The organism is Streptomyces vastus (assembly GCF_039532825.1).
GTDB classification, from domain to species: Bacteria; Actinomycetota; Actinomycetes; order Streptomycetales; family Streptomycetaceae; genus Streptomyces; species Streptomyces vastus.
Genome location: NZ_BAAASJ010000079.1, coordinates 1 through 92,227 on the forward strand (window position 1 = coordinate 1; position 92,227 = coordinate 92,227).

Genomic DNA, 92,227 nt, shown 5'->3' on the forward strand with positions numbered 1-92,227 from the left:
CCCCGTCGAACTCATCGGCGGCGTCCGCTTCCCCGCCATCGGCGACCTGCCCTACCTCCTCACCCTCGCAGGCCACGGCTTCTACTGGTTCCGCCTGCGCCGGGCGGTCCCCACCAGTGCCAGCTGGCGATCTTGATCGTGTGCCTCACCTCGTGTGCCTCGAAAGGACGCGCCTCCATGCCCAGGACCGCACCGCTCTCACCGGACAGCCTCGGCTCGGCCGCACTGCTGACCTCGGTCGCGGGGTTGCTGCAGGCCTGGCTGCCACGGCAGCGGTGGTTCGCGGGCAAAGGGCGGCCCGTCACCGATCTGACACTGCTGTCGGTGACTGAACTGCATCCGGGGTTCCTGCATCTTCTGGTGCACGCGCAGCACGGCGCCGGAGCGCCCCCGTCGGGAGACTGCTACCAACTGCTGCTCGGCATACGGGAGGCCCTGCCGCCCCGGCTGGTCCATGCCTTCATCGGCCGGGCGAGTCAGGGCCCGCTGGCGGGCCTGATGGTGTACGACGCCTTCCGGGACCCCCGGTCCACCGGACTGTTGCTGGAGCGGCTGCGTCATCCGGGCACGGTGGGACCGCTGCGTTTCGAGCGCGACGCCCAGGTGACGGTGCCCGCCGGGCTCGCTCCCCGGCTCCTCGACGCCGAGCAGTCCAACTCATCGGTCGTATACGGGGATTCGTACATTCTGAAGGTCTTCCGGCGAGTCCAGGCCGGCATCAATCCGGATCTGGAGGTGCCGTGGGCGCTGGTCCGCCAGGGCTGCACTCGCGTCCCTCCCCCCGTGGCATGGTTTCGGACCTCGAGGCCGCAGGAGGCGACGCTCGGCGTGCTCCAGCCGTTCCTGCCCGAGGCCACGGACGGCTGGACTCTGGCGCTAAAATCCCTGACCTCGGGAAGGGATTTCACCGAGGAGGCGTACCAACTGGGGTGCGCCACGGCCGAGGTGCATCTGGCGCTGGCCGCCGCCTTCCCCTCCGAGACCCCAAGTCCGCTCCAGAACAAGCAACTTGCGGCCGCGATGACCGAACGTCTGGCCGCCACGAGCCAGTCCGTGCCCGAACTCCTGCCGTACGCACCCGGGTTGCGGGCCGCCTTCGACGCGCTCGCCGAGCTCGACTCGACCCGTCCCGCGCAGCGGATTCACGGTGACTTCCACCTCGGCCAGGTGCTGCGGGCCGGGCGGCGGTGGTTCGTGATCGACTTCGAAGGCGAGCCGGCCCGCCCGCTGGCGGAACGCCGTCGCCGCCAGTCCCCCGTACGCGATGTGGCGGGCATGCTGCGCTCCTTCGACTACGCCGCCCGCAGCCGCCGTCCGTGGCGGCCTGCGTGGGCGCGGCGCTGCCGGGAGGCTTACTGCGCCGGGTACGCCGCGGAGGCGGGGTGGGATCCGCGGGAGGAACCCGGGTTGCTGCGCGGCTACGAGACGGACCGGGCCGTGTACGAGGTGCTGTACGAGGCCCGGCACCGCCCCGACTGGCTGCCCGTGCCGCTGGCGGCGATCGCCCGTCTCGCCGAACCCGGCCGAACGCCCTCCGGCAGTGGTCCGCCGGCCCCTTCGTTCTCCCACAACGCCTGAGGAGGCTCACACCGTGGCAGCTCGCAAGGTCCCCATAGATGTGGCTATGGACCCGGCCGATCGGGAGCGGCTGCTGGCGGGCGCCCATCATGATCCTCATGCGTTGCTCGGGGCGCATCCAGTGCCGGGGGGTGTGGTCTTCCGGGCGCTGCGTCCGTACGCCGATGCCGTGGCCGTCTCGGCGAACGGGCGGCGTGTGGAGCTGGAGGCCATGGGCGACGGTCTGTTCTCGAGTGTGCTGCCGCTCGACTCGATCCCCGAGTACACGCTGCTGGTGACGTACGGGGACCACGTGTTCGAGCTCGAGGATCCCTACCGATTCCTGCCCTCCCTCGGCGAGTTCGATCTGTATCTCTTCAGCGAGGGACGGCACGAGCAGTTGTGGAAGGCGCTCGGTGCGGAGCCGATGGAGCACCAGGGGGTGACCGGCACCCGCTTCACGGTCTGGGCGCCGAACGCACGCGGGGTGCGGCTGGCGGGCTCGTTCAATTTCTGGGACGGCACCGCTTTTCCGATGCGGTCGCTGGGCTCCTCCGGGGTGTGGGAGCTGTTCGTGCCGGGGCTCGGCGAGGAGGAACTCTACAAGTTCGAGATCACGCGGCCCGACGGCTCCAAGACGATGCGTGCCGATCCGATGGCCCGTAGCGCGGAACTGCCGCCCGCGACGGCCTCGGTGGTCCATGTGTCGCGGCACGAGTGGCGGGATGCCGAGTGGACGGCCCGGCGGGGACAGCGACCTGTGCACCTTTCGCCGTTCTCGGTGTACGAGGTCCATCTCTCGTCCTGGCGCCCTGGGCTGACGTACCGCCAGCTCGCCGAGCAACTCCCCGCCTACGTCTCTGACCTGGGCTTCACCCACGTCGAGCTGATGCCGGTCGCCGAGCACCCCTTCGGCGGCTCCTGGGGCTACCAGGTCACCGGCTTCTACGCACCCACCGCCCGCCTCGGCACCCCCGACGACTTCAAGTACCTCGTCGACACCCTCCACCAGGCCGGCATCGGCGTGATCATGGACTGGGTACCCGCCCACTTCCCCCGCGACGACTGGGCACTGGCCGAATTCGACGGCCGCCCGCTGTACGAACACGAGGACCCACTCCGCGCCGCGCACCCCGACTGGGGCACCCTGGAATTCGACTACGGCCGCCGCGAGGTACGCAACTTCCTGGTCGCCAACGCCGTGTACTGGTGCGAGGAGTTCCACATCGACGGCCTGCGGGTCGACGCCGTCGCCTCGATGCTCTACCTCGACTACTCACGCGAACAAGGCCAGTGGACCCCGAACGTGCACGGCGGACGCGAGAACCTCGACGCCGTCGCCTTCCTCCAGGAGATGAACGCGACCGTGTACCGGCGCGTGCCGGGCGTCGTCACGATCGCCGAGGAGTCCACCGCCTGGGACGGAGTCACGAGGCCCACGTGTGACGGCGGCCTCGGCTTCGGACTGAAGTGGAACATGGGCTGGATGCACGACTCGTTGGTCTATGTGTCGAAGGACCCTGTGCACCGGAATTACCACCACAACGAGATGACGTTCTCGATGGTGTACGCGTACAGCGAGAACTACGTGCTGCCCATCTCGCACGACGAAGTCGTCCACGGCAAGCAGGCGTTGGTGTCGAAGATGCCGGGTGACTGGTGGCAGCGACGCGCCAATCACCGCGCGTATCTGGGCTTCATGTGGGCGCATCCCGGTAAGCAACTCCTCTTCATGGGGCAGGAGTTCGCGCAGGGTGGGGAATGGTCGGAGGGTCACGGACCGGACTGGTGGCTGCTGGACCCTGCATACGAGGCGGAGCCGGACCATCGCGGCGTACGGGACCTCGTCCGCGATCTCAACCGCCTGTACGCCGCGACTCCCGCGCTCTGGGAGCAGGACACCGTCCCGGCGGGGTTCTCCTGGGTCGTGGGGGACGCGGCGGACGACAACGTCTTCGCGTTCCTGCGCTTCGACGCCGCGGGTGCTCCGCTCCTGGCGGTGTCCAACTTCTCGCCGGTGGTCCGGCACGAATACCGGCTCTGTGTCCCCGAGGACATCCCCGCCTGGGGCGAGATCCTGAACACGGACTCCGCCCACTACGGCGGCAGCGACGTCACGAACCCCGACCCCGTCAAGACGGAGTCCCCCGCGAGCGGCGGCGGGGCAGGGACCATCCAGCTGACGCTGCCGCCGCTTTCTACGGTGTGGCTGCGGCCGGTGTAGGGGTGGTTTCGCCCCCGGGCGCGTCCGAGCCGGGGGCTCGGCGTCACGCCGACGCGTCGGCGGTTCCGGACAGCAGCGCGCGTGCCTCCTGGCGGGCATGGTCCAGCGCCCCGGGAAAGATACGCAGGCCGTGTGCCACAAGGGCACCCTCGTGAAGCAGCATCAGCGTGCGCGCCAGCGCGTCGGGCACGGCCGGGGCAACGGGGCGTACGAGGTCCGTGAACAGGGTGAGCATCCACGCCTTCTGGCCGGTGATCACCGCGTACGCGGGATGCGCCGGATCGTCGATCTCCGCATGCGCGTTGACCATGCTGCACCCTCGGGAACCATTGGACTCCATCCAGTCACGTGAGGCATCGAAGACGGCCAGGACCCGGCCCTCCGCCGTGGGGGCCGAGTCCAGGCGGGGGGCGAGGAACGCTCGCCAGCGCTCGTCGCGGTCGGCCAGGTATTCAACCACGATCTGCTCCTTGGAGCCGAAACGGTCGTAGAGCGTCTTCTTCGTGACGCCGGCCTCGGCCGCGATGAGGTCGACGCCCACGGCATGGATGCCGCGCTCGTAGAACAGCCGCCCGGCCGCTGCAAGCGCGCGGCGGGCGCCGGGGGTCAGTGGTACGCGTCGGGGGGTGTTCGCAGTCGCCATTCCTCAAGAGTATACCGGTCTGTATACTCGGCACCAGATATACAGATCGGTATAGCTGCGCCGCCGGCATCCACTCACCACCCCTGGAGGTGTTCGCGCCGTGAACGTCCTGCTCTCGAATCGCCGTCAATCGCGTTCAGAGTCAGGACGGACCGCTTCATACACTGCTTGGGGGGGAGCAACTCCCCAAGCAGTGATAGGAGTACAACACCCAGATCGCGTTCGTCGTCGCCTGGAGTTCTGGCTTCATCGGGGCCAAGCTCGGGGCGGGGAGCGCGTCGGCAGTCACGCTCCTGATGTGGCGCTTTCTTCCGCTGGCTCTCGTCCTGGGCATCGTGGCCTTGACGGTGGCGCGGACATCCTTGCGGGAGCTGACGCCACGCGATCTCAGGCGACAGGTCGCCGTCGGGGCGCTGTCGCAGAGCGGCTACCTCCTCACCGTCTACTACGCGATCGAACTGGGCGTCTCCAGCGGCACGACGGCCTTGATCGACGGCACACAGCCGCTGGTGGCCGGAGTGCTGGCCGGGCCGCTGCTGGGGCTGCCGGTTTCCCGTACGCAATGGCTCGGGCTGGGACTTGGCGTTACCGGCGTCGTCATCGTCACGATGGCCGACGCCGGGGCCGGGACGGGTGCTGCCTGGTGGGCGTATCTCGTGCCGTTCGCCGGCATGCTCTGTCTGGTGGCCGCGACATTTCTGGACCGCCGGTCGCGCACGGAGGTCCGCCCGGTGGCGGCGATGACGGTCCACGCCGTCACAAGTGCCGTCGTCTTCACGGCACTTGCCGCGGCGACGGGAGGCGCGGTGCCGACCTCGAGCGCCTCCTTCTGGAGCGCCGTGGTCTGGCTCGTGGCCCTTTCCACGTTCGGCGGGTACGGGCTGTACTGGCTGATCCTGCGGCGGTCCGGGGTGACCCAGGTGAATACCCTCATGTTCCTGATGGCCCCGGTGACGGCCGTGTGGGGTGCGCTGATGTTCGGGGAGCCGTTCGGGGTACCGACGGCGGTGGGGCTGGCGCTCGGTCTGCTGGCGGTGGCCGTCGTGCATCGCGGCGACCAGAAAGGACCGGGACAGGGCCCGGGTACGCGCAGGTTCACACCCCGGCGATCAGCGTGGCCCCGAGGGCGATCATCGTCGCGGCAATCAGACCGTCCAGTACCCGCCATGCCGACGACCGGGCCAGGAAGCCGCTGAGCAGCCGGGCGCCGAAGCCCAGCGCAACGAACCAGCACAGGCTGGCGAGTGCCGCGCCCAGGCCGAAGGTCCAGCGGAGCGGGCCGCGGTCGGCCGCGACGGAGCCGAGGAGGAACACGGTGTCGAGGTAGACGTGCGGGTTGAGCCAGGTCATCGCCAGGCAGGTGAGTACGGCCCGCCGCCGCGAGCCCGCCGAACCGGCTTCCACCCGCAGGGCCGAGGCCGAGGGGCGGAAGACCCGCCGGGCGGCGAGGCAGCCGTAGCCGAGCAGGAAGACGCCGCCGGTCAGCGCGATCACGGTGAGCGCCGACGGCCAGGCCACCACCACGGCGCCGACCCCGGCGACACCCAGCGTGATGAGGGTCGCGTCGGACAGGGCGCAGATGGCCACCACCGCGAGCAAGGCCTCCCGGCGGATGCCCTGGCGCAGCACGAAGGCGTTCTGCGCGCCGATGGCGACGATGAGTGAGAGGCCGGTGCCGAATCCGGCGGCCGCGGCGGTCAGGGCGTTGGTCACGGCGTCGACGCTAGGAAGCCGGGCAGCAGGAGTACAGCTAAAGATTCTTACGTATCATTAGCGTTCGTGATGACGGAGCTTCCCCTGGACCAGGTCCGCACGTTGCTCGCCGTGGTGGACGAGGGCACGTTCGACGCCGCGGCCACCGCTCTGCATGTGACGCCGTCGGCGGTCAGCCAGCGAGTCAAGGCGCTCGAACAGCGCACGGGACGCGTCCTGTTGATCCGTACGAAACCGGTGCGGCCCACCGAGTCCGGCGAGGTCGTCGTCCGCTTCGCACGCCAACTGGCCCGGCTGGAACGGGACGCCCACACCGAACTCGGCATGACCGGCTCCGAGGAACCGACGCGTCTGTCGATCGCCGTGAACTCCGACTCGCTGGCGACCTGGTTCCTGCCGGCGCTCACGCGCGTGTCGGAGGAGCTGCGGCTGTGCTACGAGCTGCACCGCGAGGACCAGGACCACACGGCCGCGCTGCTGCGCGAGGGGCTGGTGATGGCGGCGGTGACCTCGTCTCCGGACCCGGTGGCCGGGTGTTCCGTCCGCAGCCTGGGCCGTATGAGCTATGTCCCGGCGGCGAGCCCCGGCTTCGCGGCGCGCCGGCTCGGCGACCGGCTGGACCAGCCGTTGCGGGACGTCCTCGGCGATGCGCCAGTGGTGTGCTTCGACCGGCGCGACGACCTCCAGGACGGGTTCGTACGAAGGCTCCGGCGTGGCCGGGACGGCGCGAGCCCCATGCGCCACTTCGTGCCGACCTCGGAGGGCTTCGTCGAGGCCGTCGCCGCCGGCATGGGCTGGGGCATGGTGCCCGTGATTCAGGCCGCGCCCCTTCTGGACGCGGGTCGACTTGTGAATCTGGCGCCAGACCGGAAGATCGACATTCCCTTGTTCTGGCAGCAGTGGAAACTCGACTTTCCGGCACTCGCGACCGTCGCGGAGATCGTCGCTGCGGCAGCCGCCGAGGTTCTCGATACGACATGACGCAACTGTCCGGACAAATCGCCCCTCACGAGGAATCCGCTGGAAATCCGCGAAAGGAACGACACCTTCAGCGAAGACGTGCGTGAATCGTCAAGGCCGAGGTAATTCTCTTTTCTGGATCCTCACAAGTGCGGGATAATCCAGCCTCGCAATTCAGCCATGCCCGCGATGATCCAGGCCGGCAGCCGTCAGCCGGTCGACCCCGGCCCTGTTTCCGTTTCCTCCCTGAGGAAGCTGGCCACCTGGGCGGCAAGGCTGTCGCCGGAACTGTCGGGGCGGGCTCCGGCGCCGACGGACGGCTGGTGCAGGTCGATGCCTCCGGACCAGAGATACCGGTGGGTCCACTCGTCGTCGACCTTCAGCTGAACCTGGACGTCCACCCGCCCCAGGCCGGCCTCGTCGGCCGCGGCGTACAGAACGGCCGTGACCCGGCGCAGCGGGTAGACGTCGAACCCCTCGATGAACTGCGAGTTCCGCCAGTCGAGGAAGGCGCTCTCGCCGTCGGCGCCGACCCGGACGTCGAGCTGGCCGTCTTCGAGGTGGATGCCGAAGTACGCGGTCGTACGGTTCTCGACGGTCACCCGGAACCTGACGTAGGTCAGACCCTCGGCCGCGTCGTCACGTCCCCGCGGTGGCTCCGCCTTCTCCAGGCCGTGGACGCGGACACGCAGGCCGGCATGCTCCTCGTCGTACTCCTGCCAGTCGCCCACCACGTTCGGCTCGTACACAGTCCACCTCTCCACCTTCAGAGAGCTGCTTCCTATCTGGGCGTGCGATGACGTGTCAAATGCACGGAATGGGCTGTGGCCAGGGATTTTGCCCTGCTTGATCAGCGATCAAGCCGTGGCGAGGCACGATCCGCGCTCACGGCTCCGACGGCGGCAGTACGTGCGTGCTGCACATCACGTCCCACACGCGTCTCGTGTCCGCAGCGGAGGGGCCGGTGAACGAGGTCCGGCGAACAAGCCGGGCGGAGAAAGTGACGCGCGTTGAATTTAAGTCACCCACGGTCAATAGCAATGATCCGGTTGATAGTTGAAACGATGGAATGCCACAATCCGATACGCCGCGCCGGCCACCCCACCAGCGAGGCCAACCAGTACAGCCGGAACACGGTTTCAGTGGCATTTCGGGCGAATTCCCGACCTGTGCGACCGAAAACGTGAGCCGCGTTCAACAGCCGTCCCCCTGCATATTCAGTGAGCAATTTCCGCGTGCAGACCGCGAACACAAGGCCCCAGACAAGGCACGGTATGCCAAGACACTCCAACTCGCCCTTCAGCTCCCAACCAGGACAGATGCCGCCCGCCCCCTCGGCGGAGAACAGAGTCGCCTCGCATCCCGACTTCCGCTCCATACGCGGATCCCACCGCTCGTTCGGGATCGCGGCGATACTCATCTCGGTCGGCGGCTTCCTGCTGTTCGTGCTGCTGTCGAACTTCGCAACCGGAGTGCTGAACCAGAAGCTGTTCGGCCATGTGACGGTGGGACTGGTGGGTGGCATCGGCCAGTTCGTCGTGATGGCCGTGACCGCGTGGCGGTACACGGTGCACATGGAGCGGCGGATCGACCCGGCCGTCGACCGTCTGCGGGCTGAGATCGCCCGCGACGAGGCCGAGCAGGCTCGGTTGCAGCAAGCTCGTGTTCCCCAGGAGAGGCGGTTCGGTTCGTGGTGACTCTCTCCGACGGTCGCATGGTGACTCTCTCCGAGGGCGTCGTCGGCGGCACCAGTCTGAAGCTGACCTTCGTCCTGTTCGTGTCGGTCGTCGTCGTCAGCATGTTCTCGGCCCTCATCACCGCTCCGCAGGGCGACGAGATCAGCGACTTCTACCTGGGCAACCGGACCATGTCGCCCCTGCGCAACGGGCTGGCGATGTGCGGCGACTATCTGTCCGCCGTCACCCTCCTGGGCAGTACCGGACTGGTCGCACTGACCGGATACGACGGCCTGCTCTATCTCGTCGGCACCGTCGTCGCCTGGATGATGGTGATGCTGCTGATCGCCGAACCCCTGCGCAACTCGGGCAAGTTCACCCTCGGTGACACCCTGGCCCTGCGGCTGCCCCGGAGCCAGCGCTCGGTACGCATCGCCCTGGCCGCCTGCACACTGGCCATCTGCGTCCTCTACATCGTCGCCCAACTCGTCGGCAGCATCGCCTTGTTGACCCAGTTCATCGGCGAGCCGAGTGCCACCGTCCGCACCATGTGCGTCGCGCTCATCGGCACCCTGATCGTGCTGTACGTGGCGCTCGGCGGGATGCCCGGCGCGACCTTCCTCCAGATCGTCAAGGCGGTCATGCTGATCGCGGGCGTCGCGGTGACCGCCATCATCGTGCTGCACCGCTTCAGCTGGAACATCGACGGCCTCCTCGGCGCCGCAGCCGACGGCAGCGGCATGGGGCAGCGGTACCTGGAGCCGGGGCTGCGCTACGGAGGCAGCACGACCAGCAAGCTCGACTTCTTCAGCCTGCAGATCGCCATCGCGCTGGGCCTGGCGGCACTCCCCCACATGACGATGCGTCTGCTCGCTCCCCGCGCCACCCGTGTGCTGCGCCGATCGGTGCTGTGGGCCACGGGCCTGGTCGGCTTCGTGTGTCTGGCGGCGGGCGTGCTCGGCCTGGGTGCGACGGCGATCGTCGGCCGCGACTCCATCGCGGAAGTCGACGCCAAGGGTGACGCGGCGGTACTGCTGCTCGCCAACTCCATCGGCGGCGCCGTACTCACCGCACTCATCTCCTGTCTGGCGTTCATCACCCTGATGGCCGTCGCGGCCGGGCTCATGCTCGCCGCGGCGTCCTCGCTCGCACACGACCTGTACGGGCAGGTGATCCGCAAGGGCAAGGCGAGCCAGACCGAGGAGCTGACCGCGGCCCGGCTGTCCGCAGTCGTCATCGGGGTCCTCGGCATGCTCCTCGCGCTTCTGGCGTGGGGCACGAACACCGCCAGCCTGGGGTTCCTGGCCTTCGCCATCGCCGCGTCCGCCATCCTGCCGACCATGGTCTACAGCCTGTTCTGGCGTCGCTTCAACGCACGCGGCGCGCTCCTGAGCCTGTACGGGGGTCTCGCCACCTCCGTACTGCTGATGATCTGCTCCCCCGTCGTCTCCTCTACGCGCACCTCGTTCTATCCCGACGCGGACTTCGCCTTCTTCCCCCTCCAGAACCCGGGCATCGTCTCCGTACCGGCCGGGTTCCTGCTGGGCTGGCTCGGCACCGTGATGAGCCGTGGCGAAGAAGACGCCGCCGACGTGTACGAGAAGTTCGAGGTCCGCTCGATGCTCGGTACCGGCGAGCAAGAGGAGGCGCAGCAGGAGGAGCCCGTGGGCGCGCGACAGTGACGCCGACCGGGCTAGCCCTCAGCCTTCCGTGACGACGAGTGGGGCCGGTGCCGCACGGCACCGGCCCCACTCGTCGCCCGCGGTACACCTCGCGCCGGTTGACGAACCGGGCGTCCAAGTGCGGAGATGCTCTTGCTACGTGACGGACGACCGCGAGGCGAGGGCCCAAGAGCAATGGCATTGCACATCAGCGCCACCAACCCGGAGCATCCCGCGCTGCTGCTCGAACTGCCCTGGGATCTGCCCCTGGAGGACTGGCCGGAGCGCCACCTGGTGCCGCTGCCGCGCGGTATCTCACGGCACGTGGTGCGGTACGCGCGCGCCGGCGACGAGGTGGTGGCCGTCAAGGAGCTGGCCGAGCGGCCCGCCGTGCGTGAGTACGAGCTGCTGCGCTCTCTTCACCGGCTCAACATCCCCGCGGTGGACCCGCTCGCCGTCGTCACCGGCCGCACCCGGGACGACGAGGCCCCCCTGGAGCCGGTGCTGATCACCCGGCACCTGAACGGCTCGATGCCCTACCGGTCGATGTTCGAGACGACGATGCGGCCCGCGACCATGCACCGGCTCATGGACGCGCTCGCCGTGCTGCTGGTCCGGCTCCATCTGGCGGGGTTCGCCTGGGGCGACTGCTCCTTGTCCAACACACTGTTCCGGCGCGACGCCGGGGCGTTCGCCGCGTATCTCGTCGACGCGGAGACCGGCGAGCTGCACCAGAAGCTCAGCGACGGGCAGCGCAGTTACGATCTCGATCTCGCGCGCGTGAACATCAGCGGCGAGCTGCTCGATCTGGAGGCGTCCGGGGCGCTGCACCCGTCCGTCGACCCGATCGACTTCGGTACGGAGATCTGCGGCCGTTACGAGAGCCTCTGGCAGGAGCTGACCCGTACGTCCGTGTATCCGGCGGGCAAGCACCACTACATCGACCGCCGGGTCCGGCGGCTCAACGAACTCGGCTTCGACGTCGCCGAGATGCAGATCGCGCACTCCTCGAACGGTGACACCGTGACCTTCGTCCCCAAGGTCGTCGACGCTGGCCACCATCAGCGCCAGCTCCTGCGGCTGACCGGGCTCGACACCGAGGAGAACCAGGCGCGCCGGCTCCTCAACGACCTCGAGAGCTGGATGGCCACCCAGGACGACTACGCCCCCGGCGATCCCCTCGCCGCACGCCCCGAGGTGCTGGCGCACCGCTGGGTGCGGGAGGTGTTCCGGCCCACCGTGCGCGCCATACCGAAGGAGCTGCGCGGCTCCATGGACGCGGCGGAGCTGTACCACGGGCTGCTCGAGCACCGCTGGTATCTGTCCGAGCGGGCGCAGCACGACATCGGCCTGGACATGGCCGTCGAGGACTACGTCACGAACATCCTGCCGAAGATCCGGGAGAAGCTGCCGGCGCCCGACGCCGCCGCGTCGCAGACGCCGTCAGCTTGAGCCGGGCGCTCAGGTCGGCGGGACGACCGCCACCGGGCAGGGTGCGTGATGCATGACCGCATGTGCCACCGAACCGATCCGTGACCCCACGGCGGAGCGCTGGGCACGCCGCCCGACCACCATCAGCTGCGCCCGGGACGCCACCGACAGGAGCACCTCCCCAGCGCTGCCGATCTCGACGTGTTCGGTCACGGGCACGTCGGGATACCGCTCCCGCCAGGGCAGCAGCGCCTCCTCGAGCGCCTTCTTCTCGTACGGTTCCAGACCGCCGGCCTCGTCGAGGAGTTTCAGCGAGCCGGGGCTGAACTGGTAGAGCGCCGGGAGGCTCCAGGCCCGTACGACCCGTACGGTCGCGCCGCGTGCCGCCGCGGCCTCGAAGGCGTACCCCAGGGCCGCGCCGCTGTCGTCCGGGCCGCCCTGCTGTCCCACGACGATCTCGCGGCCCGCCGCCTCGTGTTCGGCGCGGTCGTCGGCGCGTACGAGGACGACGGGGCGCCCGGATTCGGCGGTCACCTGCTGGCCGACGGAGCCGAGCAGGAAACCGACGATCGCTCCGTGCCCGCGCGAGCCGAGCACCAGCATCTCGGCAGCCGACGCCTCGGCGACCAGCGAGGGGACCGGGGCCGCGTCCAGGAGGTCGGTGGACACCGGCAGTTGGGGATGCCGCTCAGTAAGGCCGCTCGCGGCCTCCCGCAGCACGTCCCGCGCCTTCGCGTCGTGCTCCCCCACGTCGTCGCTCTCCCAGGCCTGCACCAGACGCAACGGCAGCTCGCGGCGGACGGCTTCCCGGCCGGCCCAGGCCACGGCGGCCAGGCTCTCGGGTGATCCGTCCACTCCCACGGTGATCGGGCGGGTCATACGGGGGTCCCTCCTGCGGTTCTTCTGCGTCGGCTGCGGGCACCGGTCGTCGGCCGGACTGCCGACAGTACACAGGGCGAACGCCGGTTTCCGGACAGTTGCGCAGGGCCGATCGGCGACCCCGGCTGGGAGTTGAGGTGAGGGTTGAGCGCCGGGCCGGAAAAGGACCTGCGTGACCGGGCCGTACTCGGGTAAATGATCACTCGGTGCACAACACGGCGGGCAGGCGACGGCCCGCCCGACTACCCAACGGGGAGACATCCGAGCCCATGGGCCACCCGCCGACCGGTCCCTCATCCTCGCCGTCACCTCCACCGACCCGCTTCGACGAGACCTTCTGCGAGCTCCTGCCCCGGCTCTACCGAAGAGCCGTCATGCTGGCCGGGACGAGATCCTGGGCCGAGGACGCCGTGCACGAGGCCTATCTGAAGCTGGCCGCACGGCCGCAGCGATTCCTCGACCATCCGGAGCCGTACGCCTATGCCTTCACTGCGCTGCTCAGCGTCGTACGCGACACCCATCGCCGCGAGCGCCGTCAGGTCCTGGTGGATGATGTGGAGGTGTCGGGTGCCGCCGATGCCGCCGGGCAGGCGGGACGCCTCGGCTCGATCGGGCCGGTGGTCGCGGCGGGCTGGGACGGCGGAGTGGAGCGGCGTGCCGCCGAGATGGAGGCGGTACGGCTGCTGGGGAGGCTCTCTTCCAAGCAGGCAGGCGTGGTGATACTCGTCGATCTGGACGGTTACACCATCGACCAGGCCGCCCGGATCATAGGAGTGCACCGCGGAACGGCCGCCCGGCATCGCACGCGTGCGCTGCAGAAGCTGCGCTCGCTGCTGGACAGAAGTGAGCGGGAACGCGGGGACCGTTCGGGAAAGGAGCCGGGGCATGGGGCCTGACGCAGAGCCAGACGACCGCGTTGCCGCGCTGCTGCGCGACCGGCTCAGGGCCGCCGACGAGGAGATCGAGACGCCGCCCGGGCTGTGGGAGCGTGTCCGGTCCGCCGAAGCTCCGCCACGCAGGGCGGCCTTCGGGTCGCGGCCGCGGATAGGCTGGGCGGTCGCTGCCGCCGCCGTCCTGGTGTGTGCCGTCGCGCTGGGCGCCTGGTGGCTGGTCCGTCCGACCGCCGACACTCCTCCTGCCGATCGGGAGCGGTTCGATGCCTCGGTGACGGTGTTCAACGCCGAAGGGCCGTGCCGTCCGCTGCGGACGATGGAGTGCGCGCTGCGGCTGGCGTTGGATCCGTACGGCGAGTACGCGGCGCCGGGGAACACGGCCGGCCGCGTATGGCATGGCGACCGGCTGGCCGCGGCGTGTGTCGTCACTCGCGGCACCATGGTGACGGACGAGAGCGGGATCTCCTCGACGCGCTGGTACCTGGTCAGGACCCGTGACGGGGCGGAGGGCTGGCTGCCGGGTGTCCGAACCCGCAACACGGCTGAGGTACGCGTGTGTTCGGCGGACGAGGCTCGCAACTCGCCCTGACCGCCACTCCCTTGGTGCGTGACGAGCGTCACTCGCCACGGTGTCATACAGAGCGGCCCGTGTGTTCGTGTGCCGTGCGTAAGGAAGGCACGACCAAGCCAAGCACGACAACACGGGGAGATCTCATGCGACTTCGTACTGCTCTCGGTGCCACCCTCGCCGCCACGGCCCTGACCGCGGGCCTGGTCGGCCCGGCCGCCGCCTCGGCCGGTGACGCCTCGGACGGCGCATCCGCCCGGGCGAGCTTCACGGTGTGGGCGACCGACGTCAATGTCCGCGACAATCCGGGCGACCCGGGCGCGTGCGACGCATTCCCGTCGCCGGGCAACTGCCCTGTGGTGGCCGGGCAGTTGCAGCCGAACCAGTCCTTCGAGGCGGTCTGCCAGAAGCAGGGCCAGAACGTCGGCGGCAACCCGTGGTGGGTCTACATCACGCGCGGTGACTCCCGCGGCTACATCGCGAGTTACTACGTCGACCACCCGGACAACCAGCTGCCCGGCGTCCCGGTCTGCGGCTCCTGAGCGACTGAGGGCCGCGAAAGCAAGGGAAAGGGCCAGGCGCGTCCCAGCGCCTGGCCCTTTCCTGTCTGCGCGGCCAAGTTCAGGGCGTGTCCTCCGACTTGGCCAGGACCGTGGTGACCCCGCGGTTGTGCAGTTCGTCGAGGACGCGGGGGTCGGCCGCGTCGTCCGTGACCAGGGTCCAGCCCGCGGGCAGGGTGGCCCAGGCGTGGAAGGGGCGACGACCCACTTTCGCGGCGTGGGCGAGGACGTAGACGTGGTCGGCGCGGCGTGCCATGAGCTCCTTCAGGCGGGTCTGGCGCAGGTCGGCCTCGCAGATCCCGTGCTCCGGGGAGACGCCGTCCGTGCCGAGGAAGACGCGGTCGAAGGTGAGACGTTCGAGGGCTGCTTCGGTCAGCGGGCCGACGAAGCCCTGACTGAGGGGGCGGAGGGTGCCACCGAGGCATTCCACGTGGACAGTCTGGACGTCGGCGAGTTCCTGGAGCGCGGTCAGGCCGGTGGTCGCGACGGTGACGTTCTTGGCCGTACGCAGTTCATGCGCGAGCGCGCCGACGGTCGAGCCCGCGTCGAGCAGGAGCGTCTCGCCGGGCTGGATCTGGGCGGCCGCCCAGCGGGCGATGGCGCGTTTGGCCTCGAAGGCCTCGCCCGTGCGCTGCCGCAGTGAGGCCTCGGGGTGCGCGGACAGCGCCATCGCGCCGCCGTACGTCCGGGCGAGGCGTCCGTCGGTGGTGAGCTTCGCCAGGTCGCGGCGGATGGTGGAAGCCGTGACGCCGAACAGCTGCGAGAGTTCGTCCACGCTGGTCAGGCCGGTGGTGGTGGCGAGCTGGACGATCCGGTCGCGCCGGGACCTGGATCCGATCGCAGACATCAGTCCTGTGTCCTCCGGGTGTGCGGTGGTGTCCTCCGGGACCCACGAGAGCGGGGTCATCGGGCGGCCGAGGCGGATGACATCTCGGCGGCCTGCCGCAGCGCCTCGACCATGCTACCGGCCTCGGCTCGGCCGGTTCCCGCGATGTCGAACGCGGTGCCGTGGTCCACGGAGGTGCGGATGACGGGCAGTCCCACGGTGAGGTTGACGCCCGTTTCGATGCCGAGGACCTTCACCGGGCCGTGGCCCTGGTCGTGGTACATGGCGACGATGAGGTCGTAGTCGCCGCGGCCGGCGAGGAAGAAGGCGGTGTCGGCGGGGATCGGCCCGCGGGCGTCGATGCCGTCGTTGCGTACGGTCTCCACGGCGGGGACGATCTTCGACTCCTCCTCGCCGTAGCCGAACATGCCGTTCTCGCCCGCGTGCGGGTTGATGCCGCAGACGCCGATCGCGGGGGCGTCGACGCCCGCGCGGACCATGGCTTCGTGGCCGCGGCGCACGGTGCGTTCGACGAGGCCGGGCTCGATGCGGTTGACGGCGTCGATCAGGCCGAGGTGCGTGGTGACGTGGATGACCTTCACCTTGGGCGTGGACAGCATCATCGACACCTCGTCCACGCCGGTGAGGTGGGCGAGGAGTTCGGTGTGGCCGGGGTAGAGGTGCCCGGCGGCGTGCAGGGCCTCCTTGTTGAGGGGGGCGGTGCAGATGGCGTGGACTTCGCCGTTCAGGGCGAGCCGGGCGGCGACGCGGATGTAGTGGTACGCGGCGTCGCCCGCCGCCGCGGAGAGGGCGCCCCAGTGCAGTTCGGCCGGGAGCAGTCCGAGGTCGACGACGTTGATGCGGCGGGGTGTGAACTCGGCCTGCGCGGGGCCGTCGACGGCAACGATGTCACAGCTGGTGCCGAGGATGTCCGCCGCCTGGCGCAGGCGGTGGGCGTCGCCGATGACGACGGGGCGGCAGCCGCGCAGGATGTCGGGGTGCAGCAGCGCCGGGACGATGACCTCCGGTCCGATGCCGGCGCCGTCGCCCATGGTCACCGCGATGACCGGGAGCCGATGTCCGGCGGTGCCGGACTGCTCGGCGGACGCGGCGGTGGGGGCTGCGTTCACGTGGGTTCTCCTTGCGGGGCGAACGACGGGGTCAATGCGGCGGCGTGGTCGGGGCGCAGCGCGCGGGCGATGCGCAGCAGGGAGTCGGTGTCGCCGAAGCTGCCGGGGCGGGTGACGACGGAGCGGCCGTCGGCGGTGCGGGAGTGCACGGCGCCGTGGTGGATCTGCCCGACGGGCAGCAGCTCACGGATGCCCAGGGCGTCCAGCACACGGCGTGCGGTCTCGCCTCCTGTCAGGACCAGGTCGCTGTCCAAGGCGGTTTGGGCGACTGTGCGGGCGAGGCCGGCCACCAGAGCGCGGGCGGAGCCGGGCTCGACGGGGCCGCTGCCGTCGATGCTGACGATGGTGATGCCGTCCGGCGCGGTGGCGAGCGGGTGCGGGCGGCCGCCGTGGTCGGTGAGCAGGTGCGCCGGTACGGGTATGTGGTGCGCGCCGGAGGCCAGCAGTTGCGCGATCTGCGCAACGGCACTGGGCTCGGTGGTTCCTACCACGACGACCAGCGGTCTGCCCTGAGTGCGGCCCGGGGTCCCCCGGAGCCCGGCCCCGTCCGCTCCCGCCAGCCTCCGGCCGAGGGCGGCGGCCAGCCCGCCCGCTCCCAAAAGCCGTACGCCGGGGCCGAGTTGAAGAACCGCCTCGGCTATCGCGTCGAGGTCGGCGTCCGTCTCGGCGTCGCACACCGGGTGATGGCCCTTCGCGATGAGGGTGCGCAGCCAGCCGGACAGAACCAGGACGGGCGAGCGCACCGCCGACAACGGCACCACCCGCGTCGGTAGGTCGCCCAGCGCCGCCGGCACCGATTCCGGCGCCGGACCCCGCTCGGCGCGCCAGGCGTCGGTCGCGTGCAGCGCGGTGCCGTGCAGATGGACGACTCCGTCATGCACGGTGCGGCCCGCGACCGGTACGGCGGGGGCGATCACGACACCTGTGGCGCCCTCGGCGTAAGCGGCCGTCTCCGAGGCGAAGTTGCCCCGCAGCAGCGAGTCGGCCTTCTTCAGGACGAGGCCGCCGTCGGCGTACGGCATGACGTCCCGTACGGCGCGTGCGGCCTCGTCCGCGGTGAGCTGCCGGGTGTCGAGGTCGAGTACGACGGCCTTGCCTTCCGGCGTCGGCGCGGTGGGCGGGCCCAGCAGGATCCGGCCGGGCAGGCCGAGGGCGGCAGCGGTCTCGGCGGCGCCGGACAGGTCGTCCGCGAGCGCCAGCACGCGGGACGGGCGGCCGGCGGGGGTTGTGCGGGACACGGGTGCCTCCTCGGGCCTGTGGGTGATCGGCCTCGCACGCCGATGATGGCACGGCTGCGCGAAGTGCGCGAGACTCCTTGCGCGATTCGCGCAACCGTGCCACCTTTTTGGCGCGATACTTCTTCGTCGTCCGGTGCCCGGGCGGCGTCAGCGACAGCCGGTCGCCCCCAGAACCGAGAAGGTCGACATGACCCCAACGCCGCCGCATCGTGTCCCCCCGTCCGGTCGCCCCCGCCGCCGCACTGTGCTGCGCTGGGGCGCCCTCGGCGGTGCGGGCGTCGCCCTCGGTCCGTTGCCCGCCTGCGCCGGACCCACCGGCGCGCCCGGCCCCGGCACCCTCGGTCTGAACCGCTCCCTGGTGAGCCTCGACAACAAGCTGAACCAGTTCGAGGCGGCGGTGACCGTGCAGCGCGCCGTGCGGCAGGCGCTCACCCGTATCGGCCCGGACCTGGAGCCCCAACTCGTCCTGGCCGACCGGTTCGAGATGACCGAGCCCACCGCGTGGACGGTGCGGCTGCCCGAGGGCGTGTGCTACTCGGACGGCAGCCCGGTCACCGTCGAGGACGTGGCCACGGCATTACGCATGTACGGCGAGGTCCCCGGCTCGTTCCTGCTCGGCCTCTTCCCGGAGCTGCCCACCGTCGAGGCCACCGGTGAGCGGACCTTCCTGCTGCGCACGGAGCGTCCGCTGCCGGTGCTCGACCGGCTGATGGCCAACATCCACATCACACCGGCCAAGGCCAACCGGCCCGAGGAACTGCGCTCCGGACTCGGCTCGGGCCCGTACCGCGTCGTCCGCGCGAACAGCGGAGCCGGCGAGTACACCCTCGCCCGCAACACCCGGTACTGGGGCAGGCAGCCGTCGGTCGAGAAGGTCCAAGTCCGGTTCGTACCGGAGGAGTCCAGCCGTGTCGTCGCCCTGCGCAGCGGTGAACTCGACGTCGTCGACACTCTGACGCCGGACTCCGCGGAACAGCTCATCGGGCTGCCGGGCGTCACCGTCCAGGAGAACGTCGGCGTCCGCATGTGCCAGCTCTTCTACAACTTCCGCAAGCCCGAGGGGCATCCGCTCGCCGACCCCCGGGTGCGGCAGGCGCTGACGTACGCGATCGACGGCACCGCCCTCGTCGACGATGTGCTGACCGGGACGGCCGAGGAGGCCCGCGGCGTGGTCCCGCTCGCCCTCCAGGGTGCGGTGCCGACAGGAACGTACGCCTTCGATCCGGGGCGGGCCCGGCAGCTGCTGCGGTCGCTCGGCGCAGACGACCTGCGGATCAAAGTCATCTGGGAGTCAGGGGAGTTCGCCGGCGACACCTCCGTCATGGAGGCCCTGCTCGACATGCTCCAGGACGTCGGTGTGCGCGCCTCGCTGCAGCAGTTCCAGCCCGGCTGCGACATCCTCAAGTGGCGTCAGGGACGCGCCGGCGACTGGGACGTCATCGGCAACGGCTACAGCAGCCCGACAGGGCAGGCCCTCACCATGCTGCAGGGGATGTACGGCGGTACGGCCGAGAAGGAGCGTACCGGCGACGCGTTCATGGGCTATGTGATCCCTCGGATCGAGCGGCAGCTCTCGGCCGCCGCCACCGAGGTCGACGACGCGGAGCGGGACCGGCGGCTTGCCGCGGTGCAGCGCGCCGTCTGGGACACCTGGCCCAGCCTGTGGGCCTTCGCGCCCAAGACGCTCCTTGCCCGCCGCGACCGCGTCCAGGGGCTGGCGCTCCAGGCGATCAACTCCTACGACCTGACCGCGATACGTCTGGAGGGCTGAGCCGTGCCGAAGTACCTCGCCCGCCGCATCGGCCAGAGCCTGCTGACCGTCTTCCTCACGCTGACCACAGTCTTCCTGCTGGTGCGCCTCGCGCCCGGCGATCCAGCCTCCGCGTACGCGGCCCCCAACGCGACCTCCGCCGAACTCGCCCGCATCCGCGAACAGTTCGGGCTCGACGATCCGCTCCTCGTCCAGTACGGACTCTTCCTGCGCGACCTGTTCACGGGGGACCTCGGCACGAGCTACTCCTTCAGCTCCCCCGCCTTCGACGTGGTCCTGGACCGGATGCCGTACACCATCACGCTCGCCGTCTCCGCCATCGCGGTCACGACCGTGGTGGCCGTGCCGCTGGGCGTGTGGATGGCCCGCCGCGCCGGCACCCGCAGGGAGCTGGGCGCCAATGTGCTGACGATCGCCGGGCAGTCGATGCCGGACTTCTGGACCGGTGTGATGCTGCTGACGGTGTTCGCGGTGGTCCTTCCGGTACTGCCCGCCTCCGGCTTCACGACCTGGAGCGGCCTGGTCCTGCCGACCGCGACCGTGGCCGTCCTCCAACTCGCCCTGGTCTCACGGCTGGTACGGCGGGAGATGACCACCGCGCTGGCCTCGTCGTACATCACCGTGGCCCGTTCCCGCGGGGTGTCCGAGTCCGCGCTGACGTGGCGCTACGCGCTCGCGAACTCGGCCGTGCCGCTGGTGACGGCACTCGGTACGCGCTTCGCGGCACTGCTCAACGGTGTCGTCGTGGTGGAGGTCGTCTTCGGCTGGCCGGGGGTCGGCTCGCTGGTCGTACGCGCCCTGGAGACCCGCGACTATCCGCTGATCCAGGCCACCGTCCTGGTCACCGCGACCCTTGCGATCCTCGTCCAACTCCTCGTCGACCTGGCCTATCCGCTGCTCGATCCGCGGGTTCGCCTCGGAAAGGCGGCCTGAGCCATGACCACCCACGTGACCTCCGGCATCGACCTGCCGAACATCCCCGTCCCGCTCTCCCGCCTGGTACTGGGCACCATGACCTTCGGCGACACCGTCGACGCCTCCTCAGCAGCCAACATGCTCGACGCCGCGCTCGACGCAGGCATCACCGGCGTAGACACGGCCAACGGCTACGCGGGAGGCGAGAGCGAACGCATCCTCGCCGGCCTCCTGCCAGGCCGCCGCGACCGAATCGTCCTGGCGACCAAGGCCGGCATCCCCCACCCCGACCAGGGCGACAACGCCCCCCTTTCCGCAGCCGGCCTGCGGACCGCACTCGAGGGCAGCCTCAAGCGCCTGGGCACCGACTCGGTAGACCTGTTCTACCTCCACCAGCCAGACCGCGCGACACCACTGGCCGAAACCCTCACCACCGTCGCCGAGTTCGTAGCCGAGGGAAAGATCCGCGCCCTCGGCGTCTCCAACTACGCAGCCTGGCAGATATCCCAACTCATCCGCACCGCCGACGAGTTGGGAGCTCCGCACCCCGTCATCGCCCAGCAGATGCACAACCTCCTCGCCCGCCGCATAGAGGAGGAGTACGTCGAATACGCCGCAGTCACCGGCCTGCGCACCATGGTCTACAACCCCCTGGGCGGCGGCCTCCTCACCGGCCGCCACCGATTCGAACAGCCCCCGGAATCAGGCCGCTTCGGCGACTCCAAAGTCGCCGAGATGTACCGCCAACGCTATTGGGACGAACGCCTCTTCACCGCAGTGGACCAACTCTCCACCATCGCCGAAGCCGCAGGCATCCCCCTCACCGACCTGGCCCTCCGCTGGCTCCTGGACCGCGACTCGACCGACGCCCTACTCCTGGGCGGCTCCAGCACCACCCACCTACTGGCCAACATCACGGCCTCCAACAATGGCCCACTGGCCCCCGACGTCACGGCGGCCTGCGACGAGATCGGCAAGGCACTACGCGGCCCAATGCCCGCATACAACCGCTGAAGAGGAGCCCACATGACCCCCACCGCCTTCGCGGCAGCGCTACGCGCACGCGACCCCCTAGTCGGCTACTGGTCCGTCCTGGACTCCCCCGTCTCCACCGAACGAATAGCCCGCCTCGGCTACGACTACGTAGCCCTGGACGCCCAACACGGCCTGATCGACTACGCCGGAGTACTCGCCTCCCTGACCGCCATAGACACCAAGGGCTCAACCGCAGTAGGCCTGGTACGAGTAGAGGCCAACGACCCCATGCCCATCGGCAAGGCCCTGGACGCAGGCGCGGCCGGCGTCATCGTCCCGCTCATCGACACCGCACAGGACGCCGCCGCAGCGGTGGCCGCCGTACGCTACCCCCCACTCGGCAGGCGCTCGTACGGCCCGATGCGCTCAGCCCTGCGCATCGGCCCCGACCCCGCCGACGCGCACGAGCAAACCGTGGTGCTCGCGATGATCGAAACCGCAGAGGGCCTCAAGAACGTAGAAGAGATCTGCGCCACCGACGGCGTCGACGGCGTCTACATCGGCCCCTCCGACCTACGCATCGCGCTGGGCGGAGCCAGCTCCACCGACCCAACGGTCGCGGACGAGTTCGAGGCCGCACTGGTCACCGTGCGCGAAGCGGCAGCCGCCGCCGGGATAGCCGCCGGCATCCACAACGCGGACGGCGCGAGTGCCGCCAAGCGCCTCACCGAGGGCTTCACCTACGTCACGGTCGCGAGCGACCTCGTACACCTGGAGCAGGTGGCGTACCGCCACCTCACCGCCGTACGCGCGACAGGCCAGGTCCGGTGATGCCGGGCCCGGCCGTCGCCGACGGCGTCGTACGCCCGCACCCCACCGAGACGGGTCGCTTCGAGTCGTGGCTGTCCGCACCGGCCGTCCAGAACCATGCCGCCAACCTCACCGTGTTACCCGACGGTGAGCTGGGATGCGTCTGGTTCGGAGGGACGCAGGAAGGTGTCGCGGACATCTCGGTGTGGTTCTCCCGGCTGCCCGCGGACGGTGACACCTGGTCCCGTCCGGAACGGCTCTCCCACGACGACACCCGGTCCGAGCAGAACCCACTGCTGTTCACCGACCCGTCCGGAGACTGGTGGCTGCTGCACACCGCGCAGCGGGCCGGACGCCAGGACACCGCCGAGGTACGGCTGCGCGTCAGCCACGACGAGGGAAAGACGTGGGGCCCCTCCCGCGTGCTCTTCGACGGCGGGATCTTTGTGCGCCAGCCGGTGACCATGCTGCCCTCGGGCCGCCGGCTGCTGCCCGTGTTCCGCTGCATCGCCGCGCCGCGCGAGCGATGGTCGGGCGATCGGGACACCAGCTCGGTGATGGTCAGCGACGACGAGGGGGTGAGCTGGCGCGAGGTTCCGGTGCCGGGTTCGACCGGTCTGGTTCACATGAACGTGCGCCCGCTGCCTGACGGTTCGCTCCTCGCCCTGTTCCGCAGCCGCCGCGCCGACGCCGTGTACCGGAGCGTGTCGTACGACGACGGGGAGAGCTGGACCGAGCCGCGCCCCCTGGACCTGCCGAACAACAACTCCTCGATCCAGTACGCCCCGTTGGCCGACGGCCGTCTCGCGCTGGTCCACAACCACAGCAGCGCGGCGGACGCCGTCGCCCGCCGCGTCTCGCTGTACGACGAGATCGACGACGACGGGCTGAACACGGACAACGGGCCGAACGCGGACGCGCCCGCCGCCCCCACGACCGGAGCCGCCTTCTGGGGCGCCCCACGCGCGCCGCTCACCCTCTCCGTCTCCTCGGACGGCGGCCTGACCTGGCCGGTGCGCCGGGACCTGGAGACCGGTGACGGCCACTGTCTGACCAACAACTCCCGTGACGGCCTCAACCGCGAGCTGTCCTACCCGTCCGTCGTCCAGACCCCGGACGGCGCACTGCACATCGCCTTCACCCACCATCGCCGCACGATCAAGTACCTCCGCCTGAGCCCCACTTGGGCGGACCGGGAGATCGCATGACCACGACCCCCATGAACACGACCACCATGGCCACGACCCTCATCACCACGCCCACCTTCTCCCGCTACTCCGCCGAGCCCTGGCAGATCCTGGAGCGAGCGGGCGCCGGCCCCCTGCGTCCGTACGAGGACAAGGCGCTGCCCGCCGACGAACTCCTCAAGCGGATCCCGGAGACCGACGCCCTGATCGTCGGCATGGACCTGATCACCTCGGACGTCATCGACGCGGCGGACCGCCTCAAAATCATCGCCAAGCACGGCGTCGGCGTCGACACCATCGACGTCGGCGCCGCACAGGCCCGCGGCATCCCCGTGGTGTGCGCGCCCGGCAGCAACTCCCGGGCGGTCGCCGAGTTCACCTTCGGCCTGATCCTGGACGCCACCCGCCGGATCACCGATGCGAGCCGACGGGTGGCGGACGGGGAGTGGCCCAAGCTGTTCGGACCCGAACTCGCGGGCAGAACCCTGGCCGTGATCGGCTTCGGGCGGATCGGTCAGCTCGTGGCCAGGTACGCCCGCGCCTTCGGCATGACGGTGCTCGCGCACGACCCGTACGTCGACCCCCGGGACATGTGCGCCCTCGGCGCCCGCTCGGCCACCCTGGACGACTGCCTGGCCCGCGCCGATGTCGTCAGCCTGCATCTGCCCGCGACCCCCGGCGCCGGCCCGCTACTGGACCACGCCCGGCTCTCCGCGATGAAGCGGGGCGCGCTGCTGGTGAACACCGCCCGCGGCGGTCTCGTCGACGAGACCGCCCTCGCGACGCTCCTCGAGGACGGTCACCTGGGCGGCGCCGCGCTCGACGCCTTCGCATACGAACCGCTCGGTGACAGCCCGCTGCGCAGTGCCCCGAACGTCCTGCTCACCCCGCACATGGCGGCCTGCGGCCAGGACGCCAACCGCATGATGGGCGCCATGGTCGCCGAGGAGGTCGTACGCGTCCTCGCGGGCGAGCCCCCTCAGCACCCCGCACCCTGACGACCTCCCTCCTCGCATCCCGTCCCCGCTCCCCTCCCCAATACGGCTCCCCAACTCCGCTCCCCCGCCCCCGAGTCCGGCGACGAAGCCGGACGCCCGAAGGACCCGCCATGCCGAAAACCACCACGCCGACGGCACCCGCGGCCCCACCGACCGAACCCGACCCGTACGCCCTGCGCGCCGAGGACGTCCGCGAGGCGCCCGGTACCTTCACCGGGCGGCTGCGCCATCTCGGCCCCGGTTTCGTCCTGTCGGCCGCCGTGGTCGGCTCGGGCGAGCTCATCGTGACCACCTCGCTCGGTGCCGAAGCCGGGTTCGTACTGCTGTGGCTGGTCGTCATCAGCACCGCGGTGAAGGTGTGGGTGCAGATGGAGCTGGCCCGCTGGACGATCCTCAACGGCCGTACGGCGTTGGAGGGTTACCGCGATGTCGGTCCCCGTATCGGCCGCGTGGGCTGGATCAACTGGCTCTGGATCGGCATGGACTTCGCCAAGATGTTCCAGCGGGGCGGCATCATCGGCGGTACCGCGGCGGCCTGTTCGGTGATGTGGCCGGTCACCGGGGAGGCACTGAGCTACCGTTCGCTGGCCGTGTGGACGGTGGTCGTCACCGCGCTCGCCGTGCTCCTGCTGCGTACGGGCCGGTACAGCGTGGTGGAGCGGGTGTGCTTCGCCTCCGTCGTCCTCTTCACCCTCGCCACCGTGGCGCTGGCGCTCGGCTTGCCGATGACCGAATTCGGTTACGGAGCACGCGATTTGAGCGAAGGGTTCAGCTTCCTCATCCCGGCGGGCACGGCCGGGATCGCGCTGGCCATGTTCGGGATCACCGGTGTCGGCGCCGACGAGATGACGACGTACACCTACTGGTGCATCGAGAAGGGCTACGCCCGCTGGACGGGCCCGGACGACGGCAGCGAGGAACGGGCGCGGCGGGCCGAGGGGTGGCTGAAGGTGATGCGCCTGGACGTCGCCGCCGGCTGGCTGGTCTGCACCCTGTGCACGCTGTCCTTCTACGTCATCGGCGCCGCTGTGCTGCACCCGCGGGGCCTGGTCCCCGAGGGCAACTCGATGATCACCACGCTGTCCCGGATCTACACGGACACGATGGGCCCCTGGGCCGAGTACCTGTTCCTGATCGGCGCGTTCGCCGTCCTGTTCTCGACGCTGGTGGGGTCGACCGCCAGCGTGCCGCGGCTGTGGACCAACACTCTCGGACTGCTCGGTGTCATCGACTGGCGCGACGTCCGCGTACGGCGGCGCACGATCCAGATCCTGACGTGCTGCCTGCCGCCGGTCTGGGCGTCGTTCTTCCTGTGGGTGCAGTCGCCGGTGCTGATGGTGCAGATCGGTGGCATCGGCGGCGGGGTCTTCCTGCTCGCCGTGGTGATCGCGGTCTGGCGGCTGCGGTCCACCGGCGTCGACAAGCGCTTCCGCGGCAACCCGTGGCTGACGGCGGCGCTCGCCGTCAGCAGCGCGGCGATCGTGTTCCTCGGCGTCTACGGCGTACTGGACGTCTTCGGCATCAGCCTCGCGGGGTCCTGAGTCGGCCGGGTGCGGGCGGGGTACCCGGGGGCTGCGAGACGGTGCCGGCCCGCTGGAGCCACGGGTCGGGGGAAGGAGCCGGACGTGGCTGAGAAGGACCGGCTGCGGACCTACCGCGGCAAGCGCCACTTCGACCGGACCAAGGAGCCTCCGGGTGCCGAGGAGCCTCGGGGCCAGGACGTGTCCGAAGCGTCCTCGGACGAAGGACGGCATTTCGTGGTGCAGATCCATGACGCGAGCACCATGCACTTCGACTTCCGGCTGCAGGTGGACGACGTACTGAAGTCCTGGTCCGTCCCGAAAGGTCCGTCGGCCGATCCGCAGGACAAGCGGCTCGCGATGCCCACGGAGGATCATCCGCTGGAGTACGAGGAATTCGAGGGTGTCATCGCCGAGGGTGAGTACGGCGGCGGGACGGTCATCGTCTGGGACCGCGGTACGTACCGGCCCATGAGCCATGACCGGCGGGGACGGCCCGTGCCCTTCGACGAGGCCCTGGAAAGCGGTCATGCCAGGTTCTGGCTCGACGGCTCGAAGCTGCACGGCGGATACGCCCTCACCCGTTTCCGTGGCGGTGAGCGCGAGGCGTGGCTGCTGGTGAAGACGGACGACGAGCGGGCCCGGCCCGGTGACCCCGGTACGCCCGATCCGCGCCGGGCCCGCTCGGTGCGCAGCGGGCGCACCCTGCGGCAGGTCGCCCGGGAGGAGTGAGCGGCGATGACCGACACCGACCTCCTGGGCACGCTGTCCGCCGACGAGAGCCGGCGGCTGCGCGCGGCACGCCCCGGCGTGGAACTGGCCGACCGGCCGATGCTTGCCACGCTGAGCGACCGTCGCGACTTCCCCGGCGGGTGGATCTTCGAGCGGAAGCTGGACGGCGTCCGGGTGCTGGCGGTCCGCGAGAACGGGCGGGTGCTGCTGCTCTCCCGCACGGGCAGGCGGCTCAACGACACATACCCGGAGATCGTCGAGGCGCTCGAGGAGCAGTCGTGCACGGACTTCACGGTGGACGGCGAGATCGTCGCGTTCGCGCACGGCCGGACGGACTTCGCCCGGCTGCAGCAGCGGATGGGGCTCACCCGGCGGCGGGAGATCGAGGCGAGCGGTGTCGCCGTGACGTATTACCTCTTCGATCTGCTGCGGCTGGACGGCGCCGACACCACACAACTGCCGTTGCGCACCCGCAAGTCGCTGCTGCGTCGCGCCCTGGCGTTCCGCACCCCGCTGCGGATGAGCACGCATCGCAACGCGGGCGGCTCAGAATTGCTGGCCGAGGCGTGCGCCCATGGCTGGGAGGGGCTGATCGCGAAGCGGGCCGACAGCCGCTACCAGCCGCGCCGTTCGCCGGACTGGCTCAAGCTGAAGTGCTCCCAGGGTCAGGAGTTCGTCGTCGCCGGATTCACCGAACCGGCCGGCAGCCGTGTCGGGCTCGGTGCGCTGCTGCTCGGCTACTACGACGGGGACAGGCTGCGGTACGCGGGCAAGGTGGGCACGGGCTTCGACCATCGCACCCTGGCCGCCCTCCGCGAGCGCCTGGACGAACTCCGCGCGTCGGCCTCGCCTTTCGCCGACCGGGTGCGGGAGCCGCGTACCCACTGGGCGCAGCCGGAACTGGTCGCGCAGATCGAGTTCACCGAGTGGACGCGGGACGGCATGCTGCGGCATCCGCGGTTCCTCGGGCTGCGCAACGACAAATCCGCACGTGACGTCGTCCGCGAGCGGCCCGCGGCGCTACGCCGCTGAGGCTCATGCCACGACGCGGATCTTGGCCAGTTCTCGGTCCGAGGCGTCCGGGAGATTCATGCCTCCCCGCAGGCCCGTTCGCAGGTAGCGCAGGACGGGCTCGGTGAGCCGTTCTCCGGGCAGGACGGCCGGGATGCCGGGCGGGTACGGCGTGATCGTCTCCGCCGCGACACGACCGGCCGCCCGCTCCAGGGGCACGGCTTCCGAAGGTCGGAAGTACGCGTCGCGGGGCCGGCAGGCCTGTTCGAGCCGCATGTCCTCACCGCTCGGTACGTCGATGTCCGGCTGCCCGGCCGCCAGTTCCCCGGCGTGCCCGGCGAGGTCGCGCAGGGCACCGATCAGCGGCTGGGTCGTGGCGGCCGAGTCGGCGTGGGTGAGCTGGGCGTTGATGCGCCTGTGGTCCGCGAGGTGTACGTCGATGTGGTGCCGGGTGCGCAGCCAGTCGGCCGCGCGGTAGCCGCTGGTACCGAGTCCGCTGACGTCGATGACCATGGGCAGCGGATCGAAGTCCACGGAGAGGCCGGGTCCGACGAGGTCGTCGTGGCCGAGGACGTGCAGGCCGGGGATCTCGTCGATGGCGCGGCGGACGTCCGCGGCGAGTCGCAGCGCCTCGTCCAGGAGGTCCTTGCCATGGAGGACCATCTGGCGGCGCCAGGCGTCGAGTCCCGCGTAGATGAGGACCGAGGGGCTGGTGGTGCCGAACAGGTCGGCGCGCGACTGGAGGGTGTTCGTGTCGATCAGGGAGCCCTGAAGGTGGTAGACGGAACCCTGTTCCAGTCCGCTGCCCATCTTGTGGATGCTCGTCACGCAGACGTCCGCTCCGGCGTCCATCGCCCAGGACGGCAGTTCCGGGTGGAAGGGCAGATGAGCGCCCCAGGCCTCGTCGACGACGAGGGGCAGGCCGCGTGCGTGGAAAATGTCCGCGATGTCCCCCACGGCGGCGCATCCGCCGTACGGGGTGGGGCTGGTGACGAGGGCGCCGCGCGCGTCCGGGTGGCGGCTGAGCGCCTCCTCGAAGTCCTCCGGGCCGGGTGCGTGCGCGAAGCGTTGCTTCTCGTCCCATCGGGGATCGACCCAGACCGGATCGATGCCGGAGAGGATCAGCCCGGAGATCACCGACTTGTGGGCGTCGCGTCCCACGATGAGCTTTTCGCTCGGGCCCGCCAAGGCGAGCATGGCCGCCTTGACGGACAGGGAGCTGCCGCAGGTGGTGAAGTACGTGCGCTCGGCGTGCACCGCGTCCGCCATCAGCCGCTCGGCACGCAGCAGCACATCACCTCTCGTACGCCGGTCGTCGAGGCCCCGGAAGCCAGGAGGTCGGTGTGGTAGACGGCGTCACCGAGGATCGCCCGGGCCTGAGGGTCGGCGCCTCGTGCCTGCTTGTGGCCGGGCGGGGTGAAGGCGAGTTCGCCGCGTTCGTGATGGCGCCGCAGGGCCTCGAGTACGGGGGCTTGCGTGTGGTCCACGGTGACCGGCTTCCCTTCGGAAGTGACTGCGGGTGGAGGCGTACCGCTCAGTCGGAGCCGTCCACCTCGGTGGCTTCGCGGTTCGCTCGGGGGCTCGGCGTGATGGGGTCACCGGGCCCGCGGTCCCGTCCCTCGCTGGTGTCCGTGTCGTCCTCGTGCCCCTGCTCCTTGACTTCCTCCAGGGCCTCTTCGGCCGCGGTACGGGGCTCCTTCTTGCGCCCGGACGGGCGCCGCATGATCTTGCGCATACGCGACGGGTACCCGGTGCACCGGTGGGCAGTCAGGTGGAGAACCGTCGCACAAAGCGCCTCCGGCGGCCGTACGGGCGAGCCCGATACGGCCGCCGGAGGTTCATCGCGCCGGCGAGCCGGGCCTACCGGCCGGTCCTCTTCGCGCGGTCGGCGGCCTTCTGCTCGGCTTCCTGCGCCTGGCCCGACATCTGTTCGCCCCGGCCCTCTGCCTCCTGGGTCCGGTCGCCGGTGGCCTTGCCGGTGGCCTCCTTCATCTTGCCCTTCATCTGCTTGGCCTTGCCCTTTGCCTTAGCCATGGTGATCCGTCCTTTGCGGGGAGTTGGACTGGCGTATCCACCCTGCGCCCCGGCTTTCACCTTCGCAATTTGTGCACCTTTCGCCACAGTGAGTGAGCCGCATGCGATCGCGGCCGCCCGCACTGGCACACGGTCGGGCAAGTGGCGACGATGGAGTAACACGTCAGCGCTCCGACCCGGAGGGGACGATGACCTCACACACCCGTTCGGGAGCTGTCGAGCCGGCCGGTGGCCCGCAGGAGGCGACCGCGCCTGACGAAACGGCCCAGATCGTCGCGTTGCAGGAAGAGGTCGGCCAGCTTAAGGAAGCCGTGACCTCGCATGCCGTCGTGGACCAGGCGATCGGCATGATGGTCGCGCTGGGGCGGGTAACCCCCGAGCAGGGCTGGGCCGTTCTGCGGGAAGTTTCCCAGCACACGAACATCAAACTGCGGAATGTGGCGGAGCTGATCATCATCTGGGGGCAGAAAGGCGATCTCCCACACGATATTCGAGCCACGCTGGAAGACACACTCGATCGTTACGGGCCGACACAGATTCCCGGTGGACCACCACTTGGGGAATCGCCGTAATCGCCTCGGCTCATCAACTCCGGCCATGGACCGTCGGACCCGTCGGACCCGTCAGTATTCTTCGAAATTCCCCAATCCGGTTCCTCAACAGATTCCCCAACAGGGGAGAGCTACCGTTTCGTTCGGACGGACCCGAGAGCGTTTCGGATCCGTCCATGTGGTTATTTCGGAAAGCGGCGGTCCACTGGCAAACCGCTCCCGGGAGGGTTCGGCAGTGAGCTCGCCGCTCGGTCGCCCGGCCCGGGGACCACCGGCGCCGGGCGTCCGGGTTTGTCCGCTCCGGGACACCGGCGCGGACACGACCGCGGGCCGGACAACACCCGGCCCTGTCGGCCATCAGGCGGCCTTCTCGGCGAGGGCCTTCTCCCTCAGTTCGGCGCAGCAGGCGCTGAGCAGCCGGGACACGTGCATCTGCGATATGCCCAGCTGGTTCGCGATGCGGCTTTGGGTCATGCCTCCGAAGAAGCGCAGGTAGAGGATGGTTCGTTCGCGTTCGGGGAGTTCCTGCAGACAGGGCTTCACGGCCTCGCGGTCGACGACCAGATCGAACCCGGAGTCGGGCTCACCGAGGACGTCGCCCAGAGCGTAACCGTCGTCGCTGCCCGGCAGTTCGGCGTCCAGCGAGAGGGCGGTGAAGCTGTCGAGGGCTTCAAGACCGATTCGTACGTCGTCCTCGCTCATCCGCGCGTACTCGGCGATCTCGGCGACGGTGGGCCGACGGCCGGACGACGTCTGCGAGAGGTCCTTCGCGGCCGTACGGACCCGGTTGCGCAGGTCCTGGACCCGGCGCGGTACGTGAAGGACCCACATGTGGTCCCGGAAATGACGCTTGATCTCGCCGGTGATCGTCGGGATCGCGTAACTCTCGAAGGCGCAGCCACGGTCCGGGTCGTAACGGGCGACCGCCTTGACGAGGCCGAGTGCCGCGACCTGGCAAAGGTCCTCGACCGCCTCACCGCGCCCCCGGTACTGAGCGGCGATGCGGTCGGCCATGGGCAGCCATGCGCGGACGATCTCGTCACGCAGGGCGCCGCGCTCGGGCCCCTCGGGCAGAGCGGCAAGCCTTTCGAAGGCCGCGGCCGTGTCGGGGGCGTCATCGTGCGGGTGTTGCTTCGATCTGACGGTGACTCGCATGGTGCGTCGCATCTCCCTCAGAAGGTGCCGAGACAGTCACCATGGGAGAAGGCGCACACGAACCGCTCGGAACACACCCGCGATCTGGCGGACCAGCTCCCACGGACGTGCCTCCTGTCCGAAGCACTTATCACGCCTTTTGCCCCATATTCAGTCACCCAAACGCTGTCGTTCAAACCCAGTGGGCAGAACCCGGCCGGCAGAACCCGGTCGATCCACCGGCACGGGGAATGGCGTGACGCCGAGCCATCGACCGGTTCCGGAATGTGACGAGCCCAGCGAAATACCCGGAATTAGCGACCCGGGATATGCAGAACGAGGGCCGCAGGCCGCTGTTTCGGTCGCCCGCGCCGGGTACTCGCGGGTGATGGACATCGTCACGACACGACTGGCCGTCGACTCCGCGGTGGTGGGCGGAGTGGTGCCGTTCCTGGTGGGGCTCGTCATCGTCGGCGCCCTGATCTGGGCCGTGTGGCGTGGCCGCCGGATCCGCGCCCGCGAGCCCGCACCGCCGCGCCCCGAGGCGCAGCCCAGGCCGCCCGACTCTGGCCCTGTGCACGAGGTGCGCGAGCGGCGGGAGCCCGCCGAGGTACCGCACGGCCGTCACCGGACCACCCCGCATCGGCTGCGGGCACACGGCAACCTCCGTACTCGCCGCGCGGCGGACCAGAAGGCCCCGAAGTGGGACGAGAACTCCAGCGGAGGCTTCGGCAGCGGTGGCGCGGGGCGGACCTGAACCCTCAGCGCACGGGCTGCCTCGACGCATGGATCCCTTCGACGCAGGGGGCGCGCCGTCTGCCAGGAAGGAACGGGAAGGAACACGCACATGAGTCACACCGACCGCGACACCCTGCCCCTGCCCGACTACGACCACCTGCCGCTGGGCGGTCTGCGGACCCGCATCAGGGCGCTGTCCACAGACCAGGTCGAGCAGATACTGGCGTACGAGCGCGCTCACGCGAACCGCACGCCGGTGGTGGAGATGATCAAGGCGCGGCTGGCCGAGCTCGCCTCCGGGGCGGAACCCACGGGCGGCGACCCCACGGCCGTACGCCCCGAACAGTCCCCGCAGCGCGCGGGCCGGACGGTGTCGCCCGCCACCGCCGCGGAGGCGACCCACCCGCCACCCCACGGAACGCCGGACCAGCGCGGCAGGCCGAAGGGCAACCAGACCTGAGACCCAGAACGGGTTCGAGACTTGAGGCCCGACTCCGTGTGGGGGGAACGGACTCCGGTGGATACCCGTCGTCGCCATGAAGGCACCGATCATCAACTGCACCCTCAAAGCCTCACCCGAACCGTCCAACACGGAAAGCCTCGCCACTGTCGTCGCCGAGCAGCTCGTGAAGGGCGGCGTGGACGTCGATTTCGTACGGGCCGTCGACCTGGACATCAAGCCGGGAGCTCAACCCCTGGTTGAGGAAATGCATGGCCGAGCCGCTGCCGCCCCCGGACAGCGCTCCCCACGCCGGCGACCGTGGACGGTCTGGTTGCCAGTCTGGGCGTGGCTGTGCAGTACATCGGCCTGGCGCCGGCGGGCGCCGGTACTGGAGTGTGGCCGGTCGCCGCGGGGCCGGCCTGGTGAGCGCGGGCACCGCGATCGTCCTGCTGACCTTGGGCCGACAGGGCCCAGCCCGGTACCGTACAGATATTCGAATACGAGCGTAACCTGGACCCATGTCCACCCATCTCCAGGGCTCGCTCTTCGACCAGACCGACGACATCGGCCTCGGCCCGCTGCACGAGCTGCGCAGGACCCGGCTCGGTGATGGCGCCTGGATCGATCTGCTGCCGGGCTGGCTGAGCGGCGCCGACGCGCTGTTCGCACAGCTCGCCGCCGAGGTGCCGTGGCGGGCCGAGCGGCGGCAGATGTACGAGCACACGGTGGACGTCCCGCGCCTGCTCGCCTTCTACGGCGCCGGCGACGTACTGCCGCACCCCGTCCTGTACGAGGCACGGGACGCCCTTTCCTCGTACTACGCCGAGGAGTTGGGGGAGCCGTTCACCACCGCCGGGCTCTGCTACTACCGGGACGGCAGGGACAGCGTGGCCTGGCACGGGGACCGTACGGGCCGGGGCGCGCGCGAGGACACGCTGGTCGCCGTCCTCTCCGTGGGCGCGCCGCGCGATCTGCTCCTGCGGCACCGGCGCGGCGGCAGCACCGTACGCCGCCCGCTCGGCCACGGGGACCTGCTCGTGATGGGCGGCTCCTGCCAGCGCACCTGGGAGCACGCGATCCCCAAGACCACGCGGGCGGCCGGGCCCCGGATCAGCATCCAGTTCCGGCCGCACGGCGTGCACTGACCGGGGCCTCAGGTCGGGGGCCTCAGCGGAGGTCGCTCTCCTTGAGGTAGTCCCCGCCGATGAGCACCCTCTTGTAATTCTCCTTGTCGATACTCACGGGTTCCAGCAGGTAGGCGGGCACGATCTTCTCGCCGTTGTCGTAGGTGCTCTTGTCGTTGACCGCCGGACTCTTGCCGTGGACTACCGCGTTGACCATGTACGAGGTGATGAGCGCGAGTTCGCGGGTGTCCTTGTAGACGGTCTGCGTCTGCTCACCGGCGATGATCGACTTCACCGAGGGAATCTCGGCGTCCTGTCCCGTGATGATGGGCAGGCGTCTGTCTCCATCGCCATAGCCGTGCGCCTTCAGGGCTTTGATGATTCCGATGGACATGCCGTCGTACGGGGAGAGGACCGCGTCGACGCGCTCGTTCGCGTAGTGGGAGTCGAGCAGTTCGTTCATGCGCTTCTCGGCCCTGACGCCGTCCCAGCGCAGGGTCGTGACATCGTCCATCTTCGTCTGCCTGGATTTCACGACGAGTTCGCCGCTGTCGATGTAGGGCTTCAGAACCTTCATCGCGCCGTTGAAGAAGAAGCGGGTGTTGTTGTCGTCGGCCGAGCCGGCGAACAGCTCGACGTTGAACGGGCCCTTGGCGCTGCCGTTGACCAGCCCCAGCTGCTCGACGAGGAAGTCGCCCTGGAGTTCGCCGACCTGCTCGTTGTCGAAGGTGGCGTAGTAGTCGACGTCGGGGCTGCCCAGGATCAGGCGGTCGTACGAGATCACGGGAATCTTCGCGGACTTCGCCTTGCGCAGCACATCCGTGAGCGCGCGTCCGTCGACCGCCGCGATGACCAGGGCGTCCACACCGTCGTCGATCATGGCCTGCACCTGCTCGACCTGAGCCTTCGGGTCGTTCTCGGCGTACTTCAGCGTGGCGCCGTAGCCGAAGCCCTTGACCTGGTCGACCATGCTGCGGCCGTCGCTGATCCACCGCGGGGAGTCCGTTGTGGGCATCGCTATGCCGACGGTTTCGTCTCCTGAACTGCCCACGTCGCCGCTCTCACCGCAGGCGGCGAGGGACAGGGACAGGGCTGCGGACAGGGCCGCGGCTACGGTGATGCGGACGCGCATGGTCTTCTTCCTCGTAAGTGACAAGTCACCGCACCGGACTGGTTTCGTACGGCTCGTTCGTCCGGTGGGTGCGCCAGGTGAACCGGCACCCGGGAGCGGGGAGCTGTCCGGGGCCGGCTGGGACTCACCGGGTCCCGGTGAGGCGGTACGACAGCAGACTGTTCGGTATGTGTCTCGGAGCGGCTTTCCGTTGAACCCGCACACGAGCAGGCCGGGGTGACCGGCCCCCACGCGCACGGACTCGAACGTGGGGTGCCGGGAGCGTATACCGCCGAAGACGCTCTGTGGCCGACTTTCGTCACTTTCGTTGCGGCAGCGCACGACCAATGACCAAGCATGCAACAGGACGTGTCGCGTTCCGAACGCGAACCGGCCTACAACTCGCGCTACTGTGCGTTCAGTTGAGCAACAAGGTGATCGGTGAGCGCGCGGACCTGCGGCATCAGTCCGTCCCAAGACTCCTTCTCGTCCCCGAGATAGATCGATCTGGCACGGGCCAGTACAAACCGGTACTGGTCAGGCAAACGGTCGAGGGCCCAGTCAGCCGCCGCGTCCTTGGACGTGATCGCCCCGGTCTCCAGCGTCGTCCAGATACGGGTGAGGGTCAGCAGGACGTTGCGGGTGTCCGACTCGAGCTCGGCGAGCAACTCCGGCACACCGGCGACGATCGCCCGCCGCAGGTCCTCGGGCGGGACGGGATCGAGAACGTCCGCCGGCGGCGGGCCGAACAGCGGGGCGTTCCCGAGCAGCACCATCGTGATGAGCGGCGCGAGATCGGGCGCGGGCGCGGGAGCGGGCACCATCCCGCGCTCGAACTCGTCGCGCAGCCACTCGCCGTACAGGAACTCGCAGTGGGGCGGACAGCGCCAGGGGCGGACGTCGTCCTGGGCGATGAGGGTGAGTTCGACGGGGCGGCGGCCGGGTCCACTCCGGGCCTGGCACTCGGAGACCTCGAGCAGGCCGTGGACCAGGGCCCGCCGCTCCTGCTCCGTGGTTCGTCGTCGCACGACGACGAACAGATCGAGATCGCTGCCCGGTCGCAGACCGCCGAGTACGGCGGAGCCGTGCAGGTAGACACCGACGACGTCCGCGCCGAGTACGCCGTGCAACAGGCGCAGGACGTCATGGGTCTGGGAGTCGGACGGGGAGCCGGACTGGGACGTGCGGTCGATCACGGTGGGGATCGTAGGCTCACTGCCCCGCGTCGCAGCAACCCTCCCGCCGCATCAGTCGGCCCACTTCGAGCCAGTCCGCCTTCTCCATCGAGTTCTCCGTGGAGTCCTTCTTCGCGTTCTCCTTCGAGCGCCGGGTCTCGGGTTCGTACGAGGCCACCAGGTCCTTGGTCGTGTACGGCACCCCACCGCGGAGTACGGAGACCGTGCGGACGAGGGTGTCGAAGTCCGTGAACGGATCGCCGTCCACCACCGTCAGGTCGGCGAGCCTGCCCGGCTGCACGGTGCCGAGGTCCCCGTCGACGCCGAAAAGCCGGGCGGGCAGCACGGTCGCGGTGCGCAGGGCCGCCGCCGGGGACAGCCCGCCCCGGTGCAGGGCGCGCAGTCCGAGGTGGAGGGAGAGACCGACGGGAACGAGGGGCTGGTCGGTTCCGAGGGCCACGAGGCCGCCCGCGGCGAGAATCCGCCGGTAGATGTCGGTCTCGGTACGCAGCGTCGCCAGCTGGGCGGGGGTCGGTGGCACGCCCGTGGACTGCTGGACCAGGGCCACGTCCCACGGCGGCATCACGGCGGTGACCCGGGGGTCGTCGGCGAGCCCCAGGTCAGCGCCGAGGAGCGGCGCGGAGGTGAACGGCGTGGCGATGAGACCGAAGTTGACGCCGCGCGCGCTGTAGATCTCCACCAGGTCCTGGTACGCGCGCCCGGACGCGGTCACCGCGTGCCCGAACTCCCCTCGCTGCGTGGCCTGCAGATGGGTCGTCAGGTCCTGGCCGAGCTGGACGCCCGGCGACAGGAGATGGCCGCCCGTCCGTACGCCGAGGCGCTCGTGCGCGAACCGCGCCGCCTCCTCCATCACCCAACTCGGCGCACGGACATAGGTCTTGACGAAGTCCCAGTCGAGCGCGGCACCCCGCTCCAACGAGCGTCGCAGCCCGTCCCTGGTGCCATGGGCGCGTCCCATGCTGTAGGCGACGCGGGCCCCGTCGAGCAGCTCCCCCGTGGTCAGCAGCCGGGGTCCGGCCAACTGTCCCGTCGCCACGGCCTCGCGGATCCGGGCCTGCTCATGGGCGAATCCGCCGAGCGACACCGCCGTGGTGATGCCGTAGGTGAGCTGGCCGACGGTCTGACGTCCGCCGTAGGTGATCTGCCAGGGGTGGGTGTGCGTGTCCCACAGCCCGGGGACGACGGTGTGGCGCGAGGCGTCGATGCGCCTGAGCGCGCCGCGCCGGCGGTGCGGTTCGACGGCGGCGACGCGTCCGCCGCGTACCACGATGTCGACGTCGTCCCATACGGATTCGCCTGCCCCGTCCCACAGTTGACCGGCGTGCACCACCGCGTCGGCGGGTGCGGGCCTGCGCTGATCGAGTGGTGCGCGGACCGTCCGCGCCGGGCCGCCGTCGATGTCGGTCAGCCGCAGCCGGGCGCCCGACAGGTACAGCAGCGTCCTGGAGTCACCGGACCAGGACGGATGATCGGCCGGTTCGGTGGTGAGGGTGCGCAGGGCGCCGCGCGGGGTGCCGTCGGGTGCGACCGGCAGCAGACAGAGCGCGGATTCGACGATCACCGCCATCCAGCGCCCGTCGGGCGACCATGCGGGCCCGGAGTCGTACCGGTCGGCGAGGGAGACATGGGGTGCGACGGAGTGCAGGCGGTCGGTGCCGGTGGTGGTGTCGACGACCCGGATGAGGTTGTAGCCCTCGCGGAAGCGGAGGTTGAGGCGGCCCCGGTCGCAGAGCGCGACGTATCGCCCGTCGGGCGACCAACTGGGCCGGCCGGGCAGCCCGCCCGCGCCCAGCGGGGTCACGAGCACGCGTTCCGTACCGGACTCCAGGTCGCGGACGACGAGCTGCCCGGTCATGTCGAGGCAGGCGAGCCGTGTGCCGTCGGGCGAGAGCGCCGGATGGACCCGCCCGCCGGTCGCGAGCGCGGTCTCCTCTCCGGTGGCCAGATCTCGCCGGTACACGCCGAGCAGTCCGTCGCGGTCGTCGGCGTACAGCAGGGAGCGCCCGTCGCGCGCCCACACGGGTCCGAGGAGATAGCGGGTGGGTTCCGACCGGCGCAGCCGCTGCGGCGCCCGGCCCCCCGAACTGTCCGCCAGCCAGAGCGAATTGAGGGCGGCGAACGCGATCCGCCGCCCGTCGGGCGAGAGAGCCGGCAGATGAATGCCGCGCACCGGTCTCGCCCGCCCCTCCCCCAGGTCGTACTCCTTGACGCGGTAACGCGGCCGGTCCACGGGCAGCGCGCCCTCGAAGGGGATGGTTTCCGGCTCGGCCGGTTTCTCCGGTCGTACGAGGGTGAAGTGGCCGTCCACGGTGAGCAGCAGCTCTCCCGCCGGCGTCCAGCGCGGGGGCACCGGCGCGATGTCTCCGGCGACGGTGACGGGTTCGCCGTCGACGACGAGTGTGCACGAGCCGTTGGGTGATGCCGTGACCCGCAGATACGCCAGGCGTCGGCCGTCCGGTGCGAGGGCCGGAGTCATGACCTGCGCGGCCTGCGTCTCGGTGTGCTCCACGACGACCGGACCCGTGCCCTCGGCCGGGACGGCGGCGACGGTCCGGGCCTCGAGTGCGGGACCGGAGGCGGTGGTGACGCCCTTCGCGCGTACGAACAGGATCCGCTTCCCGTCCGGCGACCAGGTGGGGTCGAAGTCCTCCCAGGCCCCGTCCTGCAGAGGACCGTCCTGCCCGGGGAGGCCGGTGACGCGGGTCAGTTCGCCGGTGGACAGGTCCAGCACATGGATGCGGTACGGGCTCCCGGTCACCGGATCGCCGCCGCGCTCGGAGGCGAAGGCGAGGCGCGTACCGTCGGGCGACCAGGCCGGACCGCGGTCGTCCCAGGGCCCGTCGGTGCGCTGCCGTACGCCGGAGCCGTCGGGGCGCATGGTCCATACGTGGAAGCCGCCGCCCTCGTACGCGCAGAACGCGATGAGCTTGCCGTCGGGGGCGTACACGGGCCGGTTCGGTTCGAGCCCGGCCGGGGTGAGGGGGACGGCCTTGCCTCCGGAGCGCGGCAGCGACCACAGGACGTTCTGGATCTCGGCGATCAGCCGGTCGCCGCCGGGCGCGAGGGTCGCGGAGCCGTTGGTGGCCGCGGAGAAGGACAAGGACAGCGAGAGCCCGGTGCGCGGCTGTGCCACGGTGGGCGCGGAGCCGACGGCGGTGACGGCTCCGGCGGCGCCCGCGGCTGCGAGGAGTTGTCGACGGGAGAGTGAGGGTGAAGGGGACGGCGAGGGGGTGGCGTTGCTCCTGTCACGGTCCATGACTGAGCACGCTCGCGTATCGCGGAGCACGTGAGCAACAGCGCCATTCAGCCAAACGGGTTGCCCGTTCGGAGGTCAGCCGCGCCTCGCGTGCAGGGTCCGCGCGAGCCTGGGACCGAGCCAGCGCTTCAGCCTGCGCAGCGCCTGGAGTTGTTCCGCCGCCCGGTCGATCCGGTAGTAGAGCTGCGGCGGGACGTACGGGAGCAGCGGGGAGTGCCGCTGGCCGAGGAGCGCGAACATCCGGTGCGGAGGGAGGTGGATGTAGCGCGGCAGGTTCTCGTACCACTGCGCGCTGAGGCGGGCCGCGCTCTGCACGGAGAGCAGGGCTGCCTTGCGTTCCTTCTCGTACGCGGCGAGGGCGGGGGCGAGTTGGGACTCTCCCGATTCGGCTCCGCGCAGGGCACCGGCCAGGGAGATGGCGTCTTGAAGGGCGAGCGTGGTGCCCGCGCCGATGGAGTAGTGCGTGGTGTGGGCGGCGTCGCCGAGCAGGACGAGGTTGCCCCGGGACCAGGTGCGATTGGTGAGGGTGGGGAAGTTGAGCCACCGCGTGCTGGTGCCACCGGGGTCTGTGCTGCCGGGGTCTGTACGGCCGATCAGCCGGTGCCCGTCGAGCAGTTGGCCGAAGAGTTCTTCGAGGAGCGCCGGCCCCTCGGTCTCCCCCGCCCGGTCGAGGCCCAGCCCGGTCCAGGTCGTCGGCGAGCACTCGACGACACAGGTGCTCGCGTCCTGGCTGAAGCCGTACGCGTAGCACCAGATCCAGCCGTGCGGCGTCTCCACGAAGGCGAACGTGAACGAATCGAAGACCTTGGTGGTGCCGAGCCACAGGTACTTGTTCCGGCCATAGGCGACCTCGGTGCCGAAGTGGCCGGCGTGCCGCTCGCGCACCGCGCTGCGGACGCCGTCGGCGGCGACCACCAGGTCGGCTTCCGGCAGTTCCGCCCCGCCCGCGATCTCGTGCCCGAACTCGAGGCGTACACCGAGGGATTCGGCCCGCTCGGCGAGGATTTCCAGCAGTCGGTGGCGGCCGATGCCGTAGCCCTCGTCGCCGTGATGCGTGGTCGTACGGTCGCCGATGTGCGCGACCCCGTCGCTCCAGCGGACCGAGCTGTCGCGGATGGCGCGTGTCGACCGCGGGTCGCCGGCGTGCAGTTCGTGGAGCAGATCTCCCCAGTACGTCACGCCCCAGCCGTACGTGGAGCCTGCCGGGTTCCGTTCGTAGACGGTGATGTCGTGCGACGGGTCCTGCCGCCGCATGAGGATCGAGAAGTACAGGCCGGCCGGGCCGCCGCCGACGCAGGCGATCTTCATGGGCACACCCCAACTGTTCGCTGGTTCTCTCCAGGTGATCACTCGACAGCACAGGGTAGGAACGAGGCGGTCGCCGCTCCGGGCTCACCACGCCGCGTGGCGAGCCACCGGACCGGGAAAGGTGAACGGGAAGCAGGACAAGCCGGGACGAGCCGAGGCAGGACGCATGGACAGCAGTACGTGGATTGTGGTCCTCGTGGTCGCCGCCCTGCTGGCCGCTGTTCTCGCGGTGGCGGTCGCGTTTCTCGTACGGCTGGTCCGGACCCGGCGCGCGCTCCGTCGCGCGGGGCTCCCGACGGGCTCGCCCTGGGTCTTCTGGGGTGCCGTCGCCTACGTGGTCCTGCCCACCGACCTCGTGCCCGACCCGGTGTACCTCGACGACATCGGCGTACTGCTTCTGGCCCTGAGGTCACTGCGCACTTCCGCGGACCCGCAGCGCTGACCCCGCCGCCCATCTGCTTGGCTGGGTCCGGCAGTCAGGGACCTTGAGGTCAGAGATGATGATGCGGGCACGCACGAGCCAAGTCGCCGACGGCGTCCATCTGGTGCACGGCAGCAACACCAACTGGGTGATCCTCACCGAGGACGACGCCGTCACCCTGGTCGACACCGGCTGTCCCGGAGACCGCGAGAAGGTCCTCGAATCACTGTCGGCCGTGGGCAGTGCACCCGAGGCGGTCGCGGCCGTGCTCATCACGCACGCACACAACGACCATCTCGGCTCGGCCGAATACCTCAGCCGTACGTACGACACGCCGGTCTACGCCCACGAGGCCGAAGTCCCGCACGCGCGCCGGGACTTCCTCCACCAGGTGACCATCGGCGAGATCCTCAAGAACGGCTGGCGCCCGGGCGTCCTGCCCTGGGCGGTGCAGGCGCTGCGCTCCGGCGGCACGAAGCCCGTACCGGTGACGAGCCCTCAGCGCTTTCCTCCCACCGCCGGCCCCCTGGATCTCCCCGGCCGCCCCGTCCCTGTCCACACCCCCGGACACACGGAGGGCCACAGCGCCTTTCACCTGCCGGAAGCGGGGATCGTGATCTCCGGCGACGCGCTGGTCAGCGGACATCCCACCTCGCGCGTGCAGGGCCGGCAGTTGCTGCCCGTCATGTTCGACCACGACCGGCGCGGGGCGCTCGCCACGCTGGGCACGTTCGAGGCGCTCTCCGGTGACGTACTGCTGCCCGGGCACGGGCCGGTTCACCGGGGTTCTGTGCGGGAGGCGGCGCAGCGCGCCCGGGAGCTGGCCTGCTGACGTCACAATCCGGGGAACCCCCGCTCACCGGTGAGACGTTGTCCGGGCAACGCCCCTCGGGGCGCGTACAGCGGATTCAGCACCCCGACGGGCGGCGGCACGATGAGCGAGTTGGTTCCTGGAGGCAATCTGGCCCTGCCGGATGGCGCCCTGACGCTTCAGGTGCCGGGGCCGTTCGACGTGTCCGCGCTCATCACCGATGACAGCGGCAAGGTGCGCGGAGATGGCGACTTCGTGTTCTACAACCAGCCGAGCGCACCCGGTGCACGCCTCACCGGCGAGACGCTCAGCGTCGACCCGCCCGCGCTGCGGCCGGGGGCGAGCCGTGTCACCGTGGTCGTCTCTCCCGCCGATCCCGGCACTCCGCTGGGCCGGCTGCCCGCACCGAGCCTGCGCGTGACCGGGCCGGGCGGCCGTGTCCTCGCCCGGTTCACCCCGCCGCGGCCCCAGCAGGAGACCGTGCTGCTGCTCGCTGAGATCTACCGCCGGGGCACGGCGTGGAAGATCCGTGCACTGGGGCAGGGGTACGCCGACGGACTGGCAGGCATCGCACGGGACTTCGGCGTGGAGGTCAGCGAGGACGCCGACGCCCACGCCGGCGGGGGCGCGGTTCCAGGCGGCTCGCCGGTTCCCGGCAGCTCTCCTGCCTCGGGCTCCAGGGGCACGGGTGTCGCGACGGCCCTGAGCGTTGCGCGTGCCGGGCTCGACCGGCTGCGCGGCGGCGGGCGCACGGCAACCGGACGCCCGGGCCCCGCACCGGCACCCGCACCGGCACCGGCACCGGCACCGGCACCGAGCGCTCGTATCCCATCTCCTGCACCGGCCGGAGGCCCTCGTGCCGCAGACCCCGACGGCTTTCTCGGCCTGGTCAACTCCGAGCGCGCCGCAGCCGGTTCACCGTCCGTCTCCCGCGACGCCCGGCTCGAAGCCGCGGCCCGGGCCCACGCCGCCGGTATGGCCGCGCAGGGACGTCTCGGCTCCGAGGGCGCGGACGGGCTCTCCGTGTACCAGCGCGTCACCGCGGGCGGATACGCGTATCTCACCATCGGCGAACACCTGGTCTCCGGCCCGCGCACCCCGGCCGAGTTCGTGGAGTACTGCCTGTCGGGCGAGCAGTCCCGCAGCACGCTCCACGATCCGGCGTTCACCGAGACCGGCGTGGCGTACGTCCCGGACAGCCGCTCCGGCACGCTCTACTGGACGGCGCTGTGGGCCCGGCCCCTCACCCCCGGCGGGCTTGCGCAGACGGCCGCCGACGTCATCGCGCTCACCAACGCCGAGCGTGCCTCGGCCGGACTGCCGCCCCTAGCCCCCGACCCCCTGCTCACCGCGGCGGCACAGGCGCACAGCGCGGACATGGTGGCCCGCGCCTTCTACTCCCACACCTCCCCCGACGGGAGCGAACCCTGGCACCGCGCCGCCGCCGCGGGCAGCACCCGTCGCACCATCGGCGAGAACATCGCCTGCGGCCAGCGCTCCCCCGCCGAGGTCGTACGAGGCTGGATGAACAGCCCCGGCCACCGCGCCAACATCCTCAAGCCTGCCTTCACCCACATAGGCATCGGCTTCGCGGGCGGCGGCGCGGCAGGCACGTACTGGACGCAGCTCTTCGGCGCCTGACCGCGGGCCCCCGGCGGCCTTCGCAGGCCCGGGGCCGCTTCCGACCGCCAGATGCATCGCGGCAGGTCAGAGGCCTGTTAACGATGATGACAACGGTCACCGATGCAGCCTTTGCCGATCTCCGCAAGGTGCGCTTCACTGCGGGAGTCGGCCATTGAATCGAGGGGGCAACACATGACCAGCGCGCACCACGCACACGAGCCGGGCGGGCATGCCGGGCACGGGGGGCACGCGCACGGTGTGGCCGCGGACGCGGACCGCCGCTGGCTCGCGATCGCGCTGACACTGATCGCCTCGTTCATGGCCATCGAGGTCGTCATCGGCATCATCGCCCAGTCGCTCGCCCTGATCTCGGACGCGGCGCACATGCTCACGGACGCCGTGTCGATCGTGCTGGCGCTGATCGCGATGCGGCTGGCCGCGCGCCCGGCCCGCGGCGGTTTCACCTACGGCCTCAAGCGGGCCGAGATCCTCTCCGCGCAGGCCAACGGGCTCACGCTGCTGCTGCTCGGCGCCTGGCTGGCGTACGAGGCCGTGCTGCGCCTGATCGATCCGCCCGAGGTGGAGGGCGGGCTGGTGCTCGGCACAGCCCTCGCCGGGATCATGGTGAACATTGCGGCCGCCTGGTGCATCTCCAAGGCCAACCGCACCTCGCTCAATGTCGAGGGCGCCTACCAGCACATCCTCAACGACCTGTTCGCGTTCATCGGCACCGCGGTCGCCGGTCTGGTCGTGCTGCTCACCGGGTTTGCGCGGGCCGACGCCATCGCGACCCTGGTCGTGGTGGTCCTCATGGTCAGGGCGGGCTACGGACTGGTCCGCGAGTCCGGGCGGATCTTCCTGGAAGCGGCTCCCGCGCACCTCGATCCGGACACCATCGGGGACCGGCTCGTCGCACACGGCACGGTGACCGAGGTGCACGACCTCCATGTGTGGACCATCACCTCGGGGCAGCCCGCCCTGTCCGCGCACGTCCTGGTCGACCCCGGCGCGGACTGCCACACGGTGCGCCGGGACCTGGAGAGGACGCTCCACAGCGACTACGGGATCAGCCACACCACGCTACAAGTCGACCACGCGGCCGAGTACCTCCTCGAAGTCCGCGCCGGCGCATTCGACGACGCCCACTGCGAGACGCCGCACGGCCCGGTCCACCGCGAGGAGCCGCACCCCCACTGACCGGGTGCGCCGCGTGCCCATGCCGCCCAGCGGCACAGCACCGAGCGAGCAGGCCAGAATCTCCCTCCGTCAGGAGGAAGAGCAAGTCAATTGTGAGTAGCCGCAATGACAGAGGCCACTCACCTGGCCTTCACAGCGAGGCCCGTATGATTCACGCTATGTCCACCACTCCACACCGTGTTCCGAACGCCTCCGGGCGCTCGGCCGCCGAGGTCAACGAGGAGATCCGCGCCCTGTGGCTGCGGACAGGTGGCACGCTCAGCGGCGAGCAGCGGCAGGAGTACCAGCGGCTGGTATTGGAGTGGGCGGCTGCCTACGAGCGCGCCTCGCACACCACGCCGTCCCAGCGATCCCACCCGTCCGCGGACTCCCGCAGGGCGGCGTGACCGGGAGACCCACCCGTTCTCCAAGTGCTCGTTCATCCCTTCATCGCCCCTTGGAGCAGTCCCGCGATGAAGCTGCGCTGGAAGATCACGAAGAGGATCAGGATCGGCAGCATCACGATGATCGTGCCCGCGGCCAGCGTCGGGATGTCCGTGGTGTTCTGACCGACGAAGAAGCCGAGGCCGGCGGGGGCGGTGTGCCTGGTCGTGTCCTGGATGAGGACCAGCACCAGCAGGAACTGCTTCCACGACCACATGAAGACGAGCAGGCCGAGGGTCGTCAGGGAGGGCCGGGCCAGAGGCAGCAGGATCCGCAGCAGGATCGTGGCCGGTGAGGCGCCGTCGATCCGGGCCGCCTCCACCAGCGACTGAGGGGTGGACTGGAAGTGGGTGCGCATCCAGAACACGCTGAACGGCATGAACAGCGCGATCTCCACCAGGATCACGCCGAGGAACGAGTTGGTCAGGCCGAGGCCCCGCAGGTCGAAGTAGAGCGGGACCACGATCAGTTCGACCGGGATGGTGAGGCCGGCGATGAAGAAGGCCGCGACCGCGTTGCCGCCCGGGAGCCGCATGGTCCCGAGCGCGTAGCCCGCCAGCGCGGCGAGAACCAGGGTGGCGGGCACCACACCGACGGCGATGATGAGGCTGTGCCGGATGAGGTCGGAGAACGCGGCCACCGACCACGCCTGCTCGTAGTTGCCCCAGCTCCACTCCTCCGGCCAGGTCAGGCCCACCACCGGTGTGCCCGCGGGCTGCACGGAGGCGAGGAAGACACTGAGGAACGGGAGCACGACGGCGATCGCCATGACCGTGAGGAGCCCGTAGCCGGACCAGCGTTCCGAGCGCTTGGCGGTGGTCATGTCTGCGGTCATGTCTCCGTCCTCGACAGACGGTTGACGAGGTAGACGATCGCGAGGATCAGACAGCCGAGGACGACGGCCAGAGCCGCGGCCAGTCCGACCTTGCCCTCGGAGAACGCCAGCCGGTACACGAGGAGACCGGGAACGGTCGTCTGCTCGCCGGGGCCGCCGTTCGTCGTCACGTACACGATGTCGAAGCTGGCCAACGCGGCCACCGTCGTCACGGTCATGGCCACGGCCAGCTCGCCGCGCAGATGCGGCAGGGTGACGGACACGAACTCCCGGACCGGGCCCGCCCCGTCGATCCGGGCCGCCTCGTACAGGCTGGGGTCCACCTTCTGCACCCCGCTGAGGAAGAGCATCATGCACAGGCCGCTCAGCACCCAGGTGCCGACCAGGCCCACGGCGATCAGCGCGGCGTCGAAGTCACCGAGCCACGCCCGCGTCACACCGTCCAGGCCGACCGCGCCGAACGCCTGGTTCACCAGCCCGTCGTCCCCGTACAGCCAGCGCCAGGTGACGCCCACCGCGACGAGGGGGATCACCTGCGGCAGCATGAACAGGAAGCGGTACGCCCCCATGCCGGGCCGCCGGTAGCGGGCCAGCAGCCCGGTCATCGCCAGGCCGAGCACGATGGGCACGAAGGAGAAGAACACCACCAGCACCAGGGCGTTGAACACGGACCGGCGCAGTACGGAGTCCTGGAGAATCTCCTGGTAGTTGCCGAGGCCGACCCACTCGCCCAGCGTGACGCCGTCCCACTCGAACAGCGACAGGTACGCCGTGTGCAGGGCGGGCAGCACCGCGAAGGCGACGTAGACGAGGAATGCGGGCAGCACGTACACATAGCCGCGCCACGGACCGCGCCCACGGGCGCCCGGAGGCCGGACCGGCGGCCTACTCGGCATGGTGTTCCTCCCACTCGTCCTGAAGAGAGTCGAGGTAGTCCGCGGGCTCGACACGATCCGCGATGAGCTTCTGCACCCCGGAACGCAGCCGGTCGAGCATCGCGGGCGCGGCGAAGTCGGGGAACGTCGTGATCCCGTCGTCGCCGACGGCCCGCCGATGACCCTCCGCGACGTCGGCGAGCACGCCTTCCGGCTTCGCGACGGCCTCGGGGTTGGGCGGCAGGAAACCGTTGTCGCTGATGATCTGGCCGGCCTCCGGCGAGGTCAGGAAGTCGAGGAACGCGCCTGCCGCCTCGGGGTGTTCGGTGCGGGACGAGACGGCGTAGGCGACGCTGAAGCCGGAGGCCACCGTGGGATCGCCGGCCTGCTCGCCCGGCATCGGGAAGAAGCCGACGTTGTCTCCCATGGTGGTCGCCAGCTGTCCGGCCGCCCAGTTGCCGTTGATCAGGAAGACGCTGTCGCCCTTGGCGAACTGGGCGGTGGAGTCGAGCTGAGCTGTGCCGTTGGCGGACTCGTTGTAGTACCCCTTGCGGCCCCACTCGACGACGAGCCGGCTGGCGGTGATCCCGGCCCTGTTCTCGATGGTGGCGTCCTTGGTGCCGTTGACCCAGTCCCAGTAATCGTCCATGGGCATGGTCTGGTTGAGGAGAGCGGCCCACAGGTGCAGGCCGCCGGTGTCCAGGCCGCCGACCCCGAGGGGCGTCAGGTCCGCGTCCTTCGCTGCGGCGAGCTGGTCCTCGAACTCCGCCAGCGTTCTGGGCGGACCGTCGATCCCGGCCTTCTCGGCGAGCTCCTTGTTGTAATAGATGCCGGTCATCGACAGACCGGCCGGGACCCCGAACAGGGCGCGCCCGCCGGTGGCTTCGCTTCTGAGCCCTGCGGTGAGCTGGTCGAGGCTGACCGGAGGAATGGACTCGTCCCAGCCGTACGCCTCCCGGTACGGCGCCAGGTCGAGGATGTGCCCGTCCTGAGCGAGGTCGGTCATCCCGACCGCGTACTGCGCGATGTCGGGGGCGGAGTCGGAGGTCATGGTGAGCTTGAGGTTCTGCACGTAGTCGGAGAACGTCTTGTACTGCGGCTCCACGCTGATCCCGGGGTGGCCCTTCTCGAACGCGGCGATCAGCGCGTCCACCATCAGCGGGGCGTCGGCGAACTGGACGCGCAGGGTGACGTCCCCCTCCGGCACGGCGGTTGAGGACGGGACGCTGCGGGGCCCCGTAACGGCGGCCGTGCTCCCGGGTGTCAGGGCGTCGCAGGCGGTCAGGGGTAGCACGAGGGCGAGGGCGCAGGCCGCCCGGGCGAGGCGGCGGCGTAAGCGCCGCGTGCTCTTCATCATCGGCCTCCTTGCGTGGTCTCGTCGGGGCGGACCGGTGCGTCAGCCCCCTTCGGAGGCGCTGGCTGGGGAGTCGCTGACGTGGCTGTGGACCGTACCAAAGGGGCATGCGGCTGCCCAGACCCCCGGATGGGATTGCCGCCCAGATTGCCGTCAGTACACGTCAGTTCGTTGACCGAGGGGAACGGTCGACTTAGCCTGGGCACCCTGTGGTACGTACCACTGGCTGTACGTACGCACCACTGGCGCCGGAGTACCAGCAGCCCAGCACCCTGGACGTGGAGATGGACTCCTACAAGCACGAGGCGCTGCGACGGCGGCTTGAGGCCGACATCTCCCGGATGCGGCCCGACACGGCGCTGCCCACCGAACGGCAGCTCGCCCAGCGGTACAACGTCAGCAGGGCGACCGCCCGGCGTGCGCTCCAGGCGCTGCGCGAAGACGGCCTCGTCCGCAGTGTGCGGGGCGTGGGCACCTTCGTCGCACACCCCAGGATCACCAAGACCTCGACGCTCACCTCGTTCTCCGAGGATCTCCGTTCGCGCGGCTACCGGCCCAGTGCCGAACTGCTCGCCGCTCAGCGGCTGGAGGCCGACCTGCACCACGCCACCGCCCTGGGCGTCGACCCCGGCACGACCCTCCTCCGCATCGAACGGCTGCGCCTCGGCGACGACTTCCCCATCTGCCTGGAGACGGTTTACCTCTCCGCCGAGCGCTTCCCGGACCTCGACGAGTCACTGCTCACGGGCTCGCTGTCGGAAGCCCTGCAGATCACCCATGGCGTTCGTGTGGTGCGGGCGACCCAGCAGATCCGTGCGGTGAACGTGACGGGCCGTCAAGCGGGGCTGCTCGGCGTCAAGGAGGGCTCCGCCGCCCTCCTTGTACGGCGCACGGCGTTCGACGACACGGGTCATGTCGTGGAGTACGGCGAGTCGCTGTGCCGCGCTGATCTCTACGAGTTCTCGCTCGTGGTCACCAAGTAGCCGGAGCCATCGGGCAGTTGACCGGCACCGCGCGCTCTGCTGTCGGCGAATCTGCTGCGGGCCGAGATCCCTTACGCCACGCCTCACCTCGGGCCGAGGGTGGAAGCACCGCGGCGATGCGGCAGTCAGCACAAGGAGGAGCGATGGCACCACTCACCACCGGCCGGTCCCGGACGACCGGCTGGGCCCCGGCCCTGACACCCCGAGCCGAGGAGGGCGACACGCCTCCGTCACGGTTCGACGACCACCTGGCCACCCAACTCCTGGGCCAGCGCATCGTGTTCCTGGGCACGCAGGTCGACGAGGTCTCCGCGAACCGCGTCTGCGCCCAACTGCTCGTACTGTCCGCCGAGGACCCGCGAACCGACATCAGCCTCTACATCAACAGCCCGGGCGGCTCCGTGAGCGCGGGTCTGGCGATCTACGACACGATGCGGCTGATCCCGAACGACGTCGCCACCCTCGCCATGGGCTTCGCCGCGAGCATGGGCCAGTTCCTGCTCACCGTCGGGACGCCCGGCAAGCGCTACGCGCTGCCGAACGCGCGGATCATGATGCACCAGCCCTCGGGCGGCATCGGCGGCAGCACCGCCGACATCCAGATCCAGGCGGAGAACCTCGAGTTCACCAAGAAGACCGTCGAACGGATCACCGCCGAGCACACCGGCCAGAGCGAGGAGACGATCGCCCGCGACGGCGACCGGGACCGCTGGTTCACGGCCGAGCAGGCACAGGCGTACGGAATGGTCGACCGCGTCGTCGAGTCGCTCGACGACGTCCGCCCGGCCGCCTCGAAGCGACGGATGGGACTCTGACATGAGCCAGTACGCGATCCCCAACGTCGTCGAACGCACCCCGCAGGGGGAGCGCGCGTACGACATCTACAGCAAACTGCTCGCCGAGCGGATCATCTTCCTCGGCACCGAGATCGACGACGGCGTCGCCAACGTCGTCATCGCCCAGCTGCTCCACCTGGAGTCGTCGGCTCCCGAGCAGGAGATCTCCGTCTACATCAACTCGCCCGGCGGCTCGTTCACTTCGCTGATGGCGATCTACGACACGATGAGCTACGTCAACGCGCCCATCTCGACGTGCTGCGTCGGCCAGGCCGCCTCGACGGCGGCGGTGCTCCTGGCCGGTGGAGACGCCGGACGGCGGTTCGTCCTGGAGCACGCCCGGGTGCTGCTTGGCCAGCCCGCGAGCGGCGGCGCCCGGGGAACGGCCGCCGACCTCAGCATTCAGGCCAAGGAGATGATGCGCATCCGATCCCAGGTCGAGGAGGTGCTGTCCCTGCACACCCATCACTCCGTGGAGACCCTGCGCGCCGACATGGACCGCGACAAGGTGTTCACCGCGCAGGAGGCAGTGGCGTACGGCCTGGCCGACCAGGTGCTCAGCCGACGGGTGCTGGCAGCGGCGTGACGGGGCCGGTCCGCTCGGGCTCAGGCCGCGAGACGTACACCGCCGAACCGCGACTGCACCTCGGTGGAGCGGTGCGCGGTGCGGGACCCGAGCGGCCGGGCGGGCCGGACGAGTTGGCGGTGGGCGCGGGCCAGCAGGTCGGCGAGGCTGAGTCCGAGGGCGTGGGCGGCGGCCGCGAGGACCTCGGACGAGGCCTCCTTGCGGCCGCGCTCCAGCTCGGAGAGATACGGCATCGAGATCCGGGCCGCGTCGGCGACGTCCTTGAGCGTACGTTCCTGAGCGAGCCGTTCGCGTCGCAGGACGTCACCCACGACGTCCCGCCACAGCGGCTCCTTGGGCGCCGGCTCGGGGGGACTGGCAGGATCGGTCGGCTCCGCCGGTACCGGTCGCGGTCGCAGGGGAATGACGCGGGCTTCGTTGGGCGCGTGGCTGCTCACCGCTCCAGCCTAGAAGCGTGACGCGTGACGGGAAGGGGATCGCGTTCCGCCCTCGGCGAATCTTGAACGTGCCGTCACCACTTCCCGTACCTCCTGGCACAACCGGTCCATGTCCAGGTCCACACCCCTGTCGAGGAAGGAAACCACGGTGACCAGATCCCGCCTCCGCCCCTTGTGCACCGTCGCGGCGGCCTTGTTGAGCACCCTGCTGGTGGGGTGCTCGGCCGAGTCGGCGCAGCCGGCGAGCAAGGCGAGCCCGAGTACGGTCTCCCAGCCGCCGGCGCCGGCCAAGGTCGAGGTGATCGCGTCACTCACCGGCTGCAAGCCGAAGATCCGCATCGAGGCGGATCAGCTGCGCGAAGGGGTGTGCCGGACCTCGCGCGGCGACTGGACGGTCACCACGTTCCCGCAGGAGAAGTACAAGGAGACCTGGCTGGATGCCGCCGCCGTCTACGGCGGTACGTACCTCGTGGGCCCGAGATGGGCGATCGGCGCGCAGCCCGCACTCCTGAAGAAGCTGCGCACCGATGTCGGCGGGGAACTGCGGAAGTTGAGCGGCACCAGCGGGCAGTCGTCCGCGCCGTAGCGGCTCTGGTGCGCTGACCTCACGCTTCGACGCCTCCCAGCACCAGCACCTGGATCGCTAGTACGGCCGCTCCTCGCGCCCAGTCGTGGAAGTCGGACACCTTGGTCTCCAGGTTGACCGGTTCCGCCCGCGGGTGGCGGTTGGCCTGGATGGCCGCCTCGACCGCCGGTCCGGCGACGTCGACCAGGCCCACGCCTTCGCCGGCGAGGAGGATCTTCTGGGGCATGGCGAAGTTGGCGATCTGGGCGACCAGTGTGCCGAGGGCGCGGGCCGCCTCGTCGATGACACGGGAGGGCATGGGATCACCGGCGGCGGCGAGGGTGAGGATCTCGCCGTACGACAGGTCCTGGCCGGTGGCGGCATGGATCTGGTAGCGGATGTTGGGGATGGTCAACAGGGAGACGGCGCTGCCGCGTTGGCCGTCGGGGGTGAGCGGGCCGTTGGGGTTCACGATCCAGAAACGGCCGTAACCCACTCCGTCCTCCGCTGTCGCGACCCGTTTGCCGCCGATCACGAGGGCGTAACCGATGCCGGCGCCGATGGTGAGGACCGCGAAGCGGTCGAGGCCTCGGCCGGCGCCGAACCAGCTCTCGGCCTCGACGAGTGCGGCCACGTCGTTCTCGACGACGACGGGCAGCCCGGTGCGCTCCTCGACGAGCCGGCCCAGGGGCACGTCGCGCCAGTCGAGGAAGGCCGATTCGTCGACGACGGACCGGTCGTGGGCACGGCCGCCCACGCCGATGCCGATGCCTGCGAGGCCGGGGAAGTCGCGAGCGAAGTCGTCCGTCAACTCCCTTAGCACGTCGACGATTTCGTCCGGGTCATGGCCGGTGAGCGGACGGTCGCGGCGGGCCACGATGTCGCTCCTGAGTGTGGTGACGACGCCGTACACCATGTCCTGTGTGATCTTGAAGCCCACGAACCTGCGGGATTCGGCGACGATGTCCAGAGGCTGGGAGGGACGGCCCTGGCGCACCTCGGCGAGTGTGGCGCCCTCGGTCACCTCGACCAGCAGGCCCGACTCGATGAGCGGCTTCGTCAGCCGGGTGACGCTGCCCGCGGAGAGGTCGAGTCGCCGGGCGAGTTCGCTGCGCGACAGCGGGCCGTGGGTGAGCACCTCGATCGCCACGGCACGCTCGCCGGGACTGAGCGGCAGCCAGCTGGCGGTAAGTGTGGTCATGGCGTGAATCCTCGCACGTTCGCATGTTTTATTTTGCCGTGGAAGCAACACGGAAACGATACGGCCATCGCCAGGCCAGAAGAACCACTTCGAGAAGGTACATGCACGACTCTTGACGCGCAGATTATTCCGCATCAAAAGTAAGTGGGGCACGAGGCCGAGCCGCAGAGCAGGGAGTCCCCCGATGACCGTCGCCTCCAGCAGCCCACCATCCCGCCTACCACTCAGCGGTGGCGAAGCCGTGGCCCCCGTGAAGAAGGCCAAGGCCCGGCCGCACGGTGACGGAGCCCTCGCGGCCGTCTTCATCGCACCGGCCATGCTGGGCTTTCTGGTCTTCCTGCTGTGGCCCACCCTGCGCGGCATCTACCTGAGCTTCACCAACTTCAACCTGCTGACGCCGGCGGAGTGGGTGGGCCTGGACAACTACGTCCGGATGGTCAACGACCCGATCTTCTGGGAATCGCTCTGGGTCACCGTCGAGTACGTGGTCCTCAACATCGGTGTGCAGACGGTGGCGGCGCTGGTGATCGCGGTTCTCCTCCAGCGGCTCACGCAGTCGTCCTTGCTGCGGGGCATCGTGCTCACCCCGTATCTGATGTCGAACGTCGTCGCCGGCCTCGTGTGGCTGTGGATGCTCGACACCCAGCTCGGCATCGGCAACGAGATCATCAGCGGTCTCGGCGCCGACCGCGTCCCCTTCCTCGCCGACGAGACCTGGGCCATCCCCACCATCGCCCTGATCAACGTCTGGCGGCACGTCGGCTACACCGCGCTTCTCCTGTTCGCCGGGCTCCAGGCGATCCCGAACGACATGTACGAGGCGGCCAGGGTCGACGGCGCGAGTGAGTGGCGGATGTTCTGGCGGATCACGATGCCGCTGCTGCGGCCGGTGCTGGCCGTGGTGCTGATCATGACGGTGATCGGTTCGTTCCAGGTCTTCGACACCGTCGCGGTGACCACCGCGGGCGGCCCGGCGAACGCGACCAACGTCCTGCAGTTCTACATCTACGGTTCCGCCTTCGGCCGCTTCCAGTTCGGCTACGCCTCGGCGATGTCGGTGGCCCTGCTGGTCGTGCTGAGCGCGATCACCGTCCTGCAGTACCGGCTCACCCGGGCCGGCCAGAGCGACCTCGGCTGACGGAAGGGAGATACCGACATGGCTGCCGTAACAGCGACCAATACCGGGATACGACCGGAGCGGCGCAGGTTCTCCTTCGGGCGGGCCGCGGCCTGGACCGGGATGGGCCTGATCGTCCTCATCACCATGCTGCCCTTCTACTGGATCCTGCGCACCGCGCTCTCCACCAACGCGGGCCTGGGCGCCGACCCCACCAACCCGCTGCCGGTCGACCTCACCACCAGCGGCTTCGAGCGGGCCCTCGGTCTGCAGTCGGCCGAGGAGGCGGTCGCGCAGGGCGGCGCGGGCGGCGGTCTCGACTTCTGGCGCTATCTGCTGAACTCGGTGGGTGTCTCGACGGTGATCACCGGCTGTCAGATCTTTTTCTCCGCTATGGCCGCGTACGCCTTCGCACGGCTGCGCTGGCGTGGCCGGGACAAAGTGTTCGCCCTGTTCCTGGCCGGGCTGATGGTGCCGACCATCTTCACGCTGCTGCCGAACTTCGTGCTCATCAAGGAACTCCAGCTCGTGGACACGCTGTTGGGGATCGCGCTGCCGACGATGTTCATGACGCCCTTCGCGGTGTTCTTCCTGAGGCAGTTCTTCATGAACATCCCCCGGGAGGTCGAGGAGGCGGCGCTGCTCGACGGCGCCGGAAAGATCAAGATCTTCTTCCGGGTCGTCCTGCCGATGGCGTCGACACCGATCATCACGCTGTCGGTGCTGACCTACATCACGTCCTGGAACGACTACTTCTGGCCGCTGATGGTGTCGTACAGCGACAGCTCGCGCGTGCTGACCGTGGCGCTGGCGGTCTTCCGGGCGCAGACCCCGGCGACTGGCGTCGACTGGTCCGGGCTCATGGCGGCGACGTTGATCGCCGCGCTGCCGATGCTGGTGCTGTTCGCCTGCTTCGCCCGCCGCATCGTCAGCTCCATCGGCTTCACCGGGATCAAGTGAGGGAATGACCATGCGACTTCGTACGCTGACCGCGCTGGTCGGAGCGCTGGGGCTGACCCTGGTGACCGGCTGCGCGCAGGGCGACTCCACTGGGGCCTCCGCGAACACGGTGACGTACTGGCTGTGGGACTCCAACCAGCTGCCCGCCTACCAGGCCTGCGCCAAGGGGTTCGAGAAGGAGAACCCCGGCCTGAAGGTCAAGATCACGCAGCTGGGCTGGAGCGATTACTGGACCAAGCTCACCGCCGGCTTCATCGCGGGTACCCAGCCGGACGTGTTCACCGACCACATCCAGAAGTTCGGCCAGTTCGCCGACCTTCAGGTGCTGGAGCCGCTCGACGACGTGGGCATCAAGAACGACGACTACCAGCCGGGGCTCGCCGCCAGCTGGATCGGCCAGGACGGCCACCGCTACGGCGCTCCCAAGGACTGGGACACCGTCGCGCTCTTCTACAACCAGAAGATGGTGAAGGACGCCGGTCTCACCGCCGAGCAGTTGGGCGGCCTCTCCTGGAACCCGAAGGACGGCGGCACCTTCGAGAAGGCGATCGCCCACCTGACCGTCGACAAGAACGGCAAGCGGGGCGACGAGCCGGGCTTCGACAAGAACAACGTCAAGGTGTACGGGCTCGCCACCCAGGGCGGCGGCATGGGCGACGGCCAGACCCAGTGGAGCCCCTTCACCGGCTCCACCGGCTGGAGTTACACCGAGAAGGCCCGGTGGGGCACGGAATACCAGTACGACAGCAAGACCTTCCAGTCCACCATCGACTGGTACTTCGGCCTGGCGAAGAAGGGCTACATGGCCCCCTTCTCCGACTACAACATCCAGTCCAACCAGGGCATCACGCAGTTCGCCGCGGGCAAGGCCGCCGCCGTCTTCGACGGCGCCTGGATGATCTCCACGTACTACGGCACCAAGGGCATCGACGTCGGCACCGCCCTCACTCCGGCCGGTCCGACCGGCAAGCGCGCCACGATGATGAACGGCCTCGCCGACTCCATCAGCAAGGCCTCCGACAACAAGGAGAACGCCCGCAAGTGGGTGGCGTACCTGGCCTCCGACGCGTGCCAGACCGTGGTCGGCAAGGCCGGGGTCGTCTTCCCCGCCACACCGGCCGGCACCGAGGCCGCCACTGCCGCCTACAAGAAGAAGGGCATCGACGTCACGGCCTTCACCGAGCCCGTGGCCGACAAGAAGAACTTCCGGACGTTCTCCTACCCCATCACCAACTACGCGGCCGACGTCACCGCGCTCATGCATCCCGCCATGGAGGACATCTACGGCAACGGCAAGCCGGTGAGCAGCCTCGACGAGACCAACGACCAGATCAATCTCATCCTCGACCAGTGACTCGACCAGTGAAGGGCACCCCCTACATGACGTTCTCCCTCGGCATCGTCGGTGCCGGACAGTTCTCGGGCCAGTTCGCCAAGCTGTTCCTGGCCCATCCCGGTGTGAGCGAGGTCTTCGTCACCGACCTCCTGCCCGAGCGGGCCGAGCAACTGGCGTCCGCGGAAGGGTTGTCGGGCACCTTCCCCTCGTACGAGGCGATGCTGGAGTCCGAGACGGTCGACGCCGTCGCGGTCTTCACGCAGCGCTGGACCCATGGACCGCTGGTGGTCCAGGGGCTGAACGCCGGCAAGCACGTCTACTCGGCGGTGCCGATGGCGATCACTGCGGAGGAGATCGCGGCGATCATCGATGCCGTACGCGCCACCGGTCTGACGTACATGATGGGTGAGACCAGCCAGTACAACCCGGCGACCGTGCACGCCCGCAACCAGATCGCCGAGGGCGCGTTCGGGCGGCTCTTCTACGCCGAGGGCGACTATGTGCACGACATGGACCTCGGGTTCTACGAGGCCTATCAGTACAGCGGCGGCGAGGACTGGAAGTCCACCGCCAGTTATCCGCCGCTGCTTTACCCGACGCACTCGGTGGGCGGGGTGCTGGGTGCCTGGCAGACGCATGCGGTGAGTGTGTCCGCGATCGGCGTCAAGGACGACCGCGGTGACGGGGTCTTCGACCAGGAGGTCAGTCGGTTCGGCAACGACTTCTCCAATGCGAGCGCGCTGTTCGAGGTCGCGGGCGGCGGTTCGTTCCGTACGAACGAGTTCCGGCGGGTCGGATACCCCTCGCACATCAGGGAGTCGCGGTTCCGGTTCTTCGGTACGGACGCCAGCATGGAGCAGCTCGCCACGGTGGCCCTGTGGCAGGACAAGAAGGGCGTCAAGGACATCAGCGAGCTGCTGGAGCCCAAGCCCACCATGTCCCCCGACGACCCGTCGCTCCAGCACATCGCGCCGGACCTGAGGGCGGCCTTCACGTCCGGGTCGGCGCCGGTGCACGACCGCTCGCGGCTGCCGCGGGAGTTCGACCATCTGCACAACGGCCATGAGGGCAGCCACCACTTCCTGGTGGACGACTTCGTCACCGCGGTGAACACGCGCACCCTGCCGTCGGTGAACGCGTGGGTGGCCGCCCGCTACACCCTGCCGGGCATCGTCGCGCACGACTCCGCGCGGCAGGGCGGGGCAAGGCTGGAGATACCGGACTTCGGGGACGCGCCCGAGGCGTGACCGGCCCTGCATCGACTCCGGCCCGGCTGCCCTTCGGGGCAGCCGGGCCGACCGGTCAGGTGCCCGGCTTGCGGCCGTACACGAAGACGTCGTCGTTCTTCTTGAGGAGCGACCAGTACTTCTTGGCGTGGGTCTTCGTCATGTTGACGCAGCCGTGCGAGCCGGGCGGGTTCCACATGCTCACGCCCACGGAGTGGAAGGCCTGGCCGCCGTCGAAGAACTGGCTGTAGGGCATCGGCACGTTGTAGATGGTCGAGACGTGGTCGATGTTCCGCCAGTAGATCTTCTTCAGGCCGGTACGGGTCTCGTATCCGTTGCGTCCGGTGCGGACCGGGACCGGGCCGTAGACGAGCCTGCTGCCGTCCTGGATCCAGCTGAGCTGCAGCGTCAGGTTCACGCAGGCGATGCGGCCCTTGTTGACCGGGCACCTGCCGTCCCTGTTGGGATTGTTCCCGACGGCCTTCTGCTTCTGCATCAGGTCCATCACGCCCCAGGTGACCGACCCCGCGTACCCGATGTTCGGCTTGATCCCGTGCTTGGTCTGGAAGGCCTTGATCGCCTGGCAGTCGGCGGCGGACTGCCTGCCGTCGACGGTCCGGCCGAGGAACCTCTCCACCTGCTTCTGATACGGACCGGTCTGCGTGGTGCAGGTCGCCGCCTGCGCGGGCGCCGCGCCCAGCGCGACGGTCAGCGGCGCCACCAGTCCGGTGATTCCGAGTACGACGGCTCCCCGTCTGCGTATGTCCCCCATGTCGGCCTTTCCCTTTCCTCCGTGGTGCGATCTGTGCCAGCTAGACCGACTCCGGGGAGGGTCAGTTGTAGGGCAGGCCCGACCTGCGACGAAACGGTGACATTGCCCACTGCCTCGCGGGAGACGTCCGCCGGACGGCCGGACCCCATTCCCTTCGGGGCGACGCCGGCGGCGATGCCTTCTCGACTCGAGTCGATACGACTCGTGCGCTGATCTGTTGGCATGAAGGTTGCTCACGACAGTTGGTGACGACGGGTGAGGGGCTGGACAGCGCGCCATGGGCCCATGGGCGCTTACCCCCTCCAGCGCAGCGGCTTCGTCAGGTGTCACACCAGCCACAGAAGCCGAAAAGGTTGCCGTTGGTTTCAGACATGCTCACGAGATTCACCATGGCTACACTCGCCCCCCATGTGTGAGGGCAGCCGAACCACAGAAGCCCACAAGACATGCACTGATGCGTCATGTCACGACCCCTCTGATCGGAGCAGAAAGGCCTTGGGCCACGCAGTCACCACCGTCAGACGCACCCCCTGCCGTGGCCGGAAATGCATCAAGTGGCATGTGATTAATGACACGCTGGGCGCGGGCGTATGAGCCGTCACGTGAGAGCGCGGCACAAGCGCTCCCGCGAGCCGCGTGGGCACTGGCTACTGCTGAGTCTTGTACTCCCCGTGATGTTCGCCTCCCTGCTCTTCGAAGGCTGGACCAACAACGAGGTCGACGCCGCGCCGACCCGGCACGACTGCACCGAACCGGTGCCGAAGACCGTGAGCCGGGGTGGTCCGGTGCTGCGCATCGACGGTGATGAGGTGAAATCCGCCTCGATGCCCGCCCGTACCGTCGCGCTCACCTTCGACGGCGGACCCGACCCGGTGTGGACACCGCGCTTGCTCACCCTGCTGCACAAGCATCACGTGCACGCCACCTTCTTCCTCTTCGGCGTCCAGGCGGCCCGGCATCCGGAGCTGGTGCGGCGGATCCGCGCCGAGGGCCACGAGATCGGATCGAACACCTACACCGGCGCCGACCTGGGCGCGTCGTCGGCCATCCGCTCCCGGATGGAGCTGTCGCTCACGCAGACGGCGCTGGCCGGCTCGGCGGGCGTCCGGACCACGTTGCTGCGCATGCCGCAGACGACCTCGCCGGACACGCTGTGCGGCGCCGAGTGGGAGGCGGCTCGACGCGCTGCTGCGGACGGTTACCTGTTGGTCGCGGCCGACCCGTGGTACCGAAAGCCGTCACAGGGCGTGATCCGGCAGTTCAGTCAGACGGAACTTGCCTATAAAGAGACAGAAAAACTGCTCAACAACCGAAATATTGAGAAATTCACCACGGTGACGGCCGGTCTCCGGCTGGCCCCTCCCGACACATCGGCGACCACAGTCGAACGAGGGCAGGGCAAGGGCCTGATCCTGGTCACGACCATGGGGCACGCGTTCGCGAACGGCATGACCTGGGTGCTCGCCGTGGCTGGTGCGCTGGGGGTGCTGCGGCTCATCAGCCTCGTCTTCTTCGCCCGCGCCCATGTCCGGCGTCTCACGCGCCTCCGTCCCGGAGCGCCCTGGCTGCGGGAGATCAACGACCCGGTGACGATCCTCATACCCGCCTACAACGAAGAGGCGGGTATCGAATCCACCGTCCATTCCCTGCTCGCCTCCACACATCCGTACCTGCAGATCATCGTGATCGACGACGGGTCGACGGATCAGACGGCGGACCTCGCCACCTGGATCAACGATCCCCGGGTGAGGGTGATCCGCCAGCCCAACGCGGGCAAGGCCGCCGCCCTCAACACCGGACTGGCCCACGCGATGTACGACATCGTGGTCATGGTCGACGCCGATACCGTCTTCGAACCGGACGCCATCTACGAGCTCATCCAGCCGCTGGCGCACCCCGCCGTCGGCGCCGTCAGCGGCAACACCAAGGTCGGCAACCGACGCGGGCTGCTCGGCAAATGGCAGCACCTGGAATACGTCTTCGGGTTCAATCTCGACCGCCGGATGTTCGAGGTCCTGGAGTGCATGCCGACGGTCCCCGGTGCCATCGGCGCCTTCCGCCGGGACGCGCTGATGGGCGTCGGCGGGGTCAGCGAGGACACCCTCGCCGAGGACACCGACCTCACGATGGCCCTGTGGCGGGCCGGCTGGCGGGTGGTCTACCAGGAGTCCGCCGTCGCCTGGACCGAGGTGCCCACCTCGCTGCGCCAGTTGTGGCGGCAGCGCTACCGCTGGTGCTTCGGCACGATGCAGGCCATGTGGAAACACCGCGGCGCCGTTTTCGAGGTGGGCCCTGCTGGCCGCTTCGGGCGCCGCGGCCTGAGCTATCTCGCTCTCTTCCAGGTCGCGCTGCCGCTGATGGCGCCGATCGTCGACCTCTTCGCCCTGTACGGGGCGCTCTTCCTCAACCCCGTGCAGTCGACCGGTGTATGGCTCGCCTTCCTCCTCGTCCAGCTGGCCTCCGCCGGATACGCGCTGCGGCTGGACGGTGAGCGCAGGAGGGCGCTGTGGTCGATGCCCTTCCAGCTCTTCGTCTACCGACAGTTGATGTATCTCGTGGTCATCCAGTCCCTGGTCGCCATTGTCCTCGGCACTCGGCTGAAGTGGCATCGCATGCAGCGCTCCGGCACCGCCGCCGACTACATAGGTCAACCCGCCCAGGCAACAGAGCTGACATCGAGATGACCAAGGACCGCTCATGAATGATCGGCAGTACGGGTGGCCCCACACCGACGGGCTCGACGAACAGTGGGATGCGCACCATGTCATCCAGGGAGAGGTGTGGCACCGGACCGACCACGCGCCCCGGCCGCACACGGCGCAGACACCGAACGCATCGCTGAACCCAGGCGCACCGAGCGTGTTCATCCCTCATCAGCGGGAAACGAGTGCCGGAGCACCCAACAGGCCTCCCGGATTCGGCGGTCGGGGCGGCGTTCGGCGATCCGGCCGGCCGCTCAGAACTCCCCGCAGCCGGGCCCGCAGGATCATACGAGCCGTGATCCTGCTGCTCTGCCTGCTCCTTGTCGCATCCGTCGGCACGTACCTCTGGGCCGACGTCGAACTGAACCGCGATGTGGACCTCGGCAAGATCACGGACCGTGTCCCGCACGGCAAAGGGACCAACTACCTCATCGTGGGCTCGGACAGCCGTGCGGGCCTTTCCGCCGAGGCCATCAAGGATCTGCACACCGGCGGCTCGGCCGCCGACGGCCGCCGGACCGACTCGATGATCCTGCTGCACACCGGCGCGAACGGCACCACGATGATGAGCCTGCCGCGCGACTCATGGGTGACCATCCCTGCGCACATCCGCCCCCAAACGGGAGTGCACTACCGCCCGGCGAAGAACAAACTGAACGCGGCGTTCTCGTTCGGCGGTCCGGAACTGCTGATCCGGACCATCGAGCTCAACACGGGTCTGCACATCGACCACTACGCGGAGATAGGTTTCGCGGGCTTCGTGAACATCGTGAACGCGGTGGGCGGCGTGGACATCTGCGTGGACAGGAACATCAAGGACGAGAAGTCGGGACTGAACCTGACGAAGGGCTGCCACAACCTCGACGGCCGCAACGCGCTCGCTTTCGTCCGCCAGCGCCACCAGGAGGCACACGGCGATCTGGGCCGTTCCCGCAACCAGCAGAAATTCCTGGCCGCCCTCGCCCGCAAGGCCGTCACACCGGGTGTCGCGCTCGACCCGTCCAAGCTCTATCCGGCCACCAGCGCAGGGCTGGACACGCTCATTGTGGACAAGGGCATGAGCCTGTCCACCCTGGCGTCGCTGTTCCAGGCGATGAGGAGCGTCACGGCCGGCCGCGGCAAACAGATCAATGTGCCCGTGTCGTCCCTCGGCTTCCGGACCTCCAAGGGCGACGCCGTGAAGTGGGACGATGCGCAGGCGAAGAAGCTCTTCGCCGAGCTGAGGGACGACCGGCCGGTGACGTTCGAGGAGAAGAAGTGAGGTCGTCGGCGAAGAAGCGGTGACTCGGCAGGCTTCGGCAGCAGAGCCGTATTCGTGGCGAGTGGTCGCGCCCGAAGCCGTATCCGGCTGGACCGGCTCCGGGCGGCATGAGCCGTAGCCTGTCCCGACCTGCAACGACAGGGTTACGCAGCCCGCCGTCCTGCGGGAGACTTCCGCCGGACGGCGGGCCCCGTTGCCTCTCCGGGCCGGTGAGGATCGGCGTAAGGCAACGACGCCGCATCGAGGAGGACCCGATGACCATCACTCCCCCGCCCTTCGACCCCGAGCTGGCCGCGGCGCTCGCCGTGATGGGCGAGCAGGCGCCCACCACCCTCCTGCCGGAGTGGATCTCGATGGCGCGCGAGGCGGGCGACGACGGCCCCTTCGATCTGCCGACGAACGAGGACCTGAGTCGCGACGGCGCCTTCGAGGTCGAGGAGCGTACGGTGCCCGGTCCCGAGGGCGCACCCGACATCTCCCTGCTGATCTGCCGCCCCACGACCGCGCCCGGTCCGCGGCCGGTGCTCTACCACGCGCACGGCGGCGGCATGGTGCTGGGCAACAACCGGCTCGGTCTGGACGTGACGATGGAGTGGGCCGAGGAGCTGGGCCTGGTCGTGGTGTCGGTGGAGTACCGGCTCGCTCCGGAGCATCCGCACCCGGCTCCGGTGGAGGACTGCTACGCGGGCCTGCTGTGGACGGCGGAGAACGCCAAGGACATCGGCGGCGACCCGGACCGGATCATCCTGGCGGGCGGCAGCGCGGGCGGCGGGCTCTCCGCGGCGGTGGCGCTGCTGGCCCGCGACCGGAAGGGGCCGCGTCCGATCGGCCAGATGCTGCTCTGCCCGATGCTCGACGACCGCAACGACACCCCGTCCGCCCACCAGATGGCCGGTCTCGGCATCTGGGACCGCACGGCGAACGAGACCGGCTGGACCGCGCTGCTCGGTGAGGCGCGCGGCACCGCGGACGTCTCCCCGTACGCGGCTCCGGCACGTGCCGAGGACCTGTCCGGGCTGCCCCCGGCCTTCATCGACGTCGGCTCGGCCGAGACCTTCCGCGACGAGGATGTCGCCTACGCGTCCCGGATCTGGCAGGCGGGCGGCCAGGCCGAGCTGCACGTATGGCCGGGCGGCTTCCACGCCTTCGACGGACTCGCCCCGCAGGCCGCCCTGTCCCAGGACGCCCGGGCGGCCCGGATGCGGTGGCTGCACCGACTGCTCGGTGAGTGACACGACACTCATCGGCGCACAGCACATGGTGACTGCCGACTCATGGCACCAAATGGTGATTCCTGACCGAGAATGAGCAGATGGAAGAGCTGGCTGGCCGCCTGGCCGCGCTCGACCCGGACGCCGGAGCCGCCGTCCAGGTCATCGCCTACTTCGACCGGCTGGTCGAGGGGCGCGCCGGGCTCGAGGCCCTTGTGCGGGGTGCGGCGGTGCTGTCCGGCTGCCCCGCGCGGCTCGTCGACAAGGCGAGGCAGGTACGGGTCCGGGTCGAGCCCGACGGGCGACGGCGCGACGAGAACGGGCCCGTGCGCCCCGAGTGGCCTTCGGCGCCGCTGACTCCCGGTGGGGCGCCCGCGGTGTGGCTGGAGCGCACGGGACCGCGGACGGTGGTCGACGCCATGGTCCTTGAGCGGACCGCGAGTGCCGCCCGGCATGTCCTGGACCGCACCCGGGGGCGGGCGCCGGTGCACGGCCCGGCCGACGATCCGGCCCTGCTGGAGACGGTGCTCGATCCGACGGCCGCGGAGGCAGCCCGGCTGCACGCGGCGCGCGGGCTCGGTCTCGGCCCGGACAGCCGGGCTCGCGCGATTGCCCTTCGCGGCGACCCGGTGAGGCAACCCTCCCTGAGCCTTGCCTCCGGCGAGCGGGCCCTCGTCCAGCCGGCCCCCGGCCCGGAGCTGCCCGACGAGAGCCGGGTGGGCGTGGGCCCGGCGGTCCCCGTCCTGGAACTTCCGCGCTCCTGGTCCGCCGCCCGCACGGCCTTGCGCTTTACGGCCGAGGGCACCGACCAGGACCCGGGCCCCCGCATCGTCCACGCCGATGAACTCGGCACGCTCGCCCTCCTGGCGGCCGTGGTCACCCCGGCCACGGAGCCACCGCCCGACGTACGCGCCCTCGACCAGGCCGCCGCGGCGAGCCCGTGGCTCCTGCCCACGCTGTACGCCGTCATCACCTCCCCGAGCCGGCGCACAGCGGCCACCGAACTGAACGTCCACCACTCCACGCTCCAGGACCGTCTGGCCCACGCGGAGTCCCTGCTCGGCTGGCCGGTACGCACACCGCAGGGCCATCTGCGGCTCCAACTCGCTCTGGCAGCACGGCGGCTGACACGGAACGAGCTCTGAAGTCACCGACCGCGTTGGCTGCCCGAGCACTTCCCCCGCGCGCCCCGTTGTGCTTGTCTGGGGGCCGTTTTCGGTGGCTGGGGCGGGAGTTGCCGCATGGGCAGGACGTGGGCCGGCGGGGTGCTGGCGGGTTTGCTGCTGCTCGCAGCCTGCGGCGACCCCTCGTCCGGGCCCGGGACCGCGCAGCCCGAGCGGCCGGTTCCCGGCACAGCGGCGGCGAAGGCTCCGGGTCCCTCGCCGTCCTCGACCACACAACAGCAGCGGCCGCCCGCCTCCGCCGCGCCCGAGGCGCCCGCGAAGCGGCCCACGGTGCTGTACCTCGGTGACTCGCTCGCGATGGAGAACCAGAAGGTGCTCGGCGGGCTCCTCCAGGACGAGTTGAAGGCGCGCTACACCAGCGCCCCGTACTCGGGAACGACGCTCTGCGACTACATCGAGGGCACCGGCGAGAAGTCGCTCGTACCGGCCAGGGACAAGGCGGCTGCCCTGGTGCGTTCGCTGCGGCCGGACTTCGTGGTGCTGCAGTTCTGGGGCAACGCCTGGGACTACACGTGGTGCATGGACGGGATCACGCACGGCAAGGATCCGGCCAGGTACTTCGCGCGTTACACCTCCGACGCCCGCAAACTGACCGACCAGATCGCGAACGTGTCGGGCGCGAAGCGGCCGAAGGTCGTGTGGGTGCTCCAGGGCCCGGACCCGATCACCCCCGACCGGGTCCGCCGCGTCAACGCGATCTACGAGCAGCAGGCCGACGCGTCCGGTGACCTGGTCGCGGACGCCGGCAAGGAGGTCGGCCCGGCCGACGCCCGCTACACCTGGTCCCAGCACCTGCCGTGCACGGCATACGAGCGCGACCACCCCGCGTACTGCACCCAGCCGGGCAGCAACCGCACCGCCCTGCACCGCGACGACGACTACCTGCACTTCTGCCTGGCGCCCACCACCGAGAAGTCCAGGCCCTGCCCGGTCCGCTCCCCCGGCATCCTGCGCATGACCCGGGCGATCACCAAGGCGCTGACCGCCGCGACGAACTGACACAGCCGCCAACAGCAGGTGCCCGGGTCCGCTGACCTCTCGACGGACCCGGGCACCTGCGTGGGTACCGGCGGCGCGGCGCCCTCATCGCCGCGCCGCCGGTGGTCATCACTTCATCGGGTCTCCCTTGCGTACGGGGCGACGGTGATCCGGTCGATCAGCGGCGCGTAGCGGGAGCGGAGCAGTACGCCGGGGAAGGTGTCCGAGGCGTACGAGGTGCCGTCGAAGTTCGGCAGCTCCTCGGAGCGGAAGGCGATCGTGTTCTGCCCCTTCTTCAGCTGCACGGGGATGGTCAGCTCCCAGAAGTTGTTCTGGTGGAAGCTGTGCGGGAAGCTCACTCGCTGCACCTTGCCGTTGATGCTGATGTCGGCGTGGCGGGCGAGCGGGTCCGGGTTGTAGTGGGTGGCCTCGGACTGCTCCGGGTTGGAGTAGCGGACCCGCAGTGCGTGCAGTCCGGACCGGTCGGCCTTGACCGTGAACGTCGCGGTGTTGCCGTTGCCGGGATCACCGCCGATGTCGGTGATCGCCGTGCCGTCGGTGGCCAGGGAGAGGTCTGCGAGCTTGGCCGAACCGGTGAGCTTGGCGTCGCCCGCCTCGTACGTACGCGCCGGCAGCACGCCCTCGGTGGGAGTGACCCGGAGGCGGTCGACGAGGGTGGCGGACGAACCTCCGGTCACCGTCACCTTGTTGACACCTCCCGTCAGGGAGACCGCCGCGCTGCTGCTGCCCTTGGACAGGCGCAGGACGTCGTGCCCGTTGACGGACAGCCGGGCGCCGGTGCCGCCGAGGGTGTCGACCTTGAGAGTGGCCTCGCGGTCGGCGGGTGAGTAGACCCAGAACGTGGCGGTCCCGTCCTTCGGGAGCCGGACCGCGCCCGAGCCGGTGGCGGGCTGCTTCGGCAGTGTGTAGACGGGCTGGGCGCCGCCGCCCAGCCAGGCCAACTCGCCCTCGTACACCTGGGTACCCGCCGAAGCCTCGGGGAGCGAGAGGGTGAGGCGGTCGACGATGGCGTCGCCCTTCGTGGCGCCCTTGCCGTCGGCGCTCTTCGCGGCCAGCGTGATGGTGTGCTTGCCCTTGGTCAGCTTGACCTTGGTGTCGGTGTGGTCCCACACCACCCACTTGTAGCCGAGCGGCAGATGCAACTCCTGCTCGCTGTCCGCCTTGCCGTCCACGCGCAGGAAGACGTTGGTCGGGCCCTGCTCCTTCACTCTGTCGAAGGTGTTGAGGGAGTTGGCGAAGACGCTCAGGTCGTACGTGCCGTCCTCGGGCACGTCCACCGCGAAGTCGAGCGTGACGTCCGAGCCGGTGCGCAGGCCGCCCACGTCGTAGCCGCCGGAGGTGTAGAACTTCGACACGTCGCGCGGCGAGCCCTCCGGGCCGTTCTTGGAGTAGCCGGACCCGGTGTGGGCGGCGTCCTCCGCCTCGTACGAGTCCTTCCAGCGCACGGGCGGGGACTGCGTGTCCTTCGCCTTCCCGGCCGGGCTGAGGACGATCTCGTACGCCGAGGACTCCTTCAGCGTCGGCAGGTCTCCGTCGCCGAAGTCGACGACGACCTTGCCGTCGTCACCGACCTTCAGGTTCTGCTCGGAGAGCAGCTTCGGGCCGGAGTTGTCGCCGACCTGACCGCTCCAGTCGATCTCCTTCACCCAGGCGTGCACCCGGTCCCCGAAGAGCTCCTTCGGGACGTTGTCGAAGGTGATGTGCCCCTTGCCGGTGGAACCCCCGAAGACCAGCCGGGACTGCTTCTTCTTCTCGTCCAGCGTGGCGACGCCCTGCATGGTGTAGTTCTCGCCGGGGAACGGCGGGGTCACCTTCACCGTGTGCCCGCTCATCGAGGCGTACGAGTTCAGCAGCCACCACTGGCCGTTGCCGCGGTTGGACTGCACCGCGGAGTCGGAGAGGTTGCCGTCGATGTTCCAGTACGCGATGTCGGCGTCCACCTTGGACTCCTCGATCGCGGAGACCCACTGGATCATCTGGCCGGGGACCGAGGTGTGGTAGTTGAAGGCGTACTCGTTGATGTTGATGGGGAGTTGAGTGCCTTCGCGGTCGGTGCCCTTGAAGAGGTCCTTCTCCCATTCGCGGTACTTGGCGACGCTGTCGCGCACCGCCTCCGGGTGGCTCAGCTCGTGCCAGGTGATGACCTCGGGGAGGGTGCCGGCCTCCAGGGTGTGGGTCAGGAAGCCCTTCACCTGGTCATACAGGACGCTGGTGTTGGGGCCGGCGATACGGGCGTCGGGCAGCTTGCCCTTGATGAGCTTGTAGAAGTCGTCCCAGGTGGCGAAGAAGTCGTCGGGGTCGCTGAGCCAGCTGGTCTTGTTGTAGCTCCACTCGCCGGTGCCGAACATGTTGCCCTCGGGCTCGTTGAACGGCACGAAGACGATGTTGTCCTGGTACTCCTTCGGCAGTTTGAGCACCTGGTCGACCTGCTTTTCGACCTTCTCCCGGTAGAGCTTGACCTTCTCCTGCGGGGTGTCGCCCGGCCACTGGTACGGGAAGCCGCGGTGGATGTCCGTCATGTAGATGTACACGTCACCGTCGGTGGAGTCGGCCAGCGGCTTGACCACCTCCAGTGCGTCGGCACCGGGGTGCTGCGGACCATCCTGCGCCTTGGTGGAGACCGTGCGCAGGCCCATGCCCTCGATGAGGTTGTTGGTGGGGACATCCGGCCCGTACACGCCGTAGAGGGTGCCGGATGCGCCGCCGTGGAACTCACCGGTGTCCGAGCCGAGGTCGACGGTGAGCCGGCCCTCGCGGACCACGGTGACGGTCGCCTCCACCTCGCGCCCTGCCGCCTTTCCGGCCACGGTGAACGTCCCGGGCTGGGCGTACTTGTCGGCCGGTATTTCGTCCCAGGTGATCGGGGTGTCGCGGTCGTAGCCGTCGGAGTACGTGGAGCGGACGGCGGCTGGCAGGGTCGGGGCGGTGCCGTTCGTCGTACGGGCCTCGAAGGACGTCTTCGAGAGCTCCTGGAGGGTGGGCACGGCGGGGACGGTGCCGGCCACCTGCTCGGCACTGAGCGCCGCGTGCCACACGGTGAAGTCGTCGACCGCGCCCTTGAGCAGCGGATCCGGCCAGAGGGACTTGCCGATGTAACCGGCGGCCGTGGCCGAACTCTCCAGCACGTCCTTGGCCTTGATGCTGGTCTCGGTGGAGGAGACCGCCACTCCGTCGAGGTACGTGGTGAGCCGGCCGGCGGAGGTGTCGAGGGTGACGGTGACGGTCTTCCACTCGTTCGCGGGGAGCGGCGCGTAGCCCTTCACCTGGTTCTCCGCGCCCCCTCCGCCGGTGGTCACGGAGGTCTGCAGCACCCCGCTGCCGTTGTACGGGGTGGCGAAGAGGTACTTCGTGGTGTTGGTGCCCAGATCGAAGATCCGCTGCCAGGACGACTTCTCGCCGCTCCACTTCACGCGGGCGGAGACCGTCAAGTCGCTTGCGTCGCCGATGATTTCGCGGGGCAGGCGGACGTACGCCCCGTTGGACGTGTCCGGCCCGCCGGGCAGGGCGAGCGCCTTGCCTCCGCCCGTGCCCTCGACGGACTGGGCGGTGGAGCCGTTCACCAGGTCCGCCGTCAGTCCGTTGCCGGAGCTGTCGGTGATCTTGCCAGAGGCGAGGTCGTCCTGGTCGAAGGTGTAGTGGGCGGTCGGCTTGGGCGGTTCGGCCGCCAGCGCGGGGCCGGCCGGCGCGGCCAGCAGACCCGCGCCGAGGGCCAGCGCCAGGGCGGCCGGGGCTCTGCGCCGCGCGGCTCTGTCAGCGGATGGCATGGATGACGTCCTTTCAGGAGGGCCGTCGAACCGGTTCGACGACGTGGCCGCGCTTGTGCTGGTTGGCACGGCTCGGCCGGTGGTCAGGTGTTACCGGTGTTCAGATGTCGGGGAACGCCGGGCGGCCGACGAGCACGGGTGGGAGCATCCGTCGGTGTCGGCGCGTCGGCGACGTCGCATGTGGCGCGATTCGGGCATGTGCGGCTCGGACTTTCGGCTCCGGGAGTCGGGCTCCCTCAACTCGACCTGACTGTGCGGCATTTCGAACACGGTTCGTAGCGTCGGCGGCACCGTAGGGGCGTGATCGAGTCACGGTCAAGACTTTGCGCAACACCGGTAACAGTCGAATCACGCCAGTCGAGTTCGGGGCGGGATCACATCCCAACCGGTCGGATTGCGCCACCTCAGGGCAGTAATTGCGCCAGGCCGCGCCCGCACGGCCGAGTACCGACGGTAAGGGCTTGCTACGCCAGCTCTTGAAAAGCGAACCTTCCCCTTCCAAGTAGCCATGCTCTCGGGGGAATCGGCATATGCAAGGCACAGTGAACGGATTCAGCTACGGCGCTGTCACTCCGGTGGCCGCCTACCTCATGGCCTGCCTGGGCGGGGCGTTGGGGCTGCGCTGCATCGTCCGGACCCTGTTCAACAACAAGCAGTCGTCGAAGCCCGGTTGGCTGGCGCTCGGGGCCGTGTCGATCGGATGCGGCATCTGGACGATGCACTTCATCGCGATGATCGGTTTCCAGGTCGAGGAGACCCGTCTCAGCTACGACGTCGGCCTGACCGTGCTGAGTCTCCTGGTGGCGATCGCCGTGGTCGGCATCGGCGTCTTCATCGTGGGATACGGCGGCGCCTCCGGCGGCAAGCTGTCCGTCGCCGGCATCGTCACCGGTCTCGGCGTCGCCGCCATGCACTATCTGGGCATGGCGGCGATCCAGATGGACGGGAGCATCCACTACGCCCTGGGGACCGTCGCGCTCTCCATCGTGATCGCCGTCGTCGCCGCGACCGCCGCGCTGTGGGCGACCGTTTCGATCCGGGGCTTCATGACCAGCCTGGGCGCCAGTCTGGTCATGGGTGTGGCCGTGAGCGGTATGCACTACACGGGCATGGCCGCGGTCAGCGTGCATCTCCACGACACGACCGGCGGCGCCCAGAGCGGCGATTCGCCCCTGTCGCTGCTGCTCCCCATGCTCATGGGGCCGGTCATCTTTCTGGTGCTGGCCGGAGCGATCGTCATGTTCGACCCTCTCCTGGTCACGGGTGACGGGGACACGGGTGACGGGGATGAGGGCCGGCCCGCCCGGCGGCGTCGGGGCGCCACGGCCGGGAGAGACGCCGAACCGTCCGCGCGCCGGTCCGGCTCGCTCTTCGAGGGATTCGAGGGTTCTGAGGGGTCACCCTCCGAGGGACACCGCCGCGGAGAGTACGAGGACTCGAAGTCCGCCTACGAGTGGTGAGTCGCCCTTTGCGGTGGCGCGCAGTGGCCGGCTCGCCCCGCGGTGGTGTGCGGCGGGCCGGCCGCTGTGCACCGCTCCGGCTCACTCGCCCGCGGCAGCCTTCTCCAGGGCGGCGATGTCCAGCTTCGACATCTTCATCATCGCGTCCATCGCCCTGGCCGCCTTCTCCTCGTCGGGGTCGCCGATCAGCTCGAGGAGCCTGCTCGGGACGACCTGCCAAGAGACGCCGAACCTGTCTTTCAGCCAGCCGCAGGGGCCCTCCTGGCCGCCGCCCTCGGTGAGCTTGTTCCAGTAGAAGTCCACCTCGTCCTGGTCGTCACAGCGGATCTCGAAGGAGACGGCCTCGTTGAACTTGAACTCCGGGCCGCCGTTCAGCGCGACGAACTTCTGTCCGTTCGCCACGAACTCGACGGTCACGACGGTGCCGGCGGGGCCGGGCCCGGCCTTCGTGTAGCGGAGGACCCGGCCGAGCCGGGAGTTCTTGAAGACCGAGACGTAGAAGTCCGCGGCCTCTTCCGCCTGGCCGTCGAACCAGAGACATGTGGTGAATCCGTCGGTGGTCATGAGCACCTCCTGGTGGATGAACGCTGTCATGTGTGTCGACCGGTGCTCGGCCGGAAACTCATCGCGGGTTGCCTCCGGCGGTTGGGCGGGGCGCCCACGGGGGGTGGTGGGTTCGTTTCGCGGGCGAGTGCAAGTTCGTCGTGGTTGCGCACGCAGTTCCTCGCGCCCCTGGGTGGGTGGTGGGTGCGGGGCCGTGGGCCGGTGCGTCAGCCCGTCGCGAGTTGGGCATACGGCCCTTCGGCTCACACAGGGCGCAGGTGACCTGAGACAGAACGTACGCGACGGGCATACGACGCACCGGCCCACGTCCCCTCCCGCCCGTGGAAGGCTGCGGGGGGTGGGGGTGCGGGCTTTTCAGGGCGCCGGGACCGGCCCGGAGCCTGCGGCCGGGGCACCCTTACGTTTCGGGGGAGCCCTGGTCGGGCGGCGAATCGGCGGGATCCTCTTCGTCCGGAGCGGGCTCGTCCGGTGGGGGTTCGGAGGTCTCGGGCTCGGGCTCCGGGGACGTTTCCTCGTCCGGCGACGTCGTTTCCGGGTCGGGCGTGGACGGTGTGGCCGGAGTGGCCGGAGTGGTCGACGGGCACTTGGTCGTGCCGTCCGTCTCCGCGGTCGTTTCACCGGGCGGGCAAGACGGGGGCAGCGAACTCTCGGATGGGGTCGGGCGCTTCTCGGGCGGCTTCGTCTTCTTGTCCTTGGTGCCGGTGTCGCCCTTTTGCCGCTCGATCCACTCGCCGTTGTCGGGGTCGTAGAGGACGAAGGTGTTGATGACCTGGGTCGCGGGCGAGACGGCCACGACGTTCGACGGGCGGTACGAAGCCCAGGAGTCGCCCGTCGTCTTCGGGGTGCTCTTCTGCGCAACCGGCGGCGTCAGCGGGTTGCCGCAGGCACAGCGCACCCGGGGTACGCCGCGGTCGTCGACGAGTACGGCGGTGCCGGACTGCAGGACGGCCTGGTAGCTGGTGGCGGCGCCGCCGCGGTAGCCGTGGTTGGTGACGCGGGTGTCCATCCTCAGCTGTACGGGGGTGAGCGAGCGCAGATATCCGGGGACGCCGGACGGTTCGAGGCCCTGGACGGAGGCGAAGGCCTCGTTCTTGGCCGGGGCGTCCTGGAGGTAGGAGATCTGCTTCTCCACGTCGCAGCTGGCCTTGTTCCGCGTACCGCCGTAGAGACCGGGTGCCGAACCGTCCACGCCCCGCGTCACGTTGCCGGAGTCCGGGGTGGATGTGGGCGAGGGCGTCTCGGGGACGGTCGAGCTGTCCTCTGCCGTCGACCCGGTGAAGGGGTCGGGGCCCGACTTGCCCGCGGCCTGGAGGAAGACCTCGCTGTCGGAGCCCGAGGTGCCGCCGTCGGGGCGGGTGAAGACGACGGCCAGGACCACGGCGGCGGCGACCACGAGGGCGATGACCGCGACGCGGGGTGCGGACCTCCACCACGGCCGGCCTGGTCCGTCACCGGGTCCGGGCTCGGCCGGACCGAGCGGGCCGCTGGGGCCGGAAGGGCCGCCGCCTCCCGGGCCTCCGGCCTCCGAACCCCCGCCCGACGGGCCCAGCGGGGCGCGGTCACCCGGCGGCTGCGAGGGAGGAGGCTGGGACCCACCGGACAGCGGGCCCGAGGGCGGTCCGGTGGGGCGGCCGGAGGACGGCGGTTCGACGCTCACTGGCTCTTCTTCCCGGCGTAAGAGGCTATGGCATTTCATGCAATTTCACGTGGATTTATCCGTAATGAACCCATTGTGTGTTCCAGTCCCGTACCTGCCGCAAGCTGACGCCGGTCGGCCCTCTCGGCAGGCGGGGCCGCCGAATCCCTGCCTAGCGTGGCAGCGTGAGCTACCGGACACGCGCTGACCAGGCAGTGGCCCGCCATGGCTGGGGCGAGGCCGTCGTGGCGGTCCTCGCAGGAGTGATCGTCATGGTCGTGGTCGCCGCACTCGGACTGTGGGCGGCCGGGGCGACGGATCTGCCGGAGGGCGCGTTTCCCCGGGTCGTCCTGGCCACCGTGGTGGCGGCGGTCGGCGGTTCGGTCGAGTTCGCGGGCAACGCCGGAGCCCTCGCCGAGACCCAGGCGAACCTGACGGTGCTCCCCCTGTCGGTGGCCCTCGCCGGAATCCTGGTCATCGCCGCCGGATTCCTCCGGCCGCTGCGCCACCGGGCCGTGGCCGGGGCTCCGGAACTGGCGGGCTGGGCCGCCCGTATCGCGGCCGTCTGGCTCGTCGCCCTGATCGCGCTCTCGTTGCCGGCCCGCCAGACCTTCGACATCTCGCTCGGGGAGGACGGCCTCGGCGACATCGGTGACCTGTTCGGCGAGCAGGCGGCGCCCCGGGTGGGCTTCGAGGCCGATGTACCGGTGACGCTGTTCTTCGGGCTGCTGTGGCTCGCGGGCGTACTGGCCCTCGCGCTGCTGGTGTCGCGGAAGGCCCCGCTTCCGGCCCGGCTGCTGCGCTTCCAGGAGTCGGTGCGGCCCGCCGCGTTCGCGATGGTCGTGCTGCTCCTCGCCTACGTCGTCCTCGGCCTCCTCATCGCCCTGGTCGTGGCGGCGACGCGCGGGCATGCCGTCGAGACGTTCGCCGTGATCCTTCTCGGGTTGCCCAATCTCGTCTGGCTCGCCTTCACCATCGGCCTGGGCGCCTCGTGGGAGGGCCGCGTCGACGGGCCGTTCGGGCTGCCCATGCCACGGCTGCTGGACCTCGTGATGCGTACGCCGGACATCTCGAGGATCGATCTGCGGACGCTCTCCGAGCACGACGGCAAGGTGTGGTGGCTGGTCGTCGTCAACGCCGTGCTGGTGCTGGGCGCCGCGTTCCTGATGGCCGCACGCTCACCGGCCGGGACGCGTCTTTGGCAGCACGCCCTGCACATGGCGGTGGCACTCGTGCTCACGGTTCTGGCCGTCTGCCTCGTCGGCAAGATCCACGCGCACTACGGCCTGTCGTTCCTCGGCATCAGTGACCTCGGCGGCGGGCTGTCCGGTGACCTCCTGCTGCGGGCACGGCTGTGGACCGCGCTGGGGTTCGCCGCGCTCTGGGGGCTGGTGGCCGGTTTCCTGGGCGGGCTGCTCGCCTGGCGTGTGCACCGGCGGGGCGAGGTGGCCAGTACCCGACCGTGAGGCCGATGAGGCGTACTACGGTACGTCTCCATGATCGAGCCGGACTTCCTGCACACCACCCGTACGGCGTACGACTCCGTAGCCGCCCGTTACGCCGAGTTGTTCGCCGACGGGCTCGAGGACTGGCCCCTGGACCGGGCGATGCTCGCCGCGTTCGCCGAGTACGTACGGGCGGACGGCGCCGGGCCAGTCGCGGACCTTGGCTGCGGGCCCGGCCATGTGACCGCTCTGCTGCACTCGCTGGGGCTGACCGCGTTCGGCGTCGACCTGTCGGCAGAGATGATCGCCATCGCCCGTGAGGCGCATCCGGAGCTGCGGTTCGATCAGGGCTCGATGACCGCACTGCCTCTCGACGACGGCGCACTCGGCGGGATCCTCGCCCGGTACTCGATCATCCACACTCCGCCGGAGCGGCTGCCGGAGGTGTTCGCCGAGTTCCACCGGGTGCTGGCGCCGGGCGGCCATCTGCTCGTAGCGTTCCAGGCTCTCGACGATCCCGCTCAGCTCGCGGAGGCCTTCGACCACAAGGTGGCGCTCGCCTACCGCTGGTCGCCCGGCCCCGTCGCCGGCCTGCTGCGCGCGAGAGGGCTCGTCGAGGTGGCGCGTCTGGTGCGGGAGCCCCACGAGGACGACGAACGGGGCTTCCAGCAGGCCCATCTGCTGGCCCGCAAGGGCGAACCGGCCGCTTTCCGCCGGCCCTTGCCCACGAGACGGAGGAATTCCGTCTGATTCCCCGGCGCGGCGCCGCCTTACGGGGATAGAGTCACCCCATGTCCCACAGCGATGCCATAACCCGCGTGTCTCTCAAGAGAATTACCCCCGACGCCTCCGCAGCGATGGGCGCCCTGCACGGTGCCGCCGTTTCCGCGGCGCGGGATGCCAAGATCGAGCCGGAGCTGCTCGAACTGCTCAGAATTCGCGCGTCCCAGATCAACGGCTGTGCGTTCTGCCTCGACATGCACACGAAGGACGCCCGCGCCCAGGGCGAGACCGAGCAGCGCATCTACGCGCTGAGCGCCTGGCGGGAGACCCCGTTCTTCACCGAACGGGAGCGCGCCGCACTGGCGTTGACCGAGGCAGTGACCTTGGTGCACGACGGGCAGGTCCCGGACGCGGTGTACGCGGAGGCCGCCGGGGTCTTCGACGAGGAGCAGATCGCGGCACTGATCTGGGCGGCCACCGTCATCAACGCGTACAACCGCATCGCCATCGCGCAACGTATGGCTCCGGGGGCTTATGAGCCCAAGCAGAAGACCAACTGAGGTCCTGAAATAATGGATGAAGGCCTGAATCCGGTCTGAATCAGAAAATGGGTCGACGGCGCCGGCGATTGAATTCGTCCGGCGCCTTCGGTTTCGGATTTTCCGTTATCGTCGCGGGTCGCAGAAGCATCCCCTCGCAGGTCGGTTTCAGGTGTTCGGCAACGGCTCCATGATGTCGTCCAGCCATTTCCGCCATTCCTCGGCCCGCACCGCCGGGCCCGCCTCCAGCGGTCTGCCCTCCCACGCCACCACCGGACGGATCCCGTGGAGGGCGTTCACCAGCCACACCTCGTGGCCCTCCAGTTCCTCCAGGGTCCGCTCGCGCTGGGCGAGTTGGAATCCGGTGGCAGCGGCCCGTTCCTGGATGAGCCCGAGGGTGACGCCCGGGAGCAGGGGCAGCCGCGCTGGGGGCGAGCAGAGGGTGTCGTCCTCCCACCACAGGAGGCTTGAGCTCGATCCCTCCAGGACGAGGCCCGAGGGTGCGATGAGTACGGCCTCCTCGGCGCCCTGTCCGGCCGCCCGCCGCCGGACCCGGGCCAGGACGTCCAGGTCGGGACCCTTGCGGCGGGGCACGGTCCGTGGATCGGGCTGACCCGCCGCCCACACCCGTACTTCGGGGGCCAGTTCCGGGGCGTGCCGCAGGAGGAGCCTCAACTGGAGTGATCCGCGGACGAGTTCGACACGGGGGAACCATGTTCCCGTGCGGGGCAGGGCCGCTGTCATGTCCTGCCAGAACTCGGTGAGTTGTCCGGGCGGTGGGGCGCCGGAGTCGGCGCAGGCGCGCTCGAAGCGTGCCCGATGCCGCTCGAAGCCGCGCACCAGTCCGTCGCGCAGCAGCCACGAGTCCGCGGCCAGCAGTCGGGTGTCGGCCGCCAGACCCCGGGTCAGACCACTGCCCGGGGTCCAGGCCAACAGGCCCTCCGCGGTTGCGGGTTGCGTCATAGAGACTCCTCTCATTTCACTACGTGTCTCATCGGGTGCCCTGGTAACAGGTGCCCTAGTACTTCCGCCCTGCGCTTGCCGGTGAGCCGTTGCGCGGCCCGTACGGCGCGTGTTCCAGCCAGGCCCCGCACCACGGAAGTACCGGGGCGAGTGCCGCTGCCGCGCGCTGTTTGGCCCGGACGATCCGCCGCCTGGGCCGTAGATGGTCCAGTGCGGTGCCGGCGGCGGCGCTGTTGAACAGGGCCGCCGCGCGCCGGGCCGCGGCGAAGTGAGCGACCGCTTCCGGCACTCCGGTGGCGATGGCCTCCGCTGCCGCCGCGGCGTCGGCGATTCCGCTGTTCATGCCGCGTGCGCCGAACGGCGGGAAGAGGTGCGCCGCCTCGCCGACGAGCAGCACCCGGTGGTGCGGGTCGGTGAAGGTGGCGGCGACCTTGCGCAGGAAACGGTACGTCGACACCCACAGGATCCGGTCGGCGTACCCCTCCCCCACCACGGCCGGCAGCCAGCCGCGTACGGACTCCTCGGTGCCGTACGCCTCCTGTCGGTCGTCGTCTCGGCACTGGAGGTCGAGCTGGAAGCCTCCGGTGAACGGCACGCGCATCACGCTGCGTCCGCCGACGCCGGGATGCTCGTAGTGGAAGACCCGCTCCAGCGGGAGTTCCGCGCCGGGGATGTCGGCGACGTCCACGACGACGTGGAAGCCGTTCGCGTGGCTGCCCTCCAGGGCGATGCCCAGTTCGCGCCGCAGCGCCGAGCGGGCGCCGTCGGCGGCGACGACGTGGCTGCCGGTCCAGGTGCGGCCTTCGTCGTCGGTCAGGGTGACGCCGGTCGGGCCGGTGCGTACGCCCACCACCTCGGCGCCCCACACGAATTCGACTCCGGCGTCCTTGCAGGCGGCGAGCAGGAAGCGCTCGGTGTCCACCTGGCGCAGGCTGGTGAAGGGCGGTGGTCCCGAGGGTGGCGGGAAGGTGCGGGAGTAGACCTCGCGACCCCGGTACAGGGTGCGCTTGGTCTGCCAGGTGCGTCCGTACGCGGTGATCTCGTCGGCCAGCCCCGGTCTCATCGAGTCGAGGAGGTGCAGGGTCTCCCGATGGACGAACAGGGCGCGGCTGCCCGGCCGTTCGCGGCCCTCGGGGTCGGCTTCCAGGAGGGTGACCGGCAGGTCGCGGGCGCGCAGGGCGAGGGCGGCCGACAGGCCAACGGGTCCCGCGCCCACCACGATGACGGGGCTCATGTGCGGGTGCCCTCGGTCAGCATGCGGGTGATCTCCAGCCGCTTCACCTTCCAGGTGGCGGTCATCGGCAGCTCCTCGAACCGCCACTGCCGTGGTTCCTCCATCGCGGGCAGGTCGTCGGTGGCCTTCCGCCAGCGGTCCATGTCCAGGGGCACGTCGCCGCGGACGCATACGACCGGCACGGGTTCGCGGTCGGCGCCCGGCACGATGACGACCTCGCGCAACTCCTCCAGGCGGGACATCAGGGTGTCCTCGACCTCCAGGTTGCTGTGCACCGAGTCGATCTGGTCGATCTCACGGTCGATCAGATACAGGGCGCCGAGGCGGCTCTGGTAGCCCATGTCGCCCATCTGCCACCAGTCACCGTCGAGTTGGCGCAGGTACTGCTCCCGCGCGCCGAGGTAGGTGAGGATGCGGCCTCGGGTGCGGGCCTCGATCGGTCCGGGTGTTCCGGGCCTGGCCCGCCCGCCGGCGCCGTCGGCGATGCGTACGCGTGTGAAGCCCGGGATCCCGGTCCCGACCCGGCGGCCGTCGGCGCGGGCGGCGCTGCGCCGGGTGAACCACTGGAAGGCGACCGGGCCCGTCTCGCTCTGCCCGTACAGCTGGATCAGATACGGCGAGCGGCGCTTCGAAGCGTCCAGCAGCCGCCGCACGGTACGCGGGTGGATGGCGTCGAAGGTGGAGCCGTACGAGCGGACCCGGGACAGCGGCGCTCCGGGGGCGTCGGCCAACTCCTCCCACAGTACGAACGTGTTGGGGTGGGTCTCGACGATGCCGGGGCGGTGGCGGGTGAGCAGGGGGCCGACCGAGGCGGGTTCGGGGTGGGTGATCAGCACCAGTGGGCTGCCGAAGTGCAGCAGCACGCCGAGGAGGTGGTAGAAGCGCGAGTGCACGAACGACATGTGCAGTGCCGCGATCTCGCCGCGCGTGGGCCAGCCCATCGCCATCTGCGGTATGAGCCGGTTCCACATGGTGTTCGGGCAGTGCACGGCGAGCTTGGGAACGCCGGTGGTGCCCGAGCTGTGCGTGATCAGGGAGGGTTCGCGGGGGTGCAGCCGTACGGGCGCGGGCGGTTTGCTGCCGGCGTACTGCTCCAGGGGGACGGCTCCGGGCGCGTCGTCCACGGAGAGCGTCCGCCGTACGAGCGTGGAGAGTTCGACGTCCTTGAGCGGTCCTTCCAGCTTGGCTCTGTCGGTGATCAGCCAGGGCTTGTGGAGGCGTTCGAGGAGCTGTCCGGCCACCGGGCCCGCCAGGGCGGGGGCGAGCAGCGCCGGTACGGCGCCGATGCGGGAGACGGCGCAGGTCAGCAGCACGATGTCGACGTTGTCCGACTTGTGGATGACCACCTCCTCCGACGGCCTGACGCCGGCCTCCCACAGCCGGCCGGAGAGCTCGTCGACGAGGTCCGCGAGCACGGTGTAGCTGAGGTAGACCCCGAGGTCGGGGTTGACGTCCAGCGGCCGGTCCAGCGTGACGAAGGCCGCTCCGTGGCGGTCTGCCGCCTGCCGGAACATCGGGCCCAGATAGAAGCCGCGGTCGGGGAGCAGGGGCTGCTGCTGTCGCATGCGCCCAATCCTTTCTGCTGGGGTGACTGAGCCTGATGCCGCCGGGGACGGCGGGACGGCGCTCACGGTCACCACGCGCCCTGGCGTACGAGGTGGCGGCGGAGTTTGCCGGTCGAGGTGCGGGGCAGCGTCGGCACGAAGCTGACGCTCCGGGGGACCTTGAAGGCGGCGAGACGCTCGCGCGCCAGGGCGATGAGTTCGGCTTCGAGGCCGGCCGGTATCGGGGTGACGGGGACGACGAAGGCACGTAACCGGTTGGCGCCGCTCCGGTCGGTGACGGCGGCGACGGCGACCTCCTTCACCGCGTGATGGGTCCGCAGTACGGCCTCCACCTCCAACGGGGAGACGGTGATGCCGCCGACCATCTCCATGTCGTCCGCGCGGCCCAGGTGCCGGATGGTGCCGTCGGGCTCGCGGCGCGCCCGGTCCCGGGTGGCCAGCCAGCCACCGACCAGGGTGCGTTCGGTCTCCTCGGGCCGGTTGAGGTAGCCCGGCGTCAACGTCGGTCCGCGGACCCATAGTTCGCCCGATGTGCCGTCGGACACCGGGCGTCCCGCGCTGTCGCGCACCTCCACCTCGAAGCCGGGCACGGGGCGGCCGACGGTGCCCGGGTGGTTGTGCTGGAAGCTGTTGGCGCAGAAGGCGTGCCCGGCTTCGGTGGAGCCGATCTGTTCCAGCACGGGCGCGCCGAGGAGTGCTGTGATCTGTTCCCCGAGCCCGGCGGGCATGCCCTCACCGGCCGACACGGCGGCGCGTACGGAGGCGAAGCAGGCGGTGTGACCGCTTGCCCGGTCGGCCACCAGGGCGGCGTACGCCGACGGTACGGAGTAGAGCAGGGTCACCCGGTGCCGTACGACGATCTCGTCGATGGCCGCGGGGGTAGGACGGCGGTCCACCAGTACGGCGGAGGAGCCGGAGAACAGGGGGAATGCGAAGGTGTTGCCGAAGCCGTAGGCGAAGAACAGCTTCGACACCGACAGCGTGACGTCCTCCGGGGTGATCTTCAGCAGCCGTCGGCCGATCAGGTCGTGGTAGGTCTTCGGGTCACCGTGGCAGTGCACAACTCCCTTGGGGCTGCCGGTGGTTCCGGAGGTGTACTGGATGTACAGCGGGGTGTGCGCGTCGACCGGGTGGGCCTCGGCGGTCGGCTCGGCGGTCGGTGTGAGCGCGACCAGCTGATCGGCGCCGAGGCGGGCGCGGTCCGCGAACCGGTCCTCGAGGCCAGGGCCGGTCACGCACAGCGCGGCCTCGGTGTCCTCGGCCATGAACTCGTGCTCTGGGACGGTGAGTTCGGGGTTGACCAGCACCGCGACGGCTCCGAGCCGGGCGGTGGCGAGGAAGGCGGTCACCCAGGCGACGGAGTCGGGCAGCGCAATCAGTACCCGGTCGCCGGGACCCACGCCGTGGTCGGCGAGCACGGTGGCCGCTCGGGCCGCGAGGTCGTGCACCTCGCCGTGGGTCCAGGACTGGTGACCCTGGTGGAAGGCGGTCCGTGTGGTCCAGTCGCGGCGCTCGGCGAGTGCGGCGAGGTGGGCGGCCAGGTTTCCGGGGGCGCCCGCGTCGGCGAAGGTCCGCGTGGCGTGCAGGGTCGTCAGACTGGTCGTGGACTGCGCGGTCGGCCGGTCTGTGTGCGTGGTCGTCATCGGGTGGGCTCCTCTGCAGCGGCGGGGACTGCGGTGTGCTCCTGGTGGACGGCCCGCATCTGTGCCGCGGTCTTCAGCAGCATTTCGTCGTACTCGGCGGCCGGATCGGAGTCGAGGACGATCGCGCCGCCCGCCCCCAGGTGCATCAGGCCGTCGGCGAACACGGCGGTGCGGATGACGATGCTCAGATCCACGCCGCCGCCGCAGCCCAGGTAGCCGAGGGCGCCGGAGTACACGCCGCGGGCCTCGGTCTCCAGGGAGTCGATGATCTCCATGGTGCGCAGCTTGGGCGCGCCGGTCATGGAGCCGCCGGGGAAGCAGGCGCGTACGCAGTCGACCGCGTCCGTGCCCTCGCGCAGCCGTCCCTCGACGGTGGAGACGAGCTGGTGGACGGTGGCGTACGTCTCGGTGGCCATGAGACGGGAGACCCGTACCGTGCCGGTTTCGCAGACCCTGCCCAGGTCGTTGCGGAGCAGGTCGACGATCATCAGGTTCTCGGCGCGGGTCTTGGGGTCCGCGGCCAGCGCGTCCCGGAGCCGGGCGTCCTCGTCCGCGGTGTCGCCGCGGGGTGCGGTGCCCTTGATGGGCTTGGCCTCGGCGATGCCGTCCGTGGTGATCCGCAGGAACCGCTCGGGGGACGAGCCGGCCACGTCGAGGTCGCCGAACCTCAGGAAGGCCGCGTAGGGCGCCGGGTTGACGCGCCGGAGCACCCGGTAGAAGTCGTACGGGTCGGGCGGCGCGGGTAACCGGGCGGCGTTGGTCAGGCAGATCTCGTAGCTGGTGCCTGCCCTGAGTTCCCGTTGGCAGGCCTCTATGTCCGCGAGGTAGGTGGCCCTGTCGCGGACCAGCCACGGTTCGGCGGCTTCGAGGTCCGGCTCGGACGTGACGGGCAGCGGCGGCTTGTCCGCGGAGACGAAGCTGAGCTGGGCCATGGCGCTGTCGAGCCAGTCGGTGGCTTCACGGGTGGCCTGCGGGGTGTCCTCGGCCAGGCAGACGGCGTAGGTGAAACCCTCCTCGTGGTCGACGGCGATCAGCCGGTCGGCGAACAGCCAGCAGGAGTCGGGGGTTTCGGCCCGGTGGCGGTTGGCGGATCCGCAGTCGGCCTTCAACTCGTAGCCGAAGTAGCCGACATAGCCGCCGGTGAAGTCGAAGGGCAGCCCTGTGCCGTCGACATGACGGGTCGCCAGCTGTCGCTTCAGGTAGTCGAAGACGGAGGAGCGGACCTTGCGCAGGGGCCGTCCGGGTCGCTCGACTTCGCAGAGGCCGGTGTCGACGTCGTAGCGGACGAACTCGGCGAGCGGGCCCCTGCCGTCGCCGAAGAACGAGAAGCGGGACTGCCCCTCCTCGACGCGGGAGCTGTCCAGCCAGAACGCCCGCGGGGCGTCGGCGCACATACGGGTGAAGGCGGCCTCGGTGTCCACGGCGGTGGCGATGCGGCGGGTGTGCAGCCGGTGGGCGGGACGCGGGGCGCGCCGGGGGCGGGGGATCGCCGCCGCGGCCGGGGTGACCGCGGTGTTCTTCGTACGCGGCCTGTGGTCCCGTTCCGCGGTGAGGTTGCGGAAGTTCACCAGCATGCGGTGGCCGTAGTCGGTGAGTACGGACTCGGGGTGGAACTGCACCCCCCACAGGGGCCGGGTGCGGTGCCGCAGCCCCATCAGGACGCCGTCCTCGGCCCAGGCGGTGGCCTCCAGGGTCTCGGGCAGCGGCTCTCGCACGGACAGCGAGTGGTAGCGGACCACGGTGAAGTGCTGCGGCAGCCCCTGGAACAGGTCCCGGCCGTCGTGCCGGACCGTGGAGAGGTGGCCGTGCCGGGGCTCGGGGGCGGCCTCGACCAGTCCGCGCTCCCCCAGGGCGATGCCCTGATGGCCCAGGCAGACGCCCAGTACGGGGATCTCGGCGTCGGCGAGCACCCTCGCGGCGATGCCGAAGTCACGCGACGCGGCGGGGTGTCCCGGCCCGGGCGACACCACCACGTTGTCGAATTCCCGCAGATCCGGGATTTCGCCGGCCGGGGTGTCATTGAGGATCACCACCGGCTTCTCGCCGTTGACCTCGGCGATCAGCTGGAACAGGTTGTACGTGTACGAGTCGTAATTGTCGATGAGCAGGGTCTTCACCCGCCCACCTCCTTTGTCGTTCCCAGGCCTATGCGGCCCGACGTTTGTGCCGCCCGCGGAACATCGTCTGAATCGGCGGGTACAGCCATTTCTTGAAGAAACGCTGAAGCCGTGGCATGAGAATCCAGGTGACGATGGCCGTCACACACAGACACAGCAGCAGAGTCCGGAGTAAAGGGTTGAGGTCGCCGATATAAGGCAGCACGAGGAGATTGAATAAGAGCACCGGTGGAAAGACCGCGCTCATATTGATCAGCCACAGCTTCCATTTCGGTGGCGGTCGCGGAGCGGCCGGCGTGGCGGCCTGGGCTTCGAACCATGCTCTGGAGCCCTGCACGCTGCGGCGCCCGGTCTCCCGCGCGAGTCCCTCCGCCTGGGCCGCCCACTCGACCCGGGTGAGCGAGTTCTCCCAGGTCCGGGCCGAATCCTCGCTGTCAAAGCGGTAGACCACATGCCAATCAGCCTCTCCGTCGACGAGCACGCCACCCCCGAGAAAGCCCGGCTCACGCGCACACGCGCGCAGCGCTGCCCACCCCCAGCGATGGAAGGCGGACTCACAGCCCGGCACCACGTGATACGCCACGGTGACGGTAACGGGATTCCTGGTCACTCCTCCGAATACGGAAAGAAACCCCCGCACGCTCAAACGTTCAACGAGGTTTTTCAAGCTGTCCGATACGCACCCTTAAGTCACTCTTTCTTATGCCTTGACAGCTTCTGCCGAGGGGGATCGCGGGGTAACCATTACGGAATTCTGACGGTTACCTTGAGAGCGCTTGCGCGATGCGTCGAAAAATGGGCACGGTCGTTATTCTGCTTGCCACTGCTTGCCAAGAACAGCGAACGCGCAAACCATTTACCGGTGGAAGACCGGCAGAGCCCAGTGTGGCGGTTCGGGTGGTGGACCCGGATTCTCCGTCACTCCGGCCCCGGCCACCCGGAGATCCACCCGAGTCGGCGCGTGGCCCGATGGCGAGGTTCCGCTCGCCGCCGCCCGCAGCGCGGCGACGAATGCGCGGCAGGATTCGTAACGGTCTTCCGGGCTTTTCGCGAGCGCCTTGGCCAGTACGCCGTCGACCGGCGCGGCGATATCGGGGCGCGACTCGGTCAGACGGGGCGGCTGGTCGAACTGGTGCGCCCATAGCAGTGCCATGTCGTCGTCGCGTTGGAAGGGCGGTTTGCCGGACAGGGTTTCGTGGGTGACGCAGGCGAGGCTGTAGACATCGCAGCGTCCGTCGACGGGGCGTCCGGAGACCTGCTCGGGCGCCACATAGTCGAGCGTGCCGACGAACTGACCGACCGTCGTGAATCCGGTCAGCGACAGCGACTTCTTCGTGAGGCCGAAGTCGGTGAGGTAGACGTGCTCGGGGTGGTCGCTGTCCGTGCCCTGGGCTACCAGGATGTTGCCGGGCTTGACGTCCCGGTGGACCAGGCCGTGGTCGTGCGCGGCGTCCAGCGCGGAGGCCACCTGGCCGACGATCCGCGCCGCCACCGCGACGGGCAACGGGCCCTCGCGGTCGAGGAGATGACGCAGGTCACGACCGGAGACGTACCGCATGGCGATGTACAGCACACCGTCGTTCTCCCCCGCCTCGAAGATCGGCACGATGTGCGGATGGTCGATGGCGGCGGCCACGCGGGACTCGTGGGTGAAGCGCTGACGGAAGGTGTCGTTGCGGGCGAGTTCCGGGCCGAGCAGCTTGAGGGCGACGGACCGGTCCAGGCGCAGATCCTTGGCGCGGTACACCACGGCCATCCCGCCGCGGCCGATCTCACACTCGATCCGGTATCCGGCGATCTGCTTGCCGATCAGGTCGGAGGGACGTCCCGAGTAGGGGTTCACATCGGGCGGCATCACGGGTCACCGTCGCTCGTTTTCACGATTCGGGTGGGGGCGTGGCGGGTTTCTCCGACGGCTTGGGTCGACTCCGGGTCACTCGGGTCTTCCACTTCTCGGGGTGCCTCCCGCTCTCCCACGATTCGCGTCTCCTCCCGATCCCGCGCGACCTGCGTCGGCTCAAGGGCTTCCACGACCCGCGTCGGTTCCGGTCCGGCAGCACCGTCGATGTTGTCGTCCACGACCCGCGTGGGCTCCGCCTCTGCAGCGGCGCCGGTGTCCTCCACGACTCGCGTGGGCTCCGCCTCTGCAGCGGCGCCGGTGTCCTCCACGACTCGCGTCCGCTCCGGCTCGGCGGCCGCCCCGGCACCTCTCACGACTCGAGTCGGCTCGCGATCCTCCACGACCGGCGTCGGCTCGCGCTCTCCCACGATCCGCGCCGGCTCCGCGCCGCTGGCGCCGGCGTTCTGCACACGCCGCGTGGGCTCCGGCTCGGACCTCGCACCGGCGTCCCTTGCGCCCCGAGTCAGCTCAGGAGCCCCGACGATCCGCGTCGGCTCTGCCGCAGCAGCGCCGCCGGCGTCTGCGGCAACCCGAGACGAGTCCCGCTCCGACACCGCACCGGCGTCCCCCACGCCTTGGGGCGGCCCCGCCCAGGGCACGCCATGTGCGTCCACCACCCGCGTCGGTTCCGGCGCCCCCGGGGCGGGTCGTTCCGGGGGCTCAGGCGTGGGCGGCTCCCGTCCGTCCGCCGCCGGAGGCTCCGGTGTCGCGTACGTCGTCAAGTGGGTGCCGTCGCAGTAGACCCAGCGCTCGTGTTCGGCCTCGTACAGCCATACGGACTCCCCGTCGACGACCACTCCGACCCGCAGGCCCTGTGTGCGGGCGCGGAAGGACTCTCCGTCGAGGCGTCCCTCTGTCAGGTCCTCGACCGCCTGGCGGTAGCGGCCGAGTGCCTGCTCGGCGCGGGTGAGCAGGGGGCGTGGGTCCGCCGTGCGGGCGAGTGGGTGCGCGGCGGCGGGCGGCTCCTGGGGTACGGCGATCAGCAGACGGCCGTCGACCCACGCGGACCAGCCGTTGGCGCAGACGATGTGGCCCCAGTCGCCGCGGCGGTCGACGAGCCGGACCGGCAGCAGCGCGTCGAGCGGCACGGTGGGCCGGGCGGGGTCCGGGGCCTCCCAGGCCGGCATGCCGTCACGGGGGACGACGTGCGTGGGGTGGAAGCTGGGAGTCGTCATCGCGCCTACTTCCGCATGACCTCGGGTTCGTGCCGCCTGAGCAGCCGGGCGACCAGGTATCCGAAGACCGCCGACAGAAGGACGAGCATGCCCATGTCGAGCAGCCACACATCCGCCTCGTGCCGGAACAGCGGATCGGCGGTCAGATCGCCCGGGGAGAGCCGGGCCAGTTCGACTGTGCCCGCCATGGCGCCGAGCGCCCACCGGGACGGCACCAGCCACGACAACTGCTCGATACCGGGCACCCCGTCCAGCTTCAGCAGCGCACCGCAGAACACGACCTGCACGATGGCGAGGAGCACGAGCAGGGGCATCGTCACCTCCTCCTTGCGCACCAGCGCGGACACGAGGAGGCCGAGCATCATCGCCGTGAAGGCGAGCAGCGCGACGGCAACCGTGATCTCGGCGAGCGGCGGCATGAGGACCCCCTCACCGCCCGGCGCGTTCAGATCGACGCCCAGCAGCGCCACCAAGGTCAGTACGACCGCCTGCAGGGCGGTGATCGTGCCGAGGACGACAACCTTGGACATCAGATACGCCGATCTGGACAGGCCGACGGCGCGCTCGCGCTGGTAGATCACCCGTTCCTTCACCAGTTCCCGTACGGCATTGGCCGCGCCCGTCAGGACTCCGCCCACGCACAGGATGAGCAGCGCGTTCAACACGGATTTCCGGGTGAGCTCACTTCCGGCGAGTGCCCTGGCCATCGCGCCCATCACGAACGGCAGCGCGATCATGATGGCGAGGAAGGTCCGGTCGGCGGAGAGTGCTGAGGCGTAGCGTCGCACCAGCGTGCGCACCTGTGCGCCCCAGCTCTGCGCCTTGGGCGGTGGCCCGACGACCTGACGGCGGGCGCGCAACGGACGATGCGGCTGCGCACTGGAGTTGGCGATGTACCGCCGCTGGAGCGGCGACGCCCGGTACTCCCTGGCCCAGTCCCGGTCACGGTCCCGTTCGAAGGCCTCGAACGCCTCGGGCCACTGCTCGAAGCCGAAGAAGGCGAGGGCGTCCTCGGGCGGCCCGTAGTAGGCGATCCTGCCGCCGGGCGCGAGCACGAGCAGCCGGTCGCAGACGTCGAGGCTGAGCACGCTGTGTGTGACGACGATGACGGTGCGCCCGTCATCCGCGAGGCCGCGCAGCATGTGCATCACGGAGCGGTCCATGCCGGGGTCGAGGCCGGACGTCGGTTCGTCGAGGAAGAGCAGCGACGGCTTGGTCAGCAGTTCCAGAGCCACGCTGACGCGCTTGCGCTGGCCGCCCGAGAGGCTGTGGATGCTCTGCCCGGACCGCTGGTCGAGGCCCAGCTCACGGACCACCTCGTCGACCCGTTCCCGGCGCTCGGCCTTCGCGGTGTCCTGCGGGAACCGCAGCTCGGCGGCGTATCCGAGGGCCCGGCGCACGGTCAGCTGGGCGTGCAGGATGTCGTCCTGCGGTACGAGGCCGATGCGCTGGCGCAGCTCGGCGTAGTCGCGGTACAGGTCGCGGCCGTCGTACAGCACCGTGCCCTTGTCGGCGGGACGCTGTCCGGTCAGCGCGTTCAGCAGCGTGGACTTGCCCGCGCCGCTGGGACCCACGACGGCGAGCAGGCACTTCTCGCCGACGGGGAAGGACACCTGGTCCAGGAGCGTCTTGCGGCCGCGGTCGACCGCGACGATCAGATCCTGTACGTCGAGCGAGACCTCACCGGTGTCGACGTACTCCTGCAACTGGTCGCCGACCAGACAGAACGCCGAGTGGCCGATCCCCACGATGTCGCCCTCGGAGATCAGCGCCCGCGACACCGGCTGTCCGTTGAGGAACGTTCCGTTGTGGCTGCCGAGGTCGACGATCTCGTACGTGCCGTCCGCGTGGGCACGCAGTTCCGCGTGCCGTCGGGAGACGACCAGGTCGTCGACGACCAGGTCGTTGTCGCCGCCGCGGCCGAGGCGGACGGTGCGGGCGGGCAGCGGCCGTACGGTCGTGGGCTGCCGGAAGGTGCCGGTCGCGGCGGGCACTGAGACGGCCGACGGGCGCTCGGCGGGCTCGGCGGCGGGCGGGGGCTTGCTGGTGAGCACGGCGCGCGGGCCGTCGGCGGGATGTCCGAAGCGCAGGACGCTGCCGGCGCCGACGTCCCACGCGCGGACGCGACGGCCGTCGGCGTATGTGCCGTTCGTGCTGTTCTCGTCCTCGAGCGTCCAGTGGCCGTCTTCGGGCCGCAGCACCGCGTGGTGCCAGGACACCCGGGCGTCGTCGATGACGATGTCGCTCAGTGGGTCGCGCCCGACGTGATAGGCCCGGCTCGGGCTCATCACCGTGGAACCCGTCTCGGTCTCGAGGACGAGTTCGGGCGCAGTTGACCGCTCTCCCATGCCCGAATTCTATCGATTCGTTCATATATGCGCCTGACCGGAGGCGGGCCACCCGGGGCGCGAGCCGAGGTCGCACGACAAGGCAGGCCGAGGTCAGGCGGCCGGGACGGTCAGCAGAGGAATCGTCCGCTGCATCCGCAGCGCGTCCACCGACTCGGCCAGCAACTCGTACTCGGTGGTGTCGTCCCTCGTGGCGATGCGGACGAGCTGCCCGGCAGCCAAAAGGTCGGCGGTCAGCTCCTGTTGGTCCATGTCGCCACACCAGGCACGCAGCATGCCGGACACGTCGGGCGTGGTGTCAGCGACCGGTGCGACCGAGTTCGGCGGGTAGTAGGGAGCCTCGGGATCCGGGTCCAACCGCTCGGCGATCCAGGAAGCCCGGTCCCGTAACCACCACATGGCCAACGCCAGGGTGGGCGCCCGATAGGTTCCGAGGGGTACGCCCACCCGGCGCCCGCCGCATATTCCGTACGCCGTGACATGGCAAAGGAACTCGTCGTGCACGATCTCTCCCCCGTTGCCCGGCCTGCCGCCGGTCCGGCCTCTCTTTCCTTGCGATGTGCTGGTCGTGCACGATGGGGCTGATCGGCCCGTGGCCGACGGAGTTCAGGGCGCGAGTGCTCGGAAATGCGAGCGCTCGCACGGTGCGGGTACTCGGAGTTCGAGTACTCAGAGTTTCAGTATCGTCACTCCTGACACTCTGTCACTACGCCATTTCAGCCAGTCTCTTGGCATATTCAGGGCGCACATTGGCTTGAACGTTGCGGGGAGGCCTCACGGATTGACAATCGCGTCGATTCTGGCCAGCTCGTCCGGGGTGAAGTCGAGGTTACGGGTCGCCGTCACGCTGTCCTCGAGCTGCTGAGGGCTGCTCGCGCCGACGAGCGCGGAGGTGACCCGGCCGCCGCGCAGCACCCAGGCCAGCGCCATCTGGGCCAGGGTCTGACCGCGCGACTTGGCGATGTCGTCGAGGGCGCGCAACTGCTGCACGAGATCCTCGGTGACGGTGTCTGCGTTCAGGAACGGGCTGTCGCTCGCGGCGCGCGAGTCCTCCGGGATCCCGTTGAGGTAGCGGCCGGTGAGCAGCCCCTGCTCCAGCGGCGAGTAGGCGATCGAGCCCACCTGCAACTCGTCGAGCGCGTCCAGCAGCCCGTCCTCGGGACGCCGGTCGAGCATCGAGTAGCGGGGCTGGTGGATCAGCAGCGGTGTACCCAACTCGCCCAGGATGCGGGCGGCTTCACGTGTCTGCTCCGGCGAGTAGTTGGAGACGCCGACGTACAGCGCCTTGCCCTGGACGACCGCCGAGTGCAGCGCCCCCATCGTCTCCTCCAGGGGAGTGTCCGGGTCGGGGCGGTGCGAGTAGAAGATGTCCACGTAGTCGAGGCCCATCCGGGTCAGGCTCTGGTCGAGGGAGGACAGCAGGTACTTCCGCGAGCCCCACTCCCCGTACGGGCCCGGCCACATCAGATATCCGGCCTTGGTGGAGATGACCAACTCGTCGCGGTACGACGCGAAGTCCGCCGTCAGCGCCTCACCGAGGGCCGACTCCGCGGCGCCGGGCGGCGGACCGTAGTTGTTGGCCAGGTCGAAGTGCGTGACGCCCAGGTCGAAGGCGCGGCGCAGGATCTGCCGCTGGGTGTCCACCGGCCGGTCCGGGCCGAAGTTGTGCCACAGGCCGAGCGACAGCGCGGGCAGCTTCAGTCCGCTGCGTCCGGTGCGCCGGTAGGGCATGTCCGTGTAGCGGTCGGGGTGTGCGGTGTACACGTGTACTCCAGAGGGCCGGGAGAGAGGGAAAAGGGGCAGCAAAGACGGCTCCACTCTCGCGCGGGCACCGAGCAGTGGTCCAACAGAAGAATCGGATGGAATTCAGCGGATACGCTTCTCAATCATGGAACTGCGCCACCTTCAGCACTTTGTCGCCGTCGCCGAGGACCAGCATTTCACCCGGGCCGCGGAGCGGCTGATGGTGTCGCAGTCGGGCCTGTCGGCCTCGATCCGCGCCCTGGAGCGTGAGCTGCGGGCCCCGTTGTTCGTCCGCACCACCCGCCGCGTCACGCTCACGGAGGCCGGCCGCGCCCTGCTGACCGAGGCGGAGCGGATCCTCGCCCAGGTCCGCGCGGCCCGGGACGCCGTGGCCGCGGTGCAGGGCGTACTGCGCGGCACGCTCTCGCTGGGCACCGAGCAGTGCATCGCGGGAGTGTGCGTGGGCCCGCTCCTCGCCGCGTTCCGGCGACGCCACCCCGATGTCGAGATCCGGCTGCGGCAGGCGGGGTCCGGCGCGCTGGCGGAGGAGGTCGCGGCCGGCCGTCTCGACCTGGCCTTCGCGGTGACGACGCAGGCCGACACCGACCAGCTCCGCTGTCTGCCCCTGACCAGTGAGCCGATGACCGTCCTGTGCCATCCGGCGCACCGCCTGGCGGAAGGCGGAGCGGTCACGCCGGAGGACCTGGGCGGCGAGGACTTCGTGGACTTCCACCCCGACTGGGGTCCCCGGCGCACCACGGACTCGGTCTTCGCGGCGGCGGGCGTGCACCGCACGGTCGCCCTCGAGGTCAACGACGTACACAGCTTGCTCGATCTGGTGCAGGAGGACCTCGGCATCGCCGTCGTACCACGCCACTTCGGCCAGAAGCGCGCGGCTTCCGCCCTCACCGCACTCCCCCTGAAGGACGTCACCGAGGCCTCGTACGAGACGGTCGCCATGCTTCCGCCGCCGGACGCGACCAGTCCGGCGGCGCGGGCGCTGATGGAACTGCTCGAAGCGGAGGCCACGGCCCCGGGGACGTGAGCCCGTCCGGCCAGGGGCCGCCTGCTGCCGCTTGTCACGCCTGCTGCATGCTGGAGGCAAGATCGAGTGACAGGAGTGACGCACCATGTCCGAGACGCCCAGGTCGACCGGGGCCCCCGCCCATCAGAACGTGACCTTCCCGAGTGCCGGGACCACCGCGCACGGCTATCTGGCGCTGCCCCCGTCGGGTCGGGGCCCCGGCGTGATCGTCATCCAGGAGTGGTGGGGCCTGACCGACCACATAGCTGATGTCGCCGACCGGCTGGCGGCAGAGGGTTTCGTGGCGCTCGCTCCCGATCTGTACGGCGGGAATGTCGCGCACGACAGCGACGAGGCCCTGCGCATGATGCAGGACCTGCCGGTTTCCCGCGGTGTCGAGCTGCTCTCCGGCGCGGTCGACCACCTGCTGGCGCTCGACGCGGTCACCTCGGATTCCGTCGGCTCGGTCGGCTTCTGCATGGGCGGCGGCTTCGTCCTTTACCAGGCCGCCGTCGACCCGCGCGTGAGCGCGGCGGTTCCCTTCTACGGCGTCATCCGCGGCGAGCTGCCCGACTTCTCGGGCCTCAAGGCCGAGGTCCTAGGGCCTGTGTGATGTCGTGATCATCTTGCCGATTCGGGTCCGCTCGGAGGGCGGATCCGATAGGAAGATGGTCGTGACGCGCAGGCAACTTACCGA

General features: G+C 69.8%; 81 protein-coding genes and 2 pseudogenes. 48 read left to right on the forward strand and 35 right to left on the reverse strand.

What is annotated here, in order from left to right; genetic code table 11:
• From ABD357_RS28605 to glgB, 3 genes are all read left to right on the forward strand, one after another.
• On the forward strand, window positions 1–136 hold a 136-nt coding region (locus ABD357_RS28605; RefSeq protein WP_344393978.1), incomplete at its 5' end, for an alpha-glucosidase C-terminal domain-containing protein.
• 41 nt (window positions 137–177) lie between these two features.
• Window positions 178–1,578 carry a maltokinase N-terminal cap-like domain-containing protein gene (locus ABD357_RS28610; RefSeq protein WP_344393902.1) on the forward strand — a complete coding sequence of 467 codons (1,401 nt, stop codon included), beginning with the start codon at window positions 178–180 and terminating at the stop codon, window positions 1,576–1,578.
• Between the two features lie 46 nt (window positions 1,579–1,624).
• On the forward strand, window positions 1,625–3,781 hold the full coding sequence (glgB, locus tag ABD357_RS28615; protein ID WP_344393979.1) for a 1,4-alpha-glucan branching enzyme: 2,157 nt from the start codon (window positions 1,625–1,627) through the stop codon (window positions 3,779–3,781).
• A gap of 43 nt (window positions 3,782–3,824) precedes the next feature.
• Here the strand turns inward: glgB and ABD357_RS28620 are convergent, their stop codons facing one another.
• Entirely contained in the window at window positions 3,825–4,424 is a 600-nt protein-coding gene (locus ABD357_RS28620) for a TetR/AcrR family transcriptional regulator (protein ID WP_344393903.1), read from the reverse strand.
• Between the two features lie 215 nt (window positions 4,425–4,639).
• Between ABD357_RS28620 and ABD357_RS28625 the strand changes: the two genes are divergently transcribed.
• A complete protein-coding gene (locus tag ABD357_RS28625; protein WP_344393980.1) occupies window positions 4,640–5,620 on the forward strand; it encodes a DMT family transporter in 981 nt (326 codons plus the stop codon).
• Here ABD357_RS28625 and ABD357_RS28630 read toward each other — a convergent pair.
• On the reverse strand, window positions 5,520–6,137 hold the full coding sequence (locus tag ABD357_RS28630; protein WP_344393904.1) for a LysE/ArgO family amino acid transporter: 618 nt from the start codon (window positions 6,135–6,137) through the stop codon (window positions 5,520–5,522). The genes ABD357_RS28625 and ABD357_RS28630 overlap by 101 nt on opposite strands.
• Before the next feature lie 66 nt (window positions 6,138–6,203).
• Here ABD357_RS28630 and ABD357_RS28635 point away from each other — a divergent pair, with 66 nt between their 5' ends.
• Window positions 6,204–7,118, forward strand: coding sequence for a LysR family transcriptional regulator ArgP (locus ABD357_RS28635; RefSeq protein ID WP_344393905.1), 915 nt, complete (start codon window positions 6,204–6,206; stop codon window positions 7,116–7,118).
• 188 nt (window positions 7,119–7,306) lie between these two features.
• Here ABD357_RS28635 and ABD357_RS28640 read toward each other — a convergent pair whose 3' ends face one another.
• Window positions 7,307–7,846 (reverse strand): hypothetical protein, encoded by a 540-nt coding sequence (locus ABD357_RS28640; protein WP_344393906.1) that lies wholly within the window; start codon window positions 7,844–7,846, stop codon window positions 7,307–7,309.
• Between the two features lie 570 nt (window positions 7,847–8,416).
• Between ABD357_RS28640 and ABD357_RS28645 the strand changes: the two genes are divergently transcribed.
• The 3 genes from ABD357_RS28645 (at window position 8,417) to ABD357_RS28655 (ending at window position 11,886) form a co-directional block, all read left to right on the forward strand.
• On the forward strand, window positions 8,417–8,794 hold the full coding sequence (locus tag ABD357_RS28645; protein WP_344393907.1) for a DUF485 domain-containing protein: 378 nt from the start codon (window positions 8,417–8,419) through the stop codon (window positions 8,792–8,794).
• A 17-nt stretch (window positions 8,795–8,811) separates the two neighbouring features.
• The gene (locus tag ABD357_RS28650) at window positions 8,812–10,455 is read left to right on the forward strand and encodes a solute symporter family protein (RefSeq protein WP_344393981.1); all 1,644 of its coding nucleotides are present in this window, start codon (window positions 8,812–8,814) and stop codon (window positions 10,453–10,455) included.
• Window positions 10,456–10,629: 174 nt separating this feature from the next.
• Complete coding sequence (locus ABD357_RS28655) at window positions 10,630–11,886, forward strand: DUF4032 domain-containing protein (protein WP_344393908.1); 1,257 nt, start codon at window positions 10,630–10,632, stop codon at window positions 11,884–11,886.
• Window positions 11,887–11,895: 9 nt separating this feature from the next.
• On the opposite strand, the gene ABD357_RS28660 is transcribed toward ABD357_RS28655, so the two are convergent.
• Entirely contained in the window at window positions 11,896–12,744 is an 849-nt protein-coding gene (locus ABD357_RS28660; protein WP_344393909.1) for a universal stress protein, read from the reverse strand.
• 269 nt (window positions 12,745–13,013) lie between these two features.
• Between ABD357_RS28660 and ABD357_RS28665 the strand changes: the two genes are divergently transcribed.
• The 3 genes from ABD357_RS28665 (at window position 13,014) to ABD357_RS28675 (ending at window position 14,747) form a co-directional block, all read left to right on the forward strand.
• Window positions 13,014–13,640 (forward strand): RNA polymerase sigma factor, encoded by a 627-nt coding sequence (locus ABD357_RS28665; protein ID WP_344393910.1) that lies wholly within the window; start codon window positions 13,014–13,016, stop codon window positions 13,638–13,640.
• The gene (locus tag ABD357_RS28670; protein WP_344393911.1) at window positions 13,630–14,226 is read left to right on the forward strand and encodes a hypothetical protein; all 597 of its coding nucleotides are present in this window, start codon (window positions 13,630–13,632) and stop codon (window positions 14,224–14,226) included. Before ABD357_RS28665 ends, ABD357_RS28670 begins: the two co-directional genes overlap by 11 nt.
• A gap of 125 nt (window positions 14,227–14,351) precedes the next feature.
• Entirely contained in the window at window positions 14,352–14,747 is a 396-nt protein-coding gene (locus ABD357_RS28675; protein WP_344393912.1) for a hypothetical protein, read from the forward strand.
• 79 nt (window positions 14,748–14,826) lie between these two features.
• On the opposite strand, the gene ABD357_RS28680 is transcribed toward ABD357_RS28675, so the two are convergent.
• Genes ABD357_RS28680 through ABD357_RS28690 form a run of 3 tightly spaced genes read right to left on the reverse strand, consistent with a single transcriptional unit; the run spans window position 14,827 to window position 17,959 of the window.
• Window positions 14,827–15,612: a DeoR/GlpR family DNA-binding transcription regulator gene (locus tag ABD357_RS28680; RefSeq protein ID WP_344393913.1), complete on the reverse strand. Its 786-nt coding sequence runs from the start codon at window positions 15,610–15,612 to the stop codon at window positions 14,827–14,829.
• Window positions 15,613–15,668: 56 nt separating this feature from the next.
• Complete coding sequence (gene pdxA / locus ABD357_RS28685; protein ID WP_344393914.1) at window positions 15,669–16,721, reverse strand: 4-hydroxythreonine-4-phosphate dehydrogenase PdxA; 1,053 nt, start codon at window positions 16,719–16,721, stop codon at window positions 15,669–15,671.
• On the reverse strand, window positions 16,718–17,959 hold the full coding sequence (locus ABD357_RS28690; protein ID WP_344393915.1) for a four-carbon acid sugar kinase family protein: 1,242 nt from the start codon (window positions 17,957–17,959) through the stop codon (window positions 16,718–16,720). Before ABD357_RS28690 ends, pdxA begins: the two co-directional genes overlap by 4 nt.
• A gap of 187 nt (window positions 17,960–18,146) precedes the next feature.
• Here ABD357_RS28690 and ABD357_RS28695 point away from each other — a divergent pair, with 187 nt between their 5' ends.
• From ABD357_RS28695 to ligD, 9 genes are all read left to right on the forward strand, one after another.
• Window positions 18,147–19,730, forward strand: coding sequence for an ABC transporter substrate-binding protein (locus tag ABD357_RS28695; RefSeq protein WP_344393916.1), 1,584 nt, complete (start codon window positions 18,147–18,149; stop codon window positions 19,728–19,730).
• 3 nt (window positions 19,731–19,733) lie between these two features.
• Window positions 19,734–20,663, forward strand: coding sequence for an ABC transporter permease (locus ABD357_RS28700; protein ID WP_344393917.1), 930 nt, complete (start codon window positions 19,734–19,736; stop codon window positions 20,661–20,663).
• A 3-nt stretch (window positions 20,664–20,666) separates the two neighbouring features.
• On the forward strand, window positions 20,667–21,659 hold the full coding sequence (locus ABD357_RS28705; protein ID WP_344393918.1) for an aldo/keto reductase: 993 nt from the start codon (window positions 20,667–20,669) through the stop codon (window positions 21,657–21,659).
• Between the two features lie 12 nt (window positions 21,660–21,671).
• Window positions 21,672–22,451: an HpcH/HpaI aldolase family protein gene (locus tag ABD357_RS28710; protein ID WP_344393919.1), complete on the forward strand. Its 780-nt coding sequence runs from the start codon at window positions 21,672–21,674 to the stop codon at window positions 22,449–22,451.
• Entirely contained in the window at window positions 22,451–23,638 is a 1,188-nt protein-coding gene (locus tag ABD357_RS28715; protein WP_344393920.1) for a sialidase family protein, read from the forward strand. Before ABD357_RS28710 ends, ABD357_RS28715 begins: the two co-directional genes overlap by 1 nt.
• Entirely contained in the window at window positions 23,635–24,615 is a 981-nt protein-coding gene (locus ABD357_RS28720) for a phosphoglycerate dehydrogenase (RefSeq protein WP_344393921.1), read from the forward strand. Before ABD357_RS28715 ends, ABD357_RS28720 begins: the two co-directional genes overlap by 4 nt.
• Window positions 24,616–24,725: 110 nt before the next feature.
• On the forward strand, window positions 24,726–26,156 hold the full coding sequence (locus ABD357_RS28725; protein WP_344393922.1) for an Nramp family divalent metal transporter: 1,431 nt from the start codon (window positions 24,726–24,728) through the stop codon (window positions 26,154–26,156).
• An 84-nt stretch (window positions 26,157–26,240) separates the two neighbouring features.
• Window positions 26,241–26,867: a DNA polymerase ligase N-terminal domain-containing protein gene (locus ABD357_RS28730; RefSeq protein WP_344393923.1), complete on the forward strand. Its 627-nt coding sequence runs from the start codon at window positions 26,241–26,243 to the stop codon at window positions 26,865–26,867.
• Window positions 26,868–26,873: 6 nt separating this feature from the next.
• Window positions 26,874–27,899, forward strand: coding sequence for a non-homologous end-joining DNA ligase (gene ligD, locus ABD357_RS28735; protein WP_344393924.1), 1,026 nt, complete (start codon window positions 26,874–26,876; stop codon window positions 27,897–27,899).
• Between the two features lie 3 nt (window positions 27,900–27,902).
• Here ligD and ABD357_RS28740 read toward each other — a convergent pair.
• The 3 genes and pseudogenes from ABD357_RS28740 to ABD357_RS28750 form a co-directional block, all read right to left on the reverse strand.
• Window positions 27,903–29,365: pseudogene (locus ABD357_RS28740) on the reverse strand (aminotransferase class I/II-fold pyridoxal phosphate-dependent enzyme).
• A gap of 47 nt (window positions 29,366–29,412) precedes the next feature.
• Window positions 29,413–29,613, reverse strand: a complete 201-nt coding sequence (locus tag ABD357_RS28745) for a hypothetical protein (RefSeq protein WP_344393925.1) — start codon at window positions 29,611–29,613, stop codon at window positions 29,413–29,415.
• Window positions 29,614–29,738: 125 nt separating this feature from the next.
• Window positions 29,739–29,912 carry a CsbD family protein gene (locus ABD357_RS28750; protein ID WP_344393926.1) on the reverse strand — a complete coding sequence of 58 codons (174 nt, stop codon included), beginning with the start codon at window positions 29,910–29,912 and terminating at the stop codon, window positions 29,739–29,741.
• 188 nt (window positions 29,913–30,100) lie between these two features.
• Here ABD357_RS28750 and ABD357_RS28755 point away from each other — a divergent pair, with 188 nt between their 5' ends.
• Window positions 30,101–30,484, forward strand: a complete 384-nt coding sequence (locus tag ABD357_RS28755) for an ANTAR domain-containing protein (protein WP_344393927.1) — start codon at window positions 30,101–30,103, stop codon at window positions 30,482–30,484.
• A gap of 336 nt (window positions 30,485–30,820) precedes the next feature.
• Here the strand turns inward: ABD357_RS28755 and ABD357_RS28760 are convergent, their stop codons facing one another.
• A complete protein-coding gene (locus tag ABD357_RS28760; protein WP_344393928.1) occupies window positions 30,821–31,618 on the reverse strand; it encodes an RNA polymerase sigma factor SigF in 798 nt (265 codons plus the stop codon).
• 367 nt (window positions 31,619–31,985) lie between these two features.
• Here ABD357_RS28760 and ABD357_RS28765 point away from each other — a divergent pair, with 367 nt between their 5' ends.
• The 3 genes from ABD357_RS28765 (at window position 31,986) to ABD357_RS28780 (ending at window position 33,922) form a co-directional block, all read left to right on the forward strand.
• Complete coding sequence (locus ABD357_RS28765; RefSeq protein WP_344393929.1) at window positions 31,986–32,354, forward strand: DUF6479 family protein; 369 nt, start codon at window positions 31,986–31,988, stop codon at window positions 32,352–32,354.
• A gap of 90 nt (window positions 32,355–32,444) precedes the next feature.
• Window positions 32,445–32,795 carry a DUF8129 domain-containing protein gene (locus ABD357_RS28770; protein ID WP_344393930.1) on the forward strand — a complete coding sequence of 117 codons (351 nt, stop codon included), beginning with the start codon at window positions 32,445–32,447 and terminating at the stop codon, window positions 32,793–32,795.
• A 500-nt stretch (window positions 32,796–33,295) separates the two neighbouring features.
• Window positions 33,296–33,922: an alpha-ketoglutarate-dependent dioxygenase AlkB family protein gene (locus ABD357_RS28780; protein WP_344393931.1), complete on the forward strand. Its 627-nt coding sequence runs from the start codon at window positions 33,296–33,298 to the stop codon at window positions 33,920–33,922.
• A 22-nt stretch (window positions 33,923–33,944) separates the two neighbouring features.
• Here ABD357_RS28780 and chvE read toward each other — a convergent pair whose 3' ends face one another.
• The 4 genes from chvE to ABD357_RS28800 form a co-directional block, all read right to left on the reverse strand.
• The gene (gene chvE / locus ABD357_RS28785; RefSeq protein ID WP_344393932.1) at window positions 33,945–35,033 is read right to left on the reverse strand and encodes a multiple monosaccharide ABC transporter substrate-binding protein; all 1,089 of its coding nucleotides are present in this window, start codon (window positions 35,031–35,033) and stop codon (window positions 33,945–33,947) included.
• Window positions 35,034–35,419: 386 nt separating this feature from the next.
• A complete protein-coding gene (locus tag ABD357_RS28790) occupies window positions 35,420–36,208 on the reverse strand; it encodes an aminoglycoside adenylyltransferase family protein (RefSeq protein ID WP_344393933.1) in 789 nt (262 codons plus the stop codon).
• A gap of 16 nt (window positions 36,209–36,224) precedes the next feature.
• Window positions 36,225–39,464, reverse strand: a complete 3,240-nt coding sequence (locus ABD357_RS28795; RefSeq protein WP_344393934.1) for an amidohydrolase family protein — start codon at window positions 39,462–39,464, stop codon at window positions 36,225–36,227.
• Window positions 39,465–39,539: 75 nt separating this feature from the next.
• Entirely contained in the window at window positions 39,540–40,772 is a 1,233-nt protein-coding gene (locus ABD357_RS28800) for an FAD-dependent monooxygenase (RefSeq protein WP_344393935.1), read from the reverse strand.
• A gap of 166 nt (window positions 40,773–40,938) precedes the next feature.
• Here ABD357_RS28800 and ABD357_RS28805 point away from each other — a divergent pair, with 166 nt between their 5' ends.
• From ABD357_RS28805 to ABD357_RS28825, 5 genes are all read left to right on the forward strand, one after another.
• Window positions 40,939–41,214: a YkvA family protein gene (locus ABD357_RS28805; protein WP_344393936.1), complete on the forward strand. Its 276-nt coding sequence runs from the start codon at window positions 40,939–40,941 to the stop codon at window positions 41,212–41,214.
• Window positions 41,215–41,275: 61 nt separating this feature from the next.
• Window positions 41,276–42,025, forward strand: coding sequence for an MBL fold metallo-hydrolase (locus ABD357_RS28810; protein WP_344393937.1), 750 nt, complete (start codon window positions 41,276–41,278; stop codon window positions 42,023–42,025).
• 102 nt (window positions 42,026–42,127) lie between these two features.
• Window positions 42,128–43,645 (forward strand): CAP domain-containing protein, encoded by a 1,518-nt coding sequence (locus tag ABD357_RS28815; RefSeq protein WP_344393938.1) that lies wholly within the window; start codon window positions 42,128–42,130, stop codon window positions 43,643–43,645.
• 174 nt (window positions 43,646–43,819) lie between these two features.
• The gene (locus ABD357_RS28820; RefSeq protein ID WP_344393939.1) at window positions 43,820–44,824 is read left to right on the forward strand and encodes a cation diffusion facilitator family transporter; all 1,005 of its coding nucleotides are present in this window, start codon (window positions 43,820–43,822) and stop codon (window positions 44,822–44,824) included.
• A 146-nt stretch (window positions 44,825–44,970) separates the two neighbouring features.
• Window positions 44,971–45,210, forward strand: coding sequence for a hypothetical protein (locus tag ABD357_RS28825; protein WP_344393940.1), 240 nt, complete (start codon window positions 44,971–44,973; stop codon window positions 45,208–45,210).
• 32 nt (window positions 45,211–45,242) lie between these two features.
• On the opposite strand, the gene ABD357_RS28830 is transcribed toward ABD357_RS28825, so the two are convergent.
• The 3 genes from ABD357_RS28830 to ABD357_RS28840 are packed head-to-tail and all read right to left on the reverse strand — an operon-like array spanning window position 45,243 to window position 48,314.
• Window positions 45,243–46,082: a carbohydrate ABC transporter permease gene (locus ABD357_RS28830; protein WP_344393941.1), complete on the reverse strand. Its 840-nt coding sequence runs from the start codon at window positions 46,080–46,082 to the stop codon at window positions 45,243–45,245.
• Window positions 46,079–46,978 carry a carbohydrate ABC transporter permease gene (locus ABD357_RS28835; protein WP_344393942.1) on the reverse strand — a complete coding sequence of 300 codons (900 nt, stop codon included), beginning with the start codon at window positions 46,976–46,978 and terminating at the stop codon, window positions 46,079–46,081. Before ABD357_RS28835 ends, ABD357_RS28830 begins: the two co-directional genes overlap by 4 nt.
• Window positions 46,968–48,314 (reverse strand): ABC transporter substrate-binding protein, encoded by a 1,347-nt coding sequence (locus ABD357_RS28840; RefSeq protein WP_344393943.1) that lies wholly within the window; start codon window positions 48,312–48,314, stop codon window positions 46,968–46,970. Before ABD357_RS28840 ends, ABD357_RS28835 begins: the two co-directional genes overlap by 11 nt.
• Window positions 48,315–48,520: 206 nt before the next feature.
• On the opposite strand from ABD357_RS28840, the gene ABD357_RS28845 reads away from it, so the two are divergent.
• From ABD357_RS28845 to ABD357_RS28855, 3 genes are all read left to right on the forward strand, one after another.
• Entirely contained in the window at window positions 48,521–49,294 is a 774-nt protein-coding gene (locus ABD357_RS28845; RefSeq protein ID WP_344393944.1) for a GntR family transcriptional regulator, read from the forward strand.
• Between the two features lie 143 nt (window positions 49,295–49,437).
• On the forward strand, window positions 49,438–50,109 hold the full coding sequence (locus ABD357_RS28850) for a ClpP family protease (RefSeq protein ID WP_344393945.1): 672 nt from the start codon (window positions 49,438–49,440) through the stop codon (window positions 50,107–50,109).
• Between the two features lies 1 nt (window position 50,110).
• Window positions 50,111–50,716, forward strand: coding sequence for a ClpP family protease (locus ABD357_RS28855; protein WP_344393946.1), 606 nt, complete (start codon window positions 50,111–50,113; stop codon window positions 50,714–50,716).
• A 20-nt stretch (window positions 50,717–50,736) separates the two neighbouring features.
• Here ABD357_RS28855 and ABD357_RS28860 read toward each other — a convergent pair whose 3' ends face one another.
• Complete coding sequence (locus tag ABD357_RS28860; RefSeq protein ID WP_344393947.1) at window positions 50,737–51,153, reverse strand: helix-turn-helix domain-containing protein; 417 nt, start codon at window positions 51,151–51,153, stop codon at window positions 50,737–50,739.
• Window positions 51,154–51,301: 148 nt separating this feature from the next.
• On the opposite strand from ABD357_RS28860, the gene ABD357_RS28865 reads away from it, so the two are divergent.
• Window positions 51,302–51,739 (forward strand): hypothetical protein, encoded by a 438-nt coding sequence (locus tag ABD357_RS28865; protein WP_344393948.1) that lies wholly within the window; start codon window positions 51,302–51,304, stop codon window positions 51,737–51,739.
• 19 nt (window positions 51,740–51,758) lie between these two features.
• On the opposite strand, the gene ABD357_RS28870 is transcribed toward ABD357_RS28865, so the two are convergent.
• A complete protein-coding gene (locus ABD357_RS28870; RefSeq protein ID WP_344393949.1) occupies window positions 51,759–52,919 on the reverse strand; it encodes an ROK family protein in 1,161 nt (386 codons plus the stop codon).
• Between the two features lie 184 nt (window positions 52,920–53,103).
• On the opposite strand from ABD357_RS28870, the gene ABD357_RS28875 reads away from it, so the two are divergent.
• Genes ABD357_RS28875 through ABD357_RS28890 form a run of 4 tightly spaced genes read left to right on the forward strand, consistent with a single transcriptional unit; the run spans window position 53,104 to window position 57,579 of the window.
• On the forward strand, window positions 53,104–54,057 hold the full coding sequence (locus ABD357_RS28875) for a carbohydrate ABC transporter permease (protein ID WP_344393950.1): 954 nt from the start codon (window positions 53,104–53,106) through the stop codon (window positions 54,055–54,057).
• 18 nt (window positions 54,058–54,075) lie between these two features.
• The gene (locus ABD357_RS28880) at window positions 54,076–54,996 is read left to right on the forward strand and encodes a carbohydrate ABC transporter permease (protein WP_344393951.1); all 921 of its coding nucleotides are present in this window, start codon (window positions 54,076–54,078) and stop codon (window positions 54,994–54,996) included.
• 10 nt (window positions 54,997–55,006) lie between these two features.
• The gene (locus ABD357_RS28885; protein ID WP_344393952.1) at window positions 55,007–56,350 is read left to right on the forward strand and encodes an ABC transporter substrate-binding protein; all 1,344 of its coding nucleotides are present in this window, start codon (window positions 55,007–55,009) and stop codon (window positions 56,348–56,350) included.
• 26 nt (window positions 56,351–56,376) lie between these two features.
• Complete coding sequence (locus ABD357_RS28890) at window positions 56,377–57,579, forward strand: Gfo/Idh/MocA family protein (protein WP_344393982.1); 1,203 nt, start codon at window positions 56,377–56,379, stop codon at window positions 57,577–57,579.
• 55 nt (window positions 57,580–57,634) lie between these two features.
• Here ABD357_RS28890 and ABD357_RS28895 read toward each other — a convergent pair whose 3' ends face one another.
• On the reverse strand, window positions 57,635–58,330 hold the full coding sequence (locus ABD357_RS28895; protein ID WP_344393953.1) for a L,D-transpeptidase family protein: 696 nt from the start codon (window positions 58,328–58,330) through the stop codon (window positions 57,635–57,637).
• 590 nt (window positions 58,331–58,920) lie between these two features.
• Between ABD357_RS28895 and ABD357_RS28900 the strand changes: the two genes are divergently transcribed.
• From ABD357_RS28900 to ABD357_RS28920, 5 genes are all read left to right on the forward strand, one after another.
• Window positions 58,921–61,014: a bifunctional polysaccharide deacetylase/glycosyltransferase family 2 protein gene (locus ABD357_RS28900; protein WP_344393954.1), complete on the forward strand. Its 2,094-nt coding sequence runs from the start codon at window positions 58,921–58,923 to the stop codon at window positions 61,012–61,014.
• Window positions 61,015–61,027: 13 nt separating this feature from the next.
• The gene (locus ABD357_RS28905; RefSeq protein ID WP_344393955.1) at window positions 61,028–62,293 is read left to right on the forward strand and encodes an LCP family protein; all 1,266 of its coding nucleotides are present in this window, start codon (window positions 61,028–61,030) and stop codon (window positions 62,291–62,293) included.
• A gap of 254 nt (window positions 62,294–62,547) precedes the next feature.
• Window positions 62,548–63,525: an alpha/beta hydrolase gene (locus ABD357_RS28910; RefSeq protein WP_344393956.1), complete on the forward strand. Its 978-nt coding sequence runs from the start codon at window positions 62,548–62,550 to the stop codon at window positions 63,523–63,525.
• 80 nt (window positions 63,526–63,605) lie between these two features.
• Entirely contained in the window at window positions 63,606–64,649 is a 1,044-nt protein-coding gene (locus ABD357_RS28915) for a helix-turn-helix domain-containing protein (RefSeq protein ID WP_344393957.1), read from the forward strand.
• 96 nt (window positions 64,650–64,745) lie between these two features.
• Window positions 64,746–65,687, forward strand: coding sequence for an SGNH/GDSL hydrolase family protein (locus tag ABD357_RS28920; protein ID WP_344393958.1), 942 nt, complete (start codon window positions 64,746–64,748; stop codon window positions 65,685–65,687).
• A gap of 113 nt (window positions 65,688–65,800) precedes the next feature.
• Here the strand turns inward: ABD357_RS28920 and ABD357_RS28925 are convergent, their stop codons facing one another.
• Window positions 65,801–69,451 carry a LamG-like jellyroll fold domain-containing protein gene (locus ABD357_RS28925; protein ID WP_344393959.1) on the reverse strand — a complete coding sequence of 1,217 codons (3,651 nt, stop codon included), beginning with the start codon at window positions 69,449–69,451 and terminating at the stop codon, window positions 65,801–65,803.
• 530 nt (window positions 69,452–69,981) lie between these two features.
• Here ABD357_RS28925 and ABD357_RS28930 point away from each other — a divergent pair.
• Window positions 69,982–70,911, forward strand: a complete 930-nt coding sequence (locus ABD357_RS28930; protein WP_344393960.1) for an MHYT domain-containing protein — start codon at window positions 69,982–69,984, stop codon at window positions 70,909–70,911.
• 81 nt (window positions 70,912–70,992) lie between these two features.
• On the opposite strand, the gene ABD357_RS28935 is transcribed toward ABD357_RS28930, so the two are convergent.
• A complete protein-coding gene (locus ABD357_RS28935) occupies window positions 70,993–71,475 on the reverse strand; it encodes a VOC family protein (RefSeq protein ID WP_344393961.1) in 483 nt (160 codons plus the stop codon).
• Window positions 71,476–71,872: 397 nt separating this feature from the next.
• On the reverse strand, window positions 71,873–73,132 hold the full coding sequence (locus tag ABD357_RS28940; RefSeq protein WP_344393962.1) for a DUF6777 domain-containing protein: 1,260 nt from the start codon (window positions 73,130–73,132) through the stop codon (window positions 71,873–71,875).
• 164 nt (window positions 73,133–73,296) lie between these two features.
• On the opposite strand from ABD357_RS28940, the gene ABD357_RS28945 reads away from it, so the two are divergent.
• The 3 genes from ABD357_RS28945 to ABD357_RS28955 are packed head-to-tail and all read left to right on the forward strand — an operon-like array spanning window position 73,297 to window position 75,839.
• A complete protein-coding gene (locus tag ABD357_RS28945; protein WP_344393963.1) occupies window positions 73,297–74,577 on the forward strand; it encodes a streptophobe family protein in 1,281 nt (426 codons plus the stop codon).
• Between the two features lie 30 nt (window positions 74,578–74,607).
• Window positions 74,608–75,306, forward strand: a complete 699-nt coding sequence (locus ABD357_RS28950) for a class I SAM-dependent methyltransferase (protein WP_344393964.1) — start codon at window positions 74,608–74,610, stop codon at window positions 75,304–75,306.
• A gap of 41 nt (window positions 75,307–75,347) precedes the next feature.
• Window positions 75,348–75,839 carry a carboxymuconolactone decarboxylase family protein gene (locus tag ABD357_RS28955; RefSeq protein WP_344393965.1) on the forward strand — a complete coding sequence of 164 codons (492 nt, stop codon included), beginning with the start codon at window positions 75,348–75,350 and terminating at the stop codon, window positions 75,837–75,839.
• Between the two features lie 147 nt (window positions 75,840–75,986).
• Here the strand turns inward: ABD357_RS28955 and ABD357_RS28960 are convergent, their stop codons facing one another.
• From ABD357_RS28960 to mgrA, 11 genes are all read right to left on the reverse strand, one after another.
• The gene (locus ABD357_RS28960; protein WP_344393966.1) at window positions 75,987–76,781 is read right to left on the reverse strand and encodes an aminotransferase class IV; all 795 of its coding nucleotides are present in this window, start codon (window positions 76,779–76,781) and stop codon (window positions 75,987–75,989) included.
• Window positions 76,782–76,836: 55 nt separating this feature from the next.
• Complete coding sequence (locus ABD357_RS28965; protein WP_344393967.1) at window positions 76,837–78,015, reverse strand: FAD-dependent monooxygenase; 1,179 nt, start codon at window positions 78,013–78,015, stop codon at window positions 76,837–76,839.
• Complete coding sequence (locus ABD357_RS28970; protein ID WP_344393968.1) at window positions 78,012–79,580, reverse strand: class I adenylate-forming enzyme family protein; 1,569 nt, start codon at window positions 79,578–79,580, stop codon at window positions 78,012–78,014. The genes ABD357_RS28965 and ABD357_RS28970 overlap by 4 nt, the downstream gene beginning before the upstream one ends.
• 68 nt (window positions 79,581–79,648) lie before the next feature.
• On the reverse strand, window positions 79,649–81,223 hold the full coding sequence (locus ABD357_RS28975; RefSeq protein ID WP_344393969.1) for an AMP-binding protein: 1,575 nt from the start codon (window positions 81,221–81,223) through the stop codon (window positions 79,649–79,651).
• On the reverse strand, window positions 81,220–83,340 hold the full coding sequence (gene pabB / locus ABD357_RS28980) for an aminodeoxychorismate synthase component I (protein ID WP_344393970.1): 2,121 nt from the start codon (window positions 83,338–83,340) through the stop codon (window positions 81,220–81,222). The genes ABD357_RS28975 and pabB overlap by 4 nt, the downstream gene beginning before the upstream one ends.
• Window positions 83,341–83,368: 28 nt before the next feature.
• Window positions 83,369–84,007, reverse strand: coding sequence for a putative antibiotic biosynthesis monooxygenase (locus ABD357_RS28985; RefSeq protein WP_344393971.1), 639 nt, complete (start codon window positions 84,005–84,007; stop codon window positions 83,369–83,371).
• 189 nt (window positions 84,008–84,196) lie between these two features.
• Window positions 84,197–85,195 carry a serine/threonine-protein kinase gene (locus tag ABD357_RS28990; RefSeq protein WP_344393972.1) on the reverse strand — a complete coding sequence of 333 codons (999 nt, stop codon included), beginning with the start codon at window positions 85,193–85,195 and terminating at the stop codon, window positions 84,197–84,199.
• A complete protein-coding gene (locus ABD357_RS28995) occupies window positions 85,195–86,415 on the reverse strand; it encodes a hypothetical protein (protein WP_344393973.1) in 1,221 nt (406 codons plus the stop codon). Before ABD357_RS28995 ends, ABD357_RS28990 begins: the two co-directional genes overlap by 1 nt.
• Window positions 86,416–86,420: 5 nt before the next feature.
• Window positions 86,421–88,763 (reverse strand): ABC transporter ATP-binding protein/permease, encoded by a 2,343-nt coding sequence (locus tag ABD357_RS29000; RefSeq protein WP_344393974.1) that lies wholly within the window; start codon window positions 88,761–88,763, stop codon window positions 86,421–86,423.
• A 93-nt stretch (window positions 88,764–88,856) separates the two neighbouring features.
• A complete protein-coding gene (locus ABD357_RS29005; protein ID WP_344393975.1) occupies window positions 88,857–89,267 on the reverse strand; it encodes a hypothetical protein in 411 nt (136 codons plus the stop codon).
• 270 nt (window positions 89,268–89,537) lie between these two features.
• The gene (mgrA, locus tag ABD357_RS29010) at window positions 89,538–90,527 is read right to left on the reverse strand and encodes an L-glyceraldehyde 3-phosphate reductase (protein WP_344393976.1); all 990 of its coding nucleotides are present in this window, start codon (window positions 90,525–90,527) and stop codon (window positions 89,538–89,540) included.
• A gap of 124 nt (window positions 90,528–90,651) precedes the next feature.
• Between mgrA and ABD357_RS29015 the strand changes: the two genes are divergently transcribed.
• Window positions 90,652–91,551 (forward strand): LysR family transcriptional regulator, encoded by a 900-nt coding sequence (locus ABD357_RS29015; protein ID WP_344393977.1) that lies wholly within the window; start codon window positions 90,652–90,654, stop codon window positions 91,549–91,551.
• 85 nt (window positions 91,552–91,636) lie between these two features.
• Window positions 91,637–92,134: pseudogene (locus ABD357_RS29020) on the forward strand (dienelactone hydrolase family protein); the annotation flags it as partial.
• Window positions 92,135–92,227 lie beyond the last annotated feature (93 nt).

Bases quoted from the DNA above. Each gene is read 5' to 3' on its own strand.
- ABD357_RS28905 (WP_344393955.1), top strand. From the start codon at position 61,028: ATGAATGATCGGCAGTACGGGTGGCCCCACACCGACGGGCTCGACGAA.
- ABD357_RS28750 (WP_344393926.1), bottom strand. From the start codon at position 29,912: ATGGCTAAGGCAAAGGGCAAGGCCAAGCAGATGAAGGGCAAGATGAAG.
- ABD357_RS28950 (WP_344393964.1), top strand. From the start codon at position 74,608: ATGATCGAGCCGGACTTCCTGCACACCACCCGTACGGCGTACGACTCC.
- ABD357_RS28880 (WP_344393951.1), top strand. From the start codon at position 54,076: ATGGCTGCCGTAACAGCGACCAATACCGGGATACGACCGGAGCGGCGC.
- ABD357_RS28970 (WP_344393968.1), bottom strand. From the start codon at position 79,580: ATGCGACAGCAGCAGCCCCTGCTCCCCGACCGCGGCTTCTATCTGGGC.
- ABD357_RS28655 (WP_344393908.1), top strand. From the start codon at position 10,630: ATGGCATTGCACATCAGCGCCACCAACCCGGAGCATCCCGCGCTGCTG.
- ABD357_RS28610 (WP_344393902.1), top strand. From the start codon at position 178: ATGCCCAGGACCGCACCGCTCTCACCGGACAGCCTCGGCTCGGCCGCA.
- ABD357_RS28680 (WP_344393913.1), bottom strand. From the start codon at position 15,612: ATGTCTGCGATCGGATCCAGGTCCCGGCGCGACCGGATCGTCCAGCTC.
- ABD357_RS28870 (WP_344393949.1), bottom strand. From the start codon at position 52,919: ATGACCACACTTACCGCCAGCTGGCTGCCGCTCAGTCCCGGCGAGCGT.
- ABD357_RS28875 (WP_344393950.1), top strand. From the start codon at position 53,104: ATGACCGTCGCCTCCAGCAGCCCACCATCCCGCCTACCACTCAGCGGT.
- ABD357_RS28745 (WP_344393925.1), bottom strand. From the start codon at position 29,613: ATGCGCAAGATCATGCGGCGCCCGTCCGGGCGCAAGAAGGAGCCCCGT.
- glgB (WP_344393979.1), top strand. From the start codon at position 1,625: ATGGACCCGGCCGATCGGGAGCGGCTGCTGGCGGGCGCCCATCATGAT.
- ABD357_RS28720 (WP_344393921.1), top strand. From the start codon at position 23,635: ATGACCACGACCCCCATGAACACGACCACCATGGCCACGACCCTCATC.
- ABD357_RS28695 (WP_344393916.1), top strand. From the start codon at position 18,147: ATGACCCCAACGCCGCCGCATCGTGTCCCCCCGTCCGGTCGCCCCCGC.
- ABD357_RS28935 (WP_344393961.1), bottom strand. From the start codon at position 71,475: ATGACCACCGACGGATTCACCACATGTCTCTGGTTCGACGGCCAGGCG.
- ABD357_RS28885 (WP_344393952.1), top strand. From the start codon at position 55,007: ATGCGACTTCGTACGCTGACCGCGCTGGTCGGAGCGCTGGGGCTGACC.
- ABD357_RS28780 (WP_344393931.1), top strand. From the start codon at position 33,296: ATGTCCACCCATCTCCAGGGCTCGCTCTTCGACCAGACCGACGACATC.
- ABD357_RS28675 (WP_344393912.1), top strand. From the start codon at position 14,352: ATGCGACTTCGTACTGCTCTCGGTGCCACCCTCGCCGCCACGGCCCTG.
- ABD357_RS28810 (WP_344393937.1), top strand. From the start codon at position 41,276: ATGCGGGCACGCACGAGCCAAGTCGCCGACGGCGTCCATCTGGTGCAC.
- ABD357_RS28670 (WP_344393911.1), top strand. From the start codon at position 13,630: ATGGGGCCTGACGCAGAGCCAGACGACCGCGTTGCCGCGCTGCTGCGC.
- ABD357_RS28990 (WP_344393972.1), bottom strand. From the start codon at position 85,195: ATGCCGCCCGATGTGAACCCCTACTCGGGACGTCCCTCCGACCTGATC.
- ABD357_RS28650 (WP_344393981.1), top strand. From the start codon at position 8,812: ATGGTGACTCTCTCCGAGGGCGTCGTCGGCGGCACCAGTCTGAAGCTG.
- ABD357_RS28795 (WP_344393934.1), bottom strand. From the start codon at position 39,464: ATGGACCGTGACAGGAGCAACGCCACCCCCTCGCCGTCCCCTTCACCC.
- ABD357_RS28705 (WP_344393918.1), top strand. From the start codon at position 20,667: ATGACCACCCACGTGACCTCCGGCATCGACCTGCCGAACATCCCCGTC.
- ABD357_RS28895 (WP_344393953.1), bottom strand. From the start codon at position 58,330: ATGGGGGACATACGCAGACGGGGAGCCGTCGTACTCGGAATCACCGGA.
- ABD357_RS28960 (WP_344393966.1), bottom strand. From the start codon at position 76,781: ATGACGCAACCCGCAACCGCGGAGGGCCTGTTGGCCTGGACCCCGGGC.
- ABD357_RS28710 (WP_344393919.1), top strand. From the start codon at position 21,672: ATGACCCCCACCGCCTTCGCGGCAGCGCTACGCGCACGCGACCCCCTA.
- ABD357_RS28930 (WP_344393960.1), top strand. From the start codon at position 69,982: ATGCAAGGCACAGTGAACGGATTCAGCTACGGCGCTGTCACTCCGGTG.
- ABD357_RS28830 (WP_344393941.1), bottom strand. From the start codon at position 46,082: ATGACCGCAGACATGACCACCGCCAAGCGCTCGGAACGCTGGTCCGGC.
- ABD357_RS28915 (WP_344393957.1), top strand. From the start codon at position 63,606: ATGGAAGAGCTGGCTGGCCGCCTGGCCGCGCTCGACCCGGACGCCGGA.
- ABD357_RS28920 (WP_344393958.1), top strand. From the start codon at position 64,746: ATGGGCAGGACGTGGGCCGGCGGGGTGCTGGCGGGTTTGCTGCTGCTC.
- ligD (WP_344393924.1), top strand. From the start codon at position 26,874: ATGACCGACACCGACCTCCTGGGCACGCTGTCCGCCGACGAGAGCCGG.
- ABD357_RS28955 (WP_344393965.1), top strand. From the start codon at position 75,348: ATGTCCCACAGCGATGCCATAACCCGCGTGTCTCTCAAGAGAATTACC.
- ABD357_RS28835 (WP_344393942.1), bottom strand. From the start codon at position 46,978: ATGCCGAGTAGGCCGCCGGTCCGGCCTCCGGGCGCCCGTGGGCGCGGT.
- ABD357_RS28900 (WP_344393954.1), top strand. From the start codon at position 58,921: ATGAGCCGTCACGTGAGAGCGCGGCACAAGCGCTCCCGCGAGCCGCGT.
- ABD357_RS28890 (WP_344393982.1), top strand. From the start codon at position 56,377: ATGACGTTCTCCCTCGGCATCGTCGGTGCCGGACAGTTCTCGGGCCAG.
- ABD357_RS28660 (WP_344393909.1), bottom strand. From the start codon at position 12,744: ATGACCCGCCCGATCACCGTGGGAGTGGACGGATCACCCGAGAGCCTG.
- ABD357_RS28815 (WP_344393938.1), top strand. From the start codon at position 42,128: ATGAGCGAGTTGGTTCCTGGAGGCAATCTGGCCCTGCCGGATGGCGCC.
- ABD357_RS28910 (WP_344393956.1), top strand. From the start codon at position 62,548: ATGACCATCACTCCCCCGCCCTTCGACCCCGAGCTGGCCGCGGCGCTC.
- ABD357_RS28755 (WP_344393927.1), top strand. From the start codon at position 30,101: ATGACCTCACACACCCGTTCGGGAGCTGTCGAGCCGGCCGGTGGCCCG.
- ABD357_RS28805 (WP_344393936.1), top strand. From the start codon at position 40,939: ATGGACAGCAGTACGTGGATTGTGGTCCTCGTGGTCGCCGCCCTGCTG.
- ABD357_RS28820 (WP_344393939.1), top strand. From the start codon at position 43,820: ATGACCAGCGCGCACCACGCACACGAGCCGGGCGGGCATGCCGGGCAC.
- ABD357_RS28925 (WP_344393959.1), bottom strand. From the start codon at position 69,451: ATGCCATCCGCTGACAGAGCCGCGCGGCGCAGAGCCCCGGCCGCCCTG.
- chvE (WP_344393932.1), bottom strand. From the start codon at position 35,033: ATGCGCGTCCGCATCACCGTAGCCGCGGCCCTGTCCGCAGCCCTGTCC.
- ABD357_RS28725 (WP_344393922.1), top strand. From the start codon at position 24,726: ATGCCGAAAACCACCACGCCGACGGCACCCGCGGCCCCACCGACCGAA.
- ABD357_RS29015 (WP_344393977.1), top strand. From the start codon at position 90,652: ATGGAACTGCGCCACCTTCAGCACTTTGTCGCCGTCGCCGAGGACCAG.
- ABD357_RS28840 (WP_344393943.1), bottom strand. From the start codon at position 48,314: ATGATGAAGAGCACGCGGCGCTTACGCCGCCGCCTCGCCCGGGCGGCC.
- ABD357_RS28965 (WP_344393967.1), bottom strand. From the start codon at position 78,015: ATGAGCCCCGTCATCGTGGTGGGCGCGGGACCCGTTGGCCTGTCGGCC.
- ABD357_RS28850 (WP_344393945.1), top strand. From the start codon at position 49,438: ATGGCACCACTCACCACCGGCCGGTCCCGGACGACCGGCTGGGCCCCG.
- ABD357_RS28770 (WP_344393930.1), top strand. From the start codon at position 32,445: ATGAGTCACACCGACCGCGACACCCTGCCCCTGCCCGACTACGACCAC.
- ABD357_RS29000 (WP_344393974.1), bottom strand. From the start codon at position 88,763: ATGGGAGAGCGGTCAACTGCGCCCGAACTCGTCCTCGAGACCGAGACG.
- ABD357_RS28800 (WP_344393935.1), bottom strand. From the start codon at position 40,772: ATGAAGATCGCCTGCGTCGGCGGCGGCCCGGCCGGCCTGTACTTCTCG.
- ABD357_RS28975 (WP_344393969.1), bottom strand. From the start codon at position 81,223: ATGACGACCACGCACACAGACCGGCCGACCGCGCAGTCCACGACCAGT.
- ABD357_RS28825 (WP_344393940.1), top strand. From the start codon at position 44,971: ATGATTCACGCTATGTCCACCACTCCACACCGTGTTCCGAACGCCTCC.
- ABD357_RS28665 (WP_344393910.1), top strand. From the start codon at position 13,014: ATGGGCCACCCGCCGACCGGTCCCTCATCCTCGCCGTCACCTCCACCG.
- ABD357_RS28760 (WP_344393928.1), bottom strand. From the start codon at position 31,618: ATGCGAGTCACCGTCAGATCGAAGCAACACCCGCACGATGACGCCCCC.
- ABD357_RS28995 (WP_344393973.1), bottom strand. From the start codon at position 86,415: ATGACGACTCCCAGCTTCCACCCCACGCACGTCGTCCCCCGTGACGGC.
- ABD357_RS28645 (WP_344393907.1), top strand. From the start codon at position 8,417: ATGCCGCCCGCCCCCTCGGCGGAGAACAGAGTCGCCTCGCATCCCGAC.
- ABD357_RS28765 (WP_344393929.1), top strand. From the start codon at position 31,986: ATGGACATCGTCACGACACGACTGGCCGTCGACTCCGCGGTGGTGGGC.
- ABD357_RS28855 (WP_344393946.1), top strand. From the start codon at position 50,111: ATGAGCCAGTACGCGATCCCCAACGTCGTCGAACGCACCCCGCAGGGG.
- ABD357_RS28620 (WP_344393903.1), bottom strand. From the start codon at position 4,424: ATGGCGACTGCGAACACCCCCCGACGCGTACCACTGACCCCCGGCGCC.
- ABD357_RS28715 (WP_344393920.1), top strand. From the start codon at position 22,451: ATGCCGGGCCCGGCCGTCGCCGACGGCGTCGTACGCCCGCACCCCACC.